General features: G+C 66.2%; 93 protein-coding genes and 1 pseudogene (2 of these 94 running past the window's edge). 58 read left to right on the top strand and 36 right to left on the bottom strand.

Annotated elements, in window-relative coordinates; all coding sequences use genetic code 11:
• From QM741_RS13290 to QM741_RS13240, 11 genes are all read left to right on the top strand, one after another.
• A protein-coding gene (locus QM741_RS13290; protein ID WP_415208159.1) for a hypothetical protein crosses the window boundary here: on the top strand, positions 1-357 show its 3' portion. Its footprint begins 291 nt before the window's first position; 357 of the gene's 648 nt are visible here — the last part of the coding sequence; the start codon falls outside the window, past its left edge; its stop codon occupies positions 355-357.
• A 23-nt stretch (positions 358-380) separates the two neighbouring features.
• Positions 381-689, top strand: coding sequence for a helix-turn-helix transcriptional regulator (locus QM741_RS13285; RefSeq protein ID WP_415208158.1), 309 nt, complete (start codon positions 381-383; stop codon positions 687-689).
• 404 nt (positions 690-1093) lie between these two features.
• Complete coding sequence (locus QM741_RS13280; protein ID WP_415208157.1) at positions 1094-1570, top strand: hypothetical protein; 477 nt, start codon at positions 1094-1096, stop codon at positions 1568-1570.
• Positions 1567-3501, top strand: a complete 1935-nt coding sequence (locus QM741_RS13275; protein ID WP_415208156.1) for a DUF927 domain-containing protein — start codon at positions 1567-1569, stop codon at positions 3499-3501. The genes QM741_RS13280 and QM741_RS13275 overlap by 4 nt, the downstream gene beginning before the upstream one ends.
• A complete protein-coding gene (locus QM741_RS13270) occupies positions 3434-4660 on the top strand; it encodes a DUF927 domain-containing protein (protein WP_415208155.1) in 1227 nt (408 codons plus the stop codon). The genes QM741_RS13275 and QM741_RS13270 overlap by 68 nt, the downstream gene beginning before the upstream one ends.
• Positions 4661-4662: 2 nt before the next feature.
• A complete protein-coding gene (locus tag QM741_RS13265) occupies positions 4663-5109 on the top strand; it encodes a hypothetical protein (RefSeq protein WP_415208154.1) in 447 nt (148 codons plus the stop codon).
• A gap of 65 nt (positions 5110-5174) precedes the next feature.
• Positions 5175-6266, top strand: a complete 1092-nt coding sequence (locus QM741_RS13260) for a phage major capsid protein (protein ID WP_415208153.1) — start codon at positions 5175-5177, stop codon at positions 6264-6266.
• A gap of 170 nt (positions 6267-6436) precedes the next feature.
• A complete protein-coding gene (locus tag QM741_RS13255) occupies positions 6437-7033 on the top strand; it encodes a hypothetical protein (RefSeq protein WP_415208152.1) in 597 nt (198 codons plus the stop codon).
• Positions 7023-11318, top strand: coding sequence for a tape measure protein (locus tag QM741_RS13250; RefSeq protein WP_415208151.1), 4296 nt, complete (start codon positions 7023-7025; stop codon positions 11316-11318). The genes QM741_RS13255 and QM741_RS13250 overlap by 11 nt, the downstream gene beginning before the upstream one ends.
• Complete coding sequence (locus QM741_RS13245; RefSeq protein WP_415208150.1) at positions 11315-11614, top strand: hypothetical protein; 300 nt, start codon at positions 11315-11317, stop codon at positions 11612-11614. Before QM741_RS13250 ends, QM741_RS13245 begins: the two co-directional genes overlap by 4 nt.
• Positions 11615-11776: 162 nt before the next feature.
• Positions 11777-12409: a hypothetical protein gene (locus tag QM741_RS13240; RefSeq protein ID WP_415208149.1), complete on the top strand. Its 633-nt coding sequence runs from the start codon at positions 11777-11779 to the stop codon at positions 12407-12409.
• 693 nt (positions 12410-13102) lie between these two features.
• Here the strand turns inward: QM741_RS13240 and QM741_RS13235 are convergent.
• The 3 genes from QM741_RS13235 to QM741_RS13225 all read right to left on the bottom strand — a co-directional run bounded on the left by QM741_RS13235 (position 13103) and on the right by QM741_RS13225 (position 16384).
• Positions 13103-14011 (bottom strand): sensor domain-containing protein, encoded by a 909-nt coding sequence (locus QM741_RS13235; RefSeq protein ID WP_415208148.1) that lies wholly within the window; start codon positions 14009-14011, stop codon positions 13103-13105.
• On the bottom strand, positions 14008-14373 hold the full coding sequence (locus QM741_RS13230; protein ID WP_415208147.1) for a PadR family transcriptional regulator: 366 nt from the start codon (positions 14371-14373) through the stop codon (positions 14008-14010). The genes QM741_RS13235 and QM741_RS13230 overlap by 4 nt, the downstream gene beginning before the upstream one ends.
• 214 nt (positions 14374-14587) lie before the next feature.
• Entirely contained in the window at positions 14588-16384 is a 1797-nt protein-coding gene (locus tag QM741_RS13225) for a glucan ABC transporter ATP-binding protein/ permease (RefSeq protein ID WP_415208146.1), read from the bottom strand.
• 122 nt (positions 16385-16506) lie between these two features.
• Here QM741_RS13225 and QM741_RS13220 point away from each other — a divergent pair, with 122 nt between their 5' ends.
• From QM741_RS13220 to QM741_RS13210, 3 genes are all read left to right on the top strand, one after another.
• Complete coding sequence (locus QM741_RS13220) at positions 16507-17298, top strand: enoyl-CoA hydratase-related protein (protein ID WP_415208145.1); 792 nt, start codon at positions 16507-16509, stop codon at positions 17296-17298.
• A 2-nt stretch (positions 17299-17300) separates the two neighbouring features.
• Positions 17301-17705, top strand: a complete 405-nt coding sequence (locus QM741_RS13215; protein WP_415208144.1) for a VOC family protein — start codon at positions 17301-17303, stop codon at positions 17703-17705.
• Positions 17706-17766: 61 nt separating this feature from the next.
• Entirely contained in the window at positions 17767-18660 is an 894-nt protein-coding gene (locus QM741_RS13210) for a hydroxymethylglutaryl-CoA lyase (RefSeq protein WP_415208143.1), read from the top strand.
• Positions 18661-18672: 12 nt separating this feature from the next.
• Here QM741_RS13210 and QM741_RS13205 read toward each other — a convergent pair whose 3' ends face one another.
• Entirely contained in the window at positions 18673-19398 is a 726-nt protein-coding gene (locus QM741_RS13205) for a hypothetical protein (RefSeq protein WP_415208142.1), read from the bottom strand.
• Positions 19399-19569: 171 nt separating this feature from the next.
• On the bottom strand, positions 19570-20280 hold the full coding sequence (locus tag QM741_RS13200; protein WP_415208141.1) for a helix-turn-helix domain-containing protein: 711 nt from the start codon (positions 20278-20280) through the stop codon (positions 19570-19572).
• A 79-nt stretch (positions 20281-20359) separates the two neighbouring features.
• Between QM741_RS13200 and QM741_RS13195 the strand changes: the two genes are divergently transcribed.
• The 16 genes from QM741_RS13195 to QM741_RS13120 all read left to right on the top strand — a co-directional run bounded on the left by QM741_RS13195 (position 20360) and on the right by QM741_RS13120 (position 37842).
• Positions 20360-21319 carry a 4-hydroxyproline epimerase gene (locus QM741_RS13195; RefSeq protein ID WP_415208140.1) on the top strand — a complete coding sequence of 320 codons (960 nt, stop codon included), beginning with the start codon at positions 20360-20362 and terminating at the stop codon, positions 21317-21319.
• The gene (locus QM741_RS13190; RefSeq protein WP_415208139.1) at positions 21316-22413 is read left to right on the top strand and encodes an NAD(P)/FAD-dependent oxidoreductase; all 1098 of its coding nucleotides are present in this window, start codon (positions 21316-21318) and stop codon (positions 22411-22413) included. The genes QM741_RS13195 and QM741_RS13190 overlap by 4 nt, the downstream gene beginning before the upstream one ends.
• A complete protein-coding gene (locus QM741_RS13185) occupies positions 22410-22670 on the top strand; it encodes a (2Fe-2S)-binding protein (protein ID WP_415208138.1) in 261 nt (86 codons plus the stop codon). Before QM741_RS13190 ends, QM741_RS13185 begins: the two co-directional genes overlap by 4 nt.
• Complete coding sequence (locus QM741_RS13180; RefSeq protein ID WP_415208137.1) at positions 22663-23946, top strand: NAD(P)/FAD-dependent oxidoreductase; 1284 nt, start codon at positions 22663-22665, stop codon at positions 23944-23946. The genes QM741_RS13185 and QM741_RS13180 overlap by 8 nt, the downstream gene beginning before the upstream one ends.
• 28 nt (positions 23947-23974) lie before the next feature.
• Positions 23975-24907 carry a dihydrodipicolinate synthase family protein gene (locus QM741_RS13175; RefSeq protein ID WP_415208136.1) on the top strand — a complete coding sequence of 311 codons (933 nt, stop codon included), beginning with the start codon at positions 23975-23977 and terminating at the stop codon, positions 24905-24907.
• A complete protein-coding gene (locus QM741_RS13170) occupies positions 24883-26487 on the top strand; it encodes an aldehyde dehydrogenase family protein (protein ID WP_415208135.1) in 1605 nt (534 codons plus the stop codon). Before QM741_RS13175 ends, QM741_RS13170 begins: the two co-directional genes overlap by 25 nt.
• 64 nt (positions 26488-26551) lie before the next feature.
• Positions 26552-28312, top strand: a complete 1761-nt coding sequence (locus tag QM741_RS13165) for a DUF885 domain-containing protein (RefSeq protein WP_415208134.1) — start codon at positions 26552-26554, stop codon at positions 28310-28312.
• A gap of 28 nt (positions 28313-28340) precedes the next feature.
• Positions 28341-29738, top strand: a complete 1398-nt coding sequence (locus QM741_RS13160) for an amino acid permease (protein WP_415208133.1) — start codon at positions 28341-28343, stop codon at positions 29736-29738.
• A gap of 39 nt (positions 29739-29777) precedes the next feature.
• Positions 29778-30590, top strand: a complete 813-nt coding sequence (locus QM741_RS13155) for a cyanophycinase (protein WP_415208132.1) — start codon at positions 29778-29780, stop codon at positions 30588-30590.
• A 5-nt stretch (positions 30591-30595) separates the two neighbouring features.
• The gene (locus QM741_RS13150; RefSeq protein ID WP_415208131.1) at positions 30596-31882 is read left to right on the top strand and encodes an amidohydrolase family protein; all 1287 of its coding nucleotides are present in this window, start codon (positions 30596-30598) and stop codon (positions 31880-31882) included.
• Complete coding sequence (locus tag QM741_RS13145; RefSeq protein ID WP_415208130.1) at positions 31879-32460, top strand: arsinothricin resistance N-acetyltransferase ArsN1 family B; 582 nt, start codon at positions 31879-31881, stop codon at positions 32458-32460. The genes QM741_RS13150 and QM741_RS13145 overlap by 4 nt, the downstream gene beginning before the upstream one ends.
• Before the next feature lie 125 nt (positions 32461-32585).
• Complete coding sequence (locus tag QM741_RS13140) at positions 32586-33353, top strand: SDR family NAD(P)-dependent oxidoreductase (protein WP_415208129.1); 768 nt, start codon at positions 32586-32588, stop codon at positions 33351-33353.
• 170 nt (positions 33354-33523) lie between these two features.
• A complete protein-coding gene (yeiP, locus tag QM741_RS13135) occupies positions 33524-34087 on the top strand; it encodes an elongation factor P-like protein YeiP (protein WP_415208128.1) in 564 nt (187 codons plus the stop codon).
• Between the two features lie 143 nt (positions 34088-34230).
• Positions 34231-35706, top strand: a complete 1476-nt coding sequence (locus QM741_RS13130) for an amino acid permease (protein ID WP_415208127.1) — start codon at positions 34231-34233, stop codon at positions 35704-35706.
• A 111-nt stretch (positions 35707-35817) separates the two neighbouring features.
• On the top strand, positions 35818-37278 hold the full coding sequence (locus tag QM741_RS13125; RefSeq protein ID WP_415208126.1) for an amino acid permease: 1461 nt from the start codon (positions 35818-35820) through the stop codon (positions 37276-37278).
• Positions 37279-37473: 195 nt separating this feature from the next.
• Positions 37474-37842: a hypothetical protein gene (locus tag QM741_RS13120; protein WP_415208125.1), complete on the top strand. Its 369-nt coding sequence runs from the start codon at positions 37474-37476 to the stop codon at positions 37840-37842.
• Between the two features lie 186 nt (positions 37843-38028).
• Here QM741_RS13120 and rmuC read toward each other — a convergent pair whose 3' ends face one another.
• The 3 genes from rmuC to QM741_RS13105 all read right to left on the bottom strand — a co-directional run bounded on the left by rmuC (position 38029) and on the right by QM741_RS13105 (position 41390).
• Complete coding sequence (rmuC, locus tag QM741_RS13115; RefSeq protein ID WP_415208124.1) at positions 38029-39519, bottom strand: DNA recombination protein RmuC; 1491 nt, start codon at positions 39517-39519, stop codon at positions 38029-38031.
• Positions 39520-39603: 84 nt separating this feature from the next.
• A complete protein-coding gene (locus QM741_RS13110; RefSeq protein WP_415208123.1) occupies positions 39604-40932 on the bottom strand; it encodes an MFS transporter in 1329 nt (442 codons plus the stop codon).
• Between the two features lie 98 nt (positions 40933-41030).
• Positions 41031-41390, bottom strand: a complete 360-nt coding sequence (locus QM741_RS13105; RefSeq protein WP_415208122.1) for a hypothetical protein — start codon at positions 41388-41390, stop codon at positions 41031-41033.
• A 155-nt stretch (positions 41391-41545) separates the two neighbouring features.
• On the opposite strand from QM741_RS13105, the gene QM741_RS13100 reads away from it, so the two are divergent.
• The 4 genes from QM741_RS13100 to QM741_RS13085 all read left to right on the top strand — a co-directional run bounded on the left by QM741_RS13100 (position 41546) and on the right by QM741_RS13085 (position 44614).
• Positions 41546-42175, top strand: coding sequence for a methylthioribulose 1-phosphate dehydratase (locus QM741_RS13100; RefSeq protein ID WP_415208121.1), 630 nt, complete (start codon positions 41546-41548; stop codon positions 42173-42175).
• Between the two features lie 10 nt (positions 42176-42185).
• Complete coding sequence (locus QM741_RS13095) at positions 42186-42746, top strand: 1,2-dihydroxy-3-keto-5-methylthiopentene dioxygenase (RefSeq protein WP_415208120.1); 561 nt, start codon at positions 42186-42188, stop codon at positions 42744-42746.
• On the top strand, positions 42743-43438 hold the full coding sequence (mtnC, locus tag QM741_RS13090) for an acireductone synthase (RefSeq protein WP_415208119.1): 696 nt from the start codon (positions 42743-42745) through the stop codon (positions 43436-43438). The genes QM741_RS13095 and mtnC overlap by 4 nt, the downstream gene beginning before the upstream one ends.
• Before the next feature lie 159 nt (positions 43439-43597).
• Complete coding sequence (locus QM741_RS13085) at positions 43598-44614, top strand: C13 family peptidase (protein ID WP_415208118.1); 1017 nt, start codon at positions 43598-43600, stop codon at positions 44612-44614.
• Between the two features lie 606 nt (positions 44615-45220).
• On the opposite strand, the gene ppc is transcribed toward QM741_RS13085, so the two are convergent.
• Together ppc and QM741_RS13075 are read right to left on the bottom strand one after the other, a co-directional pair.
• Positions 45221-47971, bottom strand: a complete 2751-nt coding sequence (gene ppc / locus QM741_RS13080) for a phosphoenolpyruvate carboxylase (RefSeq protein ID WP_415208117.1) — start codon at positions 47969-47971, stop codon at positions 45221-45223.
• Positions 47972-48025: 54 nt separating this feature from the next.
• Entirely contained in the window at positions 48026-49144 is a 1119-nt protein-coding gene (locus QM741_RS13075) for a cyanophycinase (protein WP_415208116.1), read from the bottom strand.
• 129 nt (positions 49145-49273) lie between these two features.
• Between QM741_RS13075 and QM741_RS13070 the strand changes: the two genes are divergently transcribed.
• From QM741_RS13070 to QM741_RS13030, 9 genes are all read left to right on the top strand, one after another.
• Positions 49274-49840, top strand: coding sequence for an RNA polymerase sigma factor (locus QM741_RS13070; RefSeq protein WP_415208115.1), 567 nt, complete (start codon positions 49274-49276; stop codon positions 49838-49840).
• Between the two features lies 1 nt (position 49841).
• A complete protein-coding gene (locus QM741_RS13065) occupies positions 49842-50861 on the top strand; it encodes a FecR family protein (protein WP_415208114.1) in 1020 nt (339 codons plus the stop codon).
• 155 nt (positions 50862-51016) lie between these two features.
• On the top strand, positions 51017-54019 hold the full coding sequence (locus QM741_RS13060; protein WP_415208113.1) for a TonB-dependent receptor domain-containing protein: 3003 nt from the start codon (positions 51017-51019) through the stop codon (positions 54017-54019).
• 118 nt (positions 54020-54137) lie between these two features.
• Entirely contained in the window at positions 54138-55124 is a 987-nt protein-coding gene (gene miaA / locus QM741_RS13055) for a tRNA (adenosine(37)-N6)-dimethylallyltransferase MiaA (RefSeq protein WP_415208112.1), read from the top strand.
• A gap of 102 nt (positions 55125-55226) precedes the next feature.
• On the top strand, positions 55227-55487 hold the full coding sequence (gene hfq, locus QM741_RS13050; RefSeq protein ID WP_415208111.1) for an RNA chaperone Hfq: 261 nt from the start codon (positions 55227-55229) through the stop codon (positions 55485-55487).
• 5 nt (positions 55488-55492) lie between these two features.
• Complete coding sequence (hflX, locus tag QM741_RS13045) at positions 55493-56950, top strand: ribosome rescue GTPase HflX (protein ID WP_415209126.1); 1458 nt, start codon at positions 55493-55495, stop codon at positions 56948-56950.
• A 79-nt stretch (positions 56951-57029) separates the two neighbouring features.
• The gene (hflK, locus tag QM741_RS13040) at positions 57030-58076 is read left to right on the top strand and encodes an FtsH protease activity modulator HflK (protein WP_415208110.1); all 1047 of its coding nucleotides are present in this window, start codon (positions 57030-57032) and stop codon (positions 58074-58076) included.
• Positions 58073-58963: a protease modulator HflC gene (gene hflC, locus QM741_RS13035; protein WP_415208109.1), complete on the top strand. Its 891-nt coding sequence runs from the start codon at positions 58073-58075 to the stop codon at positions 58961-58963. Before hflK ends, hflC begins: the two co-directional genes overlap by 4 nt.
• A gap of 84 nt (positions 58964-59047) precedes the next feature.
• The gene (locus QM741_RS13030; protein ID WP_415208108.1) at positions 59048-60340 is read left to right on the top strand and encodes an adenylosuccinate synthase; all 1293 of its coding nucleotides are present in this window, start codon (positions 59048-59050) and stop codon (positions 60338-60340) included.
• Between the two features lie 93 nt (positions 60341-60433).
• Here QM741_RS13030 and QM741_RS13025 read toward each other — a convergent pair whose 3' ends face one another.
• The 3 genes from QM741_RS13025 to QM741_RS13015 form a co-directional block, all read right to left on the bottom strand.
• A complete protein-coding gene (locus QM741_RS13025) occupies positions 60434-62017 on the bottom strand; it encodes a di-heme oxidoredictase family protein (RefSeq protein ID WP_415208107.1) in 1584 nt (527 codons plus the stop codon).
• Between the two features lie 156 nt (positions 62018-62173).
• Entirely contained in the window at positions 62174-62365 is a 192-nt protein-coding gene (locus QM741_RS13020; RefSeq protein ID WP_415208106.1) for a hypothetical protein, read from the bottom strand.
• 70 nt (positions 62366-62435) lie between these two features.
• Positions 62436-64652 carry an InlB B-repeat-containing protein gene (locus QM741_RS13015; protein ID WP_415208105.1) on the bottom strand — a complete coding sequence of 739 codons (2217 nt, stop codon included), beginning with the start codon at positions 64650-64652 and terminating at the stop codon, positions 62436-62438.
• Between the two features lie 62 nt (positions 64653-64714).
• Here QM741_RS13015 and QM741_RS13010 point away from each other — a divergent pair, with 62 nt between their 5' ends.
• Together QM741_RS13010 and QM741_RS13005 are read left to right on the top strand one after the other, a co-directional pair.
• Positions 64715-64852, top strand: a complete 138-nt coding sequence (locus QM741_RS13010) for a hypothetical protein (protein ID WP_415208104.1) — start codon at positions 64715-64717, stop codon at positions 64850-64852.
• Between the two features lie 75 nt (positions 64853-64927).
• Positions 64928-65140: a hypothetical protein gene (locus QM741_RS13005; RefSeq protein ID WP_415208103.1), complete on the top strand. Its 213-nt coding sequence runs from the start codon at positions 64928-64930 to the stop codon at positions 65138-65140.
• A gap of 506 nt (positions 65141-65646) precedes the next feature.
• Here QM741_RS13005 and QM741_RS13000 read toward each other — a convergent pair.
• The 3 genes and pseudogenes from QM741_RS13000 to QM741_RS12990 all read right to left on the bottom strand — a co-directional run.
• Positions 65647-65790: pseudogene (locus QM741_RS13000) on the bottom strand (hypothetical protein); the annotation flags it as partial.
• A gap of 561 nt (positions 65791-66351) precedes the next feature.
• Complete coding sequence (locus QM741_RS12995; protein WP_415208102.1) at positions 66352-69396, bottom strand: TonB-dependent receptor; 3045 nt, start codon at positions 69394-69396, stop codon at positions 66352-66354.
• 31 nt (positions 69397-69427) lie between these two features.
• Entirely contained in the window at positions 69428-69922 is a 495-nt protein-coding gene (locus tag QM741_RS12990) for a winged helix-turn-helix domain-containing protein (protein ID WP_415208101.1), read from the bottom strand.
• A 218-nt stretch (positions 69923-70140) separates the two neighbouring features.
• Here QM741_RS12990 and QM741_RS12985 point away from each other — a divergent pair, with 218 nt between their 5' ends.
• Entirely contained in the window at positions 70141-71235 is a 1095-nt protein-coding gene (locus QM741_RS12985) for a LysR family transcriptional regulator (protein ID WP_415208100.1), read from the top strand.
• 132 nt (positions 71236-71367) lie between these two features.
• Here the strand turns inward: QM741_RS12985 and QM741_RS12980 are convergent, their stop codons facing one another.
• Both QM741_RS12980 and QM741_RS12975 read right to left on the bottom strand, forming a co-directional pair.
• A complete protein-coding gene (locus tag QM741_RS12980) occupies positions 71368-75231 on the bottom strand; it encodes a choice-of-anchor Q domain-containing protein (RefSeq protein WP_415208099.1) in 3864 nt (1287 codons plus the stop codon).
• Between the two features lie 213 nt (positions 75232-75444).
• Positions 75445-77214, bottom strand: coding sequence for a hypothetical protein (locus tag QM741_RS12975; protein ID WP_415208098.1), 1770 nt, complete (start codon positions 77212-77214; stop codon positions 75445-75447).
• Positions 77215-77350: 136 nt separating this feature from the next.
• On the opposite strand from QM741_RS12975, the gene QM741_RS12970 reads away from it, so the two are divergent.
• Both QM741_RS12970 and QM741_RS12965 read left to right on the top strand, forming a co-directional pair.
• Entirely contained in the window at positions 77351-77896 is a 546-nt protein-coding gene (locus QM741_RS12970; protein ID WP_415208097.1) for an ECF-type sigma factor, read from the top strand.
• Positions 77897-77962: 66 nt separating this feature from the next.
• Entirely contained in the window at positions 77963-80713 is a 2751-nt protein-coding gene (locus QM741_RS12965; RefSeq protein ID WP_415208096.1) for a protein kinase domain-containing protein, read from the top strand.
• Positions 80714-80979: 266 nt separating this feature from the next.
• Here the strand turns inward: QM741_RS12965 and QM741_RS12960 are convergent, their stop codons facing one another.
• Entirely contained in the window at positions 80980-82107 is a 1128-nt protein-coding gene (locus tag QM741_RS12960; RefSeq protein ID WP_415208095.1) for a hypothetical protein, read from the bottom strand.
• A 207-nt stretch (positions 82108-82314) separates the two neighbouring features.
• Between QM741_RS12960 and QM741_RS12955 the strand changes: the two genes are divergently transcribed.
• Entirely contained in the window at positions 82315-82869 is a 555-nt protein-coding gene (locus tag QM741_RS12955) for an ECF-type sigma factor (RefSeq protein ID WP_415208094.1), read from the top strand.
• A gap of 12 nt (positions 82870-82881) precedes the next feature.
• Entirely contained in the window at positions 82882-85596 is a 2715-nt protein-coding gene (locus tag QM741_RS12950) for a protein kinase domain-containing protein (protein WP_415208093.1), read from the top strand.
• Positions 85597-85613: 17 nt separating this feature from the next.
• Here the strand turns inward: QM741_RS12950 and QM741_RS12945 are convergent, their stop codons facing one another.
• Positions 85614-87653 (bottom strand): hypothetical protein, encoded by a 2040-nt coding sequence (locus QM741_RS12945; protein WP_415208092.1) that lies wholly within the window; start codon positions 87651-87653, stop codon positions 85614-85616.
• Positions 87654-87821: 168 nt separating this feature from the next.
• Between QM741_RS12945 and QM741_RS12940 the strand changes: the two genes are divergently transcribed.
• Positions 87822-88106 carry a hypothetical protein gene (locus tag QM741_RS12940; RefSeq protein WP_415208091.1) on the top strand — a complete coding sequence of 95 codons (285 nt, stop codon included), beginning with the start codon at positions 87822-87824 and terminating at the stop codon, positions 88104-88106.
• Positions 88107-88228: 122 nt separating this feature from the next.
• Here QM741_RS12940 and nagA read toward each other — a convergent pair whose 3' ends face one another.
• The 3 genes from nagA to QM741_RS12925 form a co-directional block, all read right to left on the bottom strand.
• Positions 88229-89407, bottom strand: a complete 1179-nt coding sequence (nagA, locus tag QM741_RS12935; protein WP_415208090.1) for an N-acetylglucosamine-6-phosphate deacetylase — start codon at positions 89405-89407, stop codon at positions 88229-88231.
• The gene (locus QM741_RS12930; RefSeq protein WP_415208089.1) at positions 89407-90441 is read right to left on the bottom strand and encodes an SIS domain-containing protein; all 1035 of its coding nucleotides are present in this window, start codon (positions 90439-90441) and stop codon (positions 89407-89409) included. The genes nagA and QM741_RS12930 overlap by 1 nt, the downstream gene beginning before the upstream one ends.
• Before the next feature lie 69 nt (positions 90442-90510).
• Entirely contained in the window at positions 90511-91266 is a 756-nt protein-coding gene (locus tag QM741_RS12925) for a GntR family transcriptional regulator (RefSeq protein ID WP_415208088.1), read from the bottom strand.
• A gap of 490 nt (positions 91267-91756) precedes the next feature.
• On the opposite strand from QM741_RS12925, the gene zwf reads away from it, so the two are divergent.
• From zwf to eda, 4 genes are all read left to right on the top strand, one after another.
• Entirely contained in the window at positions 91757-93226 is a 1470-nt protein-coding gene (gene zwf / locus QM741_RS12920) for a glucose-6-phosphate dehydrogenase (RefSeq protein ID WP_415209125.1), read from the top strand.
• Positions 93223-93930 carry a 6-phosphogluconolactonase gene (gene pgl, locus QM741_RS12915; protein WP_415208087.1) on the top strand — a complete coding sequence of 236 codons (708 nt, stop codon included), beginning with the start codon at positions 93223-93225 and terminating at the stop codon, positions 93928-93930. Before zwf ends, pgl begins: the two co-directional genes overlap by 4 nt.
• Before the next feature lie 23 nt (positions 93931-93953).
• Complete coding sequence (edd, locus tag QM741_RS12910; protein ID WP_415209124.1) at positions 93954-95765, top strand: phosphogluconate dehydratase; 1812 nt, start codon at positions 93954-93956, stop codon at positions 95763-95765.
• Between the two features lie 62 nt (positions 95766-95827).
• A complete protein-coding gene (eda, locus tag QM741_RS12905; protein WP_415208086.1) occupies positions 95828-96484 on the top strand; it encodes a bifunctional 4-hydroxy-2-oxoglutarate aldolase/2-dehydro-3-deoxy-phosphogluconate aldolase in 657 nt (218 codons plus the stop codon).
• 102 nt (positions 96485-96586) lie between these two features.
• Here the strand turns inward: eda and QM741_RS12900 are convergent, their stop codons facing one another.
• Both QM741_RS12900 and QM741_RS12895 read right to left on the bottom strand, forming a co-directional pair.
• Positions 96587-97651 carry a LacI family DNA-binding transcriptional regulator gene (locus QM741_RS12900; protein WP_415208085.1) on the bottom strand — a complete coding sequence of 355 codons (1065 nt, stop codon included), beginning with the start codon at positions 97649-97651 and terminating at the stop codon, positions 96587-96589.
• Between the two features lie 32 nt (positions 97652-97683).
• On the bottom strand, positions 97684-97905 hold the full coding sequence (locus QM741_RS12895) for a hypothetical protein (RefSeq protein WP_415208084.1): 222 nt from the start codon (positions 97903-97905) through the stop codon (positions 97684-97686).
• A gap of 100 nt (positions 97906-98005) precedes the next feature.
• Between QM741_RS12895 and glk the strand changes: the two genes are divergently transcribed.
• Positions 98006-99064, top strand: a complete 1059-nt coding sequence (gene glk, locus QM741_RS12890) for a glucokinase (protein ID WP_415208083.1) — start codon at positions 98006-98008, stop codon at positions 99062-99064.
• Positions 99065-99206: 142 nt separating this feature from the next.
• Entirely contained in the window at positions 99207-101969 is a 2763-nt protein-coding gene (locus QM741_RS12885; protein WP_415208082.1) for a TonB-dependent receptor, read from the top strand.
• Between the two features lie 115 nt (positions 101970-102084).
• Here QM741_RS12885 and QM741_RS12880 read toward each other — a convergent pair whose 3' ends face one another.
• The 10 genes from QM741_RS12880 to QM741_RS12835 all read right to left on the bottom strand — a co-directional run bounded on the left by QM741_RS12880 (position 102085) and on the right by QM741_RS12835 (position 113722).
• Positions 102085-103977, bottom strand: coding sequence for an HAL/PAL/TAL family ammonia-lyase (locus QM741_RS12880; protein ID WP_415208081.1), 1893 nt, complete (start codon positions 103975-103977; stop codon positions 102085-102087).
• Complete coding sequence (gene hisS / locus QM741_RS12875) at positions 103974-105356, bottom strand: histidine--tRNA ligase (protein WP_415208080.1); 1383 nt, start codon at positions 105354-105356, stop codon at positions 103974-103976. The genes QM741_RS12880 and hisS overlap by 4 nt, the downstream gene beginning before the upstream one ends.
• An 84-nt stretch (positions 105357-105440) precedes the next feature.
• Positions 105441-106667 carry a hypothetical protein gene (locus QM741_RS12870; RefSeq protein ID WP_415208079.1) on the bottom strand — a complete coding sequence of 409 codons (1227 nt, stop codon included), beginning with the start codon at positions 106665-106667 and terminating at the stop codon, positions 105441-105443.
• 155 nt (positions 106668-106822) lie between these two features.
• A complete protein-coding gene (locus tag QM741_RS12865) occupies positions 106823-108784 on the bottom strand; it encodes a M1 family metallopeptidase (RefSeq protein WP_415208078.1) in 1962 nt (653 codons plus the stop codon).
• 49 nt (positions 108785-108833) lie between these two features.
• Complete coding sequence (locus QM741_RS12860) at positions 108834-109637, bottom strand: CDP-diacylglycerol diphosphatase (protein WP_415208077.1); 804 nt, start codon at positions 109635-109637, stop codon at positions 108834-108836.
• 20 nt (positions 109638-109657) lie between these two features.
• The gene (locus QM741_RS12855) at positions 109658-109990 is read right to left on the bottom strand and encodes a hypothetical protein (RefSeq protein WP_415208076.1); all 333 of its coding nucleotides are present in this window, start codon (positions 109988-109990) and stop codon (positions 109658-109660) included.
• A gap of 473 nt (positions 109991-110463) precedes the next feature.
• A complete protein-coding gene (locus tag QM741_RS12850; RefSeq protein ID WP_415208075.1) occupies positions 110464-111123 on the bottom strand; it encodes a DUF3299 domain-containing protein in 660 nt (219 codons plus the stop codon).
• Positions 111124-111125: 2 nt separating this feature from the next.
• A complete protein-coding gene (locus QM741_RS12845) occupies positions 111126-112379 on the bottom strand; it encodes an ABC transporter permease (RefSeq protein WP_415209123.1) in 1254 nt (417 codons plus the stop codon).
• Positions 112380-112388: 9 nt separating this feature from the next.
• On the bottom strand, positions 112389-113144 hold the full coding sequence (locus QM741_RS12840; protein ID WP_415208074.1) for an ATP-binding cassette domain-containing protein: 756 nt from the start codon (positions 113142-113144) through the stop codon (positions 112389-112391).
• Entirely contained in the window at positions 113141-113722 is a 582-nt protein-coding gene (locus QM741_RS12835) for a DUF2796 domain-containing protein (protein WP_415208073.1), read from the bottom strand. Before QM741_RS12835 ends, QM741_RS12840 begins: the two co-directional genes overlap by 4 nt.
• Before the next feature lie 100 nt (positions 113723-113822).
• On the opposite strand from QM741_RS12835, the gene QM741_RS12830 reads away from it, so the two are divergent.
• On the top strand, positions 113823-114317 hold the full coding sequence (locus QM741_RS12830) for a MerC domain-containing protein (RefSeq protein ID WP_415208072.1): 495 nt from the start codon (positions 113823-113825) through the stop codon (positions 114315-114317).
• Between the two features lie 92 nt (positions 114318-114409).
• Here the strand turns inward: QM741_RS12830 and QM741_RS12825 are convergent, their stop codons facing one another.
• Positions 114410-115343, bottom strand: the 3' portion of a protein-coding gene (locus tag QM741_RS12825) for a porin (protein WP_415208071.1). It continues 485 nt past the right edge of the window; the window shows 934 of its 1419 coding nt (coding positions 486-1419); its start codon lies off the right edge, out of view — the gene reads right to left on this strand; it ends in the stop codon at positions 114410-114412.

Raw genomic sequence — 115343 nt, 5'->3', positions numbered from 1 at the left:
GCATTCGGCATTCCGAACCACACCAATCTAAAAGCGAAGCGCGACGAACAGCTTTGCGCCGTAGTCTATTCCCGGGTTCGCGAATTGCAGGTAAAGAAACGCCTGCCGCTGACGGATGGAAGGCAAGGCAAAGGTGCGCTGTCCATCGTTGCCGATGAAATGAGTCTGCGTAAACACAGCATGGGGCCAAAGAAGGTAGAAGCCTTGTGCACACGCTGGCGGAAATTATGCAAAGAGACGGGGCACGACCCCGACGAACGGCCGAAATATGCCGACCCTATCTCGATGATAGCCGCGGCGATTGCGCAAGCGATTGCGCCTACGCAACCTAAAAAAAACACGTCAAAAAAAGGATGATTTTGCGCGCGATATAGTGGGTAATGCGCGTACTGCATTTTGCCGGATTTCATTGGATGAAAATGAGCATCGATACCCCTGCAGGCTGCGCACGGCGTTACGATGCGCGGGCGCGCCGGGCCGAACTGGCCGTCAACGCATCCGCCGTGCTTTCCGCTGGCGGTTTGCTTCGCCAGCCCGAGCTATTGGCGCTTATACCGTTGTCCGCGTCTACGCTTTGGGCGCACATTCGCGCTGGCGAATTTCCACCGCCCGTCAAGATCGGTAAGCGCGCAGTCGCATGGCGCGCGACCGCTATACGCGACTATATCGCGCACCTTGGAAACCCATGAAATGACGCGCGAACGTACGTCATTTCAGCGATGCGAGGCGATACGTAACGCGGTCCGAACCATCCGGTTCGCGATGCGCTCAGGTGAAGCCTGGCATAGATACGGCATCAAGTTTGAGACCCTGCGCCGAGCGCTCCAACACCCATCGACCATCAGCGAGAAAACGGCCAGGAAACTCAGCAGGGCCGCAAAGGATGCGCGTTCAATCGCGCGCATGCACGCCGCAGAACAGTCGTTTGCGCGAGCCACGCGCACCCCCTCTTATCCGGCGGCACCTGCAGCACATTCTCACGAAAGTATACAAGTAAAAAATGCTCCGTATGGAACCGTCGCAGCCATGGCGGATTATCGCCTGCGGCGCCAGCGAGCAAAGCCAGCGGCGCATACTTTGTTATGGCCGAATGATGCAGCCTGATTCGCACCCTGCGCCGGCGCGACCGTTCAGCGACTCGCCTGTGGAAATGCTGCTCAGCAAGCTGGACAAGGTGCGCAAGTGCGGCCGCGGCCACATCGCACGCTGCCCGGCGCACGAAGATCGCAGCGCATCGCTTTCCGTCTGCGAAGGCGGTACGGGTGCCGCGTTGGTGAAATGCTTCGCCGGATGCAGTGCGCAAGCGATCGTGCACGCGCTGGGGCTGGAACTCGCCGACCTGTTTCCGCCCAAGCTTCGCGACCTGACCCCAGAAGGCCGCAGCGCCGCGCGCGAGGCGTACCGTCAGAGCGGTTGGGCGGCGGCATTGAGCGTGCTCGCGCGCGAAGCGGCGATTGTCGCGATCGCCGGCAACGAGCTGGCCGCCGGGCGGGCGCTGTCCGCGGAGGATCGCGAACGCCTGCGCGTCGCACTGGAACGCATCACCGGCGCGCGCGATGTGTTGACGTGACTTCGCGACTGGACGAGCAGGCCGACAAGGAAGCCCGCGACCTGGCGCGCATGAATGCCGCGCGCGACGAGACCAAGGCACAACGGCGCAAGACCGCGAAGGCCGCCGCATCGAGCAAGGTCACCGCCAAGGTGCATGCGCGTTTCGAGGTGATCGAGGGCGAAGGCATCGAGCATGCCGGCGTGTACCACATCGGCACCGGACGCAACGGCGACGGCGACGAAGTCGAACTGCCGCCGCAGTGGATATGCTCGCCCATGCACGTCGCCGCGTACACGCGCGACGTGCAAGGCAACGAGTGGGGCCGACTGTTGGCCTTCCACGATCCGGACGGCTCCGCGCATCATGTGGCCGTGCCGATGGCGTTGCTTGCCGGCACCGGCGAAGACTTGCGTGCGCTGCTGTTGTCGCATGGTTTGAGAATTGCCACGGACAAGGGGCCGCGTTCGCGGCTGATCGAATACATCGCGCAGGCCAAGCCCGACAAGAAAGCCCGATGCGTGACGCGCACCGGCTGGCACGGCAACGCATTCGTGCTGCCTGCCGAAACGTTCGGCGACGCCGCCGGCGAGGAAATCATTTTGCAGTCCGCGCGCGCCGATGGCGTAGCGCTCACGCAAACCGGCACGCTGGCAGACTGGCGCACACGCGTCGCGATGCCTTGCGCCGGAAACAGCCGCCTCGTGCTGGCGCTCTCGGCCGCATTCGCCGCACCGTGCCTGGGCATGATGAATGCCGAGGGCGGCGGCATCCATTTCCGCGGCGGCAGCAGCAGCGGCAAGACGACGGCCCTGCTCGCCGCGGCCAGCGTGTACGGGCCGGCGACGTTCATGCGCACCTGGCGCGCAACGGACAACGCGCTGGAATCGGTCGCCGCGCTGCATTCGGACATGCTGTTGCCGCTGGATGAAATCGGCCAACTGGAACCGCGTGCGGCCGGCGGGGCGGCATACATGCTCGCAAACGGCACGGGCAAGACGCGCAGTCATCGCGACGGCTCGGCGCGTGCGGCGGCCCGCTTCCGCGTGCTGTTTCTGTCGGCCGGCGAAATCGGCCTCGCCGATCTGGTGCGCGAAGGCGGCGGCAAGGTCCGTGCCGGGCATGAAGTGCGCGTGATGGATATTCCCGCCGAGCCGGCGGGCGGCACTCTCGGAATTTTCGAGCGCGTGCCGGAAGGCGTCACGCCGGGCCAGTTCGCCGAGCAGATCAAACGCGCCACCGCCGAGCAGCACGGGCACGCCTTCGCGGAATGGCTGCGATACCTGACCGGCAATGCCGACGCCGCGCGCGCCGCGTTGCGCACGAAAGCCGATGAACTGCTCAAGCAACTGGTGCTCGCCGATGCCGCCGGGCAGGTTCGCCGCGTGGCGCAGCGATTTGCCTTGATCGGCGCGGCGGGCGAACTGGCGACGGATCAAGGGCTGACAGGTTGGAAGTCCGGCGAAGCCGAGCTGGCAGCGTATGTCTGCTTTCGTTCCTGGCTGAAGGCACGCGGTACGGAAGGCGATGCCGAGCCTGCATCCATGCTCGCGCAAGTGCGCCAGTTCATCGAGGCGCACGGCGATGCCCGCTTTCCACCTGCCGATCGCACGGACGATCACCGGCCGAACGTTCCGAACCGCGCCGGCTGGCGCAAAGACAGCGAGGCCACCGGCCGCGTGTACCTCGTTCTTCCCGAGACATTTCGCAACGAAGTGTGCAAGGGCTTCGATCACCTCGCCGTTGCGCGCGCCCTGCGCGAGGCCGGCGTACTCAAGTGCGAAGAGAAAGGCTTCACCCGCAGCGAGCGCATCCCCGCCGAGGGCAGCAAGCTGCGCGTGTACGTCGTCATGGGCCGCAAGTTGCTTGGCGATGGCGACGAGGATGAGTGCGGCGATAGCGTCGATACCGCTTCTTTTTTTGCAGATCAATCGGAGGAAAACCATGACTAACTTCAAAATCGAAAAAGCCCGATGCGTGACGCGCACCGGCTGGCACGGCAACGCATTCGTGCTGCCTGCCGAAACGTTCGGCGACGCCGCTGGCGAGGAAATCATTCTGCAGTCCGCGATCGCCGACGGCGTGACGCTCACGCGGGCCGGCACGCTGGCAGACTGGCGCACGCGCGTCGCGATGCCCTGCGCCGGAAACAGCCGCCTCGTGCTGGCGCTCTCGGCCGCATTCGCCGCATCGTGCCTGGGCATGATGAATGCCGAGGGCGGCGGCATCCATTTCCGCGGCGGCAGCAGCAGCGGCAAGACGACGGCCCTGCTCGCCGCGGCCAGCGTGTACGGGCCGGCAACGTTCATGCGCACCTGGCGCGCAACGGACAATGCGCTGGAATCGGTCGCCTCGCTGCATTCGGACATGCTGTTGCCGCTGGATGAAATCGGCCAACTGGAACCGCGTGCGGCCGGCGGCGCGGCGTACATGCTCGCAAACGGCACGGGCAAGACGCGCAGTCAGCGCGACGGCTCGACACGTGCGGCGGCCCGCTTCCGTGTGCTGTTTCTGTCGGCCGGCGAAATCGGTCTCGGCGATCTGGTGCGCGAAGGCGGCGGCAAGGTCCGTGCCGGGCATGAAGTGCGCGTGATGGATATTCCCGCCGAGCCGGCGGGCGGCACTCTCGGAATTTTCGAGCGCATGCCGGAAGGCGTCACGCCGGGCCAGTTCGCCGAGCAGCTCAAACGCGCTACCGCCGAGCATCACGGGCACGCCTTCGCGGAATGGCTGCGATATCTGACCGGCAATGCCGACACCGCGCGCACCGCGTTGCGCACGAAAGCCGATGAACTGCTCAAGCAACTGGTGCTCGTCGATGCCGCCGGGCAGGTTCGCCGCGTGGCGCAGCGATTCGCCCTGATCGGCGCGGCGGGCGAACTGGCGACGGATCAAGGGTTGACGGGCTGGAAGTCCGGCGAAGCCGAACTGGCGGCATATGTCTGCTTTCGTTCCTGGCTGAAGGCGCGCGCCCTGCGCGAGGCGCGGCGTACTCAAGTGCGAAGAGAAAGGCTTCACCCGCAGCGAGCGCATCCCCGCCTAGGGCAGCAAGCTGCGCGTGTACGTCCTCAGCGGCCGCAAATTGCTCGGCGGCAGCAGCGCCGGCGATGAAGATGACCGTGATGAATAAAACTTCTATCAAGCATTTATCGCGCATAAGAGAAACTCTGCGAATCGACGACGATGCGCAGGCATGGCTGATCGAAGGCTTCAGTCGATGGTTACAAGCGAATGGCCAACTGCAGCTGACGGCATGCCTTGGGATTTCCTCAAAATCCAAAAACGTCCGCGCGAAGATGCGCGATGTCTACCTTATCCAGGCTGCGAAATATTTGAGCGGCGGACCTTGGGAACTGGCGCGCAATCTGCAAAAAGAAGTCCGTCGTTTTCGCAACTCGCGTTGGCCGCATTGGCGCAGAATTGAAGCCCTACCTTCGACGACCACGCCGATTGACCGCTTGCTATATCTGGCCTTCGCCACTTCTGCATCGATACCCGATTCCCTTTCAGGTTTCTATAAAATCCTCGGAAACGAGTGCGGCGGCACACGCCTTACTTAAAAGAACAAAATCGTAAGGCGACGGTGTGCTTTGATATTCGCGAAACTTCAAAATAGGTAATCCTCATGAATACATCGAATTCTGTTAAAAATTTTCTCTACTCGGCAGCAATCAACCAACGCGGCACCATCGAAAATTTCTCAACGGCGGAATGCTTCGGGGCAATGATTGAAGAAAATATCAATCCTAGAGCGGCAATCAATCCTTTCTCTCTTGGCATTGCCAAGGAATTTGATGAAAGATCGAAAGAGGTTTACGGCCAGCCCCAGCGCGGCAGCTTCTATATGCCATTTGGCGGCGTGATGCGCAGTCTCGATTCGGATTCCGCTTCACCACTTATCGCTAGCCCTATTGCTTCAGAATTGATTCAGTCCCTCACTGCAAACTCAGCCGTCATTAAAAATGGCGCAAGAGTCATATCCAATTTGAAAAATGGGACGCTCTATTTTCCACGTGTCGCGAACGGTGCGCAGGTAGATGTTATTACCGAATGGCAGTCCCCGAATTCTGGTGACCCCAGTTTCGATAAATGCCAAATCCTGCCTTTCACGATTGCCGCCAGCTTCGATGTTTCGCGTCAGTTGAGCAATACATCTGCGTTTCGCGACAATCTCATCCATACCCTATCCGGCGACCTTCAGAAAAGGATTTTTTCCGAGCTTGATCGATTGATTATCGCGGGTCCGGACGGAGTTTTTCATAACGCAGATATTTCCACATACGCGGCTGGCGCAAATGGCGCTGCACCCTCTCTAGCGAACCTCACGGACATTGAGGATCAGCTTGGAGCCGCTTATTCCGGGACGGCGCTGACATGGTTCATCAATTCGGCGATGCGACGCAGTGTGCGCAAGACGGCAACTGGTGCGGGCCTTTCACCGCTTTGGAATGGGAAAAATCAATTGCTCGGATATGAAACCGAAGTAACCGAGCATGTCCCAGGTACGTTCTCCAAGGGCACGGGCACAAATCTTAGCGGCGCCGTCCTCGGCGACTTCTCGCAGATTGTCATCGGTTTGTGGGGACCGGGTTTTGAACTGAAAATCAATCCGACCATCAATTACGGTGCGTTTACCCGAATCACGGCTTTTCTTGATTGCGGTTTCGGTTTCATCCGCAACGAGGCATTCGTTGCTTGCTCTGACTTCATTACGTGAGGAACCCGCCAGCCGGCGGTGCGGGCAATCAGAAACACCGGCAGTGTGAGGTGCGCGTTTCTCCTCACAGGTGAAATGTTCGAGCGCATTGATCGCACATCAGGAACCGCAAAGATGTTGGTAGCGTTGATGCGGTTCCTTTTTCATGTTTTTCCTTTATGAGGTCAACCATGTCTAAATTCAAAATCGAAAACCTCGACGCGATCGGCCGCGCGCACGATCGCATCGCTGCCATGCGCAAAGACGGCGACAAGGTGATACCGCGTGCCATTGGCACGCTCAAGCGCAAACTCCCGACGTGGATGAAGCGCGACATCGCCACGCAATACGCGCTGCCCGTCAACAAGATCGGCAAGCGCCTGCGCGTCACCTCCGACGAATCCAGTCTCACGCTCACCGGCTTGGGCCGCATGCAGCGGCTGACGAATTTCCCCTGCCGGCAGAATTCACGGGGCCTCGCCGTGCAGATCGAAAAAGGCAAGCCCGTGCAGATTCCGCATGGCTTCCTGCGTGTGCCCACCGGCTCGGCTGCCGCGAGCGGCATGCAGGCGTTCGTCCGCCAAGCGGTCGAAGACTTGCCCGAGAAGGTGTACAGCATCGCCGAGGTGGCGAAAGACAAGCACGGGTATCCCGTCTCCATGCTCGGCGGTCCCTCCGTCGGCATGATGATGGTCGACGGCGACCGCTTCGACCGCGCCGCCGACTACGGCCGCGAACTGTTCGCGCAGGAAATCGACCGGCTCGTGGAGGCCGGCCATGGCCAATAACTCCCGCGACGAGAAGCTGCGCTTCGTCTACGAAGTCGAAGGCAAAGACGCCCTCGATGCCGTCACCGCTGCGCTTGCGAAAACCGGCGAACAAGGCAGCGAAGCCGGCGAGCAGCTCAAGGCCGCCGCCGACGATCTCGGCAGCCTGCTCGAAAAAGTGCACGATGTCGAAGCCCTGCAGCAAATGCAGGATCGCTTTGCCGCGCTCACCGGCAAACTCGCCGACGCGCGCGCGGGCCTCGCCAGTCTCAACGAAACGTTCGCCGCCACCGACCAGAGCAGCGCCGACGTCGCCGCGAAGTTCGACGCCGCCAACAAGGCCGTCGCCGACCTCGCTGGGCAGCAAGACCGCCTTGCCGTGCGCATTTCCATCGCGCGGGCCGCGCTCGAGGCGGAAGGCGTCGATACGGCCGACCTCGCCGCGGCGCAAACCGAACTGGCCGCGCAGACCAAGAACGCGGCGGCCGTGCTCACCTTTGCCGCCGAAAGTGTGAATGCGCTCGGCAAGGCGCAAGCCGAAGCCGGGGCGCAGGCTGAAGCGACCGCGGCGAAGATCGATACCGCGGCGGCTTCCTCTGCCGCCGCGGCCGAAAAGCAGGCGGCGGAGGCGCTCACGCTGGGCGAGCTTGCCGAGAAATATCAGAACCTCGGCCAGATCCTCGAAACGTTCAAAAGCTTGTTGCTGACGATCGGCGCGCTTACCACTTTCGACAAGCTCAAGGACGGCGTCGAAGAGGTCATCGCCACCGGCGACCGGATGCAGAAATGGCAAGTCCAACTGACGAATTTGTACGGCAGCGTCGACGCCGGCAAGGAAGCGTTCGAAAAGCTCGAAGAGGTCGCGCACAATACCCCGCTGACGCTGGCGCAGGTGATGGAGGCCGCGATCAGCATGAAGCGGCAAGGCCTCGATCCGCTCAACGACACGCTCGAAACCTTGGTCAACGCCAATAGGGCCTATGGCGGCACGACGGACCAGTTGAGCGGCATCATCGAAAGCTTCACGCGCGAGGCGGCGAAGGGCGAACTGTCGTCGCGCCTGCTCATGCAAATGCAGTTGGCCGGTATCCCCGCGGCCAAGTTGCTCGGCGATGCGATGGGGAAAACGACCGATCAGATTCGCGAGATGGCGAAAACGGGCGATCTTGGCGCGGATGCGATCGATCTGCTGCTGACGCAGCTCAAGAAGGTGGGCGACAACCCCGCCTCCGCTGGCATGACCACGATTCAGGCTCAGGTCAATTCGGTCAAAAAATCGTGGGAAGAGTTTCTCGAACTCATCGCGAAGTCCGGCCTGTACGATTACGCCAAGCAGGAATTGACGGAAGTCGCGACGGCGTTGAAAACCGCGCTGGCGGACGGCGAGGCGAAAGAAAAAGCACAGGCGATCTCAGATGCGATCATCGGCATCGGCAAAGCGGCTTCCAGCATCGTCGGCTTTCTGGTCGAACATGCGGGCGCGATCAAGACGGCGGTCGAGGCCTACGGCGGTCTCAAGCTGGCGATGTTCGCCGTCGACCTGGCCGGCATGGTCGCGAAGTGGGTGCCCGCCACCGCCGCCACGGTGGCCAATACGCTGGCGACGCAAGCCAACGCACTGGCGCAGCGTGAGATGGCCGCGGCCGAAGTGGCCGCTACCGAAGCAAAGGTTGCGCAGACCGTCGCGACAGAGGCCGGCAATGCGTCGCTGGGGGCATCGGTCACTTCGATCCTGACCGCGGTTTCTTCCTTCGGCAACCTGCGCGCGGCGCTCAACGGGGTCGGCTCCGCAATCGCCGCACTCGTCGGCGGTCCGTGGGTTGCGCTGCTCGCTGCGCTGGGGTTCGTTGGGAAGGAGACCTACGACGCCGCGGCGGCCGTCGGCGAGTTGAACAAGGCCACGCAAGAACTTGACCGAATCCAGAAAGAGAACGCCGCGACGCAGCAGGCGCTTGTCCAGAAAGCGAAGGCTGTTGCGCAGGCGAATCAGGATGCGGCCAGTGTGCAGGTCAAGTCCGGGCAAGAGGTTGCGGAGCTGTCGAAGCAACAGGCCGCACAGTACGAGGCGCAGCTTCAATCGGCGATCAAGTACTACACCGCGCTCAAGATCGCGGCGCAGGGAGACAACGACAAGACGCTGGTCGACCAGTATTCGGCAAAGCTCCACGATCTGATCGTTGCGCTGCATGCCACGCAAAAGCAATTCGGCGAACTCGACGATTCGCTGAAAGAATCCGCGAGCAAAACGGCCACCAATATCAAGGCGGTCGTCGACCAGATTCTTGCGCTGCGCGGTACCGAAGGCGTGCCGCAGGCGATATCCGACGCGTTCGCGCAGCTCAAGATCGAAACGCCGACCGGCCTTGCCACGTTCGTCGGCGTGCTCGATCAGTTGAAATCGCTCGGCACCGCCACTGCGCAAGCGCTGCAATCGACGCTCGTCGCGGAGCTGCAAAAGCTCAACGACATGCAGTTCGCGGACTTCCGGAAGAACCTGACGGACGCCTTTGACCACGGCAAGATCAGCGCACAGGATTATCAGGCGATCCTGCAGGCCATCGCGCAGAAAGACATGCTCGCCCTCGGCCTGAGCGCACAGCAGTCCGGCGAGGCGATCACGGCGCAGGGTGCAAAGATCATCGCGGCGTTCAAGGATATTTCCACGAACGCCACGGCCAGCGCGCAGCAGATACAGCTTTCGTTCGCGCAAGCACTCACGAAGGCTTCCAGCGCCGGCGAGATCGATGCGCTCAAGGCGCAGCTCACCGCCGCATTCGAGGCGGGCAAGATCAGCGCCGACCAGTTCGGTACCGCAATGGAAGCGGCGGGGCGCAAGACGGCCGCGATCAAGGTCGCGGCAGCCGAGGCCACTGCATCGATGGATGGCATGGGCACGGCGGGACAGACGGCGGCCCAGCGCATGACCGCCGCCCTGGATGTGATGCGCGGCGAACTCGTTGCGACCGCGAATGACATTTCCACGAAGCTGGTCGCCGCCATCAATTCCGGGGCCGATCCGAAAGTGATCGCCGACCTGCGCGCGCAATACAAGGATGTGGATGCGCAGATACAGGACTTGACGGCGCGCATGCAGCAGGCTGGCAGCGCAGGCGACGATGCCGGCAAGCATATCGCCGCGGGCGCGAGTGCCGGGGCGGAGGCGATGCGTCAGGCCGAGCAGCAGGCCGAGAAATACGACGAGGCGATGAAGACGCTGCGCGACGATGCCGCGTCGCTCGAAGACAAGCTCAAAGCGGCCACTGCGGCGATCGAGGCGGCATCGTCGGCCACGGAAGAGAATGCGGCGCAGGTCGAGGCGTCGAATGCACGATTCCAAAAGGACATGGAGGACAACGGCAATGCCCTCGCCGGTCTCGTTGGCAGCGCACTCAGCGCACGCGAACAGTTCTCCGGAATCAATGCGGCGCTGGCGGAATTCGGCAACCTCGAAAGATTGGCCACAGTCAACGCCGCATCGATGGTCGACTGGCTCAACGGCGTCAATCACGCGGCCGAAACCGTGAAGGCGAAGGTCGACGGAGCCAAAGCCGCCGTCGATGCTCAAATAGATTCACTGAACAAGCTCGGGGTGGCTTCCACCGACAGCTTCGGAAAAATGGCTTCGGGCGGGAAGTCCGCACAGGAGCAGATCGACGATCTGAACCATACCCTTTACTCCGGGCTGGAATATCTGAATCAGCAAGACCTCGCCAATCTTCACGCCGCCATCGACGGCGCGAGGCAGCGCCTGCAGTCGATGGCCGCGGCCGAGCAACAGGCCCTCGATGGTCTGCGCTCGATCAACGAGTCGCTGCAAGACGAACTCGATCAGGCCGCCGGCAACGATACCGCCATTGAAGATCGCCGCTATCAGGCGCAGCTCAAGCAGATACAGGCCTTGCACGATCAAGCCGGCAAGCTGAGCGACGCCGAATATCAGCAGACGCTCGCCAACGCCAAGGCCGTTCACGACGAGAAGATGAAGGAAATTCAGGATGAAGCCGCCGCCCGCGCCAAGGCGGAGAAATCCAGTTCGTCCGCTACAGGCACGGCGCACGCATCATCGACAAATTCGAGCGTCTCCTCAGCATCGGCGCCCGCGCCCGGTACAGGTGCCGTCGCACGCGTCGAAATCATGCTCAACGGCTCGCAACTGGCCAGTGCATTGGAACCGTTGATACCTGGCGCGTTCTCGGCGGACGAGTTGGTCAAGATGATCGCAAACGATGCGCGCTTGCGATCGGCGATCTCGAATACCGTCATGGATGCACTTACGCAGGCCAAACGACGGGCGGGCTTCGCATGAGTGATATCGACTCCGAATTCCTCGCCTTGTGCTTGATATTGAAAATCAGCGCCGACCTCGAACGCAATCTCGGCCGCGAGGCGGGAGATAGTCAGGCACGCATGAAACAGGCGGCCGATATCGTGGCCAACGTCATGCCGGATTCCAGCACGGTCGCCTTCTTCCAAGCCGACTACGTCAAAGAGTGGATGCAGAACGCCAAAGCCTCGAAGGCCCCGAGGCATCTGCGCTTGATCGATCCGGAAGGCAAGACCAAAGCCACCGGCGGTTCCGACAATGCCCCTGAAACCGCCTGAGCGTCGATTACAGGCGCGCGCGTTGAACTGGCGGACGGGAGTAGCGAGGCGCGTGCGTCGGGCAAAAAGGTACTTCCGGAGCCTTTTGCCATGTGGGTGAAAGAATCGCATTTGTTCGGTAGTTAGTGGTTTTCAAACTGGCTTTACGAAGAGGTGTACGGCATGACGTTCGCTGCAAACAAACCCGATTCCAAGTGCGGGAAACCGCACACGTCATTTTTGCCATTCGACCCCGCCGATCTGGTCGCGATGCGCGTGCTTCCCGCCGAGTTCGCTCGCATGGTCGGCGTCAGCAAGCAATCCGTGTCGCAGTGGATCAAACGCGGCACGATCCACCTCGGTCCGGATGGTCGACTCGATCCCAAAACCGCGGCGCGCGAAGTGATGCGGAACACGGATCCCGCTCGGCTGCGCGCGCGGGTTTTCAAGCAAGCGGGCATCGGTCTCGAAGATTTACGCACGCGCGTGCGCGAACTCGAAGACGAGCTGCAGGCGGAGCGCGAGTTCGCCGATCGCCGCGTAAACGGTGCGCTCTTTCATGCCAAAGATGAGACGCAGGTCAAACTCGACTGGCTTTTCTGCACGATGCACGCGCGTTGGGACGTGGCGTGTTCGGCGATGGCATCGGGCGAATGGGAGCGCTTCACCGACGAGATGATCGCCGTTCATTTCTACGATTTCACCCTGGCCGACTACCGCCGCGAGCGCGATCTCCTAGACCCGGACACCCCGCCTTGCACGCTTCCCCTATGGCAACCTGCCGACAAAAACGACGATCGCGGCATCGAGGAATGAACATTGCGGCTGGGTGCCTGTTCTTCATCGTACGTCATCGGACAAACTTTGTCCCGACTCTCAAAAAAAGTCGGGACAAAGTCGGGACGCTGAAAACCACGTCCCATGCGGTTGTCCCGACGTCTCGAGTGTCTCTACTGAAAACATATATACGTGCGTCTCTCCCCACCGAGACAGCCCAATCCGTACACGTCACGTACATATACACATATGCTTTTTCGGTCGGGACAGTCGGGAAGTCGGGACATCTTTGATTTTATTGAGGAATTCTGTCCCACCCTCGTCCCGACTTCAAAAAAAGTCGGGACGAGGGTGCGCCCGATAGCGTTTGCCGCGCGCCTTTCTACTCTCTCGCCCGCCTCACATGCGCGCAGGATGCTCGGCGTCGACCAGGCGGCGATGCGCGGCGCTGGCGTGGCCACATATTGCCGCGGCGAGATCTCAGGCAGCGCGGCTGGTACTGCGTCAATTTATGAGTAATATTGTGAGTAACCGGGAAAATTGGAAGTTGCGCAGCCCGCATTACATATGGATTTCCCGGCGATTATTCGAGTCCTCTCCTGGCACCAACATGAAGTCCGGAGACGTCCAACGGAATCCGGAAAACCTCAAGAAACCGCGCTTTGATGCGGTTTTTTTTATGCGCGGCTATCCGATAACGTCCAAGGGCATCCCGCCAACTCGAGCAGGCGCTCAACTCGACGACGGCACGAGCAGATGCTTGGCCAGCGCGCCTTGCAGTCGCCCGACGCCGCGTGCGACATGCAGCATCGCAAACAGCAGCAGCACGCCGAGGACGAACGCGACCGGCGTCGCGATCAGCGGCGGCACGATGACGTTGTCGCCGACGTAGACGCCGACGTGGCCGTCGAGCACGCCGAAAAACACGAGCGCCTGCGCCACCGGCGCGAAAATCAGCGCGAGCGACGTCGCGATGCCGGCCACCGCGATCGTGAAATAGACGACGCCGAGCGGCAGCATGAGCAGCAGGTAGAGCAGCGTCGACCACGTGCGCGGATCGGTGAACATCGCCGCGATGCGCTGGCGCCATGGCCGCTCGCGGTCGGCATAGACGGGCCGCCGGGGCATGCGTTCGCCGAGCATGACTTCGACGATGCGCCCCTCGACGAGCGCGAGCACGCGCACCGAGCCGAAGAACGCGATCGGCACGACGAGGCCGATGATGAGCACCGACAGCCCGATCGACAGCGACAACCCCGTCACCACCCAGGTGAAGTAGAAAATGCCCGTCGCCAGCGACAGCAGCATGTAGAACAGCGCCGCGTAGGCGCGCGCGTCGGCAGCGATGCCGAAGAAGCGACCCCAGACGCTACGCTGCTCCGGTGGCTGCGGCGGCCGCAGCGCCTGCTCGACGACGCGTTCCTGCTCGACGTAGATCGCGGCGACCTCGCCTGGCGCGCCGTAACTGTTGGCGATCTTCGCCAGCACCTCGGCTTCGGACTTGCCGGGATTCTCGGCCATCTCCGAACGCAGATGATCCTCGGCGTCGTAGAGCGCATCCTGCACCAGCGCGGGATCGGCGCCAGCCAACGCCGTGCGCAACTGGTCGAGGTATTCGCGGATCGTTTTCGGCGTGTTCATGGCCCCTCCAGCACGGTATCGACAAAATCGCGCGTGGTCGTCCACGCGTAGGTCCAGTCCGCGAGCACGCGGCGCCCGAGCGGCGTGATCCGGTAATAACGCCTTGGCGGTCCGGCCACCGAAGGCTCCACTTCGCTGACGAGCAGGCCGGCCGCGTCGAGGTTGCGCAGCACCGGATACAGCGCGCTCTGCTTGCCGCTGAGCACGCCCTCGCCGGTTGCGTCGAGCTGGCGCGCGATCTGGTAGCCGTACATCGGCTTCTTCGCGTTGGCGAGCACGCCGAGCAGCACCAGCGAAACGATGCCGGCGGAGAGTTCCTTTTGGAATTTCCACAGGTGCGCTTCGATTTCGGCTTCGGTCATGGCGGCGTTTCGTTTCAGGAGCTAGGCATGATCGAATTATATTGTTGACTTGATAATAGTGAATCGGCCGGAAGTCATGGATGTGCCCGGCACGCAGGCAAGCGGGTCGACATTCGCGATCCGCTTTCGATAGATGCCCGCTTTCACGGTCGTGACGCCGGGCGGTTCCGGCCCGCAAGGCTTTCCGCCTCCGCCTCGGGCGACGTGAGGAACGTCAGCCCGTCAACTCGATGTCGGCTTCTTCGGCCACCGCATCGGGCACGAACTTGCCGCCGCGGTCGAGTTCGGCGAACAGGCCGCCGAGGCGCACGAGTTCGTCGTACTTGCCTTTTTCGACCAGTTGGCCGTCCTTGAGCACGAGAATGACGTCGGCGTTGCGCACGGTCGATAGGCGGTGCGCGATCACGAACGTGGTGCGGTCCTTGGTCAGTGCGCCGAGCGCGCGCTGAATGCGCGCCTCGGTGGCGTTGTCGAGCGCGCTGGTCGCCTCGTCGAGGATCAGGATCGGCGAGTCCTTGAGCATCGCTCGTGCGATCGACAGGCGCTGGCGCTCGCCGCCGGACAATGAACGCCCGCGCTCGGCCACGAGCGTCGCATAGCCTTCGGGCTTGACCACGACGAAATGATGCGCCTCAGCGGCGACCGCGGCGGCCTCGAGCTCCTCGTCGGTCGCGTCGGGTTTGCCGATGCGAAGGTTGTCGGCGATCGAGCGGTAGAACAGGCCGGGATCCTGGAACACGACGGCGATATGCTCGCGCAGCGAATGCAGGCTGACGTCGCGGATGTCGACGCCGTCGATCGTGATGCGGCCCGCGCTCGGGTCGTAGGCGCGGTAGAGCAGCGACAGCGCGGTGGTCTTGCCCGCGCCGGTCGGGCCGACGATCGCGGCGGTGCCGCCCGCCGGAACCTTGAAGCTCAGATGTTTGAGTGCAGGATGCGAGGCGTCATAGCCGAACGAAACGTCGTGGAATTCGACCTCGCCGCACACCGGCTCGGGCAGGTCGGGCGCGCCGGGTTTCTCGTGCAGCACCTCCTGCGTATCGAGCACGGCGAAGAAGTCGCGCAGCGAATGGGTCTGGAAGAACAGGCTCGAGATGAATCCGGCGAACTGCTCGAGCCGGCCGATCAGCTGCATCGAGAAGCCGACGAAGGTGACGATCGCGCCGACCGTGACCTCGCCCTTGCCGTTGAGCTGCGCGCCGAGCGCGAACATCGCCACGATCGTGATCGTGCTCATCGCGCGGTTCGCCACCGACAGCCACGCCCAGCCGCGCAGCACCGGATACTGCGCGGTCAGCACCTTCTTCACCATCGCCTTGATCTCGGCGACCTCGGCCGAGATGCGCGAGAAGCTCTGCACGACCATGACGTTGCCGAACACGTCGCCGACGCGCTCGGAAATCTCGTGGTGCAGTTCCTCGACCTCGCCCTGCGCCTTGTGCGTGCGCCGCACCGCGATCGCGTTGAACACGGCGAAGCTCGTCATCAGGCCGATCATGAGCAGCGCGAGTTTCCAGTTCATTTTGATCGCGAGCGGAATCATCACGAAGATCGACAGCAGCGTGGTCAGATGATCGCGGAAGAAATTCAGCCAGATCTGGAACAGGTTGCTCGATCCGGAATGCATGATGCGCAGCAGGCGTCCCGTATGGTGCTGGCCGTGGAACGCGAGCGGCAGCGCGATCGAGTGCTCGAAGAACTGCGTGATCACCGCGAGGCGGCGGCGATGCGCGAGGCGGTCTGCATGCAGCGACACGAGCACGCTGGCGACGACGCCGGCAAAGCCGACGCCGGCCCACCAGCCGATGAAATACCATGCGCTGTGATGCGTCGCGGGAGTCGTCGATGCCGGATGCTGCGTCGCCAGCGCGTCGACGACGCGGCCGAACAGCCACGGCTCCAGAAAAAATACGCCCGCCAAGGCGAGGTTCGCCACCGCCAACGTGATCGCGAGCCATTTTTCCGGCTTCAGCAGCGCGAGCACGCGCAGGTAGATTCTCAGTATCGACATGCCAGGTTCCCGTTTAGCAGCGGCGAATTCTAGCAATCGCGATGAGAAAGGTGGGCAACCGGGCGGCCCACCTTGCTCGCCGTGCCGCTATCATTGGCGCCCCGAACCGGCGCAGGCTGTCCATGGCAACTCTGGCGATATCCCGGCAAGACGGCGTCCTGCGCATCGCGCTCGACCGCCCCCAGGTGCACAACGCCTTCGACGACGCATTGATCGCCGAGCTGACCGCCGCGCTCGACGACGCCGACCGCGATGCGGGCGTGCGCGCCGTCGTGCTGACCGGCAACGGCGCCTCGTTTTCCGCCGGCGCCGACCTCCACTGGATGCGCGGCATGGCGAAGGCCACGGAGGGCGAGAACCGCGCCGATTCCGAACGCCTGGCGCGCCTGATGCGCACGCTGAATTTCCTTTCCAAGCCGACCGTCGCGCGCGTCAACGGCGCGGCCTACGGCGGCGGCGTCGGCCTCGTCGCCTGCTGCGACATCGCGATCGCCGCGGACAACGCCCGATTCGGCCTGACCGAAGTCAAGCTCGGCCTCGTGCCGGCGGTGATCTCGCCCTACGTGATCGCGGCGATCGGGCTGCGCCAGGCGCGTCGCCTGTTCCTGACCGGCGAGCTGTTCGACGCCGCCGCCGCCGCGCGCATCGACCTGGTACACGAGGTGGTCGCGCCGGAACACCTGGACGCCGCCGTCGACGGCGCGCTCGCGCTGCTCGCCAAAGGCGCACCGCACGCGCAGGACGAAGCGAAGCGCCTCGCCCTGCGCACCGCCGGCATCGACCGCGAGCGCGCCGAACGCCTCGACCGCGAAAACGCCGCCCTGATCGCACGCCTGCGCGTCGGCGCCGAAGGCCAGGCCGGGCTCGGCGCGTTCCTCGACAAGCAATCGCCGCCCTGGATCAAGGAGTCCTGACGATGGCCGCAAACGACAAGTTCGACCATATCGGCTTCACCGTGTCCGACATCGCGCGCAGCAAGGCGTTCTACGAGCGCGCGCTCGCCCCGCTCGGCATCGGCTTGGTCATGGAAGTCACGGCCGAGATGACCGGCGGCCACGCGCATGCCGGCTACGGCCACGACGGCCGGCCGTATTTCTGGATCGGCAACGGCGACGGCGCGCTGCGCGGCAAACTGCACGTGGCGTTCGCCGCGGCGAACCGCGCCACGGTCGACGCGTTCCACGCCGCCGCGATCGCGGCCGGCGGCCTCGACAACGGCGCGCCGGGCCTGCGCCCGCACTACCATGCCAACTACTACGGCGCGTTCGTGCTCGACCCCGACGGCCACAACATCGAAGCATGCTGTCATCTGCCGGAATGATCCGACGGTTTGCATGGATGCGCGCCGCAACGAGTGAACCAGAACCCGAGCGACACGACACATGAGCATTCCCGATCGAATCCGCATCGTCGAAGTCGGCCCGCGCGACGGCCTGCAGAACGAAAAAACCGTCGTACCGACGGCAACGAAGATCGAGCTGATCGATCGCCTTTCGGCGACCGGCCTGCGAACCATCGAGGCGACGAGCTTCGTCAGTCCGAAATGGGTACCGCAGCTCGCCGACGCGGCCGAGGTCTACGCCAGCATCCACAAGAGACCCGGCGTGCGCTATCCGGTGCTCGTGCCCAACCTGCAGGGCTATGAGCGCGCCCGCGAAGTCGGGGTCGAGGAAATCGCCGTGTTCACCGCGGCGAGCGAGGCGTTCAACCGCAAGAACATCAACGCCTCGATCGCGGAGTCGCTCGAACGATTCGCGCCGGTGATCGAGCGCGCGAAAGCGGACAAGGTCGCGGTGCGCGGCTATGTCTCGACCGTGCTCGGCTGTCCCTACCAGGGCGAAGTGCCGCCGGCCGATGTCGTCCGTGTCGCCAAGGCGCTGCACGCGATGGGCTGCTACGAGATCTCGCTCGGCGACACGATCGGCATCGGTACGCCGGCCAAGGCGCGCGCGATGCTCGCCGCGGTAGCCGCGGAAGTGCCGATATCCGCGCTCGCGATCCATTTCCACGACACGCGCGGGCAGGCGCTCGCGAACATTCTCGCCTGCCTCGAACTCGGCGTCGGCGTGATCGACTCGGCCGTCGCCGGCCTCGGCGGCTGCCCTTACGCGCGAGGTGCGAGCGGCAACGTGGCCAGCGAGGACGTGGTCTACATGCTGCACGGCATGGGCATTAGCACGGGCATCGATCTCGACAAGCTCGTCAAGACCGGCCGCTGGCTCAGCGCGCAACTCGCTCGCGACAACGGCAGCAAGGTCGGCAACGCGGCCGCCTAGCACCGGTCCGGATCACGGTTTCTTCGGTGCCTGCTGCAGGCGCTGATCGTGCTCGGAAACGGTCTCGGGCTCACCAACCTCGACAGCGCCGAATTGCACGTGCACGAAATCGCTGAACTGGTCCTTCACCGCGGACAGGAACTTCGCCGCATTGACCACGTGCTGGCCGCCGGTTCTGCCGTCCGCCACGTTGTTGATCTGCGTGATCGCCGACTGCGCAGCCTGATCGCCGCCACCGCCGCTGAAGTCTCCGTACGCGATCGTCGTGTATTCAGGCGGCCCGTTGATCGTGCCCTTGTCGCGAATGTATTGGTCGTTGAACTTTTTGCTCGCGCGATCGAGCGTCGCCTTGTCGTCGTAATCGATCTTGAGCTGCTTCCACAGTTCGCCCGCCGCCGCCTTCTGTTCCGGCGTCAGCGTCGCGTAGGCATCGCCCAAGGCCTTGCCGACGTAAGCCGTGTGCGTCTGCGCGGCGATGCCGAGCCACGCAATGCCGCGAATCTTGTCCGCGGGCACGCCCTCCGCGCCGTTGAGATAGAGCATGCCGACGTCGTACTGCGCGATCTTGTTGCCCCAGTAGCCGGCCTTCTGGAACATCTCCAGCGCCTGGCGGAAATCCTTGCGCTTGACCGCATCCTGCGCACGCTGTTCGTAGTACTTGCCGGGCAGGTACTTGATCGTGATCGACGGATCGCTCGCGAACGAATCGGACGGGCTGACAGCGTCGTCGGCGCGCAACGAGCCCGCCCCCAGGGCGCATGCGAGCAAAACGGTCGCGAGATGGAAATTGCGGTGACGCAGGTCGATTTCTCCTGGAACGCGCGCTGCGCGCCGAGCGGGAGAAATTCTAGCCGATCCCGGTGTTAGGGTTTTCTGATCCTGGTATCCGCACCGTGCGGCCGGGACGTGTCACTCCTTCGTACTCGTCATCCTGCGATACGCACTCGGCGTCATGCCGACGGTCGCCTTGAACTGGCGCGCAAAGGCACTCTGGTCGGCGAAGCCGCACGCGACACCGACATCGGCAATGCTGCCTTCGGTGCCGAGCGCGTGCATCGCCGCCTCGATGCGCAAGCGAATCAGCGCCTGCTGCGGCGTGATCTGGAAGACGTTGCGAAAATGCCGTTCGAGTTGAGCGAGCGACACACCGGCCAATTCGGCGAGTTTCGCCATGCGCACGTTGTCGGCGTAGTGCTGCTGCAAGTGATCGATGACGCGGCGCAGGCGCTCGTAGGTGGGATCGCGCGCATCGGGCCGGCCGAGATCGCGCGAGATGCCGACGACGCCGCGCACCTTGCCGCGCACGCGCAGCGGGTGCTTGCGCGTCAGGCACCAGCCGGGTGCGCGATTCGGGAAGATGTGGACTTCGAGCTGGTCATCGATCGTCTCGCCGCCGAGCACGCGCCGATCCTGCGCGGCGTAGGAGCCGCCCATGTGCGCGGGGAACAGCTCCGCCACGCCATGCCCGATCACCTGCTCGCGGCGCTTGAGGCCGAGCCGGCGCACCAGCGTCAGGTTCGCGTGCGTGTAGCGCCCGGCCGCGTCCTTGACGAAGAACACGACGTCGGGCAACGCGTCGAACAGGCTTTCGAGTTCGTCGGCAGCGATGGCGATGGCCATATGAAAATTGTGCCGAATTCCGCATCAAAACACATCAACTCCTTCTATACGCCGAAGTGCAGCGGAGCGACGATGCGGCATGAACAGAATAGACGTCGTCGATTCGCACACCGGGGGCGAACCTACGCGCGTCGTCGTCGCCGGCTTCCCCGACCTCGGCAACGGCACGCTCGCCGAACGCCGCGAACGCTTCCGCCGCGGGTTCGACCGCTGGCGCAGCGCGATCGCCTGCGAGCCGCGCGGCTCGGACACGATGGTCGGTGCGCTGCTGCTGCCCGCCGTGGCCGAGGACGCCTGCACCGGCGTGATCTTCTTCAACAACGTCGGCACTCTCGGCATGTGCGGCCACGGCAGCATTGGCGTGGTCCGTACCCTCGCCCACCTGGGGCGCATTTCGCCGGGGCTGCACAAGCTCGAAACGCCGGTCGGCACGGTCGGCGCGGAATTGCACGCCGACGGCCGCGTTTCGATCGACAACGTGGAGAGCCATCGCTTCTCGACGAACGTGCGCGTCGACGTCCCCGGCTTCGGCACGACCACCGGTGACGTCGCCTGGGGAGGCAACTGGTTCTTCATCACGAAGGACACGCCGCTGCCTCTCGACTTTGCCCATGTGCGCGAGCTGACCGCGTACACCGAGAACGTGCGCCTCGCACTTGAAGCGAACCGCATCGCCGGCGCCGACGGCGCCGAGATCGATCACATCGAAATCAACGGGCCATCGCCGACGCCCGGCATCGACGCGCGCAACTTCGTGCTCTGCCCCGGCCTCGCCTACGACCGCTCGCCCTGCGGCACCGGCACGAGCGCGAAGATCGCCTGCCTCGCCGCCGACGGCAAGCTCGCACCAGGCGCGACGTGGCGGCAGGAAAGCATTCTCGGCAGCGTGTTCGAGGCGACTTACACGAAGTCCGCGCAAGGCGTGCTGCCGCGCATCACCGGCAGCGCGCACGTGACTGCGCAGAGCACGCTGTTCATCGATTCCGCCGATCCATTCGCCTGGGGCATCGGCGCGACGACGGGCGACGCGCAGGCGTGAACACGTTCGATCTGATCGTCGTCGGCGCCGGCATCGTCGGCGCGGCCTGCGCGGACCTCGCCGCGGCGCAAGGTCTGCGCGTCGCGATCGTCGAACCCGGCCCGATCGGCGGCGGCGCGACGGCGGCGGCCATGGGGCATCTCGTCGCGATGGACGACGACCCGGCGGAACTGGCGCTGTCGCGCTATTCGCAGCAATTGTGGGAAGCGTACGCGGACCTTCCCGAAGCCGAGCTCAGCCGCTGCGGCACCTTGTGGATCGCGCGCGACGAACGCGAATACGCCGGCATCGCGGCGAAGATCGCGCGACTCGCGCAGGCCGGCGTCGCCGCCGAAGCGATCGACGCCAAAACGCTGTACGAACTCGAATCCGAGCTTGCGCCCGGCCTCGCCGGCGGCATGCTCGTCGCCGGGGAAGCCGTGGTCTATCCGCCGCGCGTCGCCGCGTGGCTGGTCGAACGTGCCATGTCGCGCGGCGCCACCTTCTTTGCCGGTCGCCGCGTGCAACGACTGGTTGCCGACGGTGCGATGCTCGACGACGGCTCGAGCCTCAGCGGCCCCGTGCTTGTCGCCACCGGCTGCGCCGTGCCCGAACTGCTGCCGGTGTTGCCGATGCGCGCGCGCAAGGGCCACCTCGTCATCACCGAGCGCCATCGCGGCTTCGTGCGCCATCAACTGCTCGAGCTCGGCTACGCCGACAGCACGCACGGCGACGCGCCGATCTCGGTCGCGTTCAACGTGCAGCCGCGCCCGACCGGGCAGGTGCTGATCGGCTCCTCGCGCGAGTTCGACCCGTCGCGCGAAACCTCGATGCCGACCGTGCGCCGGATGCTGTCGCGCGCATTCGAATTCCTGCCGCGTCTGCGCGACCTGCAAGGCCTGCGCATCTGGACCGGTTTGCGTCCGACGACGCCGGACGGTCGCCCCTACCTCGGTGCCGTGCCGGGACTGCGCGATGTTTGGGTCGCCGCGGGCCACGAGGGGCTGGGCGTGACGATGGCCTTCGGCAGCGCGGCGCTGCTCGTCGATCAGTTGCTCGGACGGCGCCCCGCGATCGATCCTGCACCATACCTGCCTGCGCGGGGGCACGCATGAGTGCCGGCATCCGCGTGTACGTGAATGATCACGCCGTCGAGGTTCCGACCGGTTTCAGCGTCGCCGCCGCGATTGCGCAGGTGACGATGGTATTCGGCAAGCGGCGCAACGGCTCGATGCGCGCGCCGCTCTGCGGCATGGGCGTGTGCTTCGAATGCCGCGTGCGCATCGACGGTGCCGATCATCAACGCGCCTGCATGACGATCGTGCGCGACGGCATGCGCGTGGAAACTTCGACGGAACGCGCGCATGGCTGAGCGCTACGACGTGTTGATCGTCGGCGCAGGGCCGGCCGGCCTCGCCGCGGCACAAGCCGCAGCGAGCCACGGCGCGCGCGTGGGCTTGATCGATGCGCAAGCGACGAAAGGTGGACAGGTCTGGCGGCACGACGTGCGTCATTCGGCGCCGCGCATGGCCGCTGCTGCGTTCCGCAACGTCGGGAATGATGCAAACATCGAATGGCTTGCGCAGACGCAGGTCGTCAGCGCCGCGCACGGCGAGTTGCTCGTCGAACGAACAGGACGGTCGCAAACGCTGCGCTACGGCAGCCTCGTGCTCGCCACCGGCGCGCGCGAACTGCTGCTGCCGTTTCCGGGCTGGACCTTGCCCGGCGTGTCCGGTGCGGGAGGCGCCCAGGCATTGGCGAAACAAGGTTGGCCGTTCGCGGGCAAGCGCATCGTCGTCGCCGGCTCCGGGCCGCTGTTGCTCGCCGCCGCGGCGACGCTGCGCAAGCACGGCGCGACCGTGCTCGGCATTTACGAGCAGGCTTCGGCGCAACGGCTGGGCGCATTCGCGAGCCGACTCTGGCGCTGGCCGGCGAAGGCCGCCCAAGCCGTTGCCTTGCGCGCATCGCTCGCAGGCGTGCCGTATCGCGCGGACGCGTTCGTGCGCGCCGCGCATGGCGACTCGATGCTGCATTCGGTCGAAGTGCAGATCGGGAAAAATATACGAACCGTCGACTGCGATCATCTTGCCGTCGGCTACGGCCTCGTGGCGAACGTCGAGCTTGCGCAGCTTCTCGGCTGCAAGCTCGACGAAGGCGAACGGCATCCGCGCGTCGCCGTCGATGAGGATCAACGCACGGACGTCGCGAACATTTACGCTGCCGGCGAAACCTGCGGTATCGGCGGCCGCGACGTCGCGCGCATCGAAGGCGCGATTGCGGGATACGCAGCGATCGGCGCGACGCAGGCCGCGCAGTCGCTGCAATCCGCGCGACGCCACGCGCGCCATTTTTCCGCGCTGCTCGAAAAGCATTTCGCGCTCGACGTACGCATCCGTGAACTCGTGACAACCGACACGCTTGTTTGCCGCTGCGAAGAAGTAACGTTTTCCGCACTGCGCGATTTCGCCGATGCGCGCGCCGCCAAACTGCAAACGCGCTGTGGCATGGGCGCATGCCAGGGCCGCATCTGCGGCGCGGCGCTTGCCGAACTCGGGCTTTTCCCGCGCGGCGGCTTGCGTCCGCCGGTTTTTCCCGCACGACTCGCGACGCTTGCCGACGACGAATTCGCAACCTCCCATCCCCACTGACTCATCCATTCGGCACAGGAGAAATTCCATGAGCAAAACCTCGATCTGGCGCGGCGTCATTCCCGCCATCACCACACCCTTCACCGGCGACGGCCAAGTCGATCACGCCTTCCTCGCCGGGCATGCGAACTGCATGATCGATGCGGGCTGCACCGGCATCGTCGCGCTCGGTTCGCTCGGCGAAACAGCGACCCTGAGCTTCGAGGAGAAGCTCGCGATCCTGCGCACGCTCGTGCAGGCGCTCGGCGATCGCGCGCCGGTCATTCCGGGCATCGCCGCGCTATCCACCGCCGAGGCCGTGCGCCTTGCGCGCGAAGCCAAGGCGATCGGCTGCCGCGGCCTCATGGTGCTGCCGCCGTACGTCTATTCGACCGACTGGCGCGAGATGAGCGCGCACCTGCGCGCCGTGATCGAGACCACCGACCTGCCCTGCATGATCTACAACAACCCGATCGCGTACAAAACCGATTTCTCGCCGGCACAGATCGCCGAACTCGCGCACGCGTATCCGAACGTGCAGGCGGTGAAGGAGTCGTCGGGCGACGTGCGCCGCTTCGCCGCGCTCAGAAGCATTCTGGGCGACCGTCTCGAATTGCTCGTCGGCATGGACGACGCGCTCGTCGAAGGCGTCGCGATGGGCGCGACCGGCTGGATCGCCGGCCTCGTCAACGCCTATCCGAAGGAGTCGGTGAAACTGTTCGACCTCGCGCGCGAAGGCGGCGCCGAGGCGGCCGCGGAACTGTATGCGTGGTTCCTGCCGCTGCTTCGCCTCGACACCGTGCCGAAGTTCGTGCAGTTGATCAAGCTCGTGCAGGAGAAGGTCGGCATGGGCAGCGAACGCGTGCGCGCGCCGCGGCTGACTCTCGAAGGTGCCGAACGGGCCGAGGCGCTCAAGGCGATCGAACACGCGATCGCCACGTTGCCGGAGATTCTGACATGGCCACTTACGAACCCGTCTTGATTGCCGGAAAATGGCGTGCATCGCGCGACGCGCAAAGCGGATTCCGCGCGTTCGATCCGGCCACGGGCGAGGAAATCGGTCCCGCGTTTCCCATTAGCGGAGCGATCGATGTCGAAGCCGCGCTGGCCGCGGCCAGCGCCGCCGCGAGCGAACTCGCCGCCATGGAACCCGCTCGCATCGCGGCGTTCCTCGACGCCTACGCCGCCGCGATCGAAACCGATGCACAGGCACTCGTCGAACTCGCCCACGCGGAAACGGCGCTCCCGCGCGAGCCGCGCCTTGCCAAGGTCGAGCTGCCGCGCACGACGAACCAACTGCGCCAGGCCGCACAAGCCGTGCGCGCGAGTTCGTGGACGCAGGCGACGATCGACACGCAAGCCGGACTACGCTCGCATTTCGGCCCGCTCGGCAAACCGGTTCTCGTGTTCGGGCCGAACAATTTCCCGTTCGCTTACAACGCCGTCGCTGGCGGCGATTTCGCCAGCGCGATCGCCGCGCGCAATCCGGTCGTCGCCAAGGCGCACCCGTTGCAACCGGCGACGAGCAAGCGTCTCGCCGAACTCGCGCATCGCGCGGTGCTCGACGCCGGGTTGCCCGCGGCAAGCGTGCAGATGCTCTATCACCTCGACAACGAACTCGGCGCCAGGCTCGCGGGCGATGCCCGCATCGGCGCGATCGGCTTCACCGGCAGCCGCACGGGCGGGCTCGCCCTCAAGGCCGCGGCCGACCCGTCCGGCATTCCGGTCTACGCGGAAATGTCGAGCGTGAATCCGGTGTTCCTGCTGCCCGGCGCGCTGGCCGAACGCGCCTCGGAACTCGCGCAGGAGTTCTTCGCCTCGAACACGATGGCCAGCGGGCAGTTCTGCACGAATCCCGGCATCGTCATCGTGCCGCACGGCACGGACGGCGACGCGTTCGTCGCAGCGGCATCTGCCTCATTCGCGAATGCGCAGGCCAATGTGCTGCTGTCGCAAGGCGTGCTCGATCATTTCCGGCAGGGCCTCGCCGCTTTGACCGGCGCGGGCGCGAAGATTCTCGCGCAGGGCAAGGCCGCGACCGAACCGGGCTATCGCCAGGCGCCGACCTTGCTCGGCGTCGACGGCAAGCGGTTCGTGGCCGCGCCGAAAGCATTGCAGACCGAAGTGTTCGGCCCGGCCAGCCTGATCGTGCGCGCGGACGGCATCGCGGAAATGATCGCGATCGCGCAGTCGTTCGAGGGCAATCTCACCGGTTCGGTGTATGCGGGCAAACAAGGCAGTGTCGACGACACGGCGGCGGCTGGGGTCGCACGCGCGTTGCGCCCCCGTGTCGGCCGGCTGATCGGCAACAAGATGCCGACCGGCGTCGCGGTCAGCGCGGCGATGAACCACGGCGGACCGTATCCGAGCACGAGCCATTCGGGCTTCACCGCCGTCGGCATGCCGGCGGCGATCCGCCGCTTCGCCGCGCTGCATTGTTACGACAACGTGCCGGCACACCTGTTGCCGGCCGATCTGCGCGATGCGAATCCGGGTGGCGTGCAGCGCCTGATCGACGGGCGCTGGACGACCGACGACGTAACGAAGGCAACGTCGGCATGAACGATGTTCACGCCCCGTCGGCCGCCATCGATCGCCCCTTTGCCTGAACGACACGGGAAACGCCATGAAAGCATCGATCGCCGTTTTGTGTTGCACTCTGTCGATCGCATTCGCTGCGCCTTGCGCGAACGCCGTCGAGGATGCCAGCGCCCGATTCCATGAGATCTACACCGAGGAATGGCAGTGGCGGCAAGCGCAGTTCGACGACAACGAGGACAGCCACGGCGCACCGAGCGCACATCTGTCCCATGTCGATGCGGCAACGCAGGAGAAGCGCGGGCGCTACTGGTCGGACGTGCTGAAAAAGCTGGATGCGTTGCCGCCCGCGGAATTGCACGGCGAAGACGCCGTGGACTACGCGGTGTATCGCGGGCAGATCGAAACGTTGCTGGCCAACCAGCGTTTCCGCGCCTGGGAAATGCCGTTCAACAGCGATACCGCGTTCTGGACCGATCTCGGCTACATGGCGCGCAAGCCGATAAGCAACGTCGACGGCTACCGTCTCTATCTCGGCAAGCTGCACGACATCCCGCGTTATTTCGACGAGCAGATCGCCAACATGCGCGCGGGACTCAAGCGCGGCTTCAGCGTGCCGCGCGTGACGTTGACGGGACGCGACCGGTCGATCGCCGACGGGGTCGACGCCAAGGGCGACGCCAATCTGTTCTATACACCGTTGCGCAACATGCCGGCCGCCATTCCCGCCGACGAGCAGGAGCGGTTGCGCGCTCAGGCGCGCGCGGCGATCCGCGACGAAGTGATTCCCGCCTACGCGAAGCTGCTCGACTTCTACCGCAGCACCTACATGAAACGGGCGCGCACCACGCTGGCTGCCGAGGCGATGCCCGACGGCAAGGCGTTCTACCGCGCGCGGATCCGCGAGTTCACCACGCTGGACATGAGCCCGGACGAGATCCACGCGCTCGGCGTGAAGGAAGTCGCACGCCTGCACGCCGAGATGGACGAGACGATGCGCGCGTCCGGCTTCAAGGGCAGTTTCGCGGAGTTCCTGCATTACCTGCGCACCGATCCGAAGTTCTACGCGAAGAGCGCCGACGAATTGCTCAAGGACGCGGCGTGGATCGCCAAGCGCGTCGACGGCAAGATCGGCCGCTACATCGGCCGCCTGCCGCGCGAGCGTTTCGCGATCGAACCGGTGCCGCCCGATCTCGCGCCGTTCTACACGGGCGGTCGCGGCGGCCCCGGCATCTATCTCGTCAATACCTACGACCTGCCCTCGCGCCCCTTGTATTCGCTGACCGCGCTGACGCTGCACGAATCCGCGCCCGGCCATGCCTTGCAGATGCCGCTCGCGGCCGAGCACGAAGGTCTACCCGATTTCCGCCGCTACAACTACCTCTCCGCCTATGGCGAAGGCTGGGCGTTGTACGCCGAACGGCTCGGCGTGGAAATGCAGATGTACGACACGCCCTACGATCGCTTCGGCTATCTCGGCTACCAGATGTGGCGCGCCTGCCGGCTCGTCGTCGACACCGGCATCCACCACCTCGGCTGGACGCGCGAGCAGGCGCAGGCCTACATGCGCGACAACACCGCGCTGAGCGAGCACGAGATCGAAACCGAGGTCGATCGCTACATCGCCTGGCCCGCGCAGGCGCTGTCGTACTACCTCGGCGAGATGGCCATCGTCGATGCGCGCGCCAAGGCGGAGAAGGCGCTTGGCGAACATTTCGACCTGCGTGCGTTCCACGACGTCGTGCTCTCGCTCGGCTCCGTGCCGTTGCCGGTGCTGCAACGGCAGGTGGACAAATTCATCGCCGATAGCGGAAAGTCCCCATATGCGAACGGCGCCAAGGCGCCGTGACCGGAACAACAACCAGAAGGGGCAACCGATGGCATTGATCGACGACCTGACCCGGCGCAAATCCGTCGCGCAACTGCAATCCGAAGCAGGGCAGCGCAGCGGACTGCGTCGCGTGCTTGGTTTGTGGCATCTCACCGCGATCGGTCTCGGCGCGATCATCGGCGTCGGCATCTTCGTGCTGACCGGCACTGTCGCGGCGACACAGGCCGGTCCCGCGGTCGCGCTGTCGTTCCTGATCGCCGGCACCGCCAGCGCCGCCGCGGCGCTGTGCTATGCGGAATTCGCCGGGCTGATCCCGGTGTCGGGCAGCGCCTATACCTACGGCTATGCGGTGCTGGGCGAGTTCGCCGGCTGGATCATCGGCTGGGATCTGCTGCTCGAATACGCGCTGATCGCGGCCGTCGTCGCGGTCGGCTGGTCGGGCTACGTGCAGGCGCTGCTCGACGCGTTCGGCATGCCGCTGCCCGTGTGGGCGCAAGGCGCTTACGGCAGCGCGCCGGGACGCCTGTTCAACCTGCCCGCCGTGCTCGTCGCACTCGGCATCACCGCGCTGCTCGCGGTGCGCATGGATTGGGGCGCGCGTTTCAACACGCTGATCGTGGCGATCAAGATCGCCGCCGCCGCACTGATCGTGGTCGCCGGCGTTGCCTATGTCGACCCTTCGCGCTGGCATCCGTTCATGCCGTTCGGCATGCACGGCGTGGTCACGGGCGCGGCGATCGTGTTCTTCGCCGTGTTCGGGTTCGACCAACTGACGACCGCCGCGGAAGAAGCGAAAAACCCGCAGCGCGACCTGCCGCGCGCGGTGATTCTCTCGCTCGCGATCGCGATGACGCTGTACTTCGCGATCTGCTTCGTGCTCACCGGCATCGTGCCGTACACGACGTTGAACAACGACGCGCCGGTCGCGCACGCGTTCACCGCGATCGGCTTGCCGCAGGTCATGGTCGCGATCTCGCTCGCCTCGGTCTGCGGCATCACCAGCGTGATCTTCGCCAACCTGCTCGCCGGCGCGCGCATCTGGTTCGCGTTGTCGCGCGATGGCCTGCTGCCGGGCTGGTTCGCCGCCGTGCACCCGCGCTGGCAGACGCCGCATCGCACGACCGTGCTGATCGGCAGCGTCACCGCGGTCGCGGCCGGATTGTTCCCGCTCGACGAGCTCGCCAAACTCGTCAACATCGGCGTGCTCGGCGCTTTCATCGTCATCTGCAGTGCGGTCATCGTGCTGCGCAGGCGCCAGCCCGGTCTGCAGCGCCCGTACCGCACGCCGCTGATGCCGTTCGTGCCGCTCATCGGCATCGGCTTTTCGTGCTGGCTGATCTGGGGTCTGCCTTTTACGACATACCTGCGTTTCGCCGCGTGGCTGCTGATCGGTCTCGTCGTGTACTTCGGCTACGGGCGCGCGCATAGCCGCCTCGCGGGATGATAGGCTTCGCGTTCGCTTCTCCACGCAAAGGAATCCGTCTTGCCCGCCCGCCTCGCTCCCGACCAGTCCCGTGGATATCTGATTCCGATCGGCACGCAGGCGCGGCCGGACGGCTACACCGAAATCTTCCGCCGCATCATCGCGATGCTCGGGCAGCGGCCGCAGGTCGTCGTCGTCACGGCGCAGACGCCGGGCGAAACGCAATCCGACGAAATCGAGACCGCGCTGCTCACGCTCGGCGCCGGACAGGTGCGCCGGCTTGCGCTGGCCAGCCGCGGCGACAGCGATCACCCCACCGCGCTCGCATCGATCGAGCGCGCCGAACTCGTGGCGCTCAGCGCCGATGCGCCGTTGCGCCTGTCGACCCTGCTCGGCGGCACGCAGCTCGCGCGCCTGCTGCGCCGGCGCAATGCGGACGGCGCGGCCGTGGCCGGCATCGGCGCGGGCGCGGCGATCCTCGCCGAGCACATGCTCGCCGGCGGCGCGCACGGGCCGACGCCGCGCATGGGCAGCGTGACGCTGGCGCCGGGGCTGGGTCTGTCGAACCGCCTCGTCATCGACCAGGGCGGCGCGGGCGCGGACCGGCTGGGCCGCCTGCTCGCCGCGCTCGCGCTCAATCCGTTCGCGCTCGGCATCGGCATCGACCCGGACACGGCCGCGTTCATCGGCCCGGACAACGTGGTCGACGTGGTCGGGCACGGCGGCATCACCGTCGTCGATCCGTCCGATGTCGGCCATTCCAACGTCGCCGAGGCCGGGCCGAGCGGGCCGATCAGCATCACCAACCTGCGTGTGCACGTGCTCGTGCACGGCTCGCGCTACGACCTCGATTTCCGTCGCACGATCAGTTGATTGCGATGCGAAAAAAAATACTTTCGGCCGTTTGCCTTCTGCTTTGCGCTTTCTGTGCGCTCGCGCAGGCAGCGCCTACCCTGCTGCGCCCCGCTCGCGTCTGGACCGGCACGGGCAACGAGGCGCCGCACGCCGGCTGGGCGGTGCTCGTCGACGGCGAGCGCATCGTCTCGGTCGGGCCGGCCGACAGGATCGAAGCGCCCGGCGGCGCCAAGACCGTCGACCTGCCCGGCACGACCTTGCTGCCCGGCCTGATCGACCTGCATGCGCACCTGTTCCTGCATCCGTACAACGAGGTGAGTTGGAACGACCAGGTGCTCAAGGAGCCGCCCGCTTACCGCACCCTGCTCGCCGCGCAGCACGCGCGCGATACCCTGCTTGCCGGCTTCACGACCCTGCGCGATCTCGGCACCGAGGGAGCGGGCTACGACGACGTTTCGCTGCAGCGGGCGATCAACGAGGGCCTGATTCCCGGCCCGCGCTACTTCGTCGCCACGCGCGCGATCGTCGCGACCGCGTCGTATGGACCGGCACCGCGCGGCTTCCGCCCCGACATCGAGCTGCCCGGCGGCGCGCAGGAAGTCAGCGGCGTCGATGCGGCGATCGCCGCGGTGCGCGAACAGGCCGGCCATGGCGCGGACTGGATCAAGATCTACGCCGACTATCGCATCGGCCCCGGCGGCGAGGTGCGGCCGGCGTTCACCGACGCGGAGCTGAAGGCGATGGTCGAAGCCGCGCATCTTTCGGGCAGGCCGGTCGCGGTGCACGCGGCCAGCGATGCGGCGGTACGCACGGCCGTGCTGGCCGGCGTCGATTCGGTCGAACACGGCTACAACGTCAGCGAGCAGACCTTCCAGCTGATGAAGCAGCGCGGCGTCGCCTATCTGCCGACGCTGACGGCGGTCGAGGCGATCGCGCAATACTTCGAACACTACGAAGCCGGCAAGACGCCGCCGACCCAACGCATGCAGGACGCGGCCCATGCGTTCCGCACGGCGCTCAAGCTGGGCGTGACGATCGGCTGCGGCAGCGACGTCGGCGTGTTCGCCCACGGCACGAACTGGCGCGAGCTCGAATGGATGGTCCAACTCGGCATGACGCCGACGCAGGCACTGCTCGCGGCCACCGGCGTCGACGCAGCGATCCTGCGCAGGCAGGACGAATTCGGCCGCATCGCGCCGGGGCTGCGTGCCGACCTGATCGCCGTGTCGGGCGATCCGACGCAGGCGATCCAGGCCGTGCGCAACGTCGTCTTCGTGATGAAGAACGGAACGATCTACCGTTCGCCATGAACGAGAAGCCGATAGTCCGCGTTGCGAACGAAACGGACGCCAACGTGATCCGTGGCATCTACGCCCCGCATGTCGAGCATTCTGCCGTTTCGTTCGAAACCGCCGTGCCAAGCGCCGACGAAATGGCGGCGCGCATCCGCAAACTGCTGCCGACGCATCCGTGGCTCGTCGCCGTCGTCGACGGTCACGTCGCCGGCTACGCCTATGCGAGCCCGCATCGCGAGCGCGCGGCGTACCGCTGGTCGGTCGAAGTCACCGCCTACGTGCATGCGCAATTCCACCGCCACGGCATCGGCAAGCGCCTGTATGCCGCGCTGTGCGCGGTGCTGGCGGCGCAGCGCTACGTCAACGCGTTCGGCATCATCACTTTGCCGAACGCGGCCAGCGTGGCGCTGCACGAAGCTTGCGGCTTTCATCGTTGCGCAACGTTCCGCCATGCCGGCTACAAATTCGGCGCATGGCACGACGTCGGCTGGTGGCAATACGAGATCGACGCGGCTTCCGCCACGCCCGACGAACCGATCGCCTTCGCCGCGATCGACACCGGACATCTGACGCAGCTGCTTGCGCTCGATTGAAGCAGTCGACGGCGGCAAATGCGATCGGGTACGATCCGCGCTCGTTGTCCGTGCGCTCGTCCGTGATCGCGGCAAATCAAAAAGCCGGCGCCCTGCCTGCACTTTTCAACAAGAGCGACTACTTCATGCAATTGGACCATACCAAGGCCATCGTCACCGGCGGCGCGTCCGGACTCGGATTCGGCGTCGCGAAACACCTCATCGGGCACGGCGCGAAAGTCGCGCTGTTCGACGTCAGCGCGGAAAAGGGCGCGCAGGCCGTCGCCGAACTCGGCGCGAACGCCCGCTATTTCAATACCGACGTGAGCAACGAAGAGCAGGCCGCGGCGAATGCGAAGGCCGCACAGGAGTGGCTGGGCGGCCTCAACGCCGCGATCAACTGCGCGGGCATCCTCGGCGCGGGCCGCGCGCTCGGCAAGGAAGGGCCGATGCCGTTGAAGACGTTCGCGACGACGGTGACGGTCAACCTGATCGGCAGCTTCAACGTCGCCAAGGCCGCGGCCGACCTGATGCAGCACAACGCACCGGGCGAGGACGGCGAGCGCGGCGTGATCGTCAACACTGCCTCGATCGCCGCCTTCGAGGGCCAGATCGGCCAGGCCGCGTATTCGGCATCCAAGGGCGGCGTCGTCGGCATGACCCTGCCGCTCGCGCGCGAGTTCGCGCGCATCGGCGTGCGCGTGATGACCCTGGCGCCGGGCGTGTTCCACACGCCGATGGTCGAGGGCATGCCGGATCAGGTATACAATTCCCTTTGTGCGCAGGTACCCTACCCCTCGCGCCTCGGCACGGCGGAGGAATTCGCCGATGCGGTCGCCTTCGTCCTGCAGAACCGCTACATGAACGGCAGCGTGATCCGCCTCGACGGCGCGATCCGGCTGGCACCGAAGTGACTAATCTTTCCTTCTCCCACCGGGAGAAGGTGGCGCGAAGCGCCGGATGAGGGAAAGGCTACCCACGATTCGATGGCGCAGCGTCGGCAATGTCTCTCCCTCATCCGCCCTTCGGGCACCTTCTCCCGGGGGATAAGGAAAAACCTCCTTTTTCCCGCACCCAAACCACCATGAAAGCTTTCGAAGTCAAACGCGGCAACGTCATCGAACACAACGGCAAGGTGTACCAGATCCGCGACATCGAGCGCAGCTCGCCGCAGGGGCGAGGCGGCAACGTCACTTATCGCTTCGTCATGTACTCGGTACCCGGCGCGCAGAAGCTCGACGTGTCGATGCGCGCCGACGACGACCTCAAGGAAACCGAACTGGTCCGCCGCGCCGCGAATTTCTCCTACAAGGACGGCGACGCGTTCGTCTTCATGGATGCGGAGGACTACACGCAGTACACGCTCGACGCGCCCTCCGTCGGCGATGCCGCGGGCTACATCGTCGACGGCGTCGAAGGCTATTACGTGCAGATCATCGACGACGCGCCGATCGGCCTGCAGGTGCCCGCGACGGTGACGCTGCAGGTCGTCGACACGGCGCCCGAACTCAAGGGCGCCTCGGCGACCAAGCGCTCCAAGCCGGCGAAACTCAACACCGGCATCGAGATCCAGGTGCCCGAGTACATCACGACCGGCGAACACGTTCTCGTCAACACCACGACCGGGGAATTTTCGGGGCGGGCGTGATCGGGCCAATGGCCTCTGCGAGGGCGGCTTGAGCGTCAAAGCTTGCCCGGCGTGGAGGCGTCGCGTATTTTACCGGGGCAAGACACCGGCCGGCCGCACCGTTGCGCGCGCCGTCACCACACCATCCGTTCTGGGGACACACAATGGTTTTCTGGCGCGTCAAGCCGCTCGACAAGATTCTCGAAACCGCTGAAAAGAAATCGCTCAAACGCCAACTCGGCCCGGTTCAACTGACGCTGCTGGGCATCGGCGCCGTGATCGGCACCGGCATCTTCGTGCTGACCGCCGAAGCCGGGCAGAAAGCCGGCCCGGGCATGATGATCGCCTTCGTCATCGCCGCGATCGTTTGCGCGCTCGCTGCGTTGGCCTATTCCGAAATCGCCTCGATGATTCCGGTGTCGGGTTCCGCCTACACCTACAGCTACGGCGTGTTCGGCGAGTTGATCGCCTGGGTCGTCGGCTGGGCGCTGGGGCTCGAATACGGCATCGGCGCGGCTGTGGTCTGCGTCGGCTGGTCCGGCTATATGAACGGCCTGCTCGCAGCGAACGGATACGGATTGCCCGAGGCCTTGCGCACCGGACTCTACGCCGGCGGCTCCTTCAACCTGCTCGCCTTCCTGATCGGCCTCGCCGTCACCGTGCTGCTCGTGATCGGCACTTCGAAAAGCGCGCGCGTCAACGCGGTACTCGTCGCAATCAAGATCATCGCGCTGACCGTATTCATCTTCCTCGCCATACCCGCGGTGAAGAGCGGCAACTTCGAACCGTTCCTGCCCGGCGGCTGGGGCAGCCCGCTCGGCGGCGTCGGTGTGCTCGGCGCGGCAGCATCGATCTTCTTCGCCTACGTCGGTTTCGACGCGGTCTCGACCGCGGCAGAGGAAACCAAGAACCCGAACCGCAATATCCCGATCGGCCTGATCGGCTCGCTGACCGTCTGCACGATCTTCTATCTGCTCGTCGGCTACGGTGCGGTCGGATCGGTCGGCGCACAGCCGTTGCTCGGCGCGAACGGCATACCGCTCGATCCGGGCACACCGGAAATGACGGCCGCCTGCGCCAACTCCCAGGCCCTGGTCTGCAGCCGCGAGCCGCTGGCGCACGTACTGCGCATGCTCGGCCATACGACCATCGGCGACTGGATCGGCATCGCCGCCGTACTCGCTCTGCCCTCGGTGATCCTCATGATGATGTTCGGCCAGACCCGCATCTTTTTCACCATGTCGCGCGACGGCCTGCTGCCGGACGTGCTGTCCAAGGTGCACCCGAAATTCCACACGCCGCACGTGATCACGGTCATCACCGGCCTCGTCGTCTCGTTCTGCGGCGCACTGTTTCCGGTCGGCAAGCTCGCCGATACGTCGAACTCCGGCACTCTGCTCGCCTTCGCGATGGTCTCGCTCGGCGTACTGATCCTGCGCAAGCAGCAGCCCGACCGCGCGCGCCCGTTCCGCACGCCGCTCGCGTGGATCGTCTGCCCGCTCGCCGTCGCCGGCTGCCTGCTGCTGTTCGTCAACCTCAGTATGACCGCAAAGCTCGTGTTCGCGACCTGGGCGGTAATCGGCCTCGTCATCTACGCGCTCTACGGCTATAAGCGCAGCCAGCTCGCGAACGGCAACTGACGAGCCGGCATGTTGAAATCCATTTGTACTCGCACAACTTGACTTGATCACGCCGACGAGGGCCGACGCACGATGTCGGCCCTCGCCGTTTACGAGAACCCGGGAACGACCATGCTCAAGCAACTCCTGCGCACCAAGCATCCGCTCGCGGTCAACAACGAAGCCGGCGAGATCGAACTGCGCCGTACGCTCGGCCCGTGGGGCCTGACCGCGATCGGCATCGGCGCGGTGATCGGCGGCGGCATCTTCGTCATCACCGGCAATGCCGCGGCCGAGCACGCCGGTCCGGCGATCATGCTGTCGTTCGTGCTCGCGGCGATCTGCTGCACGTTCTGTGCGCTGTGCTACGCCGAATTCGCGGCGATGGTGCCCGTCTCGGGCTCGGCGTATTCGTACACCTACGCCACGCTCGGCGAAGGCGCAGCCTGGTTCATCGGCTGGATGCTGATCCTCGAATACGGCGTCTCGGCCTCGGCGGTCGCGTCGAGCTGGACAGGCTATTTCGTGAGCCTGCTCAACCACGTCGGCATCCACCTGCCCGACGCACTGATCAACGCGCCGCTCGATGCGCACCTGAAACCGACCGGCGCCGTGATCAACCTGCCGGCGATGGGCATCGTCGCCGTGTTGACCGGCATCTGCTACGTCGGCATCAAGGAATCCGCCGGCGTCAACTCGGCGATGGTCGCGCTCAAGATCGTGCTCATCATCCTCGTCATCTTCGCCGGCTGGAGCTACGTCGACACGAGCCTGTGGCACCCGTTCATTCCCGAGAACACTGGCGCGCACGAGTTCGGCTGGTCGGGCGTGCTGCGCGGCGCGTCGATGGTGTTCTTCGCCTACATCGGCTTCGAGGCGACCAGCGTCGCCGCACAGGAGTCGGTCAATCCCAAGCGCGATCTGCCGATCGGCATGCTCGCCTCGCTCGTGATCTGCACGGTGCTCTACATCGCGATGGCGGCCGTGCTTACAGGCCTGATGCCCTACAACCAGCTTGGCACGAGCGAGCCCGTCGTGACCGCGGTCGCCGCGCATCCGCAGCTCGCGTGGCTGCGCTGGATCGTCGAGATAGGCGCGCTGATCGGCCTGTCGAGCGTGATCCTGTGCATGTGCATCGGCCAGCCGCGCATCTTCATGATCATGGCCAACGACGGCCTGCTGCCGCCGGTATTCACGCGCATCCATCCGAAATACCGCACGCCGCACATCAACACGCTGATCACCGGCGCCGGAATTGCGCTTCTTGCGGGCGTGTTTCCGCTCGACATCCTCGGCGATCTCACCTCGATCGGCACGCTGATCAGCTTCGCCGCGGTCTGCGCGGGCGTGTGGATCCTGCGCGTGGCGCATCCGGAAATCCCGCGCCCATTCCGCATTCCCGCCGCGCCGCTGATCTGCCTGCTCGGCATCCTGAGTTGCTTCGCCTTGCTTTCGACGTTCAGCGGCTACAACTGGTGGCTGACCTTCGTCTGGACGTTCGCCGGATTCGGGCTGTATTTCGCCTACGGCTACCGCAAGAGCAAGCTGCATCGCGAAGAGCCTGCGCAAACCACGCGAGCCGGGTCGATTTAATTCTTGTCAGCCAACTATCACACAATTCCGTTCCTGAATAACTAAAGGGGTCGTCTTATGCAAATTCCTACTGCCTTCATAAGCTCCACTCGCAATTCCTTTGCTCCCACGCTAATTGTTCTACTGTGCGCGATTTTGCTCGGCGCATGCGCGTCAAGTGCTGTCAAACCGGAAAATCCTCAAGTACTGAACCGCATGCATTCGATTGACGGCACTCGCATGGCAACCATGGTTGTATATCGCCCCAGCAACTTCATGGGGTCTGGATTGCGGCCAACGATCGAACTCGATGGCAAGGATCTAGCCAATATCGGCAACGGTCGGGTTTTCGTGTCTGGTATTTCGCCAGGACATCATGTCTTCGAAATGGATGATAAAAACTCTGGAACGGCAGTCGAACTGAAACCTGGCGACGAGATATATCTTAAGGTCGAAATTGTGCCTGGTTTCTGGAAGGGAGGCGGAAAAATAACGCAGGTCGCAGCTCAGCAAGGTATGTACGAAGCAATGCGCCTCGATCCAATCGAACCGAAGGAAATCGAAGATGTTTCGTATCGCCAGTAAGAGACGAATCTGACGCCTTTGCCTTTTTAGTCTCAACCTCCAAGTGCAACACCTTCGATCCGGTAAGGTGTCGTGATGGGAAGACAATATCAGCCCTTAGGTTGGGGGTAAGCGCAGCGAACCCCAACATCCATCCGGAAATGCTCGGTTCACGAAGCGTCGCCTGCGCGTTGGGATTCACTGCGCTCACCCCAACCTACCCTGCACTTCGTCGAGCTGCGCGCGCTCGACCTGGGCCTCGGGAAGAGTCTTGCTCGTGCGCGCGCCGAGTTCGCGCAATTTCTCGACCTGGCCGATCAGGTTGCCGCGTCCCGTTTCGAGCTTGCCCGAAGCCGACGCCAGCGCATTGCGCGCGGCGTCGAGCTTGGCCTTGGCGTCGTTCAAATCGTCGATAAAGCCGACGAACTTGTCGTAGAGCCTGCCGGCGCGGTCGGCGATCTCGGCGACGTTGCGGTTGCGGTCGTCATTGCGCCACAGGCTCGCCACGGTTTGCAGCGTCGCGAGCAGGGTCGAGGTGGTGACGATGACGACCTGTTTTTCCAGCGCGAACGCATGCAGGGCATCGTCGCAATGCACGGCCTCGATGTAGGCGGCCTCGACCGGCACGAACATCAGCACGAATTCGAGGGAATTGACGCCGGGCAAGTCGCTGTAGCGCTTGTCGGCGAGTTCCTTGACGTGTCCACGCAGGGAAGCGAGATGCGCCGCGAGCTGCGTGCCGCGCTCGGCATCGTCGGTCGCCGCGCAATAGCGCTCGTAGGCGGTCAGCGACACCTTCGCATCGACGACGATGTCGCGGCCCTCGGGCAGGCGCACGATCACATCGGGACGCGCGCGGCCGCCGGCCTCGTTCTCGAACGTCGCCTGCGTTTCGTACTGCCTGCCCTTCTGCAGGCCGGACGCTTCGAGCAGGCGTTCGAGCACGAGTTCGCCCCACGCACCCTGCGCCTTGCTTTCGCGCGTCAGCGCGCGCGTGAGGTTGCGCGCGTCCTCGTCGATGCGCTGGTTGAGGTTCCTGAGCGCATCGATTTCGGCCTTGAGCAATTGGCGCTCGCGGCTTTCCTTGTCGTAGACCTCGCCGACCTGTTTTCTGAAGCCGTCGAGTTGCTCGCGTAGCGGGCCGAGCAGGCTGCCGAGCTGGGTCTGGTTCTGTTCGGTGAACTTCCTGCTTTTCTCTTCGAGCAGATCGCCGGCCAGCGCCTTGAACTGGTCGCTGAGGTTTTCGCGCACGCGTTCGAGCAGCGTGATCTTTTCCGCCGCGGCCTGCTGATGCTCCTGCATGCGCGTCGCGGTTTCGGTCACGCGCTGTTCGGCGCGCTGCGTCGCCTCGCGCCACTTCTGCGCTTCCGCACGCGCGGCCGCGAGTTCGGCTTCGAGCGGACCGAGGCGTTCGAGCCGGCCAGCCAGGTTCGCGCGTTCGTTGCCGAGCGCGAACACGGTCTTGCGCTGCTCCGCCAATTCACGCGCGATCGCGTCGTATTCGCCCTGCAGGCGCCTCACGTCGTCGCTCGCCGCGTCGCGCTCCGAGGCGAGCTGCGTGATTTCCGCGTCGCGGCTCGTGCGGCCGCTCGCGAACGCGCGCGTGCGCACGAACGCCCACGCGAGCACCGCGCCGAGCACGAACGCCGCGAACGCGATAAGGCCCCACAGGGCATATTCGTTGGAGATCGTCGACACCGCCGTCCACCGCCGTCTTGAGAGGAGGCGATTGTGACAGCGCGGCGTCTCAGTTGGCGAGATCGCGGCAGTTCGCTCATCTGGTCAGGCGTCCGCGATCAGCGACGTCCTCTTCGTGTCGGGCAGGAAGACGTAGACGAGCAACGAACAGCCGATGCAGGCGGTCACGTACCAGTAGAAGCCGCTTTCGTGGCCGATCCGCTTGAACCATAGCGCGACCGTCTCGGCGCTGCCGCCGAAGATGGCGACGGCCAGCGCATACGGCAGCCCCACGCCGAGCGCGCGGATCTCGACCGGGAACAGTTCGGCCTTGACCACGGCGTTGATCGCCGTGTAGCCGCTGACCACGAGCAGCATCAGCATGATCAGCGCGAATGCCGCGTACGGGCTGCGCGTGGCCTGCAGGGCGCTCAGCACCGGCACGGTCAGCAGCACGCCGAACACGCCGAACGCGATCAGGATCGGGCGCCGGCCGATGTAGTCCGACAATCCGCCGACGAGCGGCTGCAGCAGCATGTAGCCGACCAGGGTCGCCGCGTTGACCAGCGTCGCCGTCTCTTTGTCGAGGCCGACGCTGAGCACAAGGAACTTCGACATGTACGTGGTGTAGGTGTAGAACGCTAGCGTGCCGCCCATCGTCAACCCGACCACGACCAGCGCCGCGCGCCAGTGCCTGGCCAGCAAGCCGAGCGAGCCCTCTTCGCGCCGCGCCTCGGCCTTGCCCTGGCTGCCGACGAAGGCGCCGGTCTCGGCCATGTTCCGGCGCAGGAACAGGGCGATCAGCGCCACGAGCGCGCCGATCGCGAACGGAATGCGCCAGCCCCACGCCTTGAGTTGATCCTCGCTGAGCACCCACTGCTGCAGAACGATCAGCACGGCGAGCGCGAGCAGTTGTCCCGCGATCAGGGTGACGTAGAGAAAACTCGACCAGAATCCGCGGCGTTCGCTCGTCGCCATCTCGGACAGGTAGGTCGCCGAACTGCCGTACTCGCCGCCGAGGCTCAGGCCCTGCAGTAGGCGCGCGAACACGAGCAGCACCGGCGCGGCGACGCCGATGCTCGCCCGCGTCGGGCACAGTGCGATCAGCAGCGAACCGGCGCACATCAGCACGATCGAGCGCATCAGCGCCGCGCGGCGGCCGTGGCGGTCGGCATAGCGGCCGAAGTACCAGCCGCCGATCGGACGCATCAGGAAACCGACCGCGAAGATCGCCGCCGCGTCGAGCGCCTGCGACACCGCGTCGCCCTGGGCGAAGAACGAGCGGGCGAAATACAGCGAGAACGACGTGTAGACGTACCAGTCGTAGTACTCGACAAGGTTGCCGATTGAACCGCCGACGATCGACTTCAGGCGCTGCAGCGCGGACAGCGGCGGCGCCGGAGCGGCGGCAATCGATACTTCAGCGTTGTTCATTCGGCCCTTCCGCCACGCGAAACCCGGGCCGCAATCTAGTCGCTGCGCCCGCAACGATCAATAGAGGGCGATGCCCGCGATTCGGGCGCAAGGCCGGATCAATGCACCGTGCCGCTGCCGCCCGTGCCGACGTCCGGAACGACCGCGGCGGGCGTCGCCGCTTCGGCCGTCGTTTCCGTCGGCTTGAACAGCAGCGACTGGTGCAGCCACAGCGACGCCAGATGCACGCGATGCTCGTGCGGCAGCGCGAACGCCACCCAGCCAAGGCCCGGATGACGTAGCATGAGCAGCACGCCGTTCGGCAGCGGCGAGGTGTGCCAGGCCGGATTGACGATCGCCTCGGCCTTCTCGGGCGGTTGCGCCGGCGGCGCCGGCTCCAGCGCCGCACGCCGCACCGCCGCGCGCGCGATCAGCTCGTCGAGCTCGGCGGCGGACAATTGGGAAACGTCGAAACTCATGCTATCTCCGCGTCGTTGCAATGGGATTTTGCAAGGTTAGCGCAATCGCCGGCCGTTCAAGGCCGCGCGCATGCGGCCCGGGCTTTCTTAATTTCGACGCAGCCATCCGCTATAGTGCCGCACGCATCGACGAACGACCGCCACGGAGCCGAGCTTTGAGCTACACCCCGCAACAATTCGCCGAACGCGCCGAAGCGATCGCCGCCGCCGGACGCAAGCTCGGCGCGCAAGGTCTGACGCCGGCGACGAGCAGCAATTTTTCGATGCGCCTCGACGCGGAGCATCTCGCGATCACGATCTCGGGCCGCGACAAGGGCGCGCTGACCGCGGACGACATCATGGTCGTCGACCGCAGCGGTAACGCCGTCGGCACGTCGGCGCGGCCCTCGGCGGAAACGCTGCTGCACACGCAGATCTACGCGCGCTTTGCCGGCGCGAACGCGGTCCTGCACACGCATTCGCGCACGCAGACGGTGGCCTCGCGCCTGTACGCGCGCGAAGGCGTGATCCGCTTTTCCGGCTACGAGCTGCAGAAGGCGATCGCCGGCCACACCACGCACGAGTCGCATATCGATCTGCCGGTTTTTCCCAACACCCAGCACATGCCCGAACTCGTCGAAAAGGTGGATACTTGGATTGCCGCCGGCAAGCCGCTATATGGTTATCTGATCGACGGCCACGGCATCTACACCTGGGGCCGCGACATGGCCGAGACCGAACGGCACATCGAGGCGTTCGAATTCCTGCTCGGCTGCGAGCTGGACCTGCGCCGATTCAGACAGTGAGGGTTGAGACATGAGCGAACTTCGCATCTATTCCGACGCCGACGGCAGCGCGCCGCTCGGCACCTACACGGCGCACGCCGACATCGCGCGCGAGCTCGGCAAGGTCGGCGTGCGCTTCGAGCGGTGGGAAGCTTCCAAACCGGTCGTCCCCGGCGCGAGCCAGGACGAAGTCATCGCCGCCTACCGCGCGGACATCGAACGCCTGCAGCGCGAAGAAGGCTACCAGGCGGTCGACGTGATCAGCCTCAAGCCCGATCACCCGGATCGCGCCGCGCTGCGTGCGAAATTCCTCAACGAACACACGCACTCGGAAGACGAAGTGCGCTTCTTCGTCGCCGGCCGCGGCCAGTTCACGCTGCACATCGACAATAAAGTGTACGAGGTGCTCTGCGTGCAGGGCGACCTGATCGGCGTGCCCGACGGCACGCGCCACTGGTTCGACATGAGCGAGGCGCCCTACTTCGTCGCGATCCGCCTGTTCACGAACAAGGAAGGCTGGGTCGCGAACTTCACCGGCAACGACATCGCCGGGAAATTCCCCCGCCTCGCCGCGCAGCCGCTGGCCGCATGAACGTATTGAACGGAATCAGCGCCGTCGTCACCGACATCGAAGGCACCACGAGTTCGATCGACTTCGTCAAGGACGTGCTGTTCCCCTACGCGCGCGCGCGCCTGCCGGCCTTCGTCGAAACCCACGCCGACCGGCCCGAGGTGCAGCACTGGCTGCACGAGGCCGCGCGCGAGGCGGGCCTCGTCTGCGCGAGCTGGCAGGAGATCGTCGACCTGCTGATCCGCTGGATCGACGAGGACCGCAAGGCGACGCCGCTCAAGGCCTTGCAGGGCCTGATCTGGGAGGACGGCTACGCGAGCGGCGAGTTCCGGGGCCACGTCTATCCCGAGGTCAGGGAAAATCTGGAAAAGTGGAAAAAGCAAGGAATCCACTTGTACGTCTACTCGTCCGGCTCGGTCACTGCGCAAAAACTGCTGTTCGGGCACAGCGAGGCCGGCGACCTCACGCCCTTATTCTCGGGATATTTCGACACCGAAATCGGCGGCAAGCGTGAAGCAGATTCCTACCGGCGCATTGCTGAGGCGGTCGGCCTGCCGCCAGATCAAATCCTGTTCCTGTCCGACCTCGTTCAGGAACTCGATGCCGCCGACGCAGCCGGCTTCCGCACCATCCAACTCGTGCGACCCTCCACGCAGGTTATTTCGACTCGACATGAGAAAGTGGAAGATTTCAACCGAATTTCAATCGGTTAGATTTGAATTGTCAAGTTGATTTTCGGGTCGCGTCTACGGCCGGACACGCGATATCGGAGGCGGTTGCCGCACCGGATGAATGAAATTTCATACGCCGCAGCGCAACGCGGTATTTGTTAAAATATCGCTATTGCACCATTTTGTAGCGTCAATCCGGCCTTGACCCGCACGCCCACCCGCCTGTTCTTCGCTTTCTCCCTCGCTGTCGCTCTGAGCGCAGCCGCGGTCGGCACGGACACGCAGCGACCCGATGCGCCAGCGGTTGCCCAGTCCGGCAGCGGCGACGATGACACCGACCAACCCGTCATCTGGCCGGCCAACGTCGGCTCGCCCGAACAGGTGATCTACGCCCAGCCGCAGCGCATGCAGGACGCGATCGACAAGCTCGCGCCGCGCACGCCGGGCAAGACCAACCTCTACCTGATCTCCTTCGCCGGCGACGGCGAGGAGAACGTATTCCGCAACGAGGTCGAATACGTCGAGAAACTCTTCGTCGAGCGCTTCGATGCCAGAGGACACGTGCTGACCCTGGTCAACAACCCGAACACGCTCGACCGCCGTCCGATCGCCAGCCTGTCCAATCTCGAGCTCGCGGTCGACGGACTCGGCAAGAAGCTCGATCCGGACGACGACGTGCTGATGGTGTTCATCACCACGCACGGCTCGCGCGCGCACGAACTCTACATCAGCCTCGACCCGCTGCCGCTCGACCAGATCGTACCCGAGGACCTGGCCGACCTGTTTTCCGATTCGCCGATCAAGCACCGCGTCTTCGTGATTTCGGCCTGCTATTCGGGCGGCTTCATCGATGCGCTCAAGAACGACGACACGATGATCATCGCCGCCGCGCGCGGCGATCGCGCCTCGTTCGGCTGCGGCACCACCTCGGACATCACCGATTTCGGCCGCGCCTTCTTCGTCGACGCGCTCAACCGCACGGCGTCGTTCACCGACGCGTTCGCCGACGCGAAGAAGGAGATCGACATCTGGGAGACGCGCGATCAGCAAATCCACTCGCTGCCGCAGATCGCGACCACGCCGTCGATCGAAGCGAGCCTCAAGAAATGGCGCGACGGCTTCAAGCCGGGGCCGGCCGTGCCGTTCCGCGCTCCACCGCGCGAGCGGAACAAGCCTTCAAGACCCGTCGGCAACAAGTCCTCCACCGAAGCGCGCTGAGCGGCACGTAAGCTCTCCGCTTGCCATCTTTTCCTGCATGACGTCTGATCTGCTCTGGCTTGCGCCGTTCGGCGTAGGCTGAAAGAGTCTGTAATCTGAACTGGGTAACTGCTTCTTGAGCGAGAATGCGGCGAAGCCGCGAGGAGCAGAGGACGACGACGAAGCTGGACGAAGCGATGCTGGAGGGCCTGACGTCCGATTGCAAGACGCCGCAGGACGTGCCCGACATCGAACGATGTCATCGTCGCAACCCTGCCGCCGCAACCCAACGATTGCCAGTATCCGGTGACGGTTTCGGGATTCAGTATTTCGATTACGGCGGACCATTGCACGGGGGCTGGGGTCGTATCCACCAGTTCTCCGACCACAACGATCGGAAAACTGCCTACCGGTACCTACTCAGTCGTTTGGATCACTTCCAATGGGACCTACAATGCGACATTGACGGTCGCTTACTTGGATCCACGGGCTCCCGCTCTTTCCCTCACGGGAATATTGCTGCTCGTCGGCACGGTCTTGCTGGTGGGATTGGGCATGACCGGCCCACGTTCGACGTCGACGGATAGCGGGCGAACGGACAATCCGGGCAGACGGGCAACAGCACCGTCAGCCGGTATTCTGCATCCCGGCCGAAATGCCGTTGACGGTGGCGACGAGCGCGGCGAACAGCGCATCGTCCTCGCGATTGCCGGCGCGCCAGCGTGCGACGAGATCGACCTGCATCAGGTTCATCGGATCGAGGTAAGGATTGCGCAGGCGGATCGACAAAGCCAGGCGCGGATCCTCGGCGAGTACGCGGTCGGTACCCTTGAGGCGCAGGATCCACGCTTCCGCGTGCGCGAACTCGGCTTCGATGCGGGCGAAGAATTTTTCGTGCAGCGGGCCGGCCAGACGCGAGAATGCGGCGGCGATGGCGAGATCGGACTTCGCCATCACCATCTCGACGTCGTCGAGCATGGTGCGGAAGAACGGCCAGCGCTGCGCCATCTCGCACAGCACGTCCTCGCCGACTTCGGCCGCGGCTTTTTCCAGCGCGGTGCCGACGCCGTACCAGCCGGTCAGCCCGGCGCGGTTCTGGGTCCACGCGAACACCCACGGGATCGCGCGCAGGTTGTCGATCGAACCCGAGCCGCGCCGCGACGGGCGGGAGCCGAGCGTCATGCGTTCGATCACGTCGATCGGCGTCGCGGCGCGGAAATAGTCGACGAAACCCTCGTCGCGAACGAGCGCGCGATACGCCTGCGCGCCGTACCTGGCCGCCACCTCGATCGCAACCCGCCACTGAGCCTCGCGCGGTTCGGGCGGGCGCGGCCGCAGCGATGCCCACAGCACCGCGCCGACGGTCTGCTCGAGATTGCGCAAGGCGAGCGCGCGGATGCCGAACTTGCGGTGGATCACCTCGCCCTGCTCGGTCACGCGCAGGCGGCCGCCGATCGAGCCGCGCGGCGAGGCGATCACCGCGCGCGTGGTCTTGCCGCCGCCGCGGCTGACCGAGCCGCCGCGGCCGTGGAAGAACGCGATGCGCACGCCGGCGCTTTGTGCAATTTTCAACAATTCCACTTGCGCATTCTGCAGCGCCCACCGCGAGGCGACGATGCCGCCGTCCTTGCTCGAATCGGAATAGCCGAGCATCACGGTCTGGCGGTCGTCGCGCGCGGCCAGATGCGCACGGTAGACCGGATCGGCGAACAGCGCGGACAAGGTCTGCGGCGCGTGTTCGAGATCGTCGACCGTCTCGAACAGCGGCGCGATGTCGAGCGGCACCTGGCCGTGCCCGTCGACGAATTGCGCGCGCCGCGCGAGGGCGAGCACGGCAAGCACGTCGGCCGCGCTGCGCGCCATGCTGATGATGTAGAGGCCGATCGCGCCGGCGCCGTAAGCGTCGCGCGCGTAGGCGAGCTGGTCGAACACGGCGTCGAGCATCGCGCCCTTGTCGTCGGCCGGCTCGGGCAGTTCGACATCGCCGCGCGCGTACGCTTCGAGCTTTTCGGCCTGTGCCGCCGCATCGCGCGTTTCCCATTCGCCGTCGCCGAGCGAGGCCGCGAGCGCCGCCGCATGCACGCGCGAATCCTGGCGCACGTCGAGCCGCGCGAGATGGAAGCCGAACGTGCGCACGCGCCAGAGCAGGCGGCGCACCGAGAACCAGCCGGCGTTGCGCCCCTTGTTCGCGCGCAGGCTGTCGGCGATCAACTGGATATCGGCGAGCAGTTCCGCGGCCGAGCCATAGGCCGCCTCCTTCTCGCTCACCGTCGCCTGCAGGCGCGCGCGTACGAACGCGAGCAGCACGCGATACGGCATGTCCGCGTAGCGCGGATTGATCGCCGCGGCGATTTGCGTCAGTTGCGCGCGATAGTGATCGATACGCGCGAACACGGCGGCATCGAACTGGGTATGGCCAACCGTCTGGCTCAGCTCGCGCGCGAGTTCGACGATCTCCGCGTCGTAGCGGCGCAGCGCGAGTTCGCGTTGCGCGCGCAGCGTCGCCGCGATCGTGTCGGCGTTGACGTTCGGATTGCCGTCCATGTCGCCGCCGACCCAGGAACCGAAGCGCAGCATCGTCGGCAGCGGCAACGTCTCGCCGTAGACTTCGTTGAGCGCCGATTCGAAGACTTCGTAGAACACCGGCACGACGCGGTACAGCGGTCCGCCGAGATAGAAGCCGACGTGCTCGAACTCGTCCTGCACGCGCGGCCGCGCGCGCGCCGCGTCGGCGGTCTGCCAGCCCGCGGTCAGCGCCATGCGCAGGCGCGCGAGATCGGCCTCGCGCTCGTGCGGCGTGCGCTGCGCGTCGAGGTCGGCGATCAGGCAGCGGAAGATGATCTGCTCTTTTTCGAGCAGGGTGCGGCGCACGGCTTCGGTCGGATGCGCGGTGAACACCGGCTCGATATCGAGCCGGGTCAGCCATGCGGAAATTTCTTCGAGGCCGACACCGGCGGCCTTCAGGCGCCGCAATACGTCCTTGAGGCTGTCGGGCTGCGCGGTCGCACCCGAGCGCTCGTAGTCGCGGCGGCGGCGAATGCGGTGCACGCGCTCGGCGATGTTGACGACCTGGAAATACGTCGCGAACGCGCGCGTCAGCTGCTCCGCGAGCTGCGGCTCGAGTCCCGACACTTCCGAGGCGAGCGCCTCGGGCGACTCGCCCGCGCTGCGCAGCCGGATCGCCGCCGTGCGGATCGCCTCCACCTTCGCAAAGAAGGCGTGCCCCAACTGCTCCGCCAGCATGTCGCCCACCGTCGCTCCGAGCCGGCGCACGTCCTCGCGCAGCGGCCCGTCGGTCGGCAGGAAATCGATTTCGCGTCGCTTGTTGAAGGCCACCCGCAGTACCCACAGATTGCTCGATCCGGGGTACTTTGCCATGAATTTGTGCGACGCAACAGTCCGCCCGATCAGGCCATTCGGACGTCCAAACGCTCAATCCTCGCCGGGCTGCGGTTTGTCGCGGGTCAGCATGCGCGAGGCGATCGATTCGCCGACCAGCTTGCCGTCCTCGATCGCGATCGTCGCTTCGGCAACGGGTTGGTGGACGCTGCGGGTTTTCAAATCGATGCTGCCTTCCGCACCGAGTTGGATGAGGCGGATGCCGGCGATCGACAGCGGCTTGCCCGCGGCGAGGACGATCGCGGCTTGCTGCGGCTGCACGACCCACGCGCTGCCGGCGGAACCGGCGGCGAGATGCCCGATGCCGTCGACGCCGATCAGCAGCGCGGTCTTTTCGTCGACGCCGATGCCGAAGATGCTGCCCGCGGCGCGGTCTGCCGCCACGGAACGCAGGCGCGCAAGGAAGGTGATCAGGCGGCCGAGCCGATGGCGCTGGGAAAAGTGCGTGTCGGTGATGACGTCGTCGAGGAAACGGTAGTGGAGAAAGTCGCTCTCCAGGGTCACGCCCTTGTTGAGCGGATCGGCAAGCGCGACTTTCGATTCCAGGCTGCCGCCGTCGAGCGCGCCGTAGCTGTAGTGGCCGAGAATCGCGAGCCCTGCGCTCGAACCGCCGATCGGACGGTTCGCGGCGACGTGCACATCGAGCGCCGCCTGCACCGGCGTGCCCTTCCAGTCGCGGATGTAGCGCGACTGGTCGCCGCCGGCGAGGAAGATGCCGTCGGCGCCTTCGATGATCTTCGCCACGCGCGGATCGTTCGCCGCCTCGCGGTCGCGGAACGAAATCGTCTCGACCGAAGTCACCGGCCCCCAGCGGCTCACGAACAGATCGCCGTAGTAATTGCCGAGCTCCGCGTCGAACGGCGCATCGGCGTCGGCCGCGCGCAGGACGACGATGCGACCGTGACCCGCATGGTCGGCAATGAAACGGAATGCCGCATCGACGTTGCCACCTCCGCCCATCAGCGCAAGACCGAATTCGGTATGCGCGGCCCGGGGCTTCGCGGGATCGCCGCTGACGAAGTAGTCGAAATTCCTGTCGCGATAGCTCTTCGCGGCCGCGGCCTTGGCGACGCCGCCGTCGGCGGCCTGCGCGAACGGAGCGCAGACGATCAGGATCAGGGAGAAAAGAGCCGCGATGGTACGGATGCGCATGCGACGGACGTCCTCGTTGGCAATGACGATTCCATGACGAATCCGGTGCCGGATTTTGAAATGCCCCCGAATTTCAATCCGAAGCCGCATAATCGTCTGGGCATCCATAATGCGCGACAGGCGGCGGTCTTGAGTCAGGCAGATATCCAGCACGAATCCGGTTCGCGGCGGCCCGAAGGCAACGGCGACGCGGCGCATGCCGCGCAGGTCGCCGGGCTGTTTCGCGACCACAACCGCGCGCTGATCGCGTTTCTTTCGGGCCGGCTCGATTCGCTCGCCGAGGCGCAGGAGGTGGCGCAGGAAGCCTACGTGCGCCTGTTGCGCCTCGAACATCCGGAACAGGTCGGCTTCCTGCGCGCGTACCTGTTCCGCATCGCTTCCAACCTCGCCGTCGATCGCCTGCGCCAGCGCAACGTGCGCGCCGACGCCGCGGAAGAGGAATTGTTCACCGAATGGCTCGACACGCCTGCGCCCGAACGCCGCGCGCTGGCCGTGGACCAGTTGCGCCTCGTGCGCGAGGCGCTGCGCGAACTGCCGCGCAAGACCCGCGCGGCCTTCGTCATGCACGCGATCGAAGGGCGCGGCTTCGAGGCGATCTCGCGCACGATGAAACTCACCGAACGCATGGTGCGCTATCACGTGGCGCGCGCGATGGCGCATTGTCGCGCGCGCCTGGACGCCGGAGACGAAATCTGACATGGACAAGAACCGATCCGCGCCGACTCCCGATGCCACGCTGCAGGCCGCCGCCGACTGGTGGGTGCGATTGCGCGACCCGCGCAGGCCCGCACGCGGCGAGGAACAATGGCTCGAGTGGAGCGGCGGCGACGCGCGCCGCATCGATGCGTTCGCGCGCGTCGCCGAACTCGGCGCGCAACTCGGCGCGCTCGACGCGGCGGCGAAGCGCGAGTTCGTGCGCGAATTCGTGCCCGCCGCCGCACGCGCGCCGCGCTGGCTGCGATTCGCCGCGGCGGCTTCGCTCGTGCTTGCCGCAGCGGCCGGCGGAATGTTCTTCTGGCGGCATCCTCGCACGCTGCCGATCGAGACCGAGAGCTACGCAACCGCGGTCGCGGTCGACCGCGACATTGCCTTGTCCGACGGATCGCGCGTCGCGCTCGGCGGCGCGACGCGGCTGACGACCCATTTCGCCGCGGACCGGCGCGACATCGACCTGAGCGCGGGCGAGGCCTATTTCCAGGTCGCGCACGACACCACGCGGCCGTTCGTCGTCAACGCCGGCGAAGTCTCGATCCGTGCGGTCGGCACTGCGTTCAACGTGCGCCGCACGGGCGCGCGCGTCACCATCGCCGTCTCCGAGGGCCGCGTGCGCATCGCGAGCAGCGAGGGACTCGCCAACGGCCGGCTTTCGGCCGCGGACGCGCTCGAAGCGATCGCCGGCCAGCAGATCTCGTTCGACCCTCGTGCCTCGGGCCTCACCGTCGGCGCGATCTCCCCCGCCCGCGCCACGAGCTGGCGCGAGCATCGCCTCGAATTCGTCAACGAGCCGCTCGATTCCGTCGTCGCCAACATCAACCGCTATTCGACGCACGCGCTCGTGCTTGCCGATGCGAAGCTCAGCGGGCTCGCGTTCACGGGCACAGTCGATCCCGGCGCGCTCGACGGCTGGCTCAAGGCGCTGCCGAAGATCCTGCCGCTGCGTGTCGATGTGGGCACAGAGCGGGTGACGATCGCCGCGGCGGAGCGCAAGCCGCGCTGATTCCCCCCGCCGATCCGCCGGCGCACATTTTAAAGTCGCATTTCAAAATTCCGTCATTGAACCGTCATGGCCTGTGCGCGGCATTTCCGCCGCAGACCATGGGGATGTTCATGTACCGTTGCGTGGTTTCGCTGCAAAGGAGTTGTTTTCTTCTGTTGGCCGCACTGCTCCTGTCCGTCGCTGCGGGAGCGCAGGCACAAGGGCCGTCCGGGCGCGTCGATTTCTCGATTCCGCCGCAGTCGTTGGCCAGTGCGCTGATCGAGTTCTCCAGGCAGGCCAATGTCCAGGTGCTCACTTCGGGCGCGAACCTCGAGAGTGCGAAGTCACCCGGCGTCAACGGCAAGCTCGCGCCCGCTGCGGCGTTGAACAAGCTGCTTGAGGGCACTGCGTTCACGCCGGAGTTCACCGACGCGGGCACGGTCGTCGTCAAGCCCGGTGCGGCGAAGCCGGCTGCGGCCAGGGCGGCCGAGCCGCCGACCCGCAACGACCCCGCGCCGACGGCGCAAGAGCCGCCGAAGGAACTCGAAAAGGTCACCGTCACGGGTTCGCGCATTCCGCGTGCGCAGATCGAAGGACCGGCGCCGATCACCGTCGTCAGCGCGCGCGACATCGCCCAGCGCGGTTTCACCACGGTCGCCGACATCATGACCTCGCTCAGCCAGAACCTGGGCGATCTCGACAACAATCAGATCACCGACGGCTTCTCCAACGGCGCCCAGGCCGTCGACCTGCGCGGCCTCGGCCCCAACCACACGCTGATCCTGATCAACGGCCGCCGCATCGCCGACTATCCCCAATCCTACGGCGGCAGCAGCAACTTCACCGACATCACCAACATCCCCGCGTCGATGATCGACCGCGTCGAAGTGCTCACCGGCAGCGCCTCGGCGGTGTACGGATCGGACGCGATCTCGGGCGTGATCAACTTCATCATGAAGAAGAAGGCGGACGGCACCACCCTCGACTACCGCATGGGCGACACCCAGCACGGCGGCGCGGCCTCGCAGCGCTTCACCCTGACCAGCGGCTGGTCGAACGACAAGTTCGACTCGATGTTCGGCGTCGAAATCTACAATCAGGATCCGCTCTGGGCGTACCAGCGCAGCTATCTGTCCTCGCGCACCTACGATCCGCGGTACGCCACCAGTCCGACGCGGGTCGCCGCGCCGACGTTCGTGATCATGGACGAGGACGAGGACTACATCGATCCGGGCCAGGCGACCTGCGACAAGCTCTCGTACCTCAACCAGGGTACGGTGCAGTACCTGTACCGGCGTAGCTACGGCTACTACTGCGGCAGCCTTGCGGACGTGGGCTACGGCACGATGCAGAATGCCCGCCGCGCCGCGAATTTCTACGGTTCGGCGACCTATCACTTCAACGAGCACATGGATTTCTTCGCCGACGTGCAGTACAGCACTTCGCACCAGGAAACCTACAACACCCAATTGAAATGGGAGAACTGCTATCCGGTCGACGGCGATTCCTCGCCGACGCCGTTCTACAACACGGCCACCGGCGAGGTCGAACAGTGGCAGCGCCAGTACTTCACCTACGAGGAAAACGGCGGCCTCAAGCGCGCCATGATCCGCAACATCGACAATACGCTGTCGCTCAACACCGGCATCAAGGGTACGTTCGGCGATTCGTGGAATTACGAAGCGCTGTTCAGCCATGCGCAGAACGATCTCGAAGCGAAATGGCCCGCGCTGGTTGCGGCAAAGGCGCAGGCGTACTACCTCGGCCCCTCCCTCGGCATCGATCCCGACTCCGGCTACGAGATGTACTATGCGCCGTACGATCGCCTGTACACGCCGTTGACGCCCGCGCAGTTCGCTTCGATCACGCAGGACTCGATCGACCACGACAAGAGCCGCGCGGAAAACTATTCGATCTCGGTCAACAACACCGAGCTGTTCTCGTTGCCGGCGGGGCCGGTCGGTTTCGCCGCGGTCGCCGAATACGGCAACCAGTATTTCGGCCTCAAGCCCGATCCGCTCTCGCTCGACGGCAGCTACTTCGGGCTGCACAACACGGTCGCCGTCGGCTCGCGCAGCCATTCCGGCGCGGGCTTCGAGTTCAGCGTGCCGGTGTTCTCGCAATTGACCCTGACCGCCGCAGGCCGTTACGACCGCTACGAATACAGTTCCAACACGGCCAGCAAGTTCACCTACGCGCTCGGCGTCGAATATCGCCCGATCGATTCGCTGCTGCTGCGCGGTTCGTACTCGACCGGTTTCCGCGCACCCGACCTCGCCTACCTGTACGCGGGCCCGAGCGGATCGAGTTCGGGCGGCACCGACTACTATCGCTGCGCGAAAGAGGAGTCCGACCTGGACCTCGACGACTGCGACTGGGGCGACGTCAGCTTCGACGGCCGCAGCAACGGCAGCATCCACCTGAAGAACGAGACCAGCAAATCGCTCAGCTACGGTTTCGTCTTCTCTCCGCTGCGCGGCCTCGACATCAACGCGGACTATTACATCATCAAGCTGTCGAACGAAGTCACCTACCAGGACAGCGACCAGATCCTGCGCTGGGAAGCGCAATGTCGCCTGGGCCAGCTCGACATCAATTCCGGCCTGTGCCAGGCGGCGATCAACCAGGTCTTCCGCAATTCCGCGGGCGACATCACCTCGGTGCTCGTGCTGCCGATCAACGCTGCCACGCACCGCACCTCGGGCGTCGATTTCAATATCCGCTACCTGTGGGAAACCGACCGTTTCGGCAGCTTCGACTTCAAGCTCGGCGGCACCTACGTCGTCACCAACCGCATCCAGAACTACCCGGGCGACCCGTTCGTCAACGAGCTGAGCGACTACTACGACTACGTGATCCCGCGCAGCAAGGCCAACTACTCGGTCACGTGGAACTACGGCGATTTCACCACGACCTTGTACGGCGCGCGCCTCGGCGGCATCCCCAACTACGACGGCGACCAGCGCATGGGCCCGACCATGCTCTACAACGCCTCGTTCGGCTACCTCTGGGCCAAGAACGTCAATATCGGCGTCACGATCGACAACCTGTTCGACTCGAAGCCGGGCCGTGACAACACCTGGACCTCGTACCCGTACTACGCCCGCCGCTGGTTCAGCCCGCTCGGCCGCGCGCTGTTCGTCGACCTCAGCGTGAAGTTCGGCGGCAGCGGCGGCTGATCCGCATCCATCGCAGCCCCGGGCCGGCCGGGACTGCGATATCCGATGTTGCAGGCTCGAAAGCCCGCACCCACGAAAGCAGGCGGAGCATTTCGGGATTTTCGGCGACAATGCCGCCATGCCCGCCGTCGACCTGCGCCCGCCCGCGATCTTCCTGATGGGTCCAACCGCATCGGGCAAGACGGCGCTGGCGCTGCAACTGGCGGAGCGATTCGACATCGCACTGGTCAGCGTCGATTCGGCGCTGGTCTATCGCGGCATGGACATCGGCACGGCGAAGCCCGACGCGGCGACGCTCGCGCGCCATCCGCACCGGCTGATCGATATCCGCGATCCGCGCGAGGCGTACTCGGCAGCCGAGTTCCGCGAGGATGCCTTGCGCGAAATGGATGCCATCGCGGCGACCGGGAAAACGCCGCTGCTGGCGGGTGGCACGGGCCTGTATTTCCGCGCATTGCAGTACGGCCTGTCCGACCTGCCCGAAGCGGATGCCCCGCTGCGCGAGCGGCTGGCCGGCGAGGCCCGCACGCGCGGTTGGCCGGCCTTGCACGCACGCCTTGCCACGCTCGACCCCCTTGCCGCAGCGCGCATCCGGCCCGGCGACGCGCAGCGCATCCAGCGCGCGCTCGAAGTGATCGAACTGACCGGCAGACCGCTGTCCGCCCAGCAGGTCGGTGCGCGGCGGCGCTTTCCGTATCGGGTGCTCAAACTCGCGCTGATGCCGGAGGATCGCGCCGCCCTGCACGCGCGCATCGCCGAACGCCTCGACGCGATGTTCGCGCAGGGATTCCTCGATGAGGTACGCGGCCTGCGCGCACGCGGCGACCTGCATGCCGATCTCGCCTCGATGCGCGCGGTCGGCTACCGCCAGACGTGGCAGCATCTCGACGGCGAATTCGGTCTGGCCGAGTGCCGCAAGCGCGCGATCTACGCGACACGCCAGCTCGCCAAGCGCCAGATCACTTGGTTTCGCGCCGAACGCGACGCCCCGGCGGTCGATCCGTTCCGGCCAGGGTCCGGCATGCGTGCGCAGCGGCTGGTCGCCGGTTTTCTGGCCTCGCACGAACCGCATTCACCTCTTGTTAATTCTTTGAAACCGCTATAGGATTTCCTCCAATCTTGAGCCGAGGCAACGTGCCCATATTTTCTTTGGGCCACCCTTTTTTGTCGGTTCGTACAAGCTGTCAAGAAAGTTAGGAGAACAAGAATGTCCAAAGGTCAGTCGTTGCAGGACCCGTTTTTGAATGCTTTGCGCCGCGAGCGCGTTCCGGTGTCGATCTATTTGGTCAATGGCATCAAGCTGCAGGGGACGGTCGAGTCGTTCGACCAGTTCGTCGTGCTTCTGCGCAACACCGTCAGCCAGATGGTCTACAAGCACGCCATTTCGACGATCGTGCCGAGCCGCAACGTGCGCATCGGCAACGACCACGTGCACGCCGCGGGCGGCGCGGAAACCGCGGAAGGCTGAACGTCCTGTTCGAACGTTCGCGCAAGGGTGAACGCGCGCTGCTGCTGCAGCCGCGCCGGACGGGCGAGCCCGCTGCCGTCCGCGACGCCGGGGACGCCGACGAGTTCGGCGAACTCGCGCGCTCGGCCGGCGCCACCGTGGTCGGCTCGCTCGCCGCGCGCGTCGACAAGCCGAACCCGAAATTCTTCGTCGGCACCGGCAAGGCCGACGAATTGAAGGCGCAGCGCGCAGCGCTCGACGCCGACCTGATCCTCGTCGACCACGCGCTCTCGCCCGTGCAGGAGCGCAACCTGGAAAGACATGCCGAGTGCCGCGTCGTCGACCGCACCGGCCTGATCCTCGACATCTTCGCCCAACGCGCGCGTTCGCACGAGGGCAAGCTTCAGGTGGAACTCGCGCAGTTGAAGCACATGTCCACGCGCCTCGTGCGCGGCTGGACCCACCTCGAGCGCCAGCGCGGCGGCGCAATCGGCCTGCGCGGCCCCGGCGAAACCCAGCTCGAACTCGATCGCCGCCTGCTCGCCGCACGCATGAAGCAGCTCGAGCAGCGTCTGGAAAAAGTCGAAACGCAACGCCATACCGCCAAGCGCGCGCGCCAGCGCAACGCGGTGCCGACGGCGGCGCTGGTCGGCTATACCAACGCGGGCAAGTCGACGCTGTTCAACGCGGTCACGGGCGCCGGCGTCTACGCGGCCGACCAGTTGTTCGCCACGCTCGATCCGACCCTGCGCCACATGGACGGCCTCGCCTGCGGGCCGGTGTTGCTCGCGGACACCGTCGGCTTCATCCGCGATCTGCCGCACGACCTCGTCGCCGCGTTCAAGTCGACGCTCTCGGAAACGCGCGAGGCCGACGTGCTGCTGCACGTGGTCGACGCCGCCGATCCCGAGCGCGACCGACGCATCGAGGAAGTGCAGCGCGTGCTCGAGGAGATCGGCGCGCGCGACGTGCCGCAAATCTTCATCTACAACAAGATTGATTTACTAGCCGACGTCCATGACGGCGAGGATCAAAAAGCGGCCATCCCTGGCCGCACTTCTCAACAAAAGCAGATTGCTCCCCGTCTCGATCGTCTCGATGGCGGGCACACCGCGCGCGTCTGGGTTTCCGCCGTCGCCGGCGCCGGCATCGACTTGCTGCGCGAGGCGCTGACGGCGGCGTTGCAGCGCGACCGCGTGCACGGCTGGCTCGCGCTGCCCGATCACGCCGGACGCCTGCGCGCGCGCCTGATCGCGGGCGGCTTCGTCCGCGCCGAACGCCCGGCCGAGCGCGGCTGGGAGGTCCAGATCGACGCGCCGCGTGCGCTGATCGAGCCGCTGTTCGGCCTGCCGGGCGGTGAAGGCGAGTGGTTGCGCAGGAATCTGGAGACGAGCAACGGGAGGCGAGAGGAAGCGCATGAACCTCGAAGCGCCGCCATTCCGGACATCCCCATCGCCGCGAAAGCGGGGATGACGGCATCGTAAGCTCGCCCCTCGCCTCTTCTTTCCGTACAATTCCGCGGCAACCGCAAGCTGAATTCCGGTTGCCCACTGGAGACTTTCGATGGCCTGGAACGAACCCGGCGGCGGCAACCGCGACCCTTGGAAAAACAGGAAGGACCCGGTCGACCTGGAAGCGTTCCTGCGCAAGCTGCGCGAGAGCGTCGGCGGCATCCTCGGCGGCGGCAAGGGCGGCAGCGGCGGCTCCTATTCGCCGCCGATCGGCGGCATCCTGCTCGGCCTTATCGCGCTGATCCTTGTCTGGGCGGTGTCCACCGCGTGGATTTCGATCGACGCGCAGAACGTCGGCGTCGTGCTGCGCTTCGGCAAGTTCGAGCGCATCATCCACAACGGCCTCAACCTCAAATGGCCGACGCCGATCGAACGGGTGGTCAAGGTCGAGACCACGAGCCGGCAGACCGCCGATACGGTGCGCATGCTCACCAAGGACGAGAACATCGTCGAGATCAACTTCACCGTGCAGTACCAGGTCGTCGACGCGCAGAAATACCTGTTCGCCGCGACCGCTCCCGAGGAAACGCTCCGGCAGGCCGCGGAGAGCGCGGTGCGCCAGGTGATCGGCTCCAGCGACATGGACACGATCCTGTCCAGCCACGGTTCCGACATCGTCGGCGAGACCAAGAAGGTGCTGCAGGCCACGCTCGACGGCTATGCCGTCGGACTCAACGTCAACGAGATCAATTTCCAGAATTTCGCGCCGCCGCACGAGGTGAAGGAGGCGTTCGAAGACGTGAACAACGCCAGCAACAACCAGAAGCAGGCGATCAACGACGCCCAGGCCTACGCGGCCAAGGTGGTGCCGCTCGCGCGCGGCGACGCGGCGCGCATCCTCGCCGACGCCGAAGGCTACAAGGCTGCGCAGATCGCCAAGGCCAGCGGCGACGCGCAGCGTTTCAGCCTCGTCGAGGAACAATATCGCGCCGCGCCCGAGGTGACGCGCAAGCGCCTGTACCTCGAAACGATGGAGGAGGTGCTCGGGCGCAGCCAGAAGGTGATCGATTCGGGCGACGGTAAAAATATACTTTACCTGCCGCTCGACAAGACGAAGACCGACGCGGCCGCCGCCGTCGCCGCGGGAGGTGCGCAATGAAACTGTTCGTGCCCGCCCTTGCGCTGCTCATCGTCGTGCTCGCGGTCAATTCCGCCTTCGTCGTCAAGGAAGGCGAAAGCGCGCTCGTCACCCAGTTCGGCCGCATCCAGGGCGACGGCGGCGCGGCCAGCCCGGACTACGGCCCGGGCCTGCACTTCAAGCTGCCGCTGATTCAGAACGTCGTGCGCTTCGACCGGCGCATGCTCAACCTCGAGGCCAAGCCCGAGCGCTACTTCGACTCGGGCAAGAATCCGGTCAACGTCGATTTCTACGTCAAGTGGCGGATCGAGAACCCGGCGCTGTACTACCGCTCGTTCGGCGCCGACTCGTTGCAGAACCAGGCCAACAGCCGCCTCACGCCGATCATCAAGGATCCGCTGCGCTTCGAGTTCAATTCGCACACGCTGTCGGACCTGATCGCGAGCGCGCGTTCGGACATCACCGAGCGCGTGCGCGACCAGGCGAACCGCGCGGCGGCCGGCCTCGGCATCCACGTCGTCGACGTGCGCATCAAGCGCATCGAATTCCCCGACGAGGTGCTCGAATCGGTCTACAAGCGCATGAGTTCCGAGCGCAAGCGCCTCGCCAACGACCTGCGCTTCACCGGCGACGAACAGGCGGCGAAGATCAAGGCCGACGCCGACCGCCAGGTGCAAGTCATCAAGGCCGAAGCCGAACGCGACGCGCAGACCAAACGCGGCGAAGGCGACGCCAGGGCCTCCGCAGCCTACGCGGCCGCCTACGGAAAGAATCCCGACTTCTACGCGCTGTATCGTTCGCTGGATGCCTATCGCAACGCATTCGGCAGCGGCGACGTGATCGTGCTCGATCCGAAGTCCGAATTCATGAAGTACTTCGGCGAATCGAAAGGCGAAGGCGGCAAATAGCACAGGCCGGCGTCAGCCGGCATTCCATTGATCTCGGCTTTTCGAGCGCATCGGGACGAGCAAGAACCATGGCGGGAAAAGAAAATGGGTAAGTCGGTAGTCATCCTCGGCGCGCAATGGGGCGACGAGGGCAAAGGCAAGATCGTCGACCTGCTGACCGAGCGCGTCGGCGCGGTCGCGCGCTTCCAGGGTGGCCACAACGCCGGCCATACGCTCGTCATCAAGGGCAAGAAGACGGTGCTGCACCTGATTCCGTCGGGCATTTTGCGCGAGGGTACGCTGTGCCTGATCGGCAACGGCGTCGTGCTTTCGCCTGCGGCGTTGAAAACCGAGATCGACGAGCTCGAAGCGAGCGGCGTCGAAGTGCGCTCGCGCCTGAAGATCAGCCCGGCGACGCCGCTGATCATGCCGTACCACATCGCCGTCGACCAGGCGCGCGAGAAGGCCGCGGGCAAGTCGGCGATCGGCACGACCGGACGCGGCATCGGCCCGGCCTACGAGGACAAGGTCGCGCGCCGCAGCGTGCGCGTCGCCGACCTGATGTATCCGGCGGAGCTGCCGGAAAAATTGCGCGCCGCGGTCGACTACCACAACTTCATTCTCACGCAGTGGCTCAAGGCCGAGGCGGTCGACTACCAGAAAGTGCTCGACGACGCGCTCGCGTTCGGCGAATACCTGAAGCCGATGATCGACGACGTCGCCACGCTGCTCTACGACGCGCGCCGGCGCGGCGAGAACATCCTCTACGAAGGCGCGCAGGGCGCGTTGCTCGACATCGACCACGGCACCTATCCCTACGTCACTTCGTCGAACACGACGGTCGGCGGCGCACTCGCCGGCACCGGCGTCGGCGCCTGCGACATCGACTACGTGCTCGGCATCTGCAAGGCCTACGCGACGCGCGTCGGCGGCGGCCCGTTCCCGACCGAATTGAACGACGAGATGGGCGAGCGCCTGCGCCGCGTCGGCAACGAGTTCGGCGCGAGCACCGGGCGCCCGCGCCGCTGCGGCTGGATCGATCTCGTCGCGCTCAAGCGCGCGACGCAGATCAACGCGATCAACGGCCTTGCGATCACCAAGCTCGACGTGCTCGACGGTCTGCCCAGCGTCAAGGTCTGCATCGCCTACGAATACCGCGGCAAGCGCCGCGAACTCGCCCCGCTCGACGCGGACGGCTGGGACGAGTGCAAGCCGGTCTACCTCGAATTCCCCGGCTGGGACGAACCGACCGGCGGCGTGCGCGACTGGAACAAATTGCCCGCCGCGGCGCGCGCCTACCTGCGCGCGGTCGAGGAATTGTCGGGCTGCCATCTCGCCCTGGTCGCCACGGGCGCCGACCGCGAAGACACGATCGTGCTGCGCGATCCGTTCGCCTGAGATTCGCGCAGCGAAACGTCGGCCAGGATCGAGAAAACCGGCGCCGCATTGCCGCACACGCGAATGCGTTGTGGCATGCTGCGCTCGGTGTCGCTACTCGGGGCCTTCTTCGGGAATCTGGAACAGCGCCGACAGCGCGATGCTGCCGTGCTGCGCGGGGTCCTGCGGTGCGATGCTGCCCGGCACACCCGGGTTGAGACTCGACGCGGTGTCGTCGGGCGGGAACAGCACGAGGGTCTGCAGAAACTCGATCAGCATGTGCTGCGCATCGTCGTCGAGCGCGGCGAACGCGTCGCGCGCGGATTGCGCCTCGCCGCCGTGGCGCAGGATCACTTCCTCGAGATTCATGCTGCGGCCGTCGTGGCCGTAAGGCGACTTGGTGCCGACGCCCCACAGCGGCGAAGTCATGAACTGGGTGTGCAGGCTGCCGTCGTAGTTGCGCTCGTGGAACGCCGGGCCGAGGTCGTGGCGCTTGAAGTCGGTGAACAGGTTGTCGACGACGAACGGTTCGCGCTTGGGCACGAGTTTCGGATACGCCTCGCCGTCGGCGACGACCTGGAACAGCGTGGTCGCGCTCGAATAGAGATGGTTGAGGATGCCGCGCGTCGGGTCGTATTTCGTATCGAGGTCGGCGACGCGGCGGTCGTGTTCGATCGTGAAGCGGGCGACATGGCAGCCCGTGCAGCCGATGCTGTCGAGAAATGCGCGTCCCTGCGCTGCGCGTTCGGTCTGCTTGCCGACTGCGGGGCGGAAGTAGTTCAGAAGATAGAATTCCATGTAGTCGATCAACGCGGGATCGATCTCGTTGGCGACGCCGTCTTGGTCGGTGTCGTCGGCCACCGAACACGTCGGCGGGGGTTTGATCGTATCGAGTTTCGGATCGAGCACGAGGCCGGCCGGCGTGGTCGTCGCGACCGGATTCGCCGGATCGTTGGCCGCACACAGCAGCGGATCGGCGGCCTGCATGCCCATCTCGTCGTTGAATGCGCCGACGGCGAACGCGCGCAGCGAGAATTCGCGGCCTTCGTGGAAGAACGGGCGCACGCGCAGGTCGGCATTGACGCCCTGCACCTGCGAGGTATCCCAGCCGCCGTCCGGCAGCGATTTGATCCAGCCGAACGACACGCCCTTGCTGGTCAGCGGCAGCGTGATCGACAAGCCGGTGATGTCGGTGACGAGTCCGCACACGTCGCGGATCGTGCGCAGCTCGTTCGTCATTTCGTCGGCGATCATCTCACGCAGGCCGATGCCGAACAGATGCGGCGCGTTGCGGCTGTCCGGCCGCGTCGCCACGTCGCCGCCGAATCCGGCCGAGCCGCGCGGACGGCCGTGGCAGGCCGCGCAGCTGTCGGTCAGGCCGGCGCCGAGCGCGGGCTGCGCCATGATGTCGCCGTGCGAGAGGAAATCCACGCGCGGCCCCTGGCCCTGTTCCATCGTGAACTTGCGCTGGAACAACTGGCGTCCGCGCCGAATCGCGCGCGCCGGGTCGCGGGCGATCAGGTACAGCGAACTGCCCGGCGTGGATTCGTCGCCGCGGCCCGCGCCGACCTGCTGCGGCAGCGATTTGCCGATCGCGCCGCCGGGTACGTTCGGCTGGGTCTGCGTCGCATCGATGAGTTGCGCCTGCGCGGTGGCGGCCGCGGCGAGCATCAACGTCGCCTCAAGCAACCTGCGCATTGCGCGATGCCGCGAATGCGGTGTGCGCGCATTCGCTCGCGTCCGTTGGACGAATTCCTGCCCAGTCTGCATGATCCCTCCCCGAAACCAGGTATTCATGGCCGTTTGCCTTTGTCGATGTGGTAAATCTTCTGCGCGGCGAGGGCATCGTCTCGCTCACGCTCCGCAGCTCCCCGTCTGCATGCACAAGGCGAGCGCCTCGAGCGCGGAAACGGCGGCCGGCGTGCGCGGCGCGTCCGCGGAGTGCGCGTCGGGTTGCGTCGGCGCGGGCGGCCGTGCGTCGCCCGGACGACGAACGGCCGTCGTCGGCGATGCGATTGCGTCGTCCGCTTTCGTTCGGGTATCCATCGTCAAACTCCTCTCGCTTCGGTCGCAGGGGAAACGTCGTGTTCCGGTACACGCGGTAACGTCGAAATCGTCAGCGCCCTGACATCCGTCCGGCGCGCTTGCATCCCGGCGCGCAGGCCAGGCCGAGGATGCAGAGCAATGCGCCGAGCACGCCGAGCATCCGGTTCGACAGAGCCGGTGCGGTCTGGACTCCGCCGGCCGCCGTCGCGACGGCGGCCGCGGAGACGGCGAAGGTGTAGATCGGCGCCTGTCCGTCGTTGCTCGCAATCGTGATCGTGGCGGTTTGCGTGCCGGCGGCGCCCGCGCTGAAACGCACGTCGAACGACGCGCTGGCGTTCGCGGCGATCGTGCCCGTGCCGCCGCTGACCGTGAATGCGGGGTTGTTGCTCGTGATCGAAACGACGATCAGGTCGCCGTCCGCCTGCGGCGCGGCTGCCGACGGCTGCGTGGTGCGCGGCAGGCTCGCCGCGCGCGCACCGGCGTTGTCGATGGTGAAGGCGTGCGCGACCGGCGCACCGACCGCGGTGGAACCGAAATCGGTGCCGTCGGCCGCGCTCGGCGTGGTGTCGCCGTTGGCGATGCCGCGCACGCTGATCGTGCCGGGCCGTTGCCCGGTCGCGCTGAAGTTGGCGACGACGGACTGGTTCGCGGTGACGTTGCTCAATGTGCAGCTTGCGCCGCTGCAATCGCCGCTGAAGGCAGCGAACGTATAGCCCGCATTGGCCGCCGCCGTGCACGTGCTGCTGCCGCCGGCCGCGACCGGATTGGGCGTACAGGTCACCGTGCCGGCACCGGCCGGATTGGCGGCAACGCTGATCGTATAGCTTGCCGATTGCGCGATATCGGCCGAGCATTGGGCCATCGCGCCGCCGTTGCTGCCCGCGCAACTCCACGTCCACGGACCGTTGCCGTTGACCGCGCTCGGCAGGCCGCTGTTGCACAGGTTCACGGGCGGCGCGCTCAGCGTCTTGCCGTCGTCGCTGCCGCAGACGCCGTCGACGGGTCCGGTGGTGGTGGTCAGGTTCGCCGTCACCGTGCAATCGGCGGTGATCGGGTCGGTGGTGAACGTGTTGCCTATCAGATGGCCGCCGCAGCCGGTGACGATCGTCAGCGACGAGATGTTCCGGCCCGTGTCGGCAGTGATGACGAAGCTCGTCGTGGCGCCGTCGTCCACGGTTTGCGGCGTGGACGGATCGATGCTGGCGCCGCTGCCATTGAGGATCGGCGTGACGGTATGCGTCGCGATGGCGCAGTTCACGGCCACGTCGGTGATGTCGGCGCCTGCCAGCGTGCCGCTGGCGTTCGTCACGCTGCAGGTCTGCGCAGGCGCGGCGGGCGGGGTTTGCACCGACACCTCGTAGGTCGATCCGTCGACCAGCGCATTGCGGAACGCGAAAGCGCCGTTGCCGGCAATGGCCAGAAACTGGGCGCCGTGGTTGAGACTCAGCACCAGCCCGCTTCCGGCCAGCCCGGACACCGTGCCGCCGACCTTGAATGCTGCAGCGGAAACCTTGCGCACGCGGCTGTGGATCGGGTTGTCGGTAAGGTCGCTGTCGGCGATGTACAGGCTGCCGTCGGCGTCGACCGCCGTGCCGAGCGGGTAGGACAGCTTCGCCGCGACGGCGGGACCGCCGTCGCCGGAGTAGCCGGCCCCGGCCGTGTGATTGCCGGCATACGTCGTGATGATGCCGGCGGTGTCGACATGGCGAATGACGTGGTTGCCGGTGTCGGCGATGAAGATATCGTTGCCGGTGCCTACGCTGACGCCGGCGGGCCGGTCGAGTACGGAAAAAACCGTAGCCTTGGTGTAGTCGCCGTAGTAGCCCTGGACGCCGCCTCGGCCGGCCACCAGGCTGATGATGCGGATCGTCGGGGTGATCGTCTCGACCTTGCGAATCGTGCTGTTGCCGGTGTCGGCGATGTACAGATCGCCGTTGGCGCTGATCGCCACGCCCTGAGGTGCGTTGAGCCGGGCATCGGTCGCCGGGCCGCCGTCGCCGTAGAAGCCCAGCACGCCGGTGCCTACCGAGGTCGTGATGATGCCGTTCGCGTCGACCTTGCGGATCACGTTGTTGTTGGTGTCGGCGATATAGAGATTGCCTGCGTCGTCGACCGCCACGCCGGCCGGGAAATCCAGTTGCGCACTCGTCGCCGCGCCGCCGTCGCCGGCATACCCCGCCGTTCCGTTGCCCGCGACCACCGAGGCGACGCCGTTTTTGTCGACCTTGCGGATCACCGACGCGTAGCGGTCGGCAAGGTACAGATTCCCGGCCGAGTCGATGGCCAAGCCGGTGGGGTAATTCGCGAAAAAGCCCAGCGCGGGCGGCCCCAGAATCCGCGAACGTCGAAATGACGCCGTTCGTATCGATCCGGCGTATGCGGCCGTTGCCGGCGTCGGCGATGTACAGGTTGCCGTTGCCGTCGCTGACCACGCCGCTCGCGCCGTTCACTTCCGCGGCGGTCGCCGCGCCGCCGTCGCCGGAGTAGCCCAGCGGCGTTCCGGTGCCGGCGAGCGTGGTGATGACGCCGTCGGCGTCGATCTTGCGCACGCGGTTGTTGTCGATGTCGGCGACATACACGTTGCCGCCACTGGACGCCACGCCGCAGGTGAACCCGAACGGCGCGATGTTCAGTTGCGCGGCGACGGCCGGGCCGCCGTCGCCGCCGTATCCGCGCGTTCCGCTGCCGGCGAAGGCGTTGATGTGGCCGAGGCCACCGGCGGCTCCCTCGCGAGTCACCTTGCGCACATTGTCGTTTGTGGCATCGGCGATGTAGAGCGAATCGCCGTCGAAGAACAGGGCGCACGGCCTGGCCAGCAGCGCCTGGGAGGCGAGGCCGCCGTCGCCCGAGCCGCCGTACACGCCGCCGATGCCGACGACGGTCTGGATGAAGCCGCCGGTATTCACCTTGCGTATCACGCCGTTGCCCGCGTCGGCGATGTAGACGTTTCCCTTGTCGTCGACGGTAATGCTGTCGGGGAAATTCAGCTTGGCGTTGAGCGCTCCGCCGACGTCGCCGCTGTAGCCGATCTCGCCGGTGCCGGCGAACGTGTGGATGATGCCGGCGGTATCGATCTTGTGGACCTTGTTGGAGTTCGGGCCGAGAATCAACAGCAGGTTGCCGGTTTTGTCGAAGGCCATGCTGGTGGCGCAGCCGAGCGCCTCGTCGATGACCGGAAACGCTTCGCGCGGCACGCCGTCCTGGCCGTTGCCGGCGATCGTGGTGATGATGCCCGAGCCATCCACCTTGCGGATTCGATGGTTCGAGCAATCGGCGATGTACAGGTTGCCGGCATTGTCGATGGCCACGGCGTCCGGGTTGTTCAGTTGCGCCGTGTTCGCGGCACCCCCATCGCCCGAATACCCGGCGCTGCCGGTACCTGCGACGGCCGTGATCGTACCGCCGGCATCGACCTTGCGAACCATGTGGTCGGTCGTGCTGGCGATGTAGACGTTGCCGTTCGCATCGGCCGCCACGCCGTAGGGTGTGTGGACACGGGCATGGGTGGCCGGGCCGCCTGTGCCGAGGTCCGCCGTGCCCGCGACGGTGGTGATGATCGGTGTCGGCGAATCGGCGAGGGCGAACCAGGCCAGCGTCACGCCCAAGGCGAGTCCGGCCACGAGCATTGCCCGCCGCCCGTGGTGTCGTGGTATGCGCGCGTGCGATGTTTGTCCTGCGTCGATGTCGTTGATCATCTGTTCCATCCGTTGCCGTTGATGGCCTGCTTTCCCCCGTGCCCGGCGATCGCCCGTTTGCGCGTCGACGATTCCCGATTCGGAATCTCGAACGAGGCCGACGAGCGATCGTGGCGGCAGCCTAGTCGCGCGAGGAAGTCGCTCCAAAATGCCGATGGCTGCGATCGGCTTTGCCGATGGGGAAATGCGAAGGAAGAACCCGGGCTGCGGCACCTTCGCGCAGCGCAGGAATCGCGCGCGAAAAAAGGCCGCTGGTTTTCCAGCGGCCCGAACGACGTCGGATGTCGGGGATCAGAAGTCGTAGTTCACGCCCAGGCGCACGTAGCGCGGCGCGGTCATGCTGACCGGCCGACCGTAGCTGGTGGCGACGTGGCCCGCTTGCTGGTAGATGGCAGACGTCTGGGTGATGTTCTGCTCGTTGAGCACGTTGAACACGGCCACGTTGAAAGCCAGCTTGTGATCGGCGAATTCCGGCCGGTATTCTGCATTGAGGTTGAGCACGTGCGTCCACGGATTGCGCCCCGCATCGCCCGGACGCGAAGGTACGCCGTCGCACCAGTGGTAGTAGGAACCGTAGTAAGGGATTTCCTGGTCCGGGCCGTAATAGCCCAGGCAACTCTTGGGTTTGCCCGATGCGATCTCCACGGTGCCGGATACCATCCATTCCGGCGTGAGCTGGTACATGCCGAACACTTTCAACTGGTGTTTGCGGTCGTTGGCCAGATACCCGTTGGCGAAGCTCTCGAATTGGCCGAAGTCCCAGTCCACCGTCGCGGCGACGTCGGCCTGGCCGAGATCCGAGCGCACCTGACCCTCGCTGTTGCCGTAGCTGCGCGAATAGACGTAGTCGATGCTGGCCGCCCAGGTGCCGTCGAACGGATGGGTGAGGTTGAACATCGCCGCGTAGTAGTTGCGCTTCATCTTCGGCATGCCGAAGTCGGCGGCGGTGACCGGCACCATGATGTAGCCGCCCTTGCCGTCCGATACGCGGTAGACGTTGGTCTTGCCGGGGTTGGACAGGTAACAGCCGTTCAAATCGCCTTCGTCACCCGTGTAGCCGGCGGCGACGGCCTTGGCGTAGATCGTGTCCTGGTCGCAGATGTCGTCCAGCCCGGTATTGAGGCGGCGGTAGATGCCCTTGACGCCGAAGGCCCAGTCGCTGCTCAACTGCTGCTCGAAGCCGAGCACGTATTCGTCCTGATTCTCCGATTTGATGTTCGCCGCGGCCACCGTGTTCGGGTCGGGCGGCTGGCCGTATTCGTTGTTGGCCGAAATCGGCGCTTCGAGGCCCTTGACGGTGTTGATCGGGGTCAGCCCGGTCGGCACGCCCGTGGCCGAATCGATGCCCGTGTAGGTGTAATACTGGCGCGTGTAGATCGAACCGGCCGCGCCGCGCAAGGCCACCGAGGCCGGCATGGCGAGATAGTAGCGGCCGGCATTGCCGTAGACCTTGAGGCTGGAATCGCCGTTCACGTCCCAACTTAAGCCCAGGCGCGGCGCCCATTGCGGGCTGCTCAGGTTCAGGTAGGCGGCACCCGCCGGGTTGTAGTTGGTGAACTGGTCGTTGCGCACGCCGAGTTTCACCAGCCAGCGATCGCTGACCTGCCAACTGTCCTGGAGGTACTGGGCGCGCTGGCGCACCTTGATCGAGGCGGCGGTGACGAAGATGTATTTGTCCACGTAATAGCCGGTCTCGCCGCCCGGATAATTGCCGGGCGCATCGACGAACGGGTTTTCGATGATCGCCGTTGCCGGATCGTTCGTGGCGTATTCCCAGGCGTAGCCGGGTCCCGACATGGACTGCCCGTCGTGGATGTCGTACGACTTCTGGTTGTCGACACCGGCCGACAACGTGTGGTCGCCGAGCTTGTAGCTCAGGTCGATGCGCCAGTTCGAGTTGTAGGAACGATGCAGCGGATCGTCGACGTTGAGGACCGGATTGGAGCCGGACCAGGCTTGGCCGCCGGTGATGGCAGGGTTCTGGCTCGATGCGCCGCTGATGGCCACCGCGCTCGGATCGTAACCGGCGTACGCGGGCAGGCTGGTGCCGTATTTGATCTTCTGCTTGCCCCAGAGCGAGGAGACGGTCAGGTTGTCGGTGATGTAACCCGTGTACTTGAGGATGTCGACCGTCGCCGCCGTGTCGTGCCATTCCGGGTAGTCGTTGAAATCGCCCGTCGTGCGCGTGGCATAGTCGAAGTTGTAGTCCGCCGCTTCGTATTTGTCCTTGCTGGTGACGCGCGTGTACTCGAGGATGTGGTTGTCGGTGATATGCCAGTCGAGCTTCGCGTACAGGCTCGGATCGTGGTAGGTATAAGTGGTGTCGTAGGGCGAGGCGATGCTGCCGACCGAATTGCCCGAGGTGCGGTTGTGCTCGGCGCCGACGAAGAAGAACAGTTTGTCGGGAACGATCGGTCCGCTCACATAAGCATCCTGGACGAGGTTCCAGGAATCGCTCAGCGAACGCGCCTGGTAGATTTTGCCGTCGCGCGAACTGGTGTTGTGCGGGTAGTACCAGTCGGCATACTCGGCGCGGCCGTCTTTCGGCGCCCAGTTCACCTGGCCGCCGAAATGCCAGTCGTTCGAGCCGCGCTTGCCGTTCATGCTGAGTACGCCGCCATCCGAGCGTCCATACTCGGGGCCGTAGCCGCCGAGAATGACTTCTTCCTGCGCGATCGCGCCGTACGGCAGGGTGATGCCGCCGAAGCCGCTGAGCGGATCGGTGGTGTTGAAGCCGTTGATGTAGTAGGCGTTCTCGGTCACGCTCGAACCGCCGAACGAGACCAGGCGCGTGCCGGTCGGGCCGGTGAAGTACGAACTGCCCTGGGTCGTGCCGGGAGCGAGCAAAGCGACCGCTTCCGCGCTGCGCGCCACGGGCAGCTTGGCCAGTTCCACCGAGGTGAACACCGAGCGCGAATCGACCGAGCTGACGTCGATGGCCGGCGTCGCGCTGGCGGTGACGGTCAACCCTTCCAGGGTCTGTGTTTCCGCCTGCGCGACGAACACGACCTGGGTACCCGAACTGGCGAGCAGCAGCACGTCCTTGCGCGTTTCCACATCCTTGCCGTTGTCGCGATAGGTGATGTCGTAGTTGCCGATCGGCGCATCGATGTTGAAGCGGCCGTTGGCGTCCACGGCCACCTCGCGGCGGAACCCGCCGTTGTTCGACAACACGACCGTATGGCCCGCGCCGCTCGGCACGGTGCCGTAGACCGTGCCCGTGGTCGACTGGGCGTGAGCCGTGCCGCAGGCCAGCGCCGCGCCGAGGGCGAGCGCGAACGAGGTTCGCTTGAGTGTGCGGATTGCGTGGTGTTTCTTCATCTGGATCGTCTCCATGGTTTCTCGGGACAAAAAAAGCAGGTGGCGCTTACGCACCTGCGCCAGCAGAAAGGCCCGCAGCAATGGCGGGCCCCGGCAGTCGGGGCTTGCGAATCGACGGGAAACGAGGCGGATCGTCCGCAGGCAGAAACATCACCGGCGCGATCAGGCGGTATCCCACGCAGGGAATCGTTTCGATGTAGCGCGGCGCGCTGCGGGCGTCGCCGAGCGCTCTTCGCAGTTTGGCGATCGCGACGCGGATCGAGATGTGGTGCGATTCACCGTCCTTCCCCCACACCTGCCGCAGCAAATGCGCGTGCGACATCGTCTCGCCGCGATGACGAACCAGCTCGATCAGCAGGGTCATGTCCTTGGCGATGAGCCTCGCGGTTCCCTGCCGGGTCGCGATGCGAAGCGCGCCGACGTCGACGAGGTGATCGCCGATCTGCAAACGCAGGCCGGGCCGAAGCCGCAGTTCCTCGAACAATTGCCGGCCCGGTATCGTCGTTTGTGCTGCCGGGAATGTTCCCGAATCGCCGTTCATCCTGTCCGCCCTCGTTGTGGATAAATTTTTGTTTCCTCGTGCGACGCTCGTCCCTTTTGCACATCGGCGATCGTCGAGGCAGAATTCGCGCGGGTGTCGGCTTGCTGGCGTCTCACACGGATTGCTCTGGGGTAGCGATCGCGACGGCAGCCTAGGCGTGGGTCCGGGCTGCTCCAAAACGCCGATATCGGCGATCGGTCGTACCGATGGGGAAGGTCATGAAGGCAGAACTGGAGCTACGGCATCTTCGCGTGTTCGTCACGGTGGTCGAGACGGGCGCGCATTCGCGCGCGGCGCGGGCGCTCGGCATCTCGCAGTCGACGGTGTCCGAAACGTTGAGCGCGCTGGAACGCGCCTTGGGGACGCCGGTATTCCGCAAGACGTCCAAGGGTTCGACGTTGACTGCGGCGGGCGAAACCCTGCTCGGCTACGCGCGGCGTACGCTGGCCACGACGAACGAGATGGTCGACGAATTGGCCAGGCTTTCGGGCGACATCCGCGCCACGCTCGTCGTTGCCGCCGTCGAGTCGATCAGCACCTACGTGTTGCCGGCGTGTCTGGCGACTCTGCGCCGGCGCTGGCGCAAGACGCGCATCGAAGTCATCACCGCCACCTGCAGCGAGATTCGCGAAAGCGTCGCGCAGGGCAAGAGCGATCTCGGCGTGCTGGTGGAGGCGGACACGGGATCAGCGGACGACTGCGTGCTGGCGCGAGCGCGTCTGACGATCTGCGCATCGCCGTCGCATCCGCTGCTGCGGCACGGCGCCACGCCGGATCAACTCGGCCGATGCGATTTTTACATGAGCGACGCCGCGGGAAATTTCCACGATCTGCTGCGGCACTATTTCGACGCCGCCGGGCTTGCGCTGCCGCGCATCCAGGCGCTGGGCACGATCGAAGCGGTGAAGCGGGGCATCGGCGCGGTGGGAGGGACTGCGGTCGGACTCTTGCCTGCGTACACGGTTACCCGTGAGTTCGCCGAGCGCAGCCTCGCGGAAATCGTCGCGCATCCGCCGCTGCCGCTGCTCGCCTGCCGCGCGGTACTTGCCCGCGGACGCCGCTCGCCGATCGTGAACGAGCTGATCGCGGATTCTGAGGAAGATGCCGCTGCCCGGAGAAAGCGCGACGAAGTGAACGGCCCTGCGGTCTTTCGGCGAATCGAACGCACAAACCGCAGGCGCAGGCATCCGCGCTTGAATTCCATGAACAGCCAAGCGCAGTTTCGCCGCGAAGAACGCACAAGGCGCAAAAAATCCGCTCAAGTCTTCTTTGCATTTTTTGCGTCCTTCGCGGCGAAAAATTCTTCTTCATGAGGTCCGCAACTGCGGTTCAATCGGGCATTCGTTGCACCGACCGCGGCAACACGAGCATCGCGGCCCGTCCCTGCGCCAGCGCGGCGAGCGCCCACGCATTGTCCTGCCCGGTCAGAGCATGCCGGGCCCCGCTCATGCACCCGCGCTGCTGCCCGCCAGCATGCACAACACGAGGGCATCGTGCGCGCGAATCGTGATCGCGACATGCGCGCGCGATTCGAAATCTGCTGAAGCAGAGGGCGATTCGTTGCTGACGCGCGCGTGATTCCGGTCCGGCCTGCATGCCAGCGCGATCGCGCACAGAAGCGCGCCGAGCAAGGCGAGCATCCCTTGCGACAACGTCGGCGCGGGCGTGACGCCGCCCGGCGTCACGGCCGCAGTCGCGGTCGCGGTGATGACGAACGTGTAGGTCGGCGCAAGCCCGTCGTCGCTCGCGATCGTGATCGTCGCGGTCTGGGCGCCGACGGCGCTCGCATCGAAGCGCACGTTGAACGACGCGCTCGCGTGCGCCGGGATCGTGCCCGTGCCGCCCGAGACCGTGAACGCGGGATTGCTGCTCGTGATCGAGCTGACGATCAGGTCGCCGTCTGCCTGCGGCGCGGCACGGCCGCGGGCCTGCGTCTGCGCGCCGGGCGGCAGGCTCGATTCGTCCGCGAAGGTGTTGTCGATCGTGAAAGCGTGCGTGACCGGAATGCCGACCGGCGTCGAGCCGAAGTCGGTGCCGTCGGCCGCACTCGGCGTGGTGTCGCCGTTGGCGATGCCGCGCACGCTGATCGTGCCGGTCCGCTCGAGCGTCGAATGGAAATTCGCGACGACGGACTTGTTCGCGGTGACATCGCTCAGCGTGCAGCTCGCGCCGCTGCAGTCGCCGCTGAAGGCGTCGAAGGCGAAGTCGGCATTGGCCGTCGCGGTGCAGGTGCTGTCGCCGCCCGATGTCACCGGATTCGGGGTGCAGGTCACCGTGCCGGCGCCGGCCGGATTGGAAGTCGTGGCGATAGCATACGAATTGACGGTCGCGCATTCCACCACGATGTTCGTCACGTTCGCGCCGGACACCGTGCCGCTGGCGCCGTTCGTGACCGTGCACGTCTGCGACGGCGACGTCGGTTGCGCGTTCACGACGATGGTGTAGCTTTCGCCATCCGCAACCGACGTCGGGAACGTGAAGCCGCCGTTGGCGTTGACGGACACGGCTTGCTCGTAGTTGTTGAAACCGATGAAGAGCCCCGTGCCCACCAAGCCCGATACGCTGCCGCCCACCGTGTGGCTGACGATCTCCACGGCGCCGATGTCGCAATGCACGCCCTGGGGACGAACGATGCCGCGCTGATCGGTGCCGGGGCAGGCGACATCGTCGCCGGCGTCGATGACCAGACTGGCGTTGGCCGGCAACAGGGTCTGGGTGAAACCGCCGTTGTCGGCGAGCGCGCCGAGCTTGGGGTCGTAGTCGATATTGCCGCCGCCGTCGCTGCCGAGCGTCGCGTCCCAGTTCACGCCGCTGCCGTGCGAGCCCTGCACGATGCTGTGGCCGATCGTCGGCGTGGCCTGCGCGTTGTAGATTTCCGGCGCTGCCACCGAGGCGGTGTCGCCCCACAGGATCGCGTTGGTCAGCGTCGGGCCGACGTGGCTGCCCAACTCGCCCGCGTTGAAGATCGCGCCGCCGTAGTTGCCGGCGCTGTTGCCGCTGAACGTGACGTTGGTCAAGATCGGGCTGCTGGTGCCGTTGCTGATGCCGGAGTCGTAGATCGCGCCGCCGCTTTGATCGGCGCTGTTGCCGCTGAACGTGACGTTGGTCAGGGCCGGGCTGCTGACGCCGCCGTCGTTGCCGTCGTTGACGATCGCGCCGCCGTATTTGGCGCTGTTGCCGCTGAGAGTCACATTGGTCAGGGTCGGGCTGCTGGCGCCGCTGCTGCTGCCGTCGTCGAAGATCGCGCCGCCTTCTTTCGCGGTGTTGTTGCGCAGTGCGACATCGGTCAGGGACGGGTTGCTGGCGCCGCCGTCGTCGCCGTTGTTGTAGATCGCGCCGCCGAATGCGGCGTGGTTGCCGCTGAACACGAGATGGCTCAGCGAGGGACTGCATTCGTGGCCGGCGCCCGCGCCATTGCAGTACAGGCCGCCGGCGAAATCGAGTGGGTATTGGTCGGCATCCGCGTCGGCGTTGCCGCCGCTGACGGTGAAGCCGTCGAGCACGGTCGATGCGGTGACGGTGCCTGCCGCGGTCGTCCCGTCGATGACGACGACGTGCAGGCTGTTGCTGCCGGCGATCGCCGTGGTATCGGCATCGATGCCGTCGGCGTCGACACTGTCGTTGCCGTCGATGTCGCCCGAGAGCACGGTGGGATGGGCCGCGACGTTCGCGGCGCGATCGGCGTCGGTCGTCGGATCGTAGCCGGACGCCTCGTTGCCGGCGAATCCGCCGTAAACCTTCATGCCGGGCGGAACGACGAAGTAAACCGAACGCTCCGCGCCGGTGACGTTGTTCGCGTCGGCAGGAACGACGGGTTTGTACACGCCTTTGGCGACCCAGACGCTCGCGCAGCTCAGGTTGCGCAGCGCGAACTGCAGATCGGTGTACGCATCGGCCCAGGACGTGCCGTCGTTTCGGCCGCTGGCGGAAGCCCAGACGTAGCAGCGCGCACGGCTGCCGGCCTGCACGACTTCGACCGCGCCGATGTCGCAGGCCGTGCCCTGCGGACGTACGATGCCGCGCTCGTCGTCGGCCGCGGCGCAACTGCCGGCGTCGATCGCGGCGCTGCCGCTGCCGGGCAGCAAGGTCGGCGCGGCGCCGCCGTTGTCGGCGATCGGGCCGAGTTTCGGGTCGGCGTCGAGATTGCCGCCACCGTCGCTGCCGAGCGTCGCGTCCCAGCCCGCGCCGCTGCCGTGCGACGCTTGCAGAATGCTGTGGTCGAACGTCGCGGTCGCGGTCGAATAGTTGCGGATCTCCGGATAGGCCAACCCGCTCGCGTCGCCCCAGAGGATGGAATTGCTCAGCGTGAGGTGACACCCGCCGAAATTGTAGATCGCGCCGGCGTAGTCGCCGGCGCCGTTGCCGTTGAAGGTGACGTTCGTGAGCGCGGGATTGCAGACGCCGTCGCCGCCGTAGTTGAACATCGCGCCGGCGTAGCCGCCGCCGAAGTTGCTGCTGAAGGTGACGTTGACGAGCGTCGGGCTGGTGGTACCGGGCGAATTGTTGCCGGCGCTGTTGTTCCACATCGCGCCGCCGGAGATGTCGGCGCGGTTGTGGTCGAAGGTGACGGCGGCCAGCGAGGGGCTGCTGACGCCGCCGCTTTCGCCATCGTCGTAGAGCGCGCCGCCGTAGTAGCTGGCGTAGTTGCCGATGAAGCTGACGTGGGTCAGCGTCGGGCTGCATTCGTGGCCGGCGCCCGCGCCCATGCAGTAGAGGCCGCCGGCGAGATCGAGCGGATCGCTGCTGCCGTCGGCGTCGCCGCCGCTGATCGTGACGCCGTCGATCATCGTCGATGCCGTCGCCGTGCCGGCCGCGGTGGTGCCGTCGATCACGACGACGTGATAGCTGTTGCTGCCGGCGATCTTGGTCGTGTCGGTATCGATGCCGTTGGCGTCGACCGCGTCGTTGCCGTCGATGTCGCCCGAGAGCACGCTGCGGTTGGCCGCGATGTTCGCGGCGCGGTTCGGGTCGGTGGCCGGGTCGTAGACGACGCTCTCGCTGCCGGCGAAGCCGCCGTACACCTGCATGCCCGGTCGCACGCGGAAGCCGATCTGGCGCTCGCCGTCGGTGACGGCGTTGAGGTCGGCCGGGACGACCGGCTTGTACACGCCTTTGGCGATCCAGACCACGCCGCAGCCGCCGTCGTTCAAGGCGTATTCGAGTTCGGTATAGGCGTTCGCCCACGACGTGCCGTCGTTCGCGCCGGTCGCGCCGCCATTGACGAAACACAAGGTGCTGACGGCGTGCGCCGACGGCGCGGCGACGAGCAGCAGGAGGAAGGTGAGCAGCGTGGATGTCGGGCGGCGCATGGATTTTCTCGAAGCTGAGGTTTTACTGGGTGGAATCTTTTTTCCGATCGTTCGTTCGATCATCGACGCAAGAGCGCCCCCTTCCGGCTGCCGCCACCTTCCCCTGCGCGCAGCGGGACCGTTTCTTATCCTTCCCCCGCGAGGCGCGGGGGAAGGTGCCCCGCGTGGCGGAAGGGGGCGCTTTTCGTTGCGAGCACTTGCATCGAACATGATCTAGCGCCGGCGCCGGCGCTTGCCCGCCAACACGAGCAGCGCGGCGAGCAGCGCGAGGGCGCGCAAGCCGAGCGCGGGCGCCGAGGCGACTTGCGCCGTCGCCGTCGTCGCTTTCTGCGCCGAACAACTCGCCGTGCTGCCGTCGTTGATGCCGGCGCAGGTCCAGGTCCACGGGCCGCTGCCGACGACCGCGCTGGCGAGGCCGGCGCTGCACAGGTGGGTCGGCGTCGAGATCAGCGTCTGGCCGTTGTCGCTGCCGCAGGTTCCGTTGACCGCCGCAGCGGAGAACGTGATGGCGACGACGCAGTCCGCGGTCACGGCCGCCGTCGTGTATACATTTCCACTGAGGCTGCCGCCGCAGCCGGTGGCGCTCGCGATCGCATAGCCCGGGTCGGGTATCAGGGTCAGCGACGCGGTCTTGCCGACGTCGACCAGTTGTTGCGCCGGATCGGCCTGGCCGCCGCCGGTGATCTGCGTGGTGACGCCCCAGGTCTGGATGTTGGCCGAGCAACTGGCAGTGGCGCCGCCGTCGCTGCCCGTGCACGACCAGTTCCACGGATGCCCGCTGCCGGTCACGGCGCTCGCGGTGCCGGCGCTGCACAGGTTCGTCGGCGCCGCAGCGAGCACCTTGCCGTCGTCGCTGCCGCAGACGCCGTCGGTTCCCACCGCGTCGACGACGAGCGTCGCGCTGGCTTCGCTCGCGGCGAAGTCGGGGTCGGTCGCGGCGTTGACGAATTTCGCCGTGATCGTGCGCGTGCCGGCGCTGACCGGCGTGAGCGGGCAGTAGCCGCTGTTCTGGCCGGGGTAGGGCGAGTACACCGCGAAGCTGCAGGAAACCTCGCCGTCGCTGACGGTGATCGTGCCGGAAGTCCTCGCATTCGCATCGATCAGCGAAGCGACCGAGACCAGAACGTCCACGGAGTTGCCGAGCGCAATCGAGCCCGAGTCGGTGCCGAGCGTGACGCTCAGCGCGGTCGGCGCCGGGAAGACCGTCAGCGTTCCCGCATTGTCGTTGGTGTAGGGGTTGTGGTTCGCATCGCCCGTGTAGTTCAGGCGCAGCGTGAACACGCCGGCATTGCCCATTTTCTCGCTGGAAATGCACGGCGTGTAGCCGAAGCCGGAAAGTGTCGAAGCGCAGTAATCGTTGCCGCTGCCGACGGGTTCGAGGCTCACCGTCCCGGTCGGCGCATAGCCCTGCGAAAACGACAGGCCCAGCGCGACGAAATATTGTCCGACGAACACCGGCGGGATGTCGCTCATGGCCACTGTCGGCGAGGCGGGGATGACCGGGTAGTCCACGCTCGTCCACTCGGTGTGGTCGTCGCCGTTGTAGTTGGAATCGCCCGAGTAGAGGACGACGTAGTGATAGCTGTATACCGGCGGCCGGTAGCCGTCGGCGTAGGTGCAGGTCTGTACCGCCTGGTTCGTGTCGATGGGGCTGTGCAGGCAGGCGTAGTGGTAGTGGGCGTCGTCGTCGAGGAAGGCGATCGAGAACGTGCCGGTGGGCACGGGGTCGGCATTGCTCGCCGCGTAGATGCGCACGTAGAACGTCGGCTGCACGCCGTAGATTTGCGGCGTCGCCGCCGGCGCGATCGACATGACGACGAGCGGATCCGCCTTCGCGAACAGCGGCGTGGCGGCCAGCAGCATCAGCAACCCGGTCAGCGCGCGCAGCAGCGACAGGCACGGGTTTTTCCGCCACGCCGGCCGGATTCGTGCGCCTGTCGCCGTTGCTTGCGGTATCGAAGTTTTCGTTGCGTGCATCGGCATCGCGGTGTCCTCGTTGCGGCGGGTTCGGGTAGACTCGTGCGCAGCGCCGGGGGGACGGCGGCCGCGAACGCAATCGCACAAGGCGCATTGCGTCCGTTTTCCAGTTACGCAATCGAGGGCGGGGAGCCATCACGCGATGCGCGCGGACAACGTCACCGACCTGCTCGAAGCCTGGCGCGCGGGCGACGAGACCGCGCCGCGCGCGCTCGCCGACCTGGTCTACGCCGACCTGCACGCGATGGCGTCGCGGCGCCTCGCCGGCGGCGCGCGGCCGTTGCAGACCACCGAACTCGCGCACGAAGCCTGCCTGCGCCTGCTGCAGAAGCCGCTCGATGCGGTCGACCGCGTGCATTTTTTCCGCACCGTCGCGCTGGCTTTGCGCCAGGTACTGGTCGATGCGTTGCGCCACGATTTCGCGGAAAAGCGCGGCGGCGGCCGCAGCGAAGTCAGCCTCGACGCCGCCGCCGACATCGCCGTCGCCGGGCCTGAGGAATGGTTCGCGATCGAACGCGCGCTGGGCGAACTGGAAGCGCTCGACGCGCGCAAATGCCGCGTCGTCGAAATGTCGCTGCTGCTGGGCCTTGCGCAGGATGAAATCGCGCGGACCCTCGGCATTTCGGTGCCCACGGTCGAACGCGACCTGCGCTTCGCGCGCGCATGGCTGCGCGAACGCTTGGGATGAAAGCTTCCGTGATGGCTGAGCGCGCGGTTCTGCGTATCCAGGATTCGACAGGCTTGCGAGGTTCCCTTGGACAGTTCACGCTTCTCGCGCATCGAAACGCTGTTCCATGCCGCGCTGGAAAAACCGCCGCAGGAGCGGCGCGATTTCCTGACCACGCAGGAGCACGACACGCAGATCGTCGCCGAGGTCGAGCGGCTGCTGGCCCGGCACGCGCAGGACCCGGGGTTCCTCGATGACGCGCTCGATGCGGTGACGGCGCTGCCCGCGCCGGCGCAGACGCAGGTCGGCCCGTATCGCATCCTCGGCGAACTCGGCGCCGGCGGCATGGGCGCCGTGTTTCTCGCCGAGCGCCTGCTCGGCGACACGCCGCAGAAGGTCGCGCTCAAATTGATCCGCGGCATTCCGACCGTCGCCTCGCGCGAGCGCCTCGCGCGCGAACGCGCGCTGCTCGCCGAACTCAATCATCCGAACATCGCGCGTCTGCTCGACGCGGGCGAAACGAGCGATCGCACGCCGTACCTGGCGATGGAATACGTCGAGGGCGCGCCGCTGCTGGCGTACTGCGACGAACGCGCGCTCGATCTTCCCGCGCGCCTGCGCTTGTTCGTGCAGCTGTGCCGCGCCGCGCAGCACGCGCATCAACGCCTGATCGTGCATCGCGACATCAAGCCGGCGAACATCCTCGTGCGCGAGGACGGCACGCCCGTGCTGCTCGACTTCGGCATCGGCAAGCTCATCGATCCCGGCGCCGACGAACACGGCGGGACGCGGGCGTTCACGCCCGCCTACGCCGCGCCCGAGCAGCGCAGCGGCGGGCGCGTGACCACCGCGACCGACGTCTACGGCCTCGGCGGCGTGCTGCACGAGCTCGTCAGCGGACGTTCGCTCGGCGAAACGCGCGTGGACGACCGCGTGACGCGCCCGAGCGCGGCCGCGCGCGATCCGGCGCGCGCGCGCCTGCTGCGCGGCGACCTCGACAACATCGCGATGAAGGCGCTGGACGTCGAACCCGAACGCCGCTACGTCTCGGCCGAGGCGCTGGCCGAGGACGTCGAAAACCACCTGCGCGGCCGCCCCGTCGCCGCGCATGCGCCGACGCGCTGGTACCGCGCCGGAAAATTCATCCGCCGCCACCGCGGCGGCGTGACCGCGACCGCCCTGCTCACGCTGGCCGTGTTCGCCGCATTGGCCGTGGCGACGTGGCAGGCGCACCTCGCCCGCCAGCAGGCCGCGCGCGCCGACGCGGTGCGCGACTTCGTGGTCTCCCTGTTCGAATCGGCCGGCGCGGACCTGCCGCTCGACAAGCGCCCGACCACGCAGGACATCGTCGACCGGGCGGCGCGGCAACTGCCCGGTCGCAGCGATCTTTCCGACGCCCTGCGCGTCGACCTGCTGCTGACCCTGGCGAAAGTCGCGCGCAGCGTCGGCGCGACCGCGCAGGGCCTCGCCCTGCTCGACGCCGCTGCGCCCGCGCTCGCGCGCCTGTACGGCCCCGCCGATGCGCCGTGGTGGAACGCGCGAATCCTGCGCGCGGGCAGCCTCGTCGATGCGAACCGCAATGCCGACGCCTTGGCCGTGCTCGATCCGCTGCGCGACAAGTTGATCGAACGCGACGACGGCATCGGCATCGACGGTCTCATCGTTCTCGGCACCGCGCTCAGCCATGCGGGCAAGGAAGAGGATGGCCTCGCGCTGCTGCACCGCGCGCGCGAACTCGCCTCGCACGATGCGGCCAAGCATCCCGAAAAACTGCTCGACGCGGCGATCCGCGAAAGCGGCGGCCTGATCGACGCGCACCGCTTCCGCGACGGCATCGACGCGGCCGATGCCGCGCTCGCGCTGTGGCGCAAGCTCGGCGCACCGCCGAGCCAGGGCATTATCGCGTTGTATCAATCCATCGCGATCGGCGCGGAAGCCGTCGGCGACATGGCGCGCGCGGAGGCGGCGTACAAAGACGCGATCGCCTACGCCGACCAGTTCTTCGACAAGCCCAACGCGGCGAGCGCGTGGAACGTCGGCATGTACGGAACGTTCCTGATCGCGCAAGGCCGCCTTGCCGAAGCCGAGCCCTGGGCGCGGCGCGGACTCGAGATGCGCCGCGCGGTCTTCGGCGACGCCGATCCGCGCACGCTCTACGGCGTCGCCGGCATGGGCAAGCTTTATCTCGGCGAGCGCAAGTTCGCCGAGGCCGCGCAATGGTTCGGACAAGGCGTGGACACCTGCCGCAAGGCCGCGATCGACGACAACGTCTGCCCGCGCCTGCTCGCGTTCCGGGCGCGCGCATGGAGCGGCCTGGCGCGCTTCGACGACGCCGAACGCGATCTGCGCGAGGCGCTCGAGTTGCAGAAGAAACGCACGGGCGATGCGAGCCCGGCCTACGCCTTCATCCTCGACATGCTCGTCGTCGCGCAGGCGCAGGGCGGCAAGTACGAAGCCGCCATCGCCTCGGCGGACCGCGTGCTCGCGATCGACAAACAGGTCAAGGGAGCGATGCTGCAATCGGAGTTGACCACGCGCTACTGGCGCGCGTCCGCGCTGTTCGCGCTCCGGCGTGTCGACGAGGCGTCGAACGAAATGATCGACATCGAACCGAAGTACGCCGCCGCCGCGCCGAAAGGCGTGCAGCGCTTCAACATGCTCGCCCTGAAGGCGCGCGCGCTCGCCGCCGCGGGACGTTCCCGCGAAGCGGCCGACGCGGCGCAGGCCGCGGTCGATTACGATGCCGCGAACGATGCCAGACATCCCGACCAGATCGCGGAAATGCAGCGCATCGCCGCAGCCGGCCATGCCGCGCCGCCCGCACCATCGCAGCGCTGACAGGCGGCTTTTTGCCGGTCATGCCCGTGCCTTGCCTTGTAGGGCGCAATAAGCGCAGCGCATTGCGCCGGGCATTGTCACAACGCCGGATCCCCACTCGACGCGCGTTGCGCTCTCGCCCTTCGGGCCTGATCGGATGCTGCCAATCAAGCGGCGCAATGCGCTGCGCTTATTGCGCACTACTTGTTACGTCATTCCCGCCACACGTAAAAAAGCACCGGCCATGCCGGCGCCTTGCCTTGTCGCTCGTGCAACCGCAATCGCGGTTACGGTACCTGGCAGCAGCTCACGTTCTCATGGACCTCATACGCCGTAGTAGTCGACAGATTTCTCCAACCGCACCATGGAAAGGCGATGAGGCCCGATCCGTTGGAAACGATGTTGGCATTGTTCTCGTTCCAGCAAAACGTGGCGACCGCCGTGTAGCCGGACGGGCAGGTCGTATCAATGAAGTGATAGCCACTGAAATTGGCCGCGACAGAATAGTTTTGCTGTGTTCCCGTCGTGCAATTCAACGCCGTGGCCGGCGCGGCGGAGAAATAGCCGAAATAGTCGAGGATCACCTGGGCCGTGCCGCCGCCGCCGGTGAGCACTTCGAAATCGTAGTGGCTGGTGGAGCTGTTCACCGCCGTGGAGATGACGCCCGCGTTCGCCGCCTGCACGTTGGCGCCGAACTGATACCAGTTCACCCAACTGGTAATGCCGGTGCTGCCGTACGAGCGCACGGTGAGAAAGCCGGCCGCGGTGGGGCTGGCGATGGTGACGTTGACGGCGATGGCGGGCTCTCCGGCGCCCGGCAGGACGCATGACGAACTGCCGCCATAGGTGCCGCCGCCATAGTAGGTATCGTATACGCGAGCGGTCGAACCGATCGCGCCACCGGTCACGCGCGTGTCGATCCAGCGGCACGGCGTCATCGGGGTGAAGACGAGGTCGTAGCTGCTGCTGCCCAGGGCCTCGGTGGTGTCCTCGGCGCTGGACGCATGGCCCGCGGCAGAAGTGCTGGCGGACACCTTGGCCGCGGCGGCCTGTTGCTGTGCCGCGTTGGCTTGGGACAGCGCCTGATCCAGTGTGGAGATCGAGGTGCTCATGCCGCTCAGCGCGCTGCTCGGCGTGTTGTAGAGCGTGCCGAGCAGGTTGGTGCGCCAGTCGTCGCCGAGGCTCTTGGCCTTGGCGTCGGCGGCGACGTTCTGCGCGATCGTGTTGGCCAGTTGCACGCGCGCCTGCGCTTCGGCGAGCTGGGCGGCGTTGAGCTTGTACTTGCTCGCCGATGCCGGCCGGGCGGAGCCGGACGTCACCGGTGCCGATGCGGTAGTATTTTGCGCGAGGGCGCCCGCGCTGAGGCACAAACCGGCCGCGAGGGCCAAAACGAGTTGGGATCGACGGAATTTCATGGGGCTGGCTCCTTTCAGGTGTTGGAAAACAGGAAAGCGACTCGGTGACACGGCCGTCGCTGGTACGCCCACGCTTGCGGCTTGTTCCAGCGGATGGATGTTCTCGATCGAGCGGGCGCCACGCCGCTCTCGTTTGATAACTACGCAATACGGCGCGGCAACCCATCACGCGATCGAAAAAAAACCGGATCCGGGTCGGTTGCGGCGATGAGCACCGACAGCGTGGCTTCGTTGCTCGCGGCCTGGCGTTCCGGCGACCAGCGGGCGCCGCACGCGTTGGCCGAGCTGGTTTACGCCGACCTGCGTTCGATGGCGTCGCGCATGCTGCGCGACAATCGCGGAGCCGGCGCGCTGCAGACGACCGAACTCGCGCACGAAGCGTATCTGCGCTTGTTGCAGCACCCGCTCGACTTCGTCGACCGCACGCATTTTTTCCGCACGCTCGCGCTCGCGGTACGCCAGGTGCTGATCGACGCGGCTCGCCGCGAACACGCCGGCAAGCGCGGCGGGGACGCGCTGACCGTTGGAATCAGCGCCGCCGCCGATCTGCCTACCTGCGGGCCGGATACGTGGCTCGGCATCGAAACCGCCCTCGTCGAACTGGAGTCGCTCGACGCGCGCAAGAGCCGCGTCGTCGAAATGGTGTTTCTGCTCGGACTGAGCCAGGAAGAGACCGCGCAGATGCTCGGGGTTTCGCTGCCGACCGTCGAGCGCGACCTGCGCTTCGCGCGCGCATGGCTGCGCGCGCGGATCGAGTCCTGAGAGGCGGCGAACGTGGACTCGTCCTGGTTCGCGCGCATCGAGTGGCTGTTCCACGCCGCGCTGGAACGACCGCCGGCGCAGCGAACGCAGTTCCTGCGCGACAACGAGAGCGACGCGCGCCTGCGCGAGGAAGTCGAGACCCTGCTCCAGCGCCACGACAACGACGACGCCGTGTTGCAGAATGCGCTGTGGCGGACTGCCGTCGCAACGCCGCAGGTCGGGCAACGGATGGGGCCGTACCGCATCCTGCGCGAACTGGGCAGCGGCGGCATGGGCACGGTGCTGCTCGCCGAGCGCCTGCTCGGCGATACGCCGCAGCGCGTCGCGCTCAAACTGATACGCGGCATGCCCACGGCAGCGGCGCGCGAACGGCTGGCGCGCGAGCGCGCGCTGCTGGCGGAACTCAATCATCCGAACATCGCGCGCCTGTTCGACGCCGGCGAGACGGATTCCCACGAACCGTACCTGGCGATGGAGTACGTCGACGGCGAGCCGCTGCTGGCGTATTGCGCGCGCCACGATCTCGACCTCGCCGCGCGCCTGCATCTGTTCGCCCAGGTGTGCCGGGCAGTCCATCACGCGCACCAGCACCTGATCGTGCATCGCGACATCAAGCCGGCCAACATCCTCATGCGCGAGGACGGCACTCCCGTCCTGCTCGATTTCGGCATCGGCAAGCTGCTCGATCCGACGCTCGACGACCGCACCGCGACGCAGGCCTTCACGCCGGCCTACGCCGCGCCGGAGCAGCGCCGCGGTGGCCGCGTCACGACCGCGACCGACATCTACGGCCTCGGCTGCGTGCTGTACGAACTGCTCAGCGGCGGCACGATGAAGGCACCGCGCGACGGCGAACGCCTGCCGCCGCCGAGCGCGACGGCGGATGATCCCGGACGCGCGCGCGCGCTGCGCGGCGACCTGGATCGCATCGCCGGCAAGGCCTTGTTCGACGATCCGGAACAACGCTACGTTTCCGCCGAAGCGCTGGCCGAAGACATCGAACGCCATCTCGACGGCCGGCCGATACGCGCGCATCCGCCGACGCGGCGCTACCGTTTCGGCAAGTTCGTCCAGCGTCACCGCCGCGGCGTCGCGGCCGGCACGATACTCGTGCTCGCGATGATCGCGACGCTCGCGCTGGCGCTGCGGCAGACGCATCTCGCCGATCGCGAGGCGCAACGCGCCGGCGCGGTGCGCGATTTTCTGGTTTCGGTATTCCGCGCGGCCGGCGCCGATCTGCCGAAGGACAAACGGCCCTCGACGCAGGACATCGTCGATCAGGCTTCCGCGCAACTCATGGCTCGCTCCGACCTGCCCGATGCGCTGCGCGTCGACATGCTGCTGACCCTGGCGAAAGTCGCGCGCAGCGTCGGCGCGTACGACGAAGCCCTGCGCCTGCTCGATCGCGCCAAGCCGATCATCGACCGGCTCTACGGCAACGGCGCCGAGCAGTGGTACGCGGAGCGCGTGCAACGCGCCAACCTGATCGACGACAAGAGCCAGGATCCGAAAGCCGTGATCGCCCTGCTCGGCCCGCTGCGCGACCGGCTTCTGACGCGGCGCGACGCGGTGGGCCTCGAAGGGCTGACCACTCTGGCGTCCTCGCTGATCAGTTCCGGCAAGGAAGAAGAAGGGATCGAACTCCTGCATCGCACGCACGCAATGCTCGAGGCCAAGCGGCAGCCCGATATGCTGCTCGACCTCTCGATCAGGGAAGCGAACGCGCTGCTCAACGCGCATCGTTTCGCGCAAGGTTTCGAGCGGGCGGATGCCGCGCTGTCGCTCTGGCGCAGCCAGGGCGAACCTGCGAGCCAGTCGATCGTCGACTTGTATGGCGCGATCGCGATCGGCGCCGAAGCGAGCGGCGACATTGCGCGTGCGGAGACCGCCTACAAGGAAGCCATCGCCTACGGCGACCGGTTTTTCGACAAGCCCAACGCCTCGACCGCGTGGCAAGTCGGCATCTACGGAAGCTTCCTCGTTGCCCAGGGCCGCTACGCCGAGGCGGAACCCTGGCTGCGCCGCGGGCTCGACATGCGCCGGACGGTGTTCGGCGACGACGATCCGCGCACGCTCTACGCCGTGGCGGCCATGGGCAGGCTCTATGGCGGCGAACACCGCTACGCGGACGCCGCGGCATGGTACACGCAGGGCGTCGAGACCTGCCGTCGGGCCGGTGTGCTCGACAACGCTTGCCCGCGCATGCTCGGCTTCCGCGCACGCACCTACGCCAGCCTGAAGCGATACGCCGAAGCCGAGAAGGATTTGCGTGAGGCGCTCGATCTGCAGCGCAGAATCAGCGGCGAGAGCAGTCCGAATTATGCGTTCGTCTTGTACTACCTCGTCGTCGTGCAGGTGCAGGAAGGCAAGTACGAAGCCGCCATCGCCTCGGCGGACCGCGTGCTCGCGATCGACAAGTCGGTCAAGGGCGGCATGCTCCAGACCGATCTGCAGGTGCGCTATTGGCGCGCCAAGGCGTTATCCGGGATGGAGCGCGATGCGGAAGCGCTGAGCGAGGTCATCGAGGCCGAACGGCAGTACGCCGCCTCGTTCGCGGGCGCGCCGGGCCATTTCGACATGCTGGCGTTGAAAGCGAGGCTGCTGGCCCGCGCCCATCGTCTCGACGAGGCGGCCGACGCGGCGCAGGCGGCACTGGCGTTGCGGACCGAGGCGGATTCGGCGAGCGAGGATACCTTGACCGAGTTGAAAGCGCTGGCCGCACGCTGACTCTCCGCGGCCCTGCTTCAACGCGCCGGGTCGACCGGATCGGGAATGGCGAGATACACCGTGCTCCAGAGTTGCGCGGCGTTGGATTCGTCGGCGTCGTTCTTGCCTTGTCCGAACGGACTCGTGGCATAACGGCCGTCGGTGTAGTTCCACGACCACAGTTCGGACGTGCTCATTTTTTGTGTGCCGCGGATCACTTGCCAGAGTTCATGTTGCGCTTTTTTCAAGGCGGCCAGCGTGGCTGCGGGCAGATCGCTGCGCTCGAGCTGACGCGCGAGGCCGGCGGCCATCAAGGCCTGCTGCCACGACCAGACCACGGCGCCGTGATAGGCGTTGCGGCCGAGGGTTTTCTGCAGACCGCTGCCGGCATAGGCGGCATCGGCGACCACCATGCCCACGCCGGTCATCAGGCCTGCGGGGAACGGGCGGAAAGTCGCGGCGAGGGACGCATCGAGTTGCGCCGCATCGGGATAGCCGAACAACAATGAAAATCCGTCGTCCGAATTCAGCACCGGAATCGGCCTGCCCCGCGCGTCGAGCGAGAGCGCGTTGAACGCCACCTCGCCGCTGTCGGGCAGGCTGGCCAGCGCCGCGGCGGCGTCGATGCCCTGCGCCTTCGCGTATTTCGCCACATCGGCGCGCGCGGCGTCGGCGGGCAGCTTCACACGGAACAACGGCGGCGCGCTGCGCGACCAGACCGTGGCCAGTTCCGCGGCCGATGCCGCCTCCTTGAATTCCGCCAACAATCCCGCCTTGTGCAAACGCGCGATCGCATCGAGCGCGGCCGGCATCAGGATCGCATTGACGTCGTAGGGAATGCGCCCGCCGGCCAAACCCGTCTTGCTGTCGCGCCACTCGCCGACTTTTTCGCCGGCCTTGAGCGCGACGAGGTTTTTCGCCGACGGATCGCGCGCGAACGGCCGCGCCTGCGCGAGCACGAGCGCGAAGTTGCGCGCCAGCGCGGCGCCCGCGGGTTCGCCGGAATCGAGCTTGCGCGCGAGAAACGCGCTGGCGCGGGCCGGGCCGTGCGCGCTGTCGAGCAGATACGCCGCGGCGACCGGAGCGAGCATGACGTCGCTGTCGATCATCTTGTAGTCGTAGATCGGCGCATCGCCCTTGCCGTCTCTTTTTTTGCGATGGCGCAATACGGCGAACTCGCCGATGTCTTCTTCATGTGCCACCTGCCCGTCCGGCGAAAGGCGGTTCAGCACGGCGACGAGTCCGTCTTCCACCGCCTGCGGCTGCAACGCCGGCAGCAGCAGGCGCAGCGACATCAGCGTATCGCGGCCGAAATAGGTATCGAAGCGCCACGAGCCCGCGAGGAATTTTTCTTCGTAGCTCAAGAAACGCAGCGCGTTGCGGCTGCGCTCGTCGCTGCCCGCAGTGCGCGTGAACAGCGCGTCGGTTGCGAACGGCGTCAGCGGCTTCTCGCCGGTCAGCGCGCGCAGGCGCAGATGCAGCGGTTTGCCGCTCGCCGCTTCGGACAGCGTCCACGACCTGCCGTTGCCGCCGGCCAACCTGCCCTCCTCCACCGACAACGCGATCTCGTAACCGGGCGCACCGTCGAGCCGCGTGCGCGCCCAGACCAGCGCATCGCCTTCGCGCCGCGCATGCGCCGCCGTTTTCGGCGGGTACGCATGCCCGAGCTGGTAATCGCGCAACACGCGCACGCTGCCGAGCACGGCGTCCCTGATGCGCAGCGGTTGGGCGGAGGTCAGCGTCAGCTCGGCCTCGATGCCGTGCAACGGCCGGCCTTGCGCATCCTTTGCATCCAGCGGTTTCATGCTCTCGAGATGCCATTGCACCGGCGCCGTCGTCGGCTCGAACCAGATACCGACGCCGCTGTTGCCTGCCGGGAATGCCGCAAGCACGCGCGGCTTGTGGCCCGAACTCAGCAACAGATGCGCGGCGACGGGTCCATCCTGATAGAACGCGTTCTCGACATCGCCCTCGGCGACACGGAATTGCAACGCCTCGGCGATCGCCGGTCGCGGCGACAACGCGGTTGCGGCCAGCAGACCGGACAGCGCGACGGACAAAAAACGACAAACGAACATGGCATCTCCGGAAATAGACTCGCCTACCGCGAACCGCAAAGCCCGTGCAATTTAGCAAATGCCGCGCCGCGAAGGACGCGTTCATTTTCGGGCCGTGGCCGAGTCCGTGAATTTACTGTCGCCGCAGCGAGGTTTATCCCGCATCGCTTATCCCGCATTGCAGCAGCCATGACCGGCACTTGCGTCCCTCCCCCGCGCTCGAACGCGACCGACCCGTTGCCGGTATCGCCCGGCCTCGGCGACGTGATGACCGTCGCGCGCGTGCCGCGCAAGTCGGTGCAATTGGACCGGCGCGTGTTGCTGGTTTCGACGATCGCGATCCTGTTGGCAACAGCGTGCGCGCTGATCGCGCAATGGCTGACCGCACTGATCGGCATCGTCACCAACCTCGCGTTTTACGGGCGCTGGTCGACCGGGTTCGTTTCGCCCGCGGGAAATGACGGAGAGCCGTGATGGCACACTTTGAAATTCGCGCACGCGTTCGAACCCATATCCGGCAAATGAATTCGAGAACGGGATCACCCACCACGACGCACTGACAAGCGCGCATCACTCGGCTGGATGCGCGTGCTCCGTCAGTACTCCTGGACCGCGCCGCCGATCCAGGTCGCCTTGACTTGCAATTCGTCGTCGAGCGCGACGAGATCGGCCGCGTAGCCGGGTGCGATGCGGCCGCGGCTGGCGCCGAGGCCGATGAAATCGGCCGGATAGGTGGAAGCCATGCGCACGGCCTCGTCGAGCGGGACGTCGAGCCAGGCGACGGTGTTGCGCACCGCCTGCGCCATGTCGAGCACGGAACCGGCCAGCGTGCCGTCGGGCGTGGTGAGCAGGCCGTCGCACGCGGTGGCGATTTGGCCGTTTATACGGAAAGACGGCCACAATTCCGAAATCGCCGCCGGCAGGCCCGGCAGCGGTGAGCCGACCGGCGGCATCGCGTCGGTGACGAGAACGATCTTGCCGCGCGGTTTTGCGGCCAATGCGACGCGCAATGCGGCCGGATGCACGTGGTGGCCGTCGACGATCACGCCGCACCAGCTTTCGCGATCGTCGAGCGCGGCGCCGACGACGCCGGGCTCGCGCCCGTTGAGCGGCGTCATCGCGTTGTAGAGATGGGTGAAGCCGCGCAGGCCGAGGTCGAGCGCGTCGCGGATCTCATCGTAGCTCGCCGCGGTATGGCCGGCGGCGACGACGACGCCGCGCGCGACGAATTCGCGAATCACCTCGCGCGGCACGCGATCCGGCGCGAGCGTCAGCAAGGTCTTGCCGTTGCGCAACGACGCGGCCATCGCGATCTCGTCCTCGCCCGGCACGCGGAACTTGCTCGCGTCGTGCACGCCCTTGCGCGCGGGCGCGAGGTACGGGCCCTCGAGATGGATGCCGAGCACGCCGGGCACGCCCTGCCCGATCGCGGCGTCGACCGCGGCGATCGCGCGCCGCATGACGTCGGCATCGTCGCTGATCAACGTCGGCAGCATGCCCGTCGTGCCGAAGCGGCGGTGCGCGTGGGCGATGCGGCGCACGCCATCGACCGTCGGCTCGTCGTTGAGCAGCACGCCGCCGCCGCCATTGACCTGCGTATCGATGAATCCGGGAACGAGTTTGGCGCCGCGCAGATCGCGCACATCTCCGGCGCGTGCGCGCGCGTCCGGCTCGGCGACCAAATCGGCGATGCGACCGCCCTCGATCAGCACCGCCAGTCCCTTGCGGAAACCGTGTTCGGTGAGCACCTCGGCGTTGACGAGCGCGGTGGCCATCAGACGGTCCTCGTCACCTTGTTGAGATGCGGCGGCACGTCGGGATTGCGCCCGCGCGCGAGCGCGAGCGCATTCGCCGCCTTGTAGAAACCCTGCACTGCGATCAGCGGCGCGCAGGCGGGATCGGGCGCGGCGGCGACCGGCAGACGATGCGGCTGCGCCGCGTCGGGCGACGTCACCCAGACTTTCGCGCCGCGCACCGCGAATTCGTCGGCGACCTCGCGCGTACCGGCGAACGATTCGTCCTGCTGGGTCAGGAACAGCACCGGGAAATCGCGCCCGACCAGCGCCATCGGCCCGTGCTTCACTTCGGCCGAGCTGAACGCCTCGGCGTGCAGGCCACAGGTTTCCTTGAGCTTGAGCGCGGCTTCCTGCGCGGCGCCGAGGCCGAGGCCGCGGCCGACGACGAAGAGATTGTTCGCCTCGACGAGTCCGTCCACGAGCGAAGACCAATCCATCGCCCAGGTCGCGCGCATCGCCGCGGGCGTGGCCTGCAGCGCGGCGAACAGCGCCTCGTCGCCCTTCCAGCGTGCGGCGATATGGATCAGCGCCGACAGCGCGCAGAGATAGCTCTTGGTCGCCGCGACGCTGAGTTCGGGCCCGGCGCGCAACGGCACGACCGTGTCGGCGGCCTTGGCCAGCGGCGATTCCTCGACGTTGACGAGCGCGACGACGTGCGCGCCGGCCCGCTTCGCGCCCTCGGCCGCGCGCACGAGGTCGGGACTGCCGCCCGATTGCGAGATCGCGATGTAGAGCGCGCCGTCGAGCTGCTGGCGCGCCTGGTAGATCGAGCTGATCGACGGCGAGGCCGAAGCGGTCATCAGGCCGATGCGGGTTTCAAACACGTATTTGCCGAACGTCGCCGCATGGTCGGAGCTGCCGCGCGCGCTGGTGACGATGAAGCGCGGCGGCGCCGCGTGCAGTCTTTCGACGAGCCGCGCGACGATGCCGTCGTTGGCGGCGAGCTGGCGCGCGATCGCGTCGGCGCTTTCGCCGGCTTCGTGGAACATCTTGGTCTCGTTCGGCTTCAGCATGGGTTTGACATCGTTGTCATCCGGATTCGCGATAGTAGCGGGATTCGGCGCGAAGTACATCGGAGCGGCCTATTCGCCGTGCAGCTCGGCGACGAAATCGTAGGCGTCGCCGCGATAGAGCGAAGTGGTGAATTCGACGAGACGGCCGTCGTCGAGGAACGCGCGGCGTTCGATCGCCAGCGCCGGACTGCCGGGCTCGCAGTCGAGCAGCGCGGCATCGTCCTCGCCGAGCGCGACCGCGCGCAGCCGCTGCAGGGCGCGCGTCGGCCGGCAGCCGATCTTCTCGAGCGCATCGTAGAGCGAGAGCTTGATCGCATTCGGGTCCGCGATGATCGCGGCCGGCACGGCCGTCGATTCCACCGCAAGCGGCTTGTCGTCGGCGAAACGCAGGCGGCGCAGGCGGATCACGTCGGCGCCCGGCGACAGATTGAGCGCCATCGCCTCCTCCGGCGTCACCTCGCCGACGCCGCGCTCGAGGAATTTCACGCGCGGTTTGAGGCCGCGCGCGCGCAGGTCGTCGGTGAACCCGGTCAGGCGCGAAAACGACTTGACGATGCGCTCGGCGACGAAGGTGCCGGCCCCGTGGCGCTGGGTAAGCAATCCATCCTCGACGAGACCGCCGATCGCCTTGCGCACGGTGACGCGCGACAGCGCGAGCCTCTTCGCCAGATCGCGCTCGCTCGGCAACGCCTGCCCCGGCGGGAACGCGCCGGATTCGATCGTGTTCTGGATCGCGCGGCGCAGGCGCAGATAGGCCAGCGAGCGCTGCGCATCGCTGCCGCCGCGGTCGAGCTTGCGGTATTCGCCGTACAAGGTCGTTTGCATGCCGATATCATACCAATAGAATACCACTTTAGCTACCGACCTCAGCTCTGGCCTTTGATATTCTTTTGATCTTCGGGCCCCCGTTAGCCGCGGCGAGGGCAGGACGGAAATGTCCGCAAGGATCGCGCGCACGATGCGCGCGAGTTCGTTGTACGCACAGGGACGTGCGTTCAACGAACCCCGGCCTACCCTCGCGAACTCGCAGCGCGCAGCGCAGAGGACGCGGCTTCCGGGGTGTGTTCTCTTTGGTGACTTTCTCTTGCACAAGCAAGAGAAAGTGACCCGCGCGCCGGACGCGCGCGGAAAAACGAAGGGACGCGGTCAGAGCAGAATCAAGGGCAAAGTCACTGGATTCCCGCCTGCGCGGGAATGACGAGCAAGAGCTAAAGCGCAGCAGACAATAATGGCATTCAGTGGTATGAAAGTGGTATCATCCCGGCGCGAGTAGAATTCTCCAAATACCAAGCTTCCGGAGCCCCCCGTGGCAGAAATGAAAGTGGTCGACGTGTTTGATCTGGTGATCTTCGGCGGCACCGGCGACCTCGCCATGCGCAAGCTGCTGCCGGCGATGTACCGCCGCTACGCCGACGGCCAGATCCCGCCCGACAGCCGCATCATCGGCGTCGCGCGCACCAAGGACAGCGACGAGTCGTATCGCGACGGCGTGCGCGCCGCGATCGCGCAGCACGTGAAGAGCGCCGAGCCGGCCACCGTCGACCGCTTCCTCGCGATGGTGCACTACTTCGGCCTCGACGCGACCCAGGACGCGGGCTGGGACGACTTCGAAGCCGACCTGAAATCGCGCAAGGGCCGCGTGCGCGTGTTCTACCTTTCGACCAGCCCGAGCCTGTTCGTCGCGATCTGCGATCGCCTGCGCACGCACGGACTCAACGGCGACGACGCGCGCGTGGTGATCGAGAAGCCGATCGGCAGCGACCTCGCCAGCGCGACCGTCATCAACAACGACGTCGCCAGCGCGTTCGACGAGAAGCACGTTTTCCGCATCGACCACTACCTCGGCAAGGAAACCGTGCAGAACCTGCTCGCGTTGCGCTTCGGCAACGTGCTGTTCGAGCCGTTGTGGAACGCGCAGCGCATCGACCACGTGCAGATCACCGTCGCCGAAACGGTCGGCCTGGAGAAACGCGGCGCCTATTACGACAACGCCGGCGCGCTGCGCGACATGGTGCAGAACCACATTCTGCAGTTGCTCTGCATGGTCGCAATGGAAGCGCCCGCCTCGCTCGACGCCGACGCGGTGCGCGACGAGAAGCTCAAGGTATTGCGCTCGCTCAAACCGATCGACCAGAACAACGCGATCATCAGCACCGTACGCGGCCAGTACCGCGCCGGCGCGAGCAACGGCGGCGCCGTGCCCGGCTATCTCGACGACCTCGGCAAGCCGGGCTCGAATACCGACACGTTCGTCGCGATCAAGGCCGAGGTCGACAACTGGCGCTGGGCCGGCGTGCCGTTCTACCTGCGCACGGGCAAGCGGCTGCCGGCGCGCGTGTCGGAAATCGTCATCCAGTTCAAGCAGATTCCGCATTCGATCTTCCTGCCCTCGGCCGGCCCGATCGCGCCGAACAAGCTCGTGCTGCGCCTGCAGCCCGACGAGGGCGTGAAGCTGTGGCTGATGATCAAGTCGCCGGGCCCCGGCGGCCTGCGCCTGCAGGAAGTGCCGCTCGACATGAGCTTCGCCGAGGCGTTCGGCGTGTCGCAGCCCGATGCCTACGAGCGCCTGCTGCTCGACGTCGTGCGCGGCAACCTGACCTTGTTCATGCGCCGCGACGAAGTCGAAGCGGCGTGGGCGTGGGTCGATCCGATCCTCGCCGCATGGAAGTCCAGCTCCGACGCGCCGAAGCCCTACACCGCCGGCACCTGGGGACCGAGCGCTTCGGTCGCGCTGATCGAGCGCGACGGCCGCACCTGGCACGACGCGGACGCCAGCGACGCATGAGCGCGCTCGACTACCGGCGTTTCGGCGACGGCGCGCAACTCGCCGAAGCGCTCGCCGGCGCGATCGCCGACGATCTTGCGCACGCCATCGCCGAGCGCGGTCAGGCCCTGCTCGCCGTGTCGGGCGGCAGGACGCCGCAGCGTTTCCTGCAAACGCTGTCGATGCAGCCGGTCGATTGGAGCAAGGTGGTCGTCACCCTCGTCGACGAACGTTGGGTGCCGCCGACCGATGCGCGCTCCAACGAAACGTTCGTGCGCGCAAACCTGCTGCAGGGCCGCGCCGCCGCCGCACGCTTCGTGCCGCTTTACGAAGCCGGTGCCGCAGCGCCCGAAGACGGCATGCCCGCGGTCACGGCCCGCGTCGCGATGCTCGACCTGCCGTTCGACGCGCTCGTGCTCGGCATGGGCGAGGACGGCCATACCGCTTCGTTCTTCCCCGACGGCGACCATCTCGCCGAAGCGACCGATCCGAAAACCGACGCCGTGGTGCTGCCGATGCGCGCGCCGGGCGCGGGCGAACCGCGCATCACGCTGACTCTGCCGGTGATCCTCGACAGCCGCGCGATCTACCTGCACATCGAGGGCGAACGCAAGCGCGAGGTGCTCGAGAACGCGCGCTACGTCGCCGCAACCAATCGCGCCTGGCCGATCAGCGCCGTGCTGCGCAACGCACATGCGCCGGTCAAGGTTTACTGGTGCCCGTAACCACCGAGAAACTTGCCATGCCACTGAATCCCGCCATCGCCAGAATCACCGCGCAGATCGCCGAGCGCAGCCGCGCCACGCGCGAGGCCTATCTCGACAAGATCGAGCGCGCCAAGGGCCACGGCCCGCACCGCAGGCATCTGTCCTGCGGCAACCTCGCCCACGGCTTCGCCGCCTGCGGCGCGGACGACAAGGCGACGATCCGCGCCAATGCGCGCGCGAACATCGGCATCGTCACCGCGTACAACGACATGCTTTCCGCGCACCAGCCCTACGAACGCTATCCCGAGCTGATCCGCCGCACCGCGCGCGCGATCGGCGCGACCGCACAGGTCGCCGGCGGCGTGCCGGCGATGTGCGACGGCGTCACCCAGGGCCAGCCCGGCATGGAGATGAGCCTGTTCTCGCGCGACGTGATCGCGCTCGCGACCGCCGTGTCGCTGTCGCACGACATGTTCGACGCGGCGCTCTACCTAGGCATCTGCGACAAGATCGTGCCGGGCCTGATGATCGGCGCGCTGACGTTCGGCCATCTGCCCGCGATCTTCGTGCCGTCCGGCCCGATGCCGACCGGCATCAGCAACGATGCGAAATCGAAGGTGCGCCAGCTCTACGCCGAAGGCAAGGCGAGCCGCGACGAACTGCTCGAGGCCGAGGCCGCCTCGTACCACGCGCCGGGCACGTGCACGTTCTACGGCACGGCGAACTCGAACCAGATGCTGATGGAACTGATGGGTCTGCACCTGCCGGGCGCGAGCTTCGTCACGCCGAACTCGGCGCTGCGCGACGCGCTCACCGTCGCCGCGGTCGAGCGTGCCGCCGCGATCACCGCGCTCGGCGGCGAGTACACGCCGATCGGCCGCATCGTCGACGAACGCGCGGTCGTCAACGGCATCGCCGGCCTGCACGCGACGGGCGGTTCGACCAACCTGCTGCTGCACATCGTCGCGATCGCGCGCGCCGCGGGCATCATCGTCACCCTCGAGGATTTCGACGCGATCGCCAGCGCCGTGCCGCTGCTGGCGCGCGTCTATCCGAACGGCAAGGCCGACGTGAACCAGTTCCATGCCGCGGGCGGATTGAATTTCCTGATCGCGCAATTGCTCGATGCCGGACTCGTGCACGCCGACGTCGACACGGTCAACGGCACCGGCCTCGACGGTTACCGCAAGCACGCGCTGCTCGACGCGCAGAAGACGTTGGGCTACGTGCCCGTCGCCGCGGCGAGCCTCGACGAAACCGTGCTGCGCCCCGCATCGAACCCGTTCCGCCCCGACGGCGGCCTGAAGGCGCTGGCCGGCAATCTCGGCCGCGCAGTGATCAAGATTTCCGCGGTGGCGCCCGAGCGTGCCGTCATCGAAGCGCCCGCGATCGTGTTCGAGGAACAGGACGACGTGAAGGCCGCGTTCGAGCGCGGCGAACTCGACCGCGACTTCGTCGCCGTCGTGCGCTTCCAGGGCCCGCGCGCCAACGGCATGCCCGAACTGCACAAGCTGACGCCGACGCTCGGCGTGCTGCAGGACCGCGGCTTCAAGGTCGCGCTGGTCACCGACGGCCGCATGTCCGGCGCGTCGGGCAAGGTGCCCGCGGCGATCCATCTGACGCCCGAAGCCGCGAGCGGCGGCGCGATCGCGAAGATCCGCAACGGCGACATCGTGCGTCTCGACGCGAACGCCGGCACGCTCGACGTCAAGATCGACGCCGCCGAGTTCGCGGCGCGCGAGCCGGCGCGCGGCGACCGCCTCGCCGAACATCGCATCGGCCTCGGCCGCGAATTGTTTTCGCTGTTCCGTGATACCGTCGGGCCGTCCGACGCGGGCGCGAGCGTGTTTTGATTTTGCTCGTCATTCCCGCGAAAGCGGGAATGACGGACGTGTTAATTGGAGCGATATTCACGATGACCACCCCCAGCGAAAAGAAACAAGCCGAAGTCGAGAAAACCCTGCGCCTCGCGCCCGTCGTCGCCGTCGTCGTGATCGACGACCTTGCCGCTGCCGTGCCGATGGCGAAAGCGCTCGTCGCCGGCGGCATTCCGGCGATCGAGATCACTTTGCGCACGCCGGTCGCGCTCGATGCGATCCGCGCGATCGCGGGCGAAGTCGAAGGCGCGGTGGTCGGTTCGGGCACCGTACTGACGCCAAAGGATCTCAAAGCCTCTGAAAACGCCGGCGCGCGCTTCGCCGTATCGCCGGGCGCGACGCGGAACCTGCTCGATGCGGCCGACTCCAGCGTGCTGCCGTGGCTGCCCGCCGCGGCGACCGCGAGCGAAGCGATGACGCTCGCCGAACGCGGCTACCATTTCCTCAAGTTCTTCCCCGCCGTGCCCGCGGGCGGCCATGCGTTGCTCAAAGCATGGGCCTCGCCGCTGCCGAACATCAAATTCTGCCCGACCGGAGGCATCCGCGAAAACACCGCGCCCGATTTCCTGGCCAGCCCCAACGTCGTCTGCGTCGGCGGCACGTGGCTGACGCCGGCCGATGCGGTCAAGGCCGGCGACTGGAAGAAGATCGAGGAGCTTGCGCGCACTGCGGCGGCACTGAAAGCCGGAGCCTGAAGACTCCATTTCTCGATCAAAACCACTTTCATCTCGTCATTCCCGCGAAAGCGGGAATGACGCTACGGTTCAGCGGAATTCCCGCGCTGCGCCCGATGCCGGTCACCCTTTCGCCACGCGCACCGGCCCGGTCGATCCGCGCACGACGAGGGTCGGACTGAAGCCGACGTTGGCGTTGCTCTTCTCGGCGTGCCAGCCGTGCTTGAATTCCGCGATCAGGCGTTCGGTCGCGCGGCGCGCGATGTCGGAGGTGGCTTGCGCCGCCGTGGTCAACGCGGGCCAGCACTGGCGCGAGAACGGGCTGTCCTCGAATCCGGCGATCGACAGGTCGTAAGGCACGTTCAAGTTCGCCGCCTTCGCCGCGGCGAGCACGCCGGCGGCGATTTCGTCGTTCGAGCCGAAAATCGCGGTCGGCGGATTCTTCAGCGCCAGCAGTTTGCGCGCGCCGCGGAAGCCGTCGTCGAACGAGTAGTCGCCTTCCACGATCAGCGTCCTGTCGATCGCGATGCCGTAATGTTCCAGCGCATCCTCGTAGCCCTTGAAGCGTTCCGGGCTCGAGCGATGCGCCTTGCCGCCCCAAAGAAAACCGATGCGCTGGTGGCCGAGCTGGATCAGGTGTTCGGTGACTGCGTAGGCCGCGTCGCGATCGTCGACGAACACGCAAGGGTAGCCGTCGCGCGGATCTTCCGCGGCGGAGAGAATGCGCACGAACTTGATCTTGTGCGCGGCGAGAAAGCGGATCAATTCCATGCGCTCGGACATCGGCGGCGCGAGCACGAGGCCGGCGAGGCGCGAACGTTGCACGAGCAGGCGCAACTCCTCGGCGAGCGCGGACGAATTGGAATCGCAGGGATGGATGTTGAGATCGAATCCGGTCTCGCGACACACCGAGAGCACGCCGTTCTGCATCGCGATGACATAGTACGCGTTCGGATTGTCGTAGACCATGCCGATCGTGTACGACTTCGCGCTGCGCAGGCTGCGCGCGGACTGGTCGGGGCGGTAGTCGAGTTCGGCGATCGCACGCTCGACGCGCTTGCGCGTGGCATCGAGCACCGAAGGCTCGTGGTTGACGACGCGCGACACGGTCTTCAACGACACCTTCGCGCGCCTGGCGACGTCCTTGATCGTGACGCTGCGCTTTGGTGTCGTCGTGTCCGTCTTCATTTTCGCCATCTGCCGCCCGCCCTCTCTCATTGTCACCGAATGGCCGCCCCGCGACCAGCCGGAAATCCGGTGCGCAAGGCCGGCGATTTTTTCCGCAGGGCCTGCCGTTGGCCCATGAACTTAGGAGATTTTCTCAACGTTGTCATCCGTCGCGCGCGTGAAATACCGCAATTCGCCGCCAATTCCAAAGTTTCTGCCATATCGTAAAAATTTTTTCGACCTGTAGTTGACAACGTTGTCATGTAGATGGACACTGCGCCACGACCGACGCGACTCGATCCGCGTCGAAGGCAGCACCGGGATTCCTAGAAACACCCGAAACGCTTCGAAATCCGCAGTGGGGAAACGGCAAAGATGCAAGGCGCAAGCCCCCGATCCATCGACCGGTCCGCGCACGCGACGCCCGGGACGCGCACGGCCTTCCTCGCCGCCGACGTCGGCGGCACCCATGCGCGCATCGGCCTGGTGCGTGCGACGGCCGATCCGGCCGACGGGCACCCGCGCCTGAGCATCTCGCAGTATCGCAAGTTCGTCTGCGCCGATTACGCGAACCTGCACGACATCCTGCGCGAGTACACGCACTGCGTGGGCGGCGTGGCCGCCACGCAGGCCTGCATCGCCTGCGCGGGCCTGTTGCTGGACGACCACCTCGTCAACGCCAACCTGCCCTGGCCCGTGTCGCTCGCGCGCCTGCGCGACGAACTCGGATTCGAGAGCGTCGCCATCGTCAACGATTTCACCGCCGTGGCCTACGCCGCGCATTTCCAGGAGATCGCCGAATCGACGCGCATCGCCGGCAACGACGCGATCGACCCGCGGCAGCCGCGTCTCGTCGTCGGGGCCGGTACCGGACTCGGCGCCGCGGCACTGATCCCGGGCGGCACGCGCCCGACGATCCTCGCCACCGAAGCCGGCCACGCGGCGCTGGCCGCGCGCACGCAGCTCGAGCTGGAAATCCTGCGCCGCCTCGCCGGCGACGCGGCGCACGTGCCGAACGAACGCATCTTCTCCGGCCCCGGCCTGCTCGCGCTGTATCGCACGCTCTGCGCGTTGCGCGCGGCGCATGCGCAATTCGAATCGCCTGCGCAGGTCACGTCCGCGGCGCTCGCTGGCAGCGACGCGCTCGCAGCCGAAGCCGTCGAGGTGTTCTGCGCGTGGTTCGGCAGCCTGATCGGCGATCTCGTCATGATGCTCGGCGCCTACGGCGGCGTCTATCTGGCCGGCGGCGTGCTGCCGCAGATCGCGCCGCTGCTGCGCGCCAGCGGCTTCGCCGCACGCTTGGGCGACAAGGGTCCGCTGCGCGAAGCGCTCGAGCGCGTGCCGGTGCATCTGATCGAACACGGCCAGCTCGGCGTAGCCGGCGCGGCGCACTGGTTTCTCGATCACGAATACGAAGAAAGAAAGAGCGACTGAGGAAAAAAGAAGAATGCCGGAGGCGAAAGCGGCGCAGGATGCGATTGCAGAAATATAAAAATACAGAAGTGGAAAAGGACCGGGAATTCGGCGCAAGCCGGGTCTCCCGACGACAAACACATAGACCATTGAGAGACCACCGATGAAATATTCCAAGACCATGCTCGCGGCGAGCATCGCCGCCAGTCTCTACGCCAGCGCTCTCGTCTGGGCCGCCGATCCGGTGACGACCGATCCGCAGCAAGCGCCCTCGTCGTCGGACGCGGATGCGAACAAGAAGAAGAACGCCGAGGAGCTCGCCACCGTCGTCGTTACCGGCATTCGCGGCACCGAGGAAAAATCGCTCGAGCTCAAGCAGGCCTACGACTCGCACGTCGAGGTCGTCACCGCCGAGGACATCGGCAAGCTGCCGGCGAAGAACGTCGCCGACACGCTCGAGCGCCTGCCCGGCGTCAACATTTCCTCGTCGAGCGCGAGCGAAGGCGGCTTCGACGAGAACGACCGCGTCTCGCTGCGCGGCACCAATCCGAGCATGACCCAGACCCTGATCAACGGCCATACCGTCGGCACCGGCGACTGGTTCGTGCTGAGCCAGGTGCAGACGGTCGGCCGCAGCGTCAGCTACACCCTGCTGCCTTCGGAAATCGTCAGCGAGGTGGTCGTGCACAAGACCTCCGAGGCGAAGATCGTCGAAGGCGGCGCGGCCGGCTCGGTCGACATCATCACGCGCAAGCCGCTGGAGTACGGCAAGGATCTGACCGCCTCGGCCTCGCTCGGCGGCGTCTATTCCGACCTGCCCGACAACGTCAAGCCGCAGTTCAGCGGCCTGGTCAACTGGAAGGTCAACGACAGCTTCGGCATCCTCGGCCAGGTGTTCTACGAACAGCGCTCCCTGCAGCGCAACGGCCAGGAAGTCGTCGGCGGCTACAGCCAGATCGCCGCGACCGATCCGATCGCGGTGGCGCATCCCGACCTTGCCGGCGTGTACTACCCGAACGAAATCGGCGCGGCGTTCTTCACCCAGAAGCGCACGCGCGAGGGCGGCACGATCGATCTCGAATTCAAGCCCGCCGACAACCTCACGCTCGACCTCAACGGCTTCTACTCCAAGCTCAAGGCCGACAACTTCAACCGCAACTACATGATGTGGGGCAGCCAGTTCGTCAACAGTGGCGCGGGCTTCGGGTCGAACTACACGGTCAGCAACAACGTGTTGACCTCCGCCTCGTTCGCGGCGGTACCCGGCGGCACCGCGCCCTACATCGTCTACGACCAGATTTCGCGTCCCGGCGCGCAGTCGAAATCGGATTACCTGACGCTCGACGCCGACTGGCGCGCCAGCGACAGGTTGACGATCAAGGCCCAGGCCGGCACTACCAACGGCAGCGGCAAGAGCCCGGCACAGGACGTCATGGAACTCGGCGCGCAGGCCGGCGCCGGCGCAAGCTGGAACATGCACGGCATCGGTTCTCCGATCGACTGGACCATGGGCGGCGACAACAGCTCGCCGTCGGGCATCATGCCGTCGGCCGGCTGGATCTTCGGCGAGCAGGGCATCGACGTGAAGGACAAGGAGAAATGGGCGCAGGCCGACGGCGAGTTCGCGGTCGACGGCGGCGCGCTTTCCTCGATCGACTTCGGCGTGCGCTACGCCAAGCACACGCGCGAGAACCTGTTCGACGTGGCGCAGGGGCCGAATTGGGCCACCAACTGGACCGACGCGTCCGGCTATCCGACCTCTTCCTACGCCAACTATCCGGGCGACTTCTCCAGCGACCTCGGCGCCAGCTTCCCCGGCAACATCTGGTACTGGACACCGGCCCAACTCGCCGCGATCGACGCGAAGTTCGCCAATCGCGACCCGGTCGGCCGCTTCTACTTCAACGACATCTATTCGGTGCAGGAGAAGGACAAGGCCGCATACATCCAGGCCAACTTCGTCGGCGACGGCTGGAGCGGCAATCTCGGCGTGCGCTACGTCGGCACCGACGAGGACATCAGCTACAGCTCGACCAGCCCGCAGGAGGCGATCGTCACCGGCCCGATCACCGGTTCCGCGTTCGGCGACTACTACTGGAATACGTACAAGCACGGCAAGGACGAATTCCTGCCGAGCGCCAACGTCAAGTTCAACATGCGCGACGACATGGTGTTGCGCGTGGCCGCCTCGCAGACGATGACGCGCCCGGACTACTCCGCGTTGGCCGGTTTCGTCTCGCTCGACGACCTCACTCATACCGGCAGCGGCGGCAATCCGCAGCTCAAGCCGATCGTGTCGACCAACGCCGACGTGGCTTGGGAATGGTACTTCGCGCCGCGCGGCCTGTTCTCGGTCGGCGCGTACAGCATGAGCCTGAAGGACTACATCAACTTCGGCAACGAGACGCGCACCTATAAGGACATGCAGGCCAGCGAAACCAGCGGTCACGACGTGTACAACGGCTATCTCGTCAGCGTGCCGCGCAACGTCGACGGCCACGTCAAGGGCATCGAGGTGAACTACATCCAGCCGATCGGCGACAACTTCGGCGTCGCTGCGAACTACACCTACGCCGACGGCAGCACTCAGGACGGCGGCCCGCTGCAGGGCACCTCGAAGAACACCTACAACGTATCGGGCTACTTCGAGAATTCGCTGTTCAACGCGCGCCTGTCGTGGACCTACCGCTCGACGTTCTACGCCGGCGTGAGCCGCACCGACACGTTCTACCAACAGGGCGAGGGAACGCTCAACGCCTCGCTCGGCTACGCCATCGCACCATGGGCGACGATCACGCTCGACGCGATGAACCTCAACAGCCCGAAGCTCAAGTACTACACCGAGAACGACGCCTACGGCAAGCAGCCCTATGCGTTCTACGTGAACGGCCGCCAGTACTACGTGACGCTGCGCCTGAAGTTCTGACTCCATGCGGAATCGCCTGCTCCCGGCGCCGGGAGCAGGCGCAAACCGGTTCTCCCTTTCATGGCGTTCTCCCGCCGCAATGGGCCTTGTTCATTCAAGGCCCTTTCTTTTGGCGTCAACGCGCCGCCAGATCGCCGCCTGCGACCAGCTCGCAGATGCGCTTGACGTCTTGGTCCATCGCTCGGTCGCGCGGCATGAAGCCGATGTGTTCGCGGATCGTCGCGAACGCGGCGCGCACGGCGGAACCAGCGTGGAATTCCTCGCTTTCGGCCAGCGCAGCCGTGAGCTTCTTCACCTCGTCGACGAACTGCGCATGGCTCTCGTGATCGGGCTTCGGGGCACCTGAAATCTTCGCCGCGAGGCTCTGCCAGTCGCCCCGCGCGGCCACGGCGCGTGCGGCGTTGAGCATGTCCTGCCGATACTCGAGCGCCTGCGCCGCGGTGTACAGCTCGAGCGCGAGCACGTGGCCCAAGTCTTCGATCATCTCGAGCACGTGGCGCGCTTCGTTCGTGCCCATCGAGACGTGGTCTTCGGCGTTCGCGCTGGTCGGCACCGAATACACGCTGGCCGGGTGCGCGCGCGTGGCGAGGTCGTTGACCAACGCCGCCGCGGTGTACTGCACGATCATGAAGCCCGAATCGGTCGCGTCCTCGTTGCCGATCAGGAATGCCGGCAGGCCGTCGTTGGTGGCCGGATCGACGAGCTTGTTGAGGCGTCGCTCGCTGATCGAGGCGAGCACGGGAATCGCCGCCTTGACGTAGCTCATCGCGAGCGCGAGCGGCATGCCGTGGAAATGCCCGGCCGAAATGACTTGATCCTCGATCACCTTCGCATCGGCGGCGTCGAGGAAGATCAGCGGATTGTCGGTGACGGCGTTGAGTTCGATGTCGATCACGCGCTGCGCCTGCGCGAGCGCGTCGCGCACGGCGCCATGCACCTGCGGGATGCAGCGCAGGCTGTAGGCGTCCTGCGGCTGATGCTTCTTGCCGCCCTTGAACGGCATGAAGCGCGCATAGAACGCCTCTTTTCCGTGGCGCTGCGACGGCGGCACGTAGTCCCAGCCGAGATCGAAGCGGTGCTGTTGATCGCGCGGGTCGCTCCACGAATCGGCCAGCCAGGTCTTGAAGCGCGGCACGAGGTGGTACGGAATGTCGACCAGTGTCGAGTCGCCGAGCAAACGACGGAGATTGGCGGCCGTCTCCACCTGGCCCGGATGCGGACGCAGCGCGTGCACCTCGGCCTTGAACGCGGAACTGCGGCCGGCGAACGCATCGAGCGTCATCGCCGCGGCGAGATCGGCCGTAGCCAGCAATTTTTCCAGGGCATCGAGCGCCAGCGCGCCGCTCGCGAGCATCTGCGCGGTGCCGTTGTTGAGCGCAAGACCTTCCTTGAACGACAAACGCACGGGCGCGAGTCCCGCGCGCTTCAGCGCTTCGCCGCCGAGCAGACGTTCGCCCCGATAAAACGCCTCGCCTTCGCCGAGCAGCACGATCGCAAGATGCGACAGCGGCGCCAGATCGCCGCTCGCGCCGACCGAGCCTTTCTCCGGAATGACCGGAATCACGTCGCGGTTGAGCAGTTCGGCGAGCGATTGCAGCGTCGCCGCGCGAATGCCCGAATGCCCGCGCATCAGCGTGTTGACGCGGATCGCGAGCATCGCACGCACCACTTCGACTGCGAGCGGCTTACCGACACAAACCGCATGCGTGATGACGAGGTTGTGCTGCAGCTCCTCCATCAATGTGCTGTCGCGCTGCTCGGGATTGCCTCCGGGCAGTTCGTCGCGCGCGCGATGCGCGCCGAGCAGCTTGTCGGCATTGCTGCCGAAGCCCGTGGTCACGCCGTAGATCGGCTCGCCGCGCTGCACCTGCTCGGCGAGGAAGTCCGCCGTGCGCTGGACTTTGGCCAGCTGCGCCGCGTCGAGCTCGATCTTCACACCGTGTTTCGCGATGGCGACGAGCTGCGCGCGGGTCAGACTCGAACCGTCGAAGCGAATCGGCGTGTTCATATCTTCATCGCCTCGGCCTGTTCGAGTTCCACACGCAACGTACGCACGAGCTCGGAGCGCGGTACTTCGAACTGGTCTTCCTTGCGCAGGTCCTTGACGGTGACGGTGCCTTTGGCGATCTCGTCGGAACCGAGCACGACGACGAAGCGGATGCCGGCGCGGTCGGCGTACTTGAACTGCTTGGCGAGCTTGCCGCCGTCGAGCACGACTTCGGTCGCGATGCCGCCGTTGCGCAACTGCGTGGCGAGTTCCAGGTACGCGGGAAGCTGCGCCTCGTCCATCTGGGTGACGAGCACCTTGACCGTCGATTGCGCGGTGTCGATCAGCTTCGCCTCGCGCAACTGCCAGAACAGGCGCGTCGCACCGATCGAGATGCCGACGCCGGGCAGCTTCGACTTGGTGTAGTTCGAGGCGAGGTTCTCGTAGCGTCCGCCCGAACAGATCGAGCCGATCTGCGGATGCTCGTCGAGCGTGGTCTCGTAGACCGTGCCGGTGTAGTAGTCGAGACCGCGCGCGATCGACAGATTGATCGCGTAGTGCGTTTCCGGCACGCCGAGCGCGCGGATCATCGCCAGCGCTTCGCGCAGTTCGGCGATACCCTGGTTGAATGCTTCGCTGCCATGCCCGAGCGCATCGAGCTTCGCCAGCGCATCGGCGTGGCCGTGCGAGCGGACCTGGACGAAATCGAGGATCTTTTTCGCCGCCTCGACCGGCAGGCCGAAGCCCTCGCCGGTCAGCGTGTCGCGCACGTAGTCCGCGCCGCGCTTGTCGAGCTTATCCACTTCGCGCAGCGCGAGCGCCTGCTGTTCCGTATCGACGATGCCGAGCCCCTCGAAGAAGCCGCGCATGATCTTGCGGTTGTTGAGCCAGATCGTGAACGGCCCGACCGCGAGATCGCGGAACACGCTGTAGATGACGGCGGGAATTTCCGCGTCGTAGCGGATCGACAGCGCATCCTTGCCGATCACGTCGATGTCGCACTGGTAGAACTCGCGGAAGCGCCCGCGCTGCGCGCGCTCGCCGCGGTAGACGCGCTGCATCTGATAGCGGCGGAACGGGAAGCTCAGGTCGTGCTCGTGCTCGGCGACGTAGCGCGCCAGCGGCACGGTCAGATCGAAGCGCAGCGCCAATTCCGGCCGCTTGTCCTCGCCCTTCTCGAGCGCGCCGGTCGACTGCACGAAGTAAACCTGCCGTTCGGTCTCGCCGCCCGACTTGGTCAGCAGCACATCGGAAAACTCGATCGCCGGCGTCTCGATCGGCAGGAAACCGAAGCGTTCGTAGTTGCGCCGGATCGTGTCGAGCATGTCGGCGAACGCGATCTGGTCGAGCGGCAGCAGCTCCATCACACCGGGCATGGTGCGGGCTTGGGTCAACGGCATGGATGTCCTTGCGCGAAACCGCGGCGGAAAGCCGCGCAAGGGCGCATTTTACCATGCCGCGGCGAGGCGCCGGCGCGCCGCCGGTCAGATGCCTCCCTGCTTGCCGATCCGATATTCGAGCGTCGCCCACAACGCGCGTTCGTCCGTGCCGAAAGTGCGGCGATGATAATCGGCGTAGTCGAGTTCGACGCTGAGGTCGCGGCGCAGCGCGTAGTTGAGCAGCACGTTGACTTCCGAACCGTAATGCTGGTCCACGCGCTCGGCAAAGGCATTGTGGAAGGTCACGCTCCAGGTCAGGCGCGAATCGAGCTTGCCGAGCAGGGCGACATAGCGATCCTCGAGTCCGTTCGCCGGCGTGTTCTTGAACTGGCTGGTCCAGCCGTCGAAACCGTGGTTCGAGCCGTAGGGCGAGGAGAACGCATTCTTGCCGTCGCCGCTGAGCAACTCGTCGCCGAGCTTGAGGCTGGCCCAGTTGAAGCCGTAGCTCAGTTCGAGCAGATGGTAATGGGCGCGGTAATCCAGCGGGTTGTTGCGCCAGCTTTCCTGGTGCGCGCCTTCGGCGGTCCAGCCCAGGCTGGTGCCGCTGTCGCCGAAGGCGTATTTGCCGGTCCAGCGCAGGCCGGCGGTGCGCCAGGAGTATTTCGCGTTGGTGTCGTTCTCGACGAAATAGCCGTAGCCGGTCAGCGTGCCGAGCGGCAGTTTCTGGTCGACGTGGATCAGGTTCGCGTCGAGGTCCCACTCGCGCTGGGTCGGATCGGGATAGTCGTGGCCGACCGAACGTTGCGCCTCGTCGAGGTAGTAGTACTTGATCGTCGTGCCGGTATCGAACTTGAGCGCGCCGGCGACGGCGTCGAACGACTGCGGATTCTGGCGCCACAGGCCGGGCGTGAAGAAACGGTCGTTGTCGAGGCTGACGTATTGCCGCCCGAGCCGCGCCGATGCGGTGCCGTTGTCGTAGGCGAGCCACGCGCTCGAAATCTCGCTCGACGGCGGGTCGCCTTCGGACGGCAGCTTGGTCTTGCCGTTGGCGCCGGAGTTGTACTGCTCCCCGAACAGCGTGGACACGCGCGTGCCTTCGGCATAGGCCGACCATTGCGGCGAAATCTTCCACAGATAACCGAGCGTGAACCGCAGCGTGTGCGCATTGGCCGGCTCGGCATAGCCGGCCTGATCGATATGTGCGTTGCGATAACGCAGATCGACGACGAGGCCGTCGGGCGGATAGTCGATCGCGTTCGTCACGCCGCTGCCCGCAAACAGCGCCGCGGAAACGACCCATCTCGCCGAAGATGCCCCAAGCATTTTGCGCATTCGATAATCCCGGAAGTGATGACGGCAGCCAATGTAGATGCCGTCGCCACCGCGACGAAGTTCCCGCCGCGCATGTGCTTATTGCAAGCCCGGGGAATATCGAAATGCACCGCCGCAGCCGCCGCCGGATGTGGATAGACCGAACCTGCCCGCCGTCAGCGCACGACGCAGGTGTCGTTGGCGCGATCCGCATCGGGCAGCTTGTGGTCGGGATCGAGGACGAGGCGCGCGACGCGCTTGTCGGTGGGCAGGAGCAGTTTCGGCGCTGCGCTCTGCCGCCACGTTTCGACGGGCACGCGGATTTCCTGCGTGCCGCCGTCGGCGAATTCGACGCGCAGCGTGGCCGGCATCACGAGCTTGCGTTTGCTCGTCAGCGTCACGCTGACGCCCTTGGCCGGGTTCTTGTCCACGTACTCGGCGGCGGCGATGCCCATGTCGAGCTGCCAGTTGTTGAGGTACCAGCCGCGCCACCACCACGACAGGTCTTCGCCGGCCTCGCTGCTCATCAGGCGGAAGAAGTCCGACGGCGCGGGATGGCGGTAGGCCCAGGTGGCGATGTATTTGCGGAACGCGGGATCGAAGCGCTCGGGGCCGAGGATCTGCTCGCGCAGCAGGATCAGGCCGAGCGCGGCCTTGAAGTAGAGCACGGAGTGGCGGTACGTCTCGTCGACGGAGTCGGCCGGCGCCATCAGCGTCGGCGCCTGCGGGTCGGCGAGCACGGGCAGGATCTCGTCGACCGGGTTGCCGCCCTTGGGCGCGTATTCGGAATCGCGCTTGGGCGCGTACTCGCCGTGGTTGAACGCATCGGAGGCGTAGACGTCGATGAAGGTGTTGAAGCCTTCGTCCATGAACGCGAAGCGGCGCTCGTTGCTGCCGACGATCATCGGGAACCAGGTGTGGCCGATCTCGTGCGCGCTGATCCAGAACAGTTCCTTGCCGTGGTCCTCGATGCCGTCGAACACGATGCCGGGATATTCCATGCCGGCGCCATGGCCGCCGAGGTTCACCGCCGCGGGCCACGGATAGGGATACCACTTCGACGAGAAGTGCTCGACCGCGCCCTTGATGTATTCGGTGGAACGGTCCCACTTGTCCTTGCCGACGGCCTCGACCGGGTAGACCGACATCGCGAGCGCGTGCTTGCCTTCGGGCAGGTTGATGCGCGCGGCGTCCCAGACGAAGGCGGGCGAGGCGGCGAAGGCCACGTCGCGCGTGTGCTCCATGTGGAAGCGCCAGGTCTGCGTGCCGGCGCGTTTCGGCCGGCTGGTCGGATCGGTCACTTCCTGCGGCGAGCGGACGTACACGGTGGCGTCGCTGCGCGCGGCGTCGTCGAGGCGCTTGCGCTGCGCGGCGGTGAGCACTTCGTCCGGATTGGCGAGCGCGCCGGAGCCGGCGACGATCCAGTTCCACGGCACGGTCACCGCGTAGTCGAACGTGCCGTATTCGAGATAGAACTCGGCGCCGAGGTAGGGCAGCGTGTCCCAGCCGCGCAGGTCGTCGTAGACGGCCATGCGCGGATACCACTGCGCCATTTCGTAGATGTCGCCGTTCTTGGTCGGCGTGACCGCGGTACGGCCGCCCCAGGTGCCGGGCACGGTGTAGTGGTAGCGGATGCGCAGCTTGAGCTGCTTGCCGCCGCCGTCGAGCGGCTGCGCCAGGTCCACGCGCAGGCGCGTGTCGTCGACCAGCGTGTGCACCGGCTTGCCGTCCACCTCGACCGCGTCGAGCTGGTAGCCCTCGGTGGTGTTGCCGTGGGTGAAGAAGCGGATGGTCCCGGCGGTGCGCGCGTCGCGGCGGTAGATGTTCTGGTCGAGCTGCACCCACAGCACGTCGAGCGCGTCGGGACTGCGGTTGGTGTAGGTGATGGTCTCGTCGCCCGTCAGCGTGTGCGTGGCCGGATCGATGCTGGCCTGGATCGCGTAGTCGGCGCCGTTCTGCCAGAACAGCGGCCCGGGCCGGCCGGCGCCGTCGCGGAACGCGTTCGCCGCATCGGGCAGCGCGAGCGGCGCGAACAGCGCCTGCGGATCGAAGCCGACGTCCGTCGTTGCGGCGACGGCCGGCACGGCAGCGAAAATCAGCATTGCGGCAACGGTACGGATCGTGTTCGGATTCAGCATGAAGGTTCCTTGTCGGGAGAGGCGGAGACGAATCGCATCATATCGAGGTTCAGCGCGGGCGCGGCGATTCAGGGTCGGCGGCGACGGCGCAGTCGAGGTCCTGCAGTTCGTCGCTGTTGCCGAGATCGCCCTTCGCCGCATCGACATGGGCGCTGAGCAGGACGAAGCCGGGCCGCCCGTCGACGGAACGCGCACCGGCTACCGCAAGGCTGTGCAGCGCCATGCGATCGCCGGCCGGCAGCGCGGACGCGAGCGATTTGAAAGGATCGACCGGCAACGACTCGCCGGCCGCCCAGCGTGCCCAATACACCCGGTCCTGCGCCGACAGCGGCTGCGCAAGGGGACGCCAGCGCTCGTCCAGCGTCGGCAGCAGACGCTGCAATACATCGCGCACCTCGCGCCGGATGCAGCCGACGTGGATGTGCAAGTGGTCCTGCGAACGACCGTAGGGCGAGTTCACGATCAGCACCAGCGCATCGCGCGGCAACGGACGATGCACGGCCGCATCCACGTAGAGGCGCGCGTTCCATGCGTCGGCGAAATAATCGGACGCGTCGGGCGCGCGCAGGGCCGGACTCTCGATGCCGGGGATGCGGGCCAGCGGCATGACCAGGTACTGGAAGCGTCCGTTGCGGTCCTTGAGTACGGCATAGCCGCCGGCCGCACCCGGCGCGGTATCGACTTCGATGCACGGCAGCGGCGGGTAGTTGCCCTTCGCGGCGGCCGGCGCGCATTCGTCGTGGACCTTGTGCCAGAGCCGGTCGCGCGCGGCACCGGTCGCCTGCCCTTCCTGCGGTTTCCCGCTGCGCAGGGTCGAGCAGGCGTCGAGCAGCATCGTCAGCGCGAATGCCATGGCGGGAATGCGGACGGGCATCATCGGCACATCGCCGGCAATTTCTGCAATTCGTCGCGGATGGAGGCGACCAGCTTCCGCGCATCGGCGGGCGAGCCGTTTTGCATGGCGTCCGTGCAGACATGCTCCAGGCGTCGGCGCAACGTGGCGCGCAGGCCGACGCATTGCCAGACGCGTTCGCCGTCCAGAGGCAGGGCCGCGTAGACGACCGGCGTGCACGGATCGGCGACGCGAGCGCCCAGGTCGCGGCCGGCGAAGGCCGAAGGCGGCGCGTCGAGGCCGGGCGCGAAATAGCTGTCGGGGAACGCGGCCGCGTAGCGCTCGGGCGCCAGAATCCATCGAGTAGCCGCCAACGACGATGTGCAACGGTTGCCCGCACGGCGCCGCCGCCGCGAGCCGGCTGACCAGCACATAGGCGGCATGGCGCAGTTCGGGATGGCCGCCCAGCGCGGCTTTCGTGTCCTCGAGCACCGGCACCAGAGCGGCGACGGCCATGCGCGCGAGCTCGTGGGCGTGCGCGGGCTCGCAGCGGTCGCGCAGGCTCGCCGCGAGCAGGAAGCGCACGTCGCGGGCGAAATCGTCCCGCGACGACAGGAGCGCTCCGAGGGCGTTGCGTTGCGCCGGTTCGATCATGCCGCTGGCGTCGAGCGGCGCGGCGGCAACGGGCGGCACTGCCGGCGGCGCCGCCTGCTGCGTCGGCAATCGCGGCGCATCCGTCGATCGCTGACAACCGACGCTTGCCGCCAGTGCAACGGCCACCGGCGCCGCCAGCGGCAGCAACCGACGCAGGCGGCCGCCGCGTCGTGCACGTGCGCGGCACGGCGCGTCAACCCTGGTACGGTTCGAGGGTCGCATCGCCCATCGAGTAGGCCGAGCCCGCCATGAGGGTCTGGATTTTTTCGTCGCGCAATTCGCCCTTGAGCATGAAGGCTTCCCAGATTTCCGGCGCCTTGACCGGATTCGACAGGTGCACATGGACGATCTGGTTGGGCGGCGGCGGCGGCACGTGGATGCAGGCGCCGAAGAACGGCACGAAGAAGAATTCGGTCATGCGCCCCTTGTCGTCGCTTTCGATCGGCACGACGTAGCCGGGCAGTTTGATCCTGCGGCCGAGCACGTCCGGCACGATGCGGAAGCTGCCGAACTGCTTCATGCGCTTGTTGCCCGTGTGCACCACCGTACCGGCGGCCTCCTTGAGGGATTCGAGTTCGTCGCGCGGCATCATCGCCAGCCAGTCGAGTTCGGTGTAGCCCTGTGCGTCGGGCTTGTGCACGTGCACGGCGTAGTTGTCGTCGTCCGTGGCGGACGCCGACGAAGCGGCGCCCGTCGTGCCGTTGCCCTGCGCGGCAGCGGGCGGCGGAGCCGATGCAACGGCGGGCGCCGGAGCGGACGCCGGAACGGGTGCGGCCGACGGCGGCGTTTCGCGCGCGCAGGCAGCGAGAAACGCGAAGGCGAGAAACGGCGCGATGCGGCGGCGGATACGCATGTTCAAGTCCTGATCGTGAGCCCGTCGGCGAGCGCGTTGCGATAGGCGAGCGCGGCCGGCACCAGCCCCGCGACGAGACCGGCCAGCAGCACGCAGCCGATCAGCGCGAATTCCGTCCGCGTCGGCGCCGTCAGCGCGACCGCGATGCCGTAGCCGTCGAGCAGCGCGCGCCGCGCCAGCGCCAGCGCGAGATAGAACAGCGCGACGCCGGCCAGCGCGCCGCAGGCCGCGAGCAGCAGCGCTTCGAGCAGCAGCAGACCGAACACGGTCAGCGGTCGCGCGCCGAGCGCGCGCAGGATCGCCATCTCGCGGCGCCGCTCCGCGAGCGTGGTGACGAGCGCGGTCAGCATGCCGGCGATGCCGACCAGCACGACCAGCGCGCTGACCAGGCGCAGCGCGTTCTCGGCGATGCCGACGAGCCCCCACAACTGTTGCAGCGTCACGCCGGGCAGGATCGCGAGCAGCGGTTCCGCCTCGTACTCGTTGATCGTGCGCTGCACGCCGAAGGTCGCGATGCGCGATTTGAGTCCGAGCAGGAACGCGGTGATGGTCTTCGGCGTCAGGTCGAGCCTGCGCGCCGCATCGGCGCTGACGCCGGAGCCGGGCATGCGCGTGCCGTACTGCCAGTCGATATGGATCGCTTCGATCGCTTCGAGGCTGACGAACACGCTCGCGTCCACCGGCGTGCCGGTCGCTTCGAGAATGCCGGCGACGCGGAACGGTTTGTCCTTGTGCTCGGCGATCGCGACGCGGCCGGTGCCGTGCGCAATGACGATCGCGTCGCCGGGCCTGTAGCCGAGCTTGCGCGCGACCTCGGCGCCGAGCACGGTATCGTACAAGTCGGAGAACGTGCGCCCCTGCGCGAACGCGAGTTCGTGCTTGGCGCCGTAGCGGTAGCGCGCGAAGAAATCCAGGGTCGTGCCGACGACGCGGTAGCCGCGGTGCGAATCGCCGAGCGAGATCGGCACGGACCAGGCGACGTCGGGCAGCGCGGCGATTTCCTTGTAGCTCTGCCACGACACGTTGTTGGTGGCGTCGCCGATGTGGAAGATCGCGTAGAGCAGCAGGTTCACCGGCCCCGAGCGCGCGCCGACGATCAGGTCGGTGCCCGACACGGTGCTGGCGAAACTCTCGCGCATCTGCGTGCGCACGCGTTCGACGCCGAGCAGGAGACACACGCTCAGGGCGATCGTGAACACGGTCAGCGCGACGGTGAAGCGGCGGTTGCGCAGGCTTTTCAGTGCGAGCGGCAGCAGACGCATCGGTCAGGCGCCGCGCCGGCGCGCGGCGCGGTTGATGTCGGCGAGCCTGACGCGGCGGTCGAACAGCGAGGCCAGCGCGGCGTCGTGGCTGACGAACACCAGCGTCGTGCGCGCACGCCAGCATTCGGCGAACAGCAGGCCGAGGAACGCCACGCGCGCGTCGCTGTCGAGCGCCGAGGTCGGCTCGTCGGCGATCAGCAATTCCGGCGCGCCGATCAATGCGCGCGCCGCGGCGACGCGCTGCTGCTGGCCGATGCTCAGTTCGGCGACGGCCTTGGTGCCGATCTGCGCGGGATCGAGGTCGAGCGCGACGAGCAGGCGATCGGCCTCCGCCTCGAGCGTGCCGTACGCGAGCGCGTGCCGCCTGCGCCACGCCGAAAAGCGGCAGGCGAGCAGGATGTTCTCGCGCACCGACAGGAACGGCAGCAGGTTGAACATCTGGAACACGAAACCGACGTGGTCGGCGCGGAAACGGTCGCGTTGCGCGGCGCGCAGCGCCGTGATTTCGTTGTCGAGCACGCGGATCGAACCGCGCTGCGGCAGCAGCACGCCGGCGAGCAGGCTGAGCAGCGTGCTCTTGCCGCTGCCGCTCGCGCCTTGCAGGAACACGCGCTCGCCGCGCGCGATCGCGAGCGATTCGATGTCGAGCAGCGGCGCACCGCCGCGCCAGGCGAATTGCAGATCGTCGATCGCGACCGCCACGCCCGTATGGCGCGCGGACGCGGACGGCGCTCGTGCGGGCGTGGCGGTCGCGCTCATGGCGACAGTCTTACCTGCGTCTCGCCGGGCGCGAGCGTGGCGCTGTCCTGACGGTCGGGCAGCGCCAGGTTGACGTGCAGCGTGTGCAATGCCGGGAAACGCTCGAACAGGTGCAGGTCGAACGCGTGCAACGCCGCGGGTTTGGCGCAGACGTAGCGATAGTCCGCGTCGAAATCGGAGTGCTCGTGACGGGCGTCCGCGTCGGCGTCGTGCTCGGAGGGATGGGCGTCGCCACCGTGCCTGTTTTGTTCGGCAGCGAGGGCGCTGCCGAAACCATGCGGCTCGACCTTTGCGCTGTCCAGCCTGCAGTCGGCTTCGGACGGCAGGCTCAGCCAGCCAGCGGGCGTCTTCAGCGCGGTGACGGTGTCGGCCAGCGTCTTGCGCTCGGCATCGTCGTGCGGCGCGTGTTCGAAGCCGGCGAAACTCATGCCGGGCGCGTTGAGCGTCAGCGAGAGCTGGCTGCCGTCGAGCGCGAGATCGAGCGTCGCCTCGCCGTGCACGTGTGCACCGTGCTGGCGCTGGATCTGCGCCGGTGCGGAGGCGGCAAACGCGGCGCACAGCAATGAAAGGCAATGCACGACGGGGCGCGCGCTTCGACGAACGCAAGAGGGAAGGATCATCGTGCCGCCGGGTCGCATGGTGGATCGCCGAGCAAGTAGGTTATGTTATAACATAACAATGCCGCCACGCGCAGTCAACTTTTCCCTTCCTGACGATCCGGACCGCGCCGCAGCGGCCGCGGCGAACGGCCGGTTCGACCGCCTCGGCGCGCTCGTCTCGGCGCTTTGCGCGTTGCATTGCCTTGTCGTGCCGCTCGCATTCGCCGCCGTGCCGTCGCTGACGCTGGCGTTGTACGCCTGGAGCCACCCGGCGCACGGCATCGCCATCGCGCTGCTGTACGCGGCGCGCTACGAGTGGCTCGCGGCGTCGCTAGCCGCGGGCATGGCGTTGTCGAGCACGTTTCGGGGCTGGCTGCGCCACCGCGCCGCGCGGCCGATCGCGTGCGCGCTCGGCGGCGGCGCATTGCTGCTATGCGCGGCACTGTCGCCGCTCGCGCAGCGCGACGGATCATGGCACGCGCTGTTCGCCGTCACCGGCGGCCTCTGCCTCGTCGCGGCGCACTTGCTCAATCTATGGGCGACGCGGCGCTGGATCGCCGGCATCGCTCGCTGAAGAAAAAAAGGCCGGATTGCTCCGGCCTTGGGGAGAGCGCCGCTGCAGCGGCGGTCGAATGAGGGAACGCAGGGTACGTGCTTTCGTCGTGTTCAGAACTGGAAACGCAGACCCGCCGCCGTGCTGAGCACCGAGGTGTAGAGGTAACCGTTGGCGAGACCGTCGGACACCTTCGAATACATCGCACCGCCGTAGACGTCGAAGTACTTGTTGAAGCGGTAGTCGAGCACTGCCGAGAACGCATCGAGGCTGCCGCTGCACGAACCGGCGCTATTGTTGGAGCATGGCGCGCTGACGACGGCGCCGCTCACCGTCGCGGTGTGATAGTCGTTCTGGTCGTAATGGTAGTAGCCGACGCCGAGACTCCATTCCTTGGTGAAGTTGTACTTGCCGCCGATCCAGCTCACCTTGAGGATCTTGTCGTGCGCGTAGGCGTTGTTGTTGGTCACGCTGATGAGATAGCCACCGAGCGTCTCGAAGTTCGCGGCGAGCGGATTCGACGGGTTCGAATAGTCGATGCGCTCGAAACCGCCGGAGATCTTCAGCGCGTCGTTGAATTTGTACGAGGCGGCCAGCGTCCACGACTCGTTGTCCGAAATCGTCGCCGCCAGCGAATCGCGCGGCAGGCCGCAGCCCGTCGTCACGCCCGTCGCACAGGCGGCGATCTGCGCCGAACTCAACGAACCGGCCGCGATCGACTGGTTCTTGAACGCATAGACGCCATCGACCGAGAAGCTGCCGAAGTCGGCGCCGACGTTCACCTGGCCGCCGTCCCCCGGGTTGCCGCTGTTCTTGCCGAACTGCCAGAGGGCGCCGATGTGGAAATTCTGGTACTTGTACATGTACTTGACCGAATCGTCGGCGCGCGTGTTCTCGGTGTTGCCGCCGCCGGCGGTCGCGCCCGAATAGCCGATGACCGAAAACGCGTAGGCGCCGCCCTGCGGATCGTACTTGCCGATCGTGTCGGTGAGCAGGGTGACGTGGCGGCCCAGCGAGATCGTGCCGAATTCCTTGCTGCTCAGTCCG

It is taken from the genome of Rudaea sp. (genome assembly GCF_047601565.1).
In the GTDB taxonomy this organism is placed as follows: Bacteria; Pseudomonadota; Gammaproteobacteria; order Xanthomonadales; family Rhodanobacteraceae; genus Rudaea.
The sequence above is the reverse complement of the archived record's forward strand: the minus strand, read 5'-3'. Positions and strand labels throughout refer to the sequence as shown.

What these genes read in the sequence shown, in the direction of transcription:
- QM741_RS13285 (WP_415208158.1), top strand. Translation starts at nt 381, where the DNA reads ATGCGCGTACTGCATTTTGCCGGATTTCATTGGATGAAAATGAGCATC.
- QM741_RS13280 (WP_415208157.1), top strand. Translation starts at nt 1,094, where the DNA reads ATGCAGCCTGATTCGCACCCTGCGCCGGCGCGACCGTTCAGCGACTCG.
- QM741_RS13270 (WP_415208155.1), top strand. Translation starts at nt 3,434, where the DNA reads ATGAGTGCGGCGATAGCGTCGATACCGCTTCTTTTTTTGCAGATCAAT.
- QM741_RS13265 (WP_415208154.1), top strand. Translation starts at nt 4,663, where the DNA reads ATGACCGTGATGAATAAAACTTCTATCAAGCATTTATCGCGCATAAGA.
- QM741_RS13260 (WP_415208153.1), top strand. Translation starts at nt 5,175, where the DNA reads ATGAATACATCGAATTCTGTTAAAAATTTTCTCTACTCGGCAGCAATC.
- QM741_RS13255 (WP_415208152.1), top strand. Translation starts at nt 6,437, where the DNA reads ATGTCTAAATTCAAAATCGAAAACCTCGACGCGATCGGCCGCGCGCAC.
- QM741_RS13250 (WP_415208151.1), top strand. Translation starts at nt 7,023, where the DNA reads ATGGCCAATAACTCCCGCGACGAGAAGCTGCGCTTCGTCTACGAAGTC.
- QM741_RS13245 (WP_415208150.1), top strand. Translation starts at nt 11,315, where the DNA reads ATGAGTGATATCGACTCCGAATTCCTCGCCTTGTGCTTGATATTGAAA.
- QM741_RS13240 (WP_415208149.1), top strand. Translation starts at nt 11,777, where the DNA reads ATGACGTTCGCTGCAAACAAACCCGATTCCAAGTGCGGGAAACCGCAC.
- QM741_RS13235 (WP_415208148.1), bottom strand. Translation starts at nt 14,011, where the DNA reads ATGAACACGCCGAAAACGATCCGCGAATACCTCGACCAGTTGCGCACG.
- QM741_RS13230 (WP_415208147.1), bottom strand. Translation starts at nt 14,373, where the DNA reads ATGACCGAAGCCGAAATCGAAGCGCACCTGTGGAAATTCCAAAAGGAA.
- QM741_RS13225 (WP_415208146.1), bottom strand. Translation starts at nt 16,384, where the DNA reads ATGTCGATACTGAGAATCTACCTGCGCGTGCTCGCGCTGCTGAAGCCG.
- QM741_RS13220 (WP_415208145.1), top strand. Translation starts at nt 16,507, where the DNA reads ATGGCAACTCTGGCGATATCCCGGCAAGACGGCGTCCTGCGCATCGCG.
- QM741_RS13215 (WP_415208144.1), top strand. Translation starts at nt 17,301, where the DNA reads ATGGCCGCAAACGACAAGTTCGACCATATCGGCTTCACCGTGTCCGAC.
- QM741_RS13210 (WP_415208143.1), top strand. Translation starts at nt 17,767, where the DNA reads ATGAGCATTCCCGATCGAATCCGCATCGTCGAAGTCGGCCCGCGCGAC.
- QM741_RS13200 (WP_415208141.1), bottom strand. Translation starts at nt 20,280, where the DNA reads ATGGCCATCGCCATCGCTGCCGACGAACTCGAAAGCCTGTTCGACGCG.
- QM741_RS13195 (WP_415208140.1), top strand. Translation starts at nt 20,360, where the DNA reads ATGAACAGAATAGACGTCGTCGATTCGCACACCGGGGGCGAACCTACG.
- QM741_RS13185 (WP_415208138.1), top strand. Translation starts at nt 22,410, where the DNA reads ATGAGTGCCGGCATCCGCGTGTACGTGAATGATCACGCCGTCGAGGTT.
- QM741_RS13180 (WP_415208137.1), top strand. Translation starts at nt 22,663, where the DNA reads ATGGCTGAGCGCTACGACGTGTTGATCGTCGGCGCAGGGCCGGCCGGC.
- QM741_RS13175 (WP_415208136.1), top strand. Translation starts at nt 23,975, where the DNA reads ATGAGCAAAACCTCGATCTGGCGCGGCGTCATTCCCGCCATCACCACA.
- QM741_RS13170 (WP_415208135.1), top strand. Translation starts at nt 24,883, where the DNA reads ATGGCCACTTACGAACCCGTCTTGATTGCCGGAAAATGGCGTGCATCG.
- QM741_RS13165 (WP_415208134.1), top strand. Translation starts at nt 26,552, where the DNA reads ATGAAAGCATCGATCGCCGTTTTGTGTTGCACTCTGTCGATCGCATTC.
- QM741_RS13160 (WP_415208133.1), top strand. Translation starts at nt 28,341, where the DNA reads ATGGCATTGATCGACGACCTGACCCGGCGCAAATCCGTCGCGCAACTG.
- QM741_RS13150 (WP_415208131.1), top strand. Translation starts at nt 30,596, where the DNA reads ATGCGAAAAAAAATACTTTCGGCCGTTTGCCTTCTGCTTTGCGCTTTC.
- QM741_RS13145 (WP_415208130.1), top strand. Translation starts at nt 31,879, where the DNA reads ATGAACGAGAAGCCGATAGTCCGCGTTGCGAACGAAACGGACGCCAAC.
- QM741_RS13140 (WP_415208129.1), top strand. Translation starts at nt 32,586, where the DNA reads ATGCAATTGGACCATACCAAGGCCATCGTCACCGGCGGCGCGTCCGGA.
- yeiP (WP_415208128.1), top strand. Translation starts at nt 33,524, where the DNA reads ATGAAAGCTTTCGAAGTCAAACGCGGCAACGTCATCGAACACAACGGC.
- QM741_RS13130 (WP_415208127.1), top strand. Translation starts at nt 34,231, where the DNA reads ATGGTTTTCTGGCGCGTCAAGCCGCTCGACAAGATTCTCGAAACCGCT.
- QM741_RS13125 (WP_415208126.1), top strand. Translation starts at nt 35,818, where the DNA reads ATGCTCAAGCAACTCCTGCGCACCAAGCATCCGCTCGCGGTCAACAAC.
- QM741_RS13120 (WP_415208125.1), top strand. Translation starts at nt 37,474, where the DNA reads ATGCATTCGATTGACGGCACTCGCATGGCAACCATGGTTGTATATCGC.
- QM741_RS13110 (WP_415208123.1), bottom strand. Translation starts at nt 40,932, where the DNA reads ATGAACAACGCTGAAGTATCGATTGCCGCCGCTCCGGCGCCGCCGCTG.
- QM741_RS13105 (WP_415208122.1), bottom strand. Translation starts at nt 41,390, where the DNA reads ATGAGTTTCGACGTTTCCCAATTGTCCGCCGCCGAGCTCGACGAGCTG.
- QM741_RS13095 (WP_415208120.1), top strand. Translation starts at nt 42,186, where the DNA reads ATGAGCGAACTTCGCATCTATTCCGACGCCGACGGCAGCGCGCCGCTC.
- mtnC (WP_415208119.1), top strand. Translation starts at nt 42,743, where the DNA reads ATGAACGTATTGAACGGAATCAGCGCCGTCGTCACCGACATCGAAGGC.
- ppc (WP_415208117.1), bottom strand. Translation starts at nt 47,971, where the DNA reads ATGGCAAAGTACCCCGGATCGAGCAATCTGTGGGTACTGCGGGTGGCC.
- QM741_RS13075 (WP_415208116.1), bottom strand. Translation starts at nt 49,144, where the DNA reads ATGCGCATCCGTACCATCGCGGCTCTTTTCTCCCTGATCCTGATCGTC.
- QM741_RS13065 (WP_415208114.1), top strand. Translation starts at nt 49,842, where the DNA reads ATGGACAAGAACCGATCCGCGCCGACTCCCGATGCCACGCTGCAGGCC.
- miaA (WP_415208112.1), top strand. Translation starts at nt 54,138, where the DNA reads ATGCCCGCCGTCGACCTGCGCCCGCCCGCGATCTTCCTGATGGGTCCA.
- hfq (WP_415208111.1), top strand. Translation starts at nt 55,227, where the DNA reads ATGTCCAAAGGTCAGTCGTTGCAGGACCCGTTTTTGAATGCTTTGCGC.
- hflK (WP_415208110.1), top strand. Translation starts at nt 57,030, where the DNA reads ATGGCCTGGAACGAACCCGGCGGCGGCAACCGCGACCCTTGGAAAAAC.
- hflC (WP_415208109.1), top strand. Translation starts at nt 58,073, where the DNA reads ATGAAACTGTTCGTGCCCGCCCTTGCGCTGCTCATCGTCGTGCTCGCG.
- QM741_RS13030 (WP_415208108.1), top strand. Translation starts at nt 59,048, where the DNA reads ATGGGTAAGTCGGTAGTCATCCTCGGCGCGCAATGGGGCGACGAGGGC.
- QM741_RS13025 (WP_415208107.1), bottom strand. Translation starts at nt 62,017, where the DNA reads ATGCGCAGGTTGCTTGAGGCGACGTTGATGCTCGCCGCGGCCGCCACC.
- QM741_RS13020 (WP_415208106.1), bottom strand. Translation starts at nt 62,365, where the DNA reads ATGGATACCCGAACGAAAGCGGACGACGCAATCGCATCGCCGACGACG.
- QM741_RS13010 (WP_415208104.1), top strand. Translation starts at nt 64,715, where the DNA reads ATGACGCCGTTCGTATCGATCCGGCGTATGCGGCCGTTGCCGGCGTCG.
- QM741_RS13005 (WP_415208103.1), top strand. Translation starts at nt 64,928, where the DNA reads ATGTCGGCGACATACACGTTGCCGCCACTGGACGCCACGCCGCAGGTG.
- QM741_RS12995 (WP_415208102.1), bottom strand. Translation starts at nt 69,396, where the DNA reads ATGGAGACGATCCAGATGAAGAAACACCACGCAATCCGCACACTCAAG.
- QM741_RS12990 (WP_415208101.1), bottom strand. Translation starts at nt 69,922, where the DNA reads ATGAACGGCGATTCGGGAACATTCCCGGCAGCACAAACGACGATACCG.
- QM741_RS12985 (WP_415208100.1), top strand. Translation starts at nt 70,141, where the DNA reads ATGAAGGCAGAACTGGAGCTACGGCATCTTCGCGTGTTCGTCACGGTG.
- QM741_RS12980 (WP_415208099.1), bottom strand. Translation starts at nt 75,231, where the DNA reads ATGCGCCGCCCGACATCCACGCTGCTCACCTTCCTCCTGCTGCTCGTC.
- QM741_RS12975 (WP_415208098.1), bottom strand. Translation starts at nt 77,214, where the DNA reads ATGCCGATGCACGCAACGAAAACTTCGATACCGCAAGCAACGGCGACA.
- QM741_RS12970 (WP_415208097.1), top strand. Translation starts at nt 77,351, where the DNA reads ATGCGCGCGGACAACGTCACCGACCTGCTCGAAGCCTGGCGCGCGGGC.
- QM741_RS12960 (WP_415208095.1), bottom strand. Translation starts at nt 82,107, where the DNA reads ATGAAATTCCGTCGATCCCAACTCGTTTTGGCCCTCGCGGCCGGTTTG.
- QM741_RS12955 (WP_415208094.1), top strand. Translation starts at nt 82,315, where the DNA reads ATGAGCACCGACAGCGTGGCTTCGTTGCTCGCGGCCTGGCGTTCCGGC.
- QM741_RS12945 (WP_415208092.1), bottom strand. Translation starts at nt 87,653, where the DNA reads ATGTTCGTTTGTCGTTTTTTGTCCGTCGCGCTGTCCGGTCTGCTGGCC.
- QM741_RS12940 (WP_415208091.1), top strand. Translation starts at nt 87,822, where the DNA reads ATGACCGGCACTTGCGTCCCTCCCCCGCGCTCGAACGCGACCGACCCG.
- nagA (WP_415208090.1), bottom strand. Translation starts at nt 89,407, where the DNA reads ATGGCCACCGCGCTCGTCAACGCCGAGGTGCTCACCGAACACGGTTTC.
- QM741_RS12930 (WP_415208089.1), bottom strand. Translation starts at nt 90,441, where the DNA reads ATGCTGAAGCCGAACGAGACCAAGATGTTCCACGAAGCCGGCGAAAGC.
- QM741_RS12925 (WP_415208088.1), bottom strand. Translation starts at nt 91,266, where the DNA reads ATGCAAACGACCTTGTACGGCGAATACCGCAAGCTCGACCGCGGCGGC.
- zwf (WP_415209125.1), top strand. Translation starts at nt 91,757, where the DNA reads ATGAAAGTGGTCGACGTGTTTGATCTGGTGATCTTCGGCGGCACCGGC.
- pgl (WP_415208087.1), top strand. Translation starts at nt 93,223, where the DNA reads ATGAGCGCGCTCGACTACCGGCGTTTCGGCGACGGCGCGCAACTCGCC.
- eda (WP_415208086.1), top strand. Translation starts at nt 95,828, where the DNA reads ATGACCACCCCCAGCGAAAAGAAACAAGCCGAAGTCGAGAAAACCCTG.
- QM741_RS12900 (WP_415208085.1), bottom strand. Translation starts at nt 97,651, where the DNA reads ATGAAGACGGACACGACGACACCAAAGCGCAGCGTCACGATCAAGGAC.
- glk (WP_415208083.1), top strand. Translation starts at nt 98,006, where the DNA reads ATGCAAGGCGCAAGCCCCCGATCCATCGACCGGTCCGCGCACGCGACG.
- QM741_RS12885 (WP_415208082.1), top strand. Translation starts at nt 99,207, where the DNA reads ATGAAATATTCCAAGACCATGCTCGCGGCGAGCATCGCCGCCAGTCTC.
- QM741_RS12880 (WP_415208081.1), bottom strand. Translation starts at nt 103,977, where the DNA reads ATGAACACGCCGATTCGCTTCGACGGTTCGAGTCTGACCCGCGCGCAG.
- hisS (WP_415208080.1), bottom strand. Translation starts at nt 105,356, where the DNA reads ATGCCGTTGACCCAAGCCCGCACCATGCCCGGTGTGATGGAGCTGCTG.
- QM741_RS12870 (WP_415208079.1), bottom strand. Translation starts at nt 106,667, where the DNA reads ATGCGCAAAATGCTTGGGGCATCTTCGGCGAGATGGGTCGTTTCCGCG.
- QM741_RS12865 (WP_415208078.1), bottom strand. Translation starts at nt 108,784, where the DNA reads ATGCTGAATCCGAACACGATCCGTACCGTTGCCGCAATGCTGATTTTC.
- QM741_RS12860 (WP_415208077.1), bottom strand. Translation starts at nt 109,637, where the DNA reads ATGGCATTCGCGCTGACGATGCTGCTCGACGCCTGCTCGACCCTGCGC.
- QM741_RS12850 (WP_415208075.1), bottom strand. Translation starts at nt 111,123, where the DNA reads ATGCGTATCCGCCGCCGCATCGCGCCGTTTCTCGCCTTCGCGTTTCTC.
- QM741_RS12840 (WP_415208074.1), bottom strand. Translation starts at nt 113,144, where the DNA reads ATGAGCGCGACCGCCACGCCCGCACGAGCGCCGTCCGCGTCCGCGCGC.
- QM741_RS12830 (WP_415208072.1), top strand. Translation starts at nt 113,823, where the DNA reads ATGCCGCCACGCGCAGTCAACTTTTCCCTTCCTGACGATCCGGACCGC.